Source organism: Streptomyces sp. NBC_01428, from assembly GCF_036231965.1.
GTDB lineage: Bacteria > Actinomycetota > Actinomycetes > Streptomycetales > Streptomycetaceae > Streptomyces.
On record NZ_CP109499.1, the window covers coordinates 4,344,536 to 4,459,878 of the forward strand.

Annotated in this window: 89 protein-coding genes, 1 tRNA gene and 1 pseudogene (1 of these 91 cut by a window edge); 36 read left to right on the plus strand and 55 right to left on the minus strand. The window is 71.9% G+C overall.

The genetic code is table 11. From position 1 onward, the window contains the following. From tilS to dacB, 3 genes are all read right to left on the minus strand, one after another. On the minus strand, positions 1 to 375 hold the beginning of the coding sequence (gene tilS, locus OG406_RS18840; RefSeq protein WP_164372923.1) for a tRNA lysidine(34) synthetase TilS. The gene continues 792 nt to the left of window position 1, outside the view; the window shows 375 of its 1,167 coding nt (coding positions 1–375); it begins with the start codon at positions 373 to 375; the stop codon falls past the left edge of the window. Between the two features lie 192 nt (positions 376 to 567). Next, complete coding sequence (locus tag OG406_RS18845) at positions 568 to 1,716, minus strand: zinc-dependent metalloprotease (RefSeq protein ID WP_164372922.1); 1,149 nt, start codon at positions 1,714 to 1,716, stop codon at positions 568 to 570. Between the two features lie 204 nt (positions 1,717 to 1,920). After that, positions 1,921 to 3,477, minus strand: a complete 1,557-nt coding sequence (gene dacB / locus OG406_RS18850) for a D-alanyl-D-alanine carboxypeptidase/D-alanyl-D-alanine endopeptidase (protein WP_329186786.1) — start codon at positions 3,475 to 3,477, stop codon at positions 1,921 to 1,923. 79 nt (positions 3,478 to 3,556) lie between these two features. Here dacB and OG406_RS18855 point away from each other — a divergent pair, with 79 nt between their 5' ends. Together OG406_RS18855 and OG406_RS18860 are read left to right on the plus strand one after the other, a co-directional pair. After that, on the plus strand, positions 3,557 to 4,048 hold the full coding sequence (locus tag OG406_RS18855; RefSeq protein ID WP_081218601.1) for an inorganic diphosphatase: 492 nt from the start codon (positions 3,557 to 3,559) through the stop codon (positions 4,046 to 4,048). A gap of 152 nt (positions 4,049 to 4,200) precedes the next feature. After that, positions 4,201 to 5,925, plus strand: coding sequence for a threonine/serine ThrE exporter family protein (locus OG406_RS18860; protein WP_266615434.1), 1,725 nt, complete (start codon positions 4,201 to 4,203; stop codon positions 5,923 to 5,925). A 34-nt stretch (positions 5,926 to 5,959) separates the two neighbouring features. On the opposite strand, the gene OG406_RS18865 is transcribed toward OG406_RS18860, so the two are convergent. Further along, positions 5,960 to 7,153, minus strand: coding sequence for a DedA family protein (locus OG406_RS18865; protein ID WP_329186787.1), 1,194 nt, complete (start codon positions 7,151 to 7,153; stop codon positions 5,960 to 5,962). Positions 7,154 to 7,293: 140 nt separating this feature from the next. Between OG406_RS18865 and OG406_RS18870 the strand changes: the two genes are divergently transcribed. After that, positions 7,294 to 7,659 carry a YbjQ family protein gene (locus OG406_RS18870; RefSeq protein WP_081218598.1) on the plus strand — a complete coding sequence of 122 codons (366 nt, stop codon included), beginning with the start codon at positions 7,294 to 7,296 and terminating at the stop codon, positions 7,657 to 7,659. A 109-nt stretch (positions 7,660 to 7,768) separates the two neighbouring features. On the opposite strand, the gene OG406_RS18875 is transcribed toward OG406_RS18870, so the two are convergent. Then, the gene (locus tag OG406_RS18875) at positions 7,769 to 8,539 is read right to left on the minus strand and encodes a MerR family transcriptional regulator (RefSeq protein WP_329186790.1); all 771 of its coding nucleotides are present in this window, start codon (positions 8,537 to 8,539) and stop codon (positions 7,769 to 7,771) included. 212 nt (positions 8,540 to 8,751) lie between these two features. Between OG406_RS18875 and OG406_RS18880 the strand changes: the two genes are divergently transcribed. Then, complete coding sequence (locus OG406_RS18880) at positions 8,752 to 9,993, plus strand: ion channel protein (RefSeq protein WP_329190873.1); 1,242 nt, start codon at positions 8,752 to 8,754, stop codon at positions 9,991 to 9,993. A gap of 81 nt (positions 9,994 to 10,074) precedes the next feature. Further along, positions 10,075 to 11,481 carry a glutamate decarboxylase gene (locus OG406_RS18885; RefSeq protein ID WP_267051465.1) on the plus strand — a complete coding sequence of 469 codons (1,407 nt, stop codon included), beginning with the start codon at positions 10,075 to 10,077 and terminating at the stop codon, positions 11,479 to 11,481. Positions 11,482 to 11,534: 53 nt separating this feature from the next. Here the strand turns inward: OG406_RS18885 and OG406_RS18890 are convergent, their stop codons facing one another. From OG406_RS18890 to OG406_RS18905, 4 genes are all read right to left on the minus strand, one after another. Further along, complete coding sequence (locus tag OG406_RS18890; RefSeq protein WP_267051464.1) at positions 11,535 to 12,176, minus strand: PadR family transcriptional regulator; 642 nt, start codon at positions 12,174 to 12,176, stop codon at positions 11,535 to 11,537. Between the two features lie 22 nt (positions 12,177 to 12,198). After that, complete coding sequence (locus OG406_RS18895) at positions 12,199 to 12,747, minus strand: DinB family protein (protein WP_266847592.1); 549 nt, start codon at positions 12,745 to 12,747, stop codon at positions 12,199 to 12,201. A 182-nt stretch (positions 12,748 to 12,929) separates the two neighbouring features. Beyond that, a complete protein-coding gene (locus OG406_RS18900; RefSeq protein ID WP_266615428.1) occupies positions 12,930 to 14,390 on the minus strand; it encodes an aldehyde dehydrogenase family protein in 1,461 nt (486 codons plus the stop codon). 135 nt (positions 14,391 to 14,525) lie between these two features. Continuing rightward, the gene (locus tag OG406_RS18905; RefSeq protein WP_164373004.1) at positions 14,526 to 15,350 is read right to left on the minus strand and encodes a helix-turn-helix domain-containing protein; all 825 of its coding nucleotides are present in this window, start codon (positions 15,348 to 15,350) and stop codon (positions 14,526 to 14,528) included. A 337-nt stretch (positions 15,351 to 15,687) separates the two neighbouring features. Between OG406_RS18905 and OG406_RS18910 the strand changes: the two genes are divergently transcribed. Then, complete coding sequence (locus tag OG406_RS18910; protein ID WP_164372915.1) at positions 15,688 to 16,206, plus strand: ATP-binding protein; 519 nt, start codon at positions 15,688 to 15,690, stop codon at positions 16,204 to 16,206. Positions 16,207 to 16,331: 125 nt separating this feature from the next. Here the strand turns inward: OG406_RS18910 and OG406_RS18915 are convergent, their stop codons facing one another. The 4 genes from OG406_RS18915 to OG406_RS18930 form a co-directional block, all read right to left on the minus strand. Beyond that, positions 16,332 to 16,616, minus strand: coding sequence for a DUF397 domain-containing protein (locus OG406_RS18915; RefSeq protein WP_081218590.1), 285 nt, complete (start codon positions 16,614 to 16,616; stop codon positions 16,332 to 16,334). A 206-nt stretch (positions 16,617 to 16,822) separates the two neighbouring features. Then, positions 16,823 to 17,284 carry an SRPBCC family protein gene (locus OG406_RS18920; RefSeq protein WP_164372914.1) on the minus strand — a complete coding sequence of 154 codons (462 nt, stop codon included), beginning with the start codon at positions 17,282 to 17,284 and terminating at the stop codon, positions 16,823 to 16,825. Further along, positions 17,281 to 17,598 (minus strand): ArsR/SmtB family transcription factor, encoded by a 318-nt coding sequence (locus OG406_RS18925; protein ID WP_267051681.1) that lies wholly within the window; start codon positions 17,596 to 17,598, stop codon positions 17,281 to 17,283. Before OG406_RS18925 ends, OG406_RS18920 begins: the two co-directional genes overlap by 4 nt. 224 nt (positions 17,599 to 17,822) lie before the next feature. Continuing rightward, the gene (locus OG406_RS18930) at positions 17,823 to 18,206 is read right to left on the minus strand and encodes a VOC family protein (protein WP_164372913.1); all 384 of its coding nucleotides are present in this window, start codon (positions 18,204 to 18,206) and stop codon (positions 17,823 to 17,825) included. A 157-nt stretch (positions 18,207 to 18,363) separates the two neighbouring features. On the opposite strand from OG406_RS18930, the gene OG406_RS18935 reads away from it, so the two are divergent. Then, a complete protein-coding gene (locus OG406_RS18935) occupies positions 18,364 to 18,888 on the plus strand; it encodes a hypothetical protein (protein WP_329186795.1) in 525 nt (174 codons plus the stop codon). A gap of 245 nt (positions 18,889 to 19,133) precedes the next feature. Further along, positions 19,134 to 19,691 carry a DUF4232 domain-containing protein gene (locus OG406_RS18940; RefSeq protein WP_329186797.1) on the plus strand — a complete coding sequence of 186 codons (558 nt, stop codon included), beginning with the start codon at positions 19,134 to 19,136 and terminating at the stop codon, positions 19,689 to 19,691. 254 nt (positions 19,692 to 19,945) lie between these two features. Here the strand turns inward: OG406_RS18940 and OG406_RS18945 are convergent, their stop codons facing one another. Beyond that, on the minus strand, positions 19,946 to 21,094 hold the full coding sequence (locus OG406_RS18945; protein WP_329186799.1) for a DUF2786 domain-containing protein: 1,149 nt from the start codon (positions 21,092 to 21,094) through the stop codon (positions 19,946 to 19,948). A 203-nt stretch (positions 21,095 to 21,297) separates the two neighbouring features. Here OG406_RS18945 and OG406_RS18950 point away from each other — a divergent pair, with 203 nt between their 5' ends. The 3 genes from OG406_RS18950 (at position 21,298) to OG406_RS18960 (ending at position 26,371) form a co-directional block, all read left to right on the plus strand. Next, complete coding sequence (locus tag OG406_RS18950) at positions 21,298 to 23,421, plus strand: ABC transporter permease (RefSeq protein ID WP_329186800.1); 2,124 nt, start codon at positions 21,298 to 21,300, stop codon at positions 23,419 to 23,421. A gap of 348 nt (positions 23,422 to 23,769) precedes the next feature. Further along, entirely contained in the window at positions 23,770 to 24,513 is a 744-nt protein-coding gene (locus OG406_RS18955) for a Clp protease N-terminal domain-containing protein (protein WP_266847596.1), read from the plus strand. Between the two features lie 169 nt (positions 24,514 to 24,682). Further along, positions 24,683 to 26,371 carry a bifunctional 3'-5' exonuclease/DNA polymerase gene (locus OG406_RS18960; RefSeq protein WP_266847597.1) on the plus strand — a complete coding sequence of 563 codons (1,689 nt, stop codon included), beginning with the start codon at positions 24,683 to 24,685 and terminating at the stop codon, positions 26,369 to 26,371. Positions 26,372 to 26,801: 430 nt separating this feature from the next. On the opposite strand, the gene OG406_RS18965 is transcribed toward OG406_RS18960, so the two are convergent. The 3 genes from OG406_RS18965 to OG406_RS18975 form a co-directional block, all read right to left on the minus strand. Beyond that, positions 26,802 to 30,143 (minus strand): AfsR/SARP family transcriptional regulator, encoded by a 3,342-nt coding sequence (locus OG406_RS18965; RefSeq protein ID WP_329186802.1) that lies wholly within the window; start codon positions 30,141 to 30,143, stop codon positions 26,802 to 26,804. A 399-nt stretch (positions 30,144 to 30,542) separates the two neighbouring features. Further along, positions 30,543 to 31,400, minus strand: a complete 858-nt coding sequence (locus OG406_RS18970; protein WP_443067145.1) for a glycosyltransferase family 2 protein — start codon at positions 31,398 to 31,400, stop codon at positions 30,543 to 30,545. A gap of 246 nt (positions 31,401 to 31,646) precedes the next feature. Beyond that, positions 31,647 to 32,246, minus strand: coding sequence for a hypothetical protein (locus OG406_RS18975; protein ID WP_266615418.1), 600 nt, complete (start codon positions 32,244 to 32,246; stop codon positions 31,647 to 31,649). Between the two features lie 183 nt (positions 32,247 to 32,429). Here OG406_RS18975 and OG406_RS18980 point away from each other — a divergent pair, with 183 nt between their 5' ends. The 6 genes from OG406_RS18980 (at position 32,430) to OG406_RS19005 (ending at position 42,507) form a co-directional block, all read left to right on the plus strand. After that, entirely contained in the window at positions 32,430 to 36,473 is a 4,044-nt protein-coding gene (locus OG406_RS18980; RefSeq protein ID WP_329186807.1) for a golvesin C-terminal-like domain-containing protein, read from the plus strand. A gap of 105 nt (positions 36,474 to 36,578) precedes the next feature. Then, a complete protein-coding gene (locus OG406_RS18985; protein ID WP_164372903.1) occupies positions 36,579 to 36,980 on the plus strand; it encodes a hypothetical protein in 402 nt (133 codons plus the stop codon). 205 nt (positions 36,981 to 37,185) lie between these two features. Continuing rightward, positions 37,186 to 38,484 (plus strand): ATP-grasp domain-containing protein, encoded by a 1,299-nt coding sequence (locus OG406_RS18990; protein ID WP_164372902.1) that lies wholly within the window; start codon positions 37,186 to 37,188, stop codon positions 38,482 to 38,484. 44 nt (positions 38,485 to 38,528) lie between these two features. Next, complete coding sequence (locus OG406_RS18995; protein WP_329186809.1) at positions 38,529 to 39,731, plus strand: GNAT family N-acetyltransferase; 1,203 nt, start codon at positions 38,529 to 38,531, stop codon at positions 39,729 to 39,731. Continuing rightward, positions 39,728 to 41,467, plus strand: a complete 1,740-nt coding sequence (locus tag OG406_RS19000) for an ABC transporter substrate-binding protein (RefSeq protein WP_329186811.1) — start codon at positions 39,728 to 39,730, stop codon at positions 41,465 to 41,467. The genes OG406_RS18995 and OG406_RS19000 overlap by 4 nt, the downstream gene beginning before the upstream one ends. Next, positions 41,464 to 42,507: a GNAT family N-acetyltransferase gene (locus OG406_RS19005; RefSeq protein WP_329186813.1), complete on the plus strand. Its 1,044-nt coding sequence runs from the start codon at positions 41,464 to 41,466 to the stop codon at positions 42,505 to 42,507. The genes OG406_RS19000 and OG406_RS19005 overlap by 4 nt, the downstream gene beginning before the upstream one ends. Positions 42,508 to 42,920: 413 nt before the next feature. Here the strand turns inward: OG406_RS19005 and OG406_RS19010 are convergent, their stop codons facing one another. Genes OG406_RS19010 through OG406_RS19025 form a run of 4 tightly spaced genes read right to left on the minus strand, consistent with a single transcriptional unit; the run spans position 42,921 to position 46,712 of the window. Next, positions 42,921 to 43,907 (minus strand): EamA family transporter, encoded by a 987-nt coding sequence (locus OG406_RS19010; protein WP_164372899.1) that lies wholly within the window; start codon positions 43,905 to 43,907, stop codon positions 42,921 to 42,923. After that, entirely contained in the window at positions 43,904 to 45,202 is a 1,299-nt protein-coding gene (locus OG406_RS19015; protein WP_329186815.1) for a serine hydrolase, read from the minus strand. Before OG406_RS19015 ends, OG406_RS19010 begins: the two co-directional genes overlap by 4 nt. 11 nt (positions 45,203 to 45,213) lie before the next feature. After that, positions 45,214 to 45,489 (minus strand): ferredoxin, encoded by a 276-nt coding sequence (locus tag OG406_RS19020; RefSeq protein WP_381883083.1) that lies wholly within the window; start codon positions 45,487 to 45,489, stop codon positions 45,214 to 45,216. After that, positions 45,486 to 46,712, minus strand: a complete 1,227-nt coding sequence (locus OG406_RS19025; RefSeq protein ID WP_266615402.1) for a cytochrome P450 — start codon at positions 46,710 to 46,712, stop codon at positions 45,486 to 45,488. Before OG406_RS19025 ends, OG406_RS19020 begins: the two co-directional genes overlap by 4 nt. Before the next feature lie 313 nt (positions 46,713 to 47,025). Here OG406_RS19025 and OG406_RS19030 point away from each other — a divergent pair, with 313 nt between their 5' ends. Next, entirely contained in the window at positions 47,026 to 47,775 is a 750-nt protein-coding gene (locus OG406_RS19030; RefSeq protein WP_266615400.1) for an SDR family NAD(P)-dependent oxidoreductase, read from the plus strand. A 182-nt stretch (positions 47,776 to 47,957) separates the two neighbouring features. Then, positions 47,958 to 49,469: a LysR family transcriptional regulator gene (locus OG406_RS19035; RefSeq protein ID WP_329186817.1), complete on the plus strand. Its 1,512-nt coding sequence runs from the start codon at positions 47,958 to 47,960 to the stop codon at positions 49,467 to 49,469. Here the strand turns inward: OG406_RS19035 and OG406_RS19040 are convergent. The 6 genes from OG406_RS19040 to OG406_RS19065 form a co-directional block, all read right to left on the minus strand. Next, on the minus strand, positions 49,445 to 51,112 hold the full coding sequence (locus tag OG406_RS19040) for an ABC transporter substrate-binding protein (protein WP_329186818.1): 1,668 nt from the start codon (positions 51,110 to 51,112) through the stop codon (positions 49,445 to 49,447). The genes OG406_RS19035 and OG406_RS19040 overlap by 25 nt on opposite strands. A gap of 280 nt (positions 51,113 to 51,392) precedes the next feature. Further along, positions 51,393 to 52,583: a bifunctional glutamate N-acetyltransferase/amino-acid acetyltransferase ArgJ gene (gene argJ, locus OG406_RS19045; RefSeq protein WP_164372895.1), complete on the minus strand. Its 1,191-nt coding sequence runs from the start codon at positions 52,581 to 52,583 to the stop codon at positions 51,393 to 51,395. A gap of 164 nt (positions 52,584 to 52,747) precedes the next feature. Then, the gene (gene cs1 / locus OG406_RS19050) at positions 52,748 to 53,728 is read right to left on the minus strand and encodes a clavaminate synthase Cs1 (protein WP_164372894.1); all 981 of its coding nucleotides are present in this window, start codon (positions 53,726 to 53,728) and stop codon (positions 52,748 to 52,750) included. A 69-nt stretch (positions 53,729 to 53,797) separates the two neighbouring features. Further along, positions 53,798 to 54,739: an agmatinase gene (gene speB, locus OG406_RS19055; protein WP_081218569.1), complete on the minus strand. Its 942-nt coding sequence runs from the start codon at positions 54,737 to 54,739 to the stop codon at positions 53,798 to 53,800. Between the two features lie 113 nt (positions 54,740 to 54,852). Further along, positions 54,853 to 56,385 (minus strand): asparagine synthase-related protein, encoded by a 1,533-nt coding sequence (locus OG406_RS19060; RefSeq protein ID WP_329186821.1) that lies wholly within the window; start codon positions 56,383 to 56,385, stop codon positions 54,853 to 54,855. Between the two features lie 2 nt (positions 56,386 to 56,387). Beyond that, entirely contained in the window at positions 56,388 to 58,109 is a 1,722-nt protein-coding gene (locus tag OG406_RS19065) for a thiamine pyrophosphate-binding protein (protein ID WP_329186823.1), read from the minus strand. Between the two features lie 466 nt (positions 58,110 to 58,575). Between OG406_RS19065 and OG406_RS19070 the strand changes: the two genes are divergently transcribed. From OG406_RS19070 to OG406_RS19085, 4 genes are all read left to right on the plus strand, one after another. Then, positions 58,576 to 60,222: a penicillin-binding transpeptidase domain-containing protein gene (locus OG406_RS19070; protein WP_443067088.1), complete on the plus strand. Its 1,647-nt coding sequence runs from the start codon at positions 58,576 to 58,578 to the stop codon at positions 60,220 to 60,222. Positions 60,223 to 60,541: 319 nt separating this feature from the next. Beyond that, positions 60,542 to 61,351 carry an AfsR/SARP family transcriptional regulator gene (locus tag OG406_RS19075; protein ID WP_164372890.1) on the plus strand — a complete coding sequence of 270 codons (810 nt, stop codon included), beginning with the start codon at positions 60,542 to 60,544 and terminating at the stop codon, positions 61,349 to 61,351. A 234-nt stretch (positions 61,352 to 61,585) separates the two neighbouring features. After that, positions 61,586 to 62,584, plus strand: a complete 999-nt coding sequence (locus OG406_RS19080; protein WP_267051447.1) for an MBL fold metallo-hydrolase — start codon at positions 61,586 to 61,588, stop codon at positions 62,582 to 62,584. A 120-nt stretch (positions 62,585 to 62,704) separates the two neighbouring features. Beyond that, positions 62,705 to 64,267: an APC family permease gene (locus OG406_RS19085; RefSeq protein ID WP_329186828.1), complete on the plus strand. Its 1,563-nt coding sequence runs from the start codon at positions 62,705 to 62,707 to the stop codon at positions 64,265 to 64,267. A gap of 43 nt (positions 64,268 to 64,310) precedes the next feature. Here the strand turns inward: OG406_RS19085 and OG406_RS19090 are convergent, their stop codons facing one another. Beyond that, the gene (locus OG406_RS19090; RefSeq protein ID WP_329186829.1) at positions 64,311 to 65,060 is read right to left on the minus strand and encodes a TetR/AcrR family transcriptional regulator; all 750 of its coding nucleotides are present in this window, start codon (positions 65,058 to 65,060) and stop codon (positions 64,311 to 64,313) included. 94 nt (positions 65,061 to 65,154) lie between these two features. On the opposite strand from OG406_RS19090, the gene OG406_RS19095 reads away from it, so the two are divergent. Further along, entirely contained in the window at positions 65,155 to 66,618 is a 1,464-nt protein-coding gene (locus tag OG406_RS19095; RefSeq protein WP_329186831.1) for a DHA2 family efflux MFS transporter permease subunit, read from the plus strand. 63 nt (positions 66,619 to 66,681) lie between these two features. Here the strand turns inward: OG406_RS19095 and OG406_RS19100 are convergent. From OG406_RS19100 to bldG, 11 genes are all read right to left on the minus strand, one after another. After that, positions 66,682 to 66,755 (minus strand) — tRNA-Thr (locus OG406_RS19100). Between the two features lie 107 nt (positions 66,756 to 66,862). Next, positions 66,863 to 68,446, minus strand: coding sequence for an alpha/beta hydrolase (locus tag OG406_RS19105; RefSeq protein ID WP_329186833.1), 1,584 nt, complete (start codon positions 68,444 to 68,446; stop codon positions 66,863 to 66,865). A 270-nt stretch (positions 68,447 to 68,716) separates the two neighbouring features. After that, positions 68,717 to 69,922, minus strand: a complete 1,206-nt coding sequence (locus OG406_RS19110) for a DNA polymerase III subunit delta' (protein ID WP_164372885.1) — start codon at positions 69,920 to 69,922, stop codon at positions 68,717 to 68,719. Positions 69,923 to 70,183: 261 nt separating this feature from the next. Then, positions 70,184 to 73,567 (minus strand): dTMP kinase, encoded by a 3,384-nt coding sequence (tmk, locus tag OG406_RS19115; protein ID WP_329186835.1) that lies wholly within the window; start codon positions 73,565 to 73,567, stop codon positions 70,184 to 70,186. Between the two features lie 295 nt (positions 73,568 to 73,862). Next, entirely contained in the window at positions 73,863 to 76,676 is a 2,814-nt protein-coding gene (gene topA / locus OG406_RS19120; protein ID WP_164372883.1) for a type I DNA topoisomerase, read from the minus strand. A 271-nt stretch (positions 76,677 to 76,947) separates the two neighbouring features. After that, complete coding sequence (locus OG406_RS19125) at positions 76,948 to 77,145, minus strand: hypothetical protein (RefSeq protein ID WP_164372882.1); 198 nt, start codon at positions 77,143 to 77,145, stop codon at positions 76,948 to 76,950. A 421-nt stretch (positions 77,146 to 77,566) separates the two neighbouring features. Beyond that, positions 77,567 to 79,096 (minus strand): DUF7059 domain-containing protein, encoded by a 1,530-nt coding sequence (locus tag OG406_RS19130; RefSeq protein ID WP_404126507.1) that lies wholly within the window; start codon positions 79,094 to 79,096, stop codon positions 77,567 to 77,569. Between the two features lie 269 nt (positions 79,097 to 79,365). Further along, the gene (locus OG406_RS19135; protein WP_164372880.1) at positions 79,366 to 79,956 is read right to left on the minus strand and encodes a small secreted protein; all 591 of its coding nucleotides are present in this window, start codon (positions 79,954 to 79,956) and stop codon (positions 79,366 to 79,368) included. A gap of 228 nt (positions 79,957 to 80,184) precedes the next feature. Next, a complete protein-coding gene (locus OG406_RS19140; protein ID WP_266847621.1) occupies positions 80,185 to 82,593 on the minus strand; it encodes a sodium-translocating pyrophosphatase in 2,409 nt (802 codons plus the stop codon). A 424-nt stretch (positions 82,594 to 83,017) separates the two neighbouring features. Further along, a complete protein-coding gene (locus OG406_RS19145; RefSeq protein WP_081218540.1) occupies positions 83,018 to 83,455 on the minus strand; it encodes an ATP-binding protein in 438 nt (145 codons plus the stop codon). A 98-nt stretch (positions 83,456 to 83,553) separates the two neighbouring features. Continuing rightward, positions 83,554 to 83,907, minus strand: coding sequence for an anti-sigma factor antagonist BldG (bldG, locus tag OG406_RS19150; protein WP_028799135.1), 354 nt, complete (start codon positions 83,905 to 83,907; stop codon positions 83,554 to 83,556). 80 nt (positions 83,908 to 83,987) lie between these two features. Between bldG and OG406_RS19155 the strand changes: the two genes are divergently transcribed. Next, complete coding sequence (locus OG406_RS19155; protein ID WP_329186842.1) at positions 83,988 to 86,441, plus strand: DEAD/DEAH box helicase; 2,454 nt, start codon at positions 83,988 to 83,990, stop codon at positions 86,439 to 86,441. 212 nt (positions 86,442 to 86,653) lie between these two features. Here OG406_RS19155 and OG406_RS19160 read toward each other — a convergent pair. The 7 genes and pseudogenes from OG406_RS19160 to ssd form a co-directional block, all read right to left on the minus strand. After that, positions 86,654 to 87,064: pseudogene (locus OG406_RS19160) on the minus strand (Rv3654c family TadE-like protein); the annotation flags it as partial. Next, positions 87,061 to 87,465 carry a TadE family type IV pilus minor pilin gene (locus OG406_RS19165; RefSeq protein ID WP_329186844.1) on the minus strand — a complete coding sequence of 135 codons (405 nt, stop codon included), beginning with the start codon at positions 87,463 to 87,465 and terminating at the stop codon, positions 87,061 to 87,063. The gene OG406_RS19165 and the pseudogene OG406_RS19160, both read right to left, overlap by 4 nt. Further along, positions 87,452 to 87,622 (minus strand): DUF4244 domain-containing protein, encoded by a 171-nt coding sequence (locus OG406_RS19170; RefSeq protein WP_239155417.1) that lies wholly within the window; start codon positions 87,620 to 87,622, stop codon positions 87,452 to 87,454. The genes OG406_RS19165 and OG406_RS19170 overlap by 14 nt, the downstream gene beginning before the upstream one ends. 140 nt (positions 87,623 to 87,762) lie before the next feature. Continuing rightward, a complete protein-coding gene (locus OG406_RS19175) occupies positions 87,763 to 88,554 on the minus strand; it encodes a type II secretion system F family protein (RefSeq protein WP_329186846.1) in 792 nt (263 codons plus the stop codon). Continuing rightward, the gene (locus OG406_RS19180; RefSeq protein WP_329186849.1) at positions 88,551 to 89,423 is read right to left on the minus strand and encodes a type II secretion system F family protein; all 873 of its coding nucleotides are present in this window, start codon (positions 89,421 to 89,423) and stop codon (positions 88,551 to 88,553) included. Before OG406_RS19180 ends, OG406_RS19175 begins: the two co-directional genes overlap by 4 nt. Then, entirely contained in the window at positions 89,410 to 90,702 is a 1,293-nt protein-coding gene (locus tag OG406_RS19185) for a TadA family conjugal transfer-associated ATPase (protein ID WP_329190878.1), read from the minus strand. The genes OG406_RS19180 and OG406_RS19185 overlap by 14 nt, the downstream gene beginning before the upstream one ends. Positions 90,703 to 91,025: 323 nt before the next feature. Next, positions 91,026 to 92,120, minus strand: a complete 1,095-nt coding sequence (ssd, locus tag OG406_RS19190) for a septum site-determining protein Ssd (RefSeq protein WP_266615355.1) — start codon at positions 92,118 to 92,120, stop codon at positions 91,026 to 91,028. Between the two features lie 573 nt (positions 92,121 to 92,693). Between ssd and OG406_RS19195 the strand changes: the two genes are divergently transcribed. Continuing rightward, positions 92,694 to 93,527 carry an HAD family hydrolase gene (locus tag OG406_RS19195; RefSeq protein WP_081218531.1) on the plus strand — a complete coding sequence of 278 codons (834 nt, stop codon included), beginning with the start codon at positions 92,694 to 92,696 and terminating at the stop codon, positions 93,525 to 93,527. A gap of 443 nt (positions 93,528 to 93,970) precedes the next feature. Here the strand turns inward: OG406_RS19195 and OG406_RS19200 are convergent, their stop codons facing one another. Then, a complete protein-coding gene (locus OG406_RS19200; protein ID WP_164372871.1) occupies positions 93,971 to 94,795 on the minus strand; it encodes a Fic family protein in 825 nt (274 codons plus the stop codon). Between the two features lie 101 nt (positions 94,796 to 94,896). Here OG406_RS19200 and OG406_RS19205 point away from each other — a divergent pair, with 101 nt between their 5' ends. Continuing rightward, positions 94,897 to 95,877: an ATP-binding protein gene (locus OG406_RS19205; RefSeq protein ID WP_329186853.1), complete on the plus strand. Its 981-nt coding sequence runs from the start codon at positions 94,897 to 94,899 to the stop codon at positions 95,875 to 95,877. A 63-nt stretch (positions 95,878 to 95,940) separates the two neighbouring features. Here OG406_RS19205 and OG406_RS19210 read toward each other — a convergent pair whose 3' ends face one another. Further along, positions 95,941 to 97,209, minus strand: coding sequence for a hypothetical protein (locus tag OG406_RS19210; protein ID WP_266615350.1), 1,269 nt, complete (start codon positions 97,207 to 97,209; stop codon positions 95,941 to 95,943). Positions 97,210 to 97,545: 336 nt separating this feature from the next. Between OG406_RS19210 and OG406_RS19215 the strand changes: the two genes are divergently transcribed. The 6 genes from OG406_RS19215 to OG406_RS19240 all read left to right on the plus strand — a co-directional run bounded on the left by OG406_RS19215 (position 97,546) and on the right by OG406_RS19240 (position 105,891). Then, entirely contained in the window at positions 97,546 to 99,918 is a 2,373-nt protein-coding gene (locus tag OG406_RS19215) for a SulP family inorganic anion transporter (RefSeq protein ID WP_329186855.1), read from the plus strand. A gap of 416 nt (positions 99,919 to 100,334) precedes the next feature. Continuing rightward, a complete protein-coding gene (gene acs / locus OG406_RS19220) occupies positions 100,335 to 102,335 on the plus strand; it encodes an acetate--CoA ligase (RefSeq protein ID WP_329186857.1) in 2,001 nt (666 codons plus the stop codon). A gap of 352 nt (positions 102,336 to 102,687) precedes the next feature. Beyond that, positions 102,688 to 104,082, plus strand: a complete 1,395-nt coding sequence (nhaA, locus tag OG406_RS19225) for a Na+/H+ antiporter NhaA (protein WP_329186858.1) — start codon at positions 102,688 to 102,690, stop codon at positions 104,080 to 104,082. A 43-nt stretch (positions 104,083 to 104,125) separates the two neighbouring features. Next, positions 104,126 to 104,602, plus strand: a complete 477-nt coding sequence (locus tag OG406_RS19230; RefSeq protein ID WP_267051431.1) for a phage holin family protein — start codon at positions 104,126 to 104,128, stop codon at positions 104,600 to 104,602. After that, positions 104,599 to 105,549: an alpha/beta fold hydrolase gene (locus tag OG406_RS19235; RefSeq protein ID WP_266847632.1), complete on the plus strand. Its 951-nt coding sequence runs from the start codon at positions 104,599 to 104,601 to the stop codon at positions 105,547 to 105,549. Before OG406_RS19230 ends, OG406_RS19235 begins: the two co-directional genes overlap by 4 nt. 162 nt (positions 105,550 to 105,711) lie before the next feature. After that, positions 105,712 to 105,891, plus strand: coding sequence for a hypothetical protein (locus OG406_RS19240; RefSeq protein WP_081218523.1), 180 nt, complete (start codon positions 105,712 to 105,714; stop codon positions 105,889 to 105,891). Positions 105,892 to 105,906: 15 nt separating this feature from the next. Here OG406_RS19240 and OG406_RS19245 read toward each other — a convergent pair whose 3' ends face one another. Genes OG406_RS19245 through nth form a run of 3 tightly spaced genes read right to left on the minus strand, consistent with a single transcriptional unit; the run spans position 105,907 to position 109,016 of the window. Further along, positions 105,907 to 107,106 (minus strand): MarP family serine protease, encoded by a 1,200-nt coding sequence (locus OG406_RS19245; protein WP_081221706.1) that lies wholly within the window; start codon positions 107,104 to 107,106, stop codon positions 105,907 to 105,909. A 13-nt stretch (positions 107,107 to 107,119) separates the two neighbouring features. Continuing rightward, on the minus strand, positions 107,120 to 107,833 hold the full coding sequence (locus OG406_RS19250; RefSeq protein ID WP_164372863.1) for an NUDIX hydrolase: 714 nt from the start codon (positions 107,831 to 107,833) through the stop codon (positions 107,120 to 107,122). A gap of 52 nt (positions 107,834 to 107,885) precedes the next feature. Further along, positions 107,886 to 109,016 carry an endonuclease III gene (nth, locus tag OG406_RS19255; RefSeq protein ID WP_329186864.1) on the minus strand — a complete coding sequence of 377 codons (1,131 nt, stop codon included), beginning with the start codon at positions 109,014 to 109,016 and terminating at the stop codon, positions 107,886 to 107,888. A 357-nt stretch (positions 109,017 to 109,373) separates the two neighbouring features. On the opposite strand from nth, the gene OG406_RS19260 reads away from it, so the two are divergent. Continuing rightward, the gene (locus OG406_RS19260) at positions 109,374 to 110,048 is read left to right on the plus strand and encodes a Crp/Fnr family transcriptional regulator (RefSeq protein ID WP_016642758.1); all 675 of its coding nucleotides are present in this window, start codon (positions 109,374 to 109,376) and stop codon (positions 110,046 to 110,048) included. 70 nt (positions 110,049 to 110,118) lie between these two features. On the opposite strand, the gene OG406_RS19265 is transcribed toward OG406_RS19260, so the two are convergent. The 4 genes from OG406_RS19265 to OG406_RS19280 form a co-directional block, all read right to left on the minus strand. Further along, a complete protein-coding gene (locus OG406_RS19265) occupies positions 110,119 to 110,949 on the minus strand; it encodes an MBL fold metallo-hydrolase (protein WP_164372862.1) in 831 nt (276 codons plus the stop codon). Continuing rightward, the gene (locus tag OG406_RS19270) at positions 110,946 to 111,815 is read right to left on the minus strand and encodes an NUDIX hydrolase (protein ID WP_329186868.1); all 870 of its coding nucleotides are present in this window, start codon (positions 111,813 to 111,815) and stop codon (positions 110,946 to 110,948) included. The genes OG406_RS19265 and OG406_RS19270 overlap by 4 nt, the downstream gene beginning before the upstream one ends. 213 nt (positions 111,816 to 112,028) lie before the next feature. After that, positions 112,029 to 112,499, minus strand: a complete 471-nt coding sequence (locus OG406_RS19275) for a RidA family protein (RefSeq protein WP_081218518.1) — start codon at positions 112,497 to 112,499, stop codon at positions 112,029 to 112,031. Beyond that, positions 112,496 to 112,657 (minus strand): DUF4177 domain-containing protein, encoded by a 162-nt coding sequence (locus OG406_RS19280; protein ID WP_075033571.1) that lies wholly within the window; start codon positions 112,655 to 112,657, stop codon positions 112,496 to 112,498. Before OG406_RS19280 ends, OG406_RS19275 begins: the two co-directional genes overlap by 4 nt. A gap of 140 nt (positions 112,658 to 112,797) precedes the next feature. Here OG406_RS19280 and OG406_RS19285 point away from each other — a divergent pair, with 140 nt between their 5' ends. Beyond that, on the plus strand, positions 112,798 to 113,775 hold the full coding sequence (locus OG406_RS19285; protein WP_081218517.1) for an ArsA family ATPase: 978 nt from the start codon (positions 112,798 to 112,800) through the stop codon (positions 113,773 to 113,775). Further along, on the plus strand, positions 113,772 to 115,160 hold the full coding sequence (locus OG406_RS19290) for an ArsA family ATPase (protein ID WP_329186873.1): 1,389 nt from the start codon (positions 113,772 to 113,774) through the stop codon (positions 115,158 to 115,160). Before OG406_RS19285 ends, OG406_RS19290 begins: the two co-directional genes overlap by 4 nt. Positions 115,161 to 115,343 lie beyond the last annotated feature (183 nt).

Consider the following 115,343-nt stretch of genomic DNA (forward strand, 5'->3'; position numbering starts at 1 on the left):
ACCGTGGTCGACGGTGATGCCACCGGCTCGGATGCCGAGTTTGGGGGCCTCGAAGGCGAGGGCGGAGGCGAGCGCCATGGAATCGGCGCCGCCGGAGCACGCTACGAGGACGAGGGGCGCCGGAGGCGCGTCGCCGCCCTGGCGCGGCCGGGGAGAGGTCGCGGGGGGCTGTTCGAGGGGAGCGCCCGCCGGCACGGTCATGCTGCGGCGTGTTCCGGGGGCGGGGACGCGCTCGGCGTCGGGCACGCAGGGGCGCGCGGCACCGCGCGCGGGCGTACGCCGGGTGTCGGGGGTGGGCGGGTGCTCGGTGAGGATGTCGTGGAGTACGCGGCGGACCGCCAGGCGTATCGCCGCGACCGCAGGATGGGGACCCATGTCCGGTTCCCTTCATGAAGTTTTCGGGGGGTTAGCCCGGGATCGGTCACTCAGAGTGTGTAGATGGTGACAGAACCGGGGCGTTCCCCGAGCATTGCACGCCTACCCATGCTCCACGGTCCCTCGGACGGGTGATTGGAGGGGCGTTTGCCTGCCGTCGGCCGGATCCGGTTCACGACCGTCCCGTAAGGTTCACGACTCCGCCTTGCGGTGCACCCGTGTGACCCAGTCCGCCGGTTTGGCGATCTCCGCCTTGGTCGGGAGGGTGTTCGGCGAGGTCCACACGCGGTTGAACCCGTCCATGCCGACCTCGTTGACGACCGCGCGGACGAAACGCTCGCCGTCGCGGTACTGCCGGAGCTTCGCGTCGAGGCCGAGCAGCTTGCGCAGGGCCAGGTCCAGGCGGGAGGCACCCTTCGCGCGGCGCTGCTGGAACTTCTCGCGGATCTCCGCGACGGAGGGGACCACCTCGGGTCCGACGCCGTCCATCACGAAGTCGGCGTGTCCCTCCAGGAGCGACATCACGGCGGTGAGCCGGCCGAGGATCTCCCGCTGGGCGGGCGTCTGCACGATTTCCACAAGGGAACGCCCGCCGTCGTCCTCCTCGGTGTCCGGGCGCGAGCCGGCGAGGGACTGCGCGGCCTCGCGGACGCGCTCCAGGACGGTCATGGGGTCGACCTCGGTCTCCCCCAAGAACGACTGGATTTCGCCCTCCAGGTGGTCGCGCAGCCAGGGCACGGCCGAGAACTGGGTGCGGTGCGTCTCCTCGTGGAGGCACACCCAGAGGCGGAAGTCGTGCGGCTGGACGTCGAGTTCACGCTCCACGTGCACGATGTTCGGGGCGACGAGCAGCAGCCTGCCACCGCCGTTGCCGGGACCCGCTGGGCCGCCGGCGGGCAGGTCCCGGGTCGCGGGCGCGAACGTCTCGTACTGCCCGAGGACCCGCGAGGACAGGAACGACAGCAGCATGCCCACCTCGACGCCGGTGACCTTGCCGCCGACCGCGCCGAGGACGGCTCCGCCGGGAGTGTTGCCGCGCCGCTCCTGCATCTTCCCCAGGAGGGGCTTGAGGATCTCCCGGAACCCCGCGACGTTCGCCCGCACCCATCCGGGGCGGTCGACGACGAGGACGGGGGTGTCGTGCAGGACGTCGTCACCCATGCGGGTGAAGCCCCGGACGTGCTCCTCCGAGGACTTCGCGTGCCTGCGCAGTTCGGCGACGATGGCCCTGGCCTCGTCACGGCTCACTTCGGGGCCCGGCCGCACGAGCCGGGTCGCGGTCGCCACCGCGAGGTTCCAGTCGACCATCCCAGTAGATGCAGCACCACCGATGCTCGTCATGCGTCAACCGTACGTGAGCGGGTCCGCCTGCGGTGAGGGGTACGGCGCCGGATGCGGCCGGGCGGGGGGCCGGTGGTGCCGCTGATGCCGGTGGGACGGAACGGGCCCGACGCCGTGCGGACGGCTCATCGTTCACTCGTCCTGTCGCCGTGGCGGGCCCGTCCCTCCGCCGTGACGGGCCCCGTCCGTCCCGCCGTCCCGCGGCTACCGGCAGCCGCAGGACGCCAGTGCCGTCGCCGTGTGGTCGAGGGCGGACCGCGCGGCGAACGGATTGGGCGGGTTCGCCTCGTCCGACGTCATGAAGGCGAAGGCGAGAAGTCGGCCGTCCGCGTCGACGACCGTTCCGGCGAGGGTGTTCACGCCCGTCAGGGTGCCGGTCTTGGCGCGGACGACGCCGGTGGCCGTGGGGGCGTCGGCGTACCGGGTGCTGAGCGTGCCGGTGAAGCCGGCGATGGGCAGCCCCGTGAGGACCGTGCGGAGTTCCGGGTGGTCCGGGTCACCGGCGGCGGCCAGCAGGGCGGTGAGGAGGTCCGCGGAGAGCTTGTCGGCGCGGTTCAGACCGCTGCCGTCCGCGAAGTGCGCGCCGGTGAGCGGGAGTCCGAGCTTCTTCAGGACGGCGTGGATCGCCTTCGCGTCGCCGTCGAAGCTGGGGTCCGCGCCGGTGGCGAGGGCGACCTGACGGGCCAGGGCCTCGGCGATGTCGTTGTCGCTGTTGGTCAGCATGCGCTCGACGAGCGCGGACAGCGGCGGCGAGGAGACGGACGCGAGGGCCTTGGAGCGGCCCGTCGCCTTCGAGGGGCCCGGTGAGGTCGCGTCGATGCCGCGGGCGTGCAGCAGATCGGCGAACTTCCGCGCCGCGTCGGCCGCCGGGTCCCCGGCGCGCACGGCCGTACCGCTCGTGGAGTCGTCCCCGCGGCCCTCGTCGACCATCAGCGGGGTCACCTCGGCGATGTTCTCGTTGACCCCGATGGGGTGAAGTACGGGCCCCTTGTAGAGCGAGGTGTCGTACGAGAGCGTCACGTGGTCCATGTGACGGGACTTCAGCGCGGCGGCCGTCCGGTCGGCGAGGGTGCGCAGGCTCGCCCAGCCGTCGGTGACCTTGCGCGCGGTCAGGGTCGGGTCGCCGCCGCCGACCAGCACGACCTCCTTGGTGTCGGGCTCCAGGACCGTACGCGTCGTGATGCGGTGGTCGGGGCCGGGGGCCGTGAGGGCGGCGACCGCGGTGGCGATCTTCGTGGTGGAGGCCGGGGTCTGGACCTCGTCGGCGCCCTTGCCGTAGAGCCGCTTGCCGGTCGCCACGTCGACGACGACGGCGGTGCGCCGGGCGCCGAGGACGGAGTCGTCGAGCAGGGGGTCGAGGACGTTCTTGAGGGCCTTCTCGGCGGGGGCGGGCACGGTGCCCGTGGAGCGGCTCAGTCCGGCCAGGACGGTCGCGGCGCTGGGGGCGGGCCGGGGCGTCGTCGCGGCGGCACCGGCCGCGCCCGCGTGATCTGCGCCACCCTCGGGCGCCCGCGATGCGGCCCAGTCGCGCTCCGCCGTACGCTGACCGGTGGAGTCCCAGGGACCGGCCACGGTCGCCGCACCGGCCGCGAGCGCCAGCCCCACGGTGGCGGCGACCGCTGTGAGCTGCGGTGTCGTGAACCGCACGGCACGGGGCCGCACGGCTCGGGTGACCCGCGCCACATGCGGTTTCACCGTCCGCGCGACCCGCACCAGATGCGGTCTCGCGGTCCGCCAAGCCCTCAGCTCTGGCACGACCACCAGCCCCTTTCGCGATCACCCACCTGCGTGAGGGACACTTAACCACCAGAACTATGTGCTGATCATGGAGGAGCCACCGGTGGAGTTCGACGTCACGATCGAGATTCCGAAGGGTTCACGGAACAAGTACGAGGTGGACCACGAGACCGGTCGGATCCGTCTGGACCGTCGACTCTTCACCTCGACCAGCTACCCGGCCGACTACGGCTTCGTCGAGAACACCCTCGGCGAGGACGGCGACCCGCTGGACGCCCTGGTCATCCTGGACGAGCCGACGTTCCCCGGCTGCCTCATCCAGTGCCGAACCATCGGCATGTTCCGGATGACGGACGAGGCCGGCGGCGACGACAAACTGCTGTGCGTCCCGGCGCACGACCCGCGGGTGGAGCACCTGCGCGACATCCACCACGTGTCGGAGTTCGACCGCCTGGAGATCCAGCACTTCTTCGAGGTCTACAAGGACCTCGAGCCCGGCAAGTCCGTCGAGGGCGCCGACTGGGTCGGCCGCACGGACGCCGAGGCCGAGATCGAGCGTTCCTACAAGCGCTTCAAGGAGTCGGGCGGTCACTGACCTGCCGTGGGCGGCTCCGGCCGCCCCGATTCCGAACGGGCCGTGCGATCCCTCCGGGGGCCGCGCGGCCCGTTCGCGTATCCGTACGCATACTGAGGCATACGGAGGTTAGAAGAAGATCCACAGGCAGGCGAAAGGCGAGGCGGGAGTTGGTGGCGGACCCGGAAGCGGAAGACCGCAAGCCGCAGTCGGACGAGGCGAGGAAGGCCTTCGGTCCGTCTGCCGGTCTCGCGGCGCCAGGGTCTGCGGCTGTTGACGAGGACTCGTCGATCACGTCGGAGTTCGCCCTTCCCAAGGGGCTCGCCGGCGCGCAGCAGCAGCCGGCCGACGCGTCGACCACGTCCGAGTTCTCGGTCCCCCGTGGCCTCGATGTCACGCAGGCGCCGCCGGTCGAGCAGGAGGGCTCGGCGTTCAGCCTCCCCGCCACGTACAGCGCGCGGCAGGCCCCGCCGGCCTTCACCCCGCCGAACGGCATCCCGTCCGTCAGCCTGACGAAGGACGCCCCTTGGCAGGACCGGATGCGCACGATGCTGCGCATGCCGGTGACCGAACGGCCGGCGCCCGAGCCCGTCCACAAGGAGGACGATTCGGGGCCGGCCGTCCCGCGCGTGCTCGACCTGACGCTGAGGATCGGCGAGCTGCTCCTCGCGGGCGGTGAGGGCGCCGAGGACGTGGAGACGGCGATGTTCGCCGTCTGCCGCTCCTACGGCCTCGACCGCTGCGAGCCGACCGTCACCTTCACGCTGCTGTCGATCTCGCACCAGCCGTCCCTGGTGGACGACCCGGTGACGGCGTCCCGGACGGTCCGCCGCCGGGGCACCGACTACACCCGTCTGGCGGCCGTGTACCGGCTCGTGGACGATCTCAGCGACCCGGAGACCGCGATCTCCCTGGAGGAGGCCTACGGGCGCCTCGCGGAGATGCGCCGCAACCGGCACCCGTACCCCGGATGGGTGCTCACGGCCTCCGGCGGGCTGCTGGCCGGTGCGGCCTCCGTGCTCGTCGGCGGTGACGCGATCGTGTTCGTCGCGGCGGCACTCGGCGCGATGCTCGGCGACCGGCTCGCGTGGCTGTGCGCCGGACGCGGACTGCCCGAGTTCTACCAGTTCACCGTCGCCGCCATGCCGCCCGCCGCGATAGGGGTGGCCCTCACGGTCGCGCACGTCGACGTGAAGGCGTCCGCGGTGATCACCGGTGGGCTCTTCGCCCTGCTGCCGGGGCGGGCGCTCGTCGCGGGCGTGCAGGACGGTCTGACCGGCTTCTATATCACCGCGTCCGCGCGCCTGCTCGAAGTCATGTACTTCTTCGTCGGCATCGTCGCCGGTGTCCTCGTCGTGCTGTATTTCGGCGTGAAGCTGGGCGCGGAGCTCAACCCGGACGCGGCGCTGAACATCTCCGAACGGCCGCTGCTGCAGATCGCCGCGTCCATGCTGCTGTCGCTGACCTTCGCGGTGCTCCTCCAGCAGGAGCGGTCCACCGTGCTGGCCGTGACCCTCAACGGAGGAGTCGCCTGGTCGGTGTACGGGGCGATGCACTACGCGGGGGGCATCTCCCCGGTGGCCTCCACGGCCGTCGCCGCGGGCCTGGTCGGGCTCTTCGGGCAGTTGCTGTCGCGCTACCGGTTCGCGTCGGCGCTGCCGTACACGACCGCTGCGATCGGGCCGCTGCTGCCCGGTTCGGCCACCTACTTCGGACTGCTGTCGATCGCGCAGAACGAGGTCGACAAGGGCCTGGTCTCGCTCACGAAGGCGGCGGCCCTGGCGATGGCCATCGCGATCGGCGTGAACCTCGGTTCGGAGATCTCGCGGCTCTTCCTGCGGCTGCCGGGCGGCTCCGCCGGCGGCCGGCGGGCCGCCAAGCGGACGCGCGGATTCTGAGGTCCGCGGCCGCCGCGAGGGCGGCCGCGCGCCGTCAGCTCCGGCCGTTCCCCTGACCGTTCCCCTGGCCGTAGGGGTACTGCTCCGAGCCGTACGGCTGCTGGGAGGGGTCCTGCGGGTACGGGCGACGGCGGCCCTGACGCGGGTCGTAACCCTGCTGGGGCTGCTGCTGGGGCTCGTGCTGCTGCTGGGGGCGTCCCTGGTCGTAGCCCTGCTGGTAGCCCTGGTCGTACTGCTGCGGGTCGTACTGCTGCTGGTCGTAGCCGCCCTGACCCTGGCCGTACTGCTGCTGGTACGGGTCCTGGTACTGCGGCTGCTGGTGCGGGTGGCCGTAGCCCTGGTTCTGGTTCGCGTACGGGTCCTGGCCGCCCTGGTGGCCGTACGGGTCGTGGCCCTGGTTCTGGTTCTGGTTCTGACCCTGGTGGCCGTACGAACCGTCGTGGCCGGTGTTCCCGTACGCCTGGCCGTGGCCCTGGTAGCCGTACTGGTCCTGGCCCTCCTGGACCGGCGGTACGCGCAGCGGCCGGGTCGCGTCGTCCATGACGGGCGCGGCGGGACGGGTGTGGGCGGCCGGGGGCAGGTCCTGGGCCGGCGGCTGCGGGTTCTTCTTGGCCTTGGACCGGGCGCGCAGGAACTCGATGGCGATCGGGACGACCGACACGAGGACGATCAGGATCAGGATCGCCTCGATGTTCTTGTGCACGAACTCGATGTTGCCGAGCCAGGAACCGAGCAGGGTGACACCCGCTCCCCACAGGACGCCGCCGATGATGTTGAACGTGATGAAGGAGCGGTACTTCATGCCGCTGACGCCGGCGATGATCGGCGTGAACGTGCGCACGATGGGCACGAAGCGGGCCAGCACCAGGGACTTGGGCCCGTACTTCTCGAAGAACTCGTGGGCCTTCACCACGTTCTCCTGCTTGAACAGGCGGGAGTCCGGGCGGGTGAACAGGGAGGGACCGACCTTCTTGCCGAACAGGTAGCCCGCCTGGTCGCCGAGGATCGCCGCGACGCAGATCAGCAGGATCGCCGCCCACAGCGGGAAGTCCAGGGTGCCCGCCGTGATCAGCAGACCGCAGGTGAACAGCAGCGAGTCGCCCGGCAGGAAGAAGCCGATGAGCAGACCGGACTCGGCGAAGACGATGAGCAGCAGGCCCCAGATGCCGAAGTTGTCCAGGAGCGTGTTCGGATCCAGCCAGCTTGGACCTAGGGCAAGCGTCGTCACGGTTCCGGGCTCCTGAGGGGTGAAGGGAGGTGCGGCGGTCCTGTTCGGCCGACCAAAGCTATCAACGCAATGGGTCCACCCCAGGTTCCACCCGTGGCTCCAGGATGCACTGTGCGCCGACTGGGACAAAGCTGTGAGCCATGGGCATCGAAGAATACGGAGGCGGCCAGGGTCCGCAGTCGGACGTTCTGGTCGTGACGACGAACGACGTACCCGGATACCGCGTCGAGCGGGTCATCGGTGAGGTGTTCGGCCTCACCGTGCGCTCGCGTCATCTGGGCAGCCAGATCGGCGCGGGTCTGAAGTCGATGATCGGCGGTGAGCTCAAGGGGCTCACCAAGACGCTGGTCGAGACGAGGAACCAGGCCATGGAACGGCTCGTCGAGCAGGCACGCACGCGTGGCGGCAACGGCGTCCTGATGTTCCGCTTCGACGTGAGCGAGGCGGCGGACGTCGGCACGGAGGTGTGCGCGTACGGGACGGCCGTGGTCCTCGTGAAGGAGTAGCGCGAACGGCCCGTGCGGGCCGGCACGGGTAAGGGGCGGCCGCCATGGACGGACGCCCCCTACTCCTCTGTCTACGGCCGGTGCGCGCCCGTGGGCGGGCGGCCGGTCCTCACGCGCCGGCCCGGACCGCGTTCGCCGCGATCGCGTCCCTCAGGTGCTCGGCCAGTCCCGGCCGCATGGAGTCGTAGAACTCCTTGAACCGCTCGTCGGCGACGTACATCTCGCCGAGTCCTCGGTGGATCGCGTAGGTGCAGTCGTAGAACCACCGGGTGATGTGCCGCCGGTGCTCCTCGGCCAGGTCCATGGCCCGCTCGCCGTCCGGCGGATCACCGGCCTCCATGAGGGCTGCGTACCGCTCGCCCCACGACGCCACCTCCGCCTGCATCCGCTTCCAGTCGTCCTTGGTGTAGCCGGCCGCACGGCGCTGCGACTCGGCGTAGGTGTCCGTCCCTCCCCAGCGGCGTTCGGCCTCCTCCGCGTGTGCCTCGGGGTCCTTGTCCCCGAAGACCTCGAACCTCTCCTCGGGCGTGAGGTTGATGCCCATCGTGCGTGCCTCCATGGCGTGCTCCACGGCCGCCGCCATCTTCTGCAGTCTCTCGATCCGGGCGGTGAGCAGGTCGTGCTGACGGCGCAGGTGTGTGCGCGGGTCGGCCTTCCCGGTCGCCTGGTCGTCGAGCAGGGCGGCGACCTCGTCGAGCGGGAAGCCGAGCTCCCGGTAGAACAGGATCTGCTGCAGCCGGTCGAGGTCGGCGTCGTCGTAGCGCCGGTGCCCCGCGTGGCTGCGCCCGCCGGGTGCGAGCAGGCCGATCTCGTCGTAGTGGTGCAGCGTGCGCACCGTGATCCCGGCGAAACCGGCGACCTGGCCCACTGAGTAGCTCAACGTCCGCTCCTTCCTCGGTACGCGCTTCACGATGGGTCCTCACGCCACGTGAGGTGCAAGTCCCGGCCCGTCGTCCGGCCCGGGACGCCCCCGGGCGGCCTCTCCCCCGCCGGGCTCCGGCGGCCGCTCGGGATGTTATGTCCGTTTCACGCACTTAGGGTGAGCCCGTGACCGAAGAAGCGGCTCCCCCGGGGCCGGCCCCCTCCGGGGCGATGCGCGCACGGACCCTGCTGCCGCTGTTCCTTCCTGCCGTGGTCGTCGGCGCGGTCGCCAGCCTCCTCTTCGTCGGCGTGAGCGAGCTGGCCGAACAGCTCAAGGACGTGCTGTGGACCACTCTCCCGGACGCGCTCGGCATCGGCGGCTACTCCTCCCTGTGGATGATCGTCATGCTCACCGCCACCGGTGTCCTGGTCGGTCTGGTGGTGTGGAAGGCACCGGGACACGCGGGCCCCGACCCGGCGACCCTGGGGCTCCAGGCCTCCCCGATGGCCCTCGTGATCCTCCCGGGGCTCCTCGTGGCGACCGCGCTGATGCTGGCCGGCGGTCCGAGCCTCGGCCCCGAGAACCCGATCATCGCGGTCAACGTGGCGCTGGCGTTCTGGGCGGGCCGCAGGTTCGCGCCCGCCGCCCCCGGCGAGGTGTGGGTGACCCTGGCCGAGGCCGCGACCATCGGCGCCCTGTTCGGTACGCCGGTGGCGGCGGCGCTGGTCATCTCCGAGGCGCTCGCCGGGCGCCAGGTGAGGGGCAGGCTGTGGGACAACCTCTTCGCCCCGCTGACGGCGGCTTCGGTGGGCTCGATGACCACGGCGCTGCTCGGCCATTCGAGCTTCGACCTCGATCTGCCCCCGCTCGGCGATCCCGGCTGGGCCGACGTCCTGTCCGCGCTGGTGATCGCCTCCGCGGCGGCCGTGCTGGGCATGGCCGCGGTCTACGTCTTCCCCTACGTCCACAAGGTCTTCTCGCGCCTGCGTCGCCCCATGGTGGCGCTTCCCGTCGGCGGGCTCGTCCTCGGCCTGCTCGGCTGTCTGGGCGGCTCCCTGACGCTGTTCAAGGGCCTGGACCAGGTCGCCGAGCTGGCCAGGAACCCCGACGGCTACTCGGCGGGCCGGCTCGCGCTGATGACCGTGGTGAAGCTGGCCGCGCTGGTGATCGCGGCGTCCTGCGGCTTCCGCGGCGGCCGCATCTTCCCGGCCGTGTTCGCGGGCGCCGCGTTCGGCCTGTGCGCCCACGCACTCGTTCCCTCGGTCCCGGCCTCGCTGGGACTGGCCGCCGGAGTCCTGGGCACGCTCCTCGCGATCACCCGGCAGGGCTGGGTGAGCCTGTTCACCGCCGCCGTTCTGGTGTCCTCGCCCTCGATCATCGCCCTTCTGTGCATCGCCTCCCTGCCGGCCTGGCTGCTGGTGACGGGCCGGCCCCAGATGCAGCTGCGCGAGGACGGGACCGCGATCCGATGACCCGATCCGTGAACCGCGGGAGTGCCCGCATCCGATGAACGAAGGGGACACTCCGTCCCGCAGACCGATGGGAGAAGACCCATGGCGCTCCACAAGGGCCACCAGGCGCACGAAGAGAGCCCGATGTCCGTCAACCCGTTCTACGGGGAGACCAACCCGGTCAGCGGCATGGTCGAGGCGCCGCCGAAGCACCGCCTCCCGGACGGCCCGCTGCCGCCCACCACGGCGCTCCAGATCGTGCACGACGAGCTGATGCTGGACGGGAACTCCCGGCTGAACCTCGCCACCTTCGTCACCACCTGGATGGAACCGCAGGCGGGGATGCTGATGGCGGAGTGCCGCGACAAGAACATGATCGACAAGGACGAGTACCCGCGCACGGCCGAGCTGGAGCGGCGCTGCGTGGCGATGCTCGCCGAGCTGTGGCACGCGCCGGACCCCTCCGCGACGGTCGGCTGTTCGACGACCGGGTCGAGCGAGGCGTGCATGCTCGCCGGCATGGCGCTGAAGCGGCGCTGGACGCAGCGCAACGCCGACCGCTACCCCGGCGCGCGGCCCAACCTGGTGATGGGGGTGAACGTCCAGGTCTGCTGGGACAAGTTCTGCAACTTCTGGGAGGTCGAGGCCCGCCAGGTCCCCATGGAGGGCGACCGGTTCCATCTCGACCCCCAGGCGGCGGCCGAGCTGTGCGACGAGAACACCATCGGGGTCGTCGGCATCCTCGGCTCCACCTTCGACGGGTCGTACGAGCCGATCCAGGAGCTGTGCGAGGCGCTGGACGCCCTCCAGGAGCGCACGGGCCTCGACATCCCCGTCCATGTCGACGGCGCGTCCGGCGCGATGGTCGCGCCCTTCATCGACGAGGACCTCGTCTGGGACTTCCGGCTGCCGCGGGTGGCGTCGATCAACACCTCGGGCCACAAGTACGGCCTGGTGTACCCGGGCGTCGGCTGGGCGCTCTGGCGGACCCCCGAGGACCTGCCCGAGGAGCTGGTGTTCCGGGTGAACTACCTGGGCGGCGACATGCCGACCTTCGCGCTCAACTTCTCGCGCCCCGGAGCGCAGGTCGCCGCGCAGTACTACACGTTCCTGCGGCTGGGCCGCGAGGGCTACCGGACGGTGCAGCAGACGACCCGGGACGTGGCACGAGGTCTGGCCGAACGGGTCGACTGCCTGGGCGACTTCCGGCTCATCACCCGGGGCGACGAGCTGCCGGTGTTCGCCTTCACGACGACGCCGGACATCACCTCGTACGACGTGTTCGACGTGTCCCGGCGCATGCGCGAGAGCGGCTGGCTGATCCCGGCGTACACGTTCCCCGAGAACCGGCAGGACCTGTCGGTGCTGCGGGTGGTGTGCCGCAACGGCTTCACCTCCGACCTGGCCGAGCTGTTCATCGACGACCTGAAGCGGCTGCTGCCCGAACTGCGCGCCCAGTCCGCCCCGTTGACCCGGGACAAGAGCGCGGCGACCAGCTTCCACCACTAGGGCGGCCCCGGGGCGGGTCGTCCACGCTCAGCCGGTGGCGCGGTCGTGACGGGTCAGCGGGTGTCCTCCGGGTGCCGCTCGCCCGTCGCGTACGGGTTCTCCTCGCCCTCCGCGAGGACCCCGACGAACGGCGCGCCCTCCCCCGCGAAGGTGTACGCGCCGGCCTCGACGCGGGAGATCAGACCGCGGGTCCACGCCGCGTCGGCATCGGCGGAGTGGACCCACAGGTTCATGATCTCCCCGATGTGGCCGAGCTGTTCCGGGCCGTCCTCGGGCACATAGTGCCCGGTCACCGCCGCCCGCCACTCCTCGATCCTCCCGATCCGCTCCTTCAGGAGGGACAGGGCCTCCTCCCGCGGGAGGTCGACCATGAAGCCGATCCCCGCCGACCGCACGTCCATCTTCTGGTCGTACGCCGTCAGGGACGCCCGCAGCAGCGCCAGGAACTCCGCGGTGCCGCTGTCCGTGATCTCGTACTCGGTGCGGGGCGGGCCGCCGGCCGTGGACGGCGCGATCTCGTGGGCGTGCAGCAAGCCCTGCTTGGCCATCTGCTTGAGCGCGTGGTAGATCGAGCCGGGTTTGGCGTTGGACCACTCGTGCGCGCCCCAGTACTCCAGGTCGTTGCGCACCTGGTAGCCGTGGGCCCGCCCGTGCTGGCGTACCGCGCCGAGCACGAGGAGACGGATCGCTGACATGCCGCCCAGCCTAGGCGCGGTGTCAGCCCCAGGAGGTGCCCCGCTCCTGTGCGACCAGCTCGAAGGCCGTCCTCCCGTCCAGCGACTCGCGGATGATGTCGGCGTGGCCCGCGTGCCGGGCCGTCTCGCGGATCAGGTGGAGGGCCACCCACCGCATCGACACGCGTCCCTCGGGCGGGAACCAGGGGTCGGCCGGGAGCGCGAAGGTCGCGTCGAGACTCGGCACCGAGCGCAGGAACGCGTCGGTCTCGGCGGCGACCTTCTCCCAGTACGCGAGCTGGGAGGCGACGGTCTCGCCCTCGACCAGCACGAAGCACTCGTGCCAGTTCGACTCGTCCCGCCGCACGGCGGGGGCCTCGCCCCGGGCGCGGGCGATCCACCCCTGCTCGACCTCGGCGACATGCTTGAGCAGCCCGGACAGGGACAGTTCGCTCGCGCTCGGCCGGCTCGCGGCCTGCTCCTCGGTGAGTCCGAGCAGCGCCCGGCGGACACCGCCCCGCTGCTCCTCGATGAAGGCGAGCAGCGCACCGCGCTCGTCGCCCCGTTCCTCGGCTCCCACGTGCGTGACCATGAACGGCCCCTCTCGTCCCATCGGGTCCTTCTGCCTGACACCGATGGACGCTACGGGCCCTTGCGGTCAGGTTCTGTCCGCAAGGGCCCGAGTGCGCGAGAAGGGGGCGAGGACCGTCTCGGCGGTCGCGAGGGGACGTTCCCCTCCGGCTGCCGGAGGCCGTCAGGAGCCGTCAGGAGCCCTCAGAAGGGGAAGCGGCTGCGGCCGTGCTGCACGGAGATCCACTTCGTGGTGGTGAACGCGTCGACCGTCGTCTCGCCGTTCAGGCGGCCGATGCCGGAGTGCTTCTCGCCGCCGAACGGGACGAGGGGCTCGTCGTGGACGGTGCCGTCGTTCACGTGGAACATGCCGGTGTCGATCTGCTTGGCGAAGTTCACGCCGCGCTCGACGTCGGCGGTGTGGACGGCGCCGGACAGTCCGTAGGGGGTGTCGTTGACGAGGCGGACGGCCTCCTCCTCGCCGTCGAAGGGGACGAGGAAGACGACCGGCCCGAAGACCTCCTGGCGAAGCAGGGCGGAGTCGGCGGGCAGGCCGGTCAGGACGGAGGGCTCGACCAGGTTGTCGGTGGTCGTACCGTGCACCAGGGCGGTGGCGCCCTCGGCGATCGCCTGCTCGACGGTGGCCGAAAGGGAGTCCGCCTGCGAGGAGTTGATGACGGGGCCGATCACCGTCTGCGGGTCGCCGGGGTCACCGGCCTTCAGCGTCCGCACCTTGGCGACGAACTTCTCGGTGAACTCCGCCTCGACGGAGCGGTCCACGAGGACACGGTTCGCGGCCATGCAGACCTGGCCCTGGTGGACGTAGCGGCTGAAGACGGCGGCGTCGACCGCGTAGTCGACGTCCGCGTCGTCCAGCACCACCAGGGCGCTGTTGCCGCCCAGTTCGAGGACCGAGCGCTTGAAGTTCGCGGCGCAGACCGTGGCGACGTGCCGGCCGACCTTGTCGGAGCCGGTGAAGGAGATGACCTTCGGCACCGGGTGCTCGATGAAGGCGTCGCCTATCTCGGCTATGTCGGTGATGACGACGTTCAGCAGGCCGCCCGGCAGCCCCGCGTCCTCGAAGATCTTCGCGACCAGGGAGCCGCCGACGATCGGCGTGTTCTGGTGCGGCTTGAGGACCACGCCGTTGCCGAGCGCGAGGGCCGGGGCGACGGACTTGACCGACAGCAGGAAGGGGAAGTTGAAGGGGCTGATGACACCCACGACGCCCACCGGGACGCGGTAGAGGCGGTTCTCCTTGCCGTCGACCGGCGAGGGGATGATCTTCCCCTCGGGACGCAGCGCCAGCTGGACCGACTCGCGCAGGAACTCCCGGACGAGGTGCAGCTCGAACGCGGCCTTGAGACGGGTGCCGCCCAGCTCCGCGATGATCACCTCGGTGATCTCGGCCTCACGCTCGTCGATGAGGGCGAGGGCCTTCTCGAAGACGGCGCGGCGCGCGTACGGGTTGGTGGCGCCCCATTCCTTCTGGGCGCGCTCGGCGGCACGGTAGGCGTCGTCGACCTCCTCCACCGTGGCGATGGTGATCGAGGCCAGCTTCTCGCCGTCGTACGGGTTGAAGTCGATGATGTCCCAGGAGCCGGTGCCCGGGCGCCACTCGCCGTCGATGTACTGCTGGGCCAGGTCGGTGAAGTAGGACGACATGCGCTCCCTCAATCCCTGTGCTGCCGAAGCAGGCTCCTGGCCCGGGGCAGCGGACATCCGATCACGGTCTGATCACACGTCATCGTACTTGTGTTTCAAGGGAGTTGAAGGTGACCTGGCAAGTCCGGGCGTCGATCAGGAGAGCTGGAGGAGACCCCGGAGCAGGTCGCGGCTCTCGGACGGCCCGGGGCTGTCCTGCTGGAGCTCCTTGAGCGCGCTCTCGTACTGCGTGACGTCCTCGCGCTTGTCCAGGTAGAGCGCGCTGGTCAGCTGCTCCAGATAGACCACGTCCGAGAGGTCGGACTCCGGGAAACTGAGGAGGGTGAAGGAGCCGCTCTCGCCGGAGTGCCCGCCGAAGCTGAACGGCATCACCTGGAGCCGGACGTTGGGCTGTTCCGACACGTCGATCAGGTGCTGGAGCTGTCCGCGCATCACCTCGCGGTCACCGTACGGACGGCGGAGCGCGGCCTCGTCGAGGACGATGTGGAACTCCGGGGCGTTCGGGGCGAGGAGGTACTTCTGGCGCTCCAGACGCAGCGCGACACGACGGTCGACGTCGGCGGCGGAGGCGCCCTTCATGCCCCGCCGGACCACCGCGTGGGCGTACGCCTCGGTCTGCAACAGGCCGTGCACGAACTGGACTTCGTAGACACGGATCAGGTGGGCGGCGCCTTCGAGGCCCACATAGGTGGGGAACCAGCTCGGCAGGACGTCGGAGTAACTGTGCCACCAGCCCGCGACGTTGGCCTCCTTGGCGAGCGAGACCAGGGAGGTGCGCTCCGCCTCGTCGGTGATGCCGTAGAGCGTCAGCAGATCCTCGACGTCGCGCGTCTTGAAGCTCACCCGTCCCAACTCCATGCGGCTGATCTTCGATTCGGAGGCGCGGATCGAGTAGCCGGCCGCTTCGCGGGTGATGCCACGCGCCTCACGCAGGCGCCGCAGATGTGACCCCAGCAGCATGCGCCGCACCACCGAGCCGCTCGACTCACCAGCGCTCACGTTCGTCCGCCTCCCCAACCGTCTTCCAGACGCCGCAGTCTGCCACTAAAACACTTCAAGCAGTACTCGTTCGGTTACGGAAACGGAAAGGAGCCAAAGGAGGCGCGCAGTAACAGATCAACAGACCGTCAACAACGGGAATATCTCGCCAGAATAAATGCACAGGAATCAGGAGAGGAAGGTCCAATCCGGTCGCGTGCACGTGCATCTGCCCTTGCATCTGCTGTACGCATTCGGAACCATGGTCCCCGCGCCACCGCTGCATCGCAACGACCGCGAACACCCGGGAGTGCCTCGCATGGGGACGAATGGATCGACCATGCTCGAACCCTTACGGCAGGGACTTCCGCCTCTCGATCCCGCGGCCGTGTGCAGCGCCGCCTCGTGCGCTCTGCCAGCCCGTTTCGAGGCGGTCCGTGAGGCGCGGCAGTTCACCCGCAGGACGCTGGACCAGTGGGACATCGGCGAGCGGTTCGACGACGTCTGTCTGGTCGTCTCCGAACTCGTCACCAACGCACTGCGGCACGCGCTGCCCTCGGACACCCCGCGTGACGACCAAGGGCCGCCCGTACGGCTGCACTTGATGCGCTGGACCTCACGACTGGTGTGCGCGGTGCGCGACCCCAGCCACGAGAGTCCGGTCGCCGGCGACTCGGACGACTTCTCCGCGGAGTCCGGCCGCGGGCTCTTCCTCGTCGACTCCTTCGCCGACGGCTGGGGCTGGCACCCGCTGGCCGGAACACTCAGCGGCAAGGTGGTCTGGGCGCTGTTCCGGCTGCCGCCGCAACCGGCGCCGACCGCTCCCCCCTGTGCATGAAGAACCGCGGCGCCCTCCGGCGCCGCGGTTCTACGCGCGTCATGGAACGCTGCGTGACGACTACCCTCGGTCGAAGCCGGTCCTCCCGCGGCCGGCCCCTGCCGTACGTCCCGCGATCACATCCGTCATCCGGCGATCAGATGGTCGAACTCGCCGTCCTTGATGCCCAGGAGCATCGCCTCTATCTCGGCACGGGTGTAGACGAGCGCGGGCCCCTCGGGGAACCGCGAGTTCCGCACCGCGACCTCGCCGCCGGGCAGCCGCGCGAACTCCACGCAGGAACCCTGCGAGTTGCTGTGCCGGCTCTTCTGCCAGGCCACGCCGTCGAGTTCGGTCGCGGCCATGCCGTTGTACACGTCGTCGGCCATGCCCTTGTACACGTCATCCAGGTCGAACACGTCGTGGTCCACAGGTCGCTCCCCGGTCGTGCAGTGGCTGAGGTGGCCATAGATGCAGTGGTCAACTGACTCGGATCATAGCTCTGTTCATGTGCAGATGCATGGGCAGATGCACGTGCACGGGGGGTGTTCCTGCGGTTACAGCTTCAACCGGTTCTTGACTACCGACTGTTGTTCCCGGTACTACGCCCTGCACTCCGCCCGTGCGCCGAACCGCCCTACATGCGGTCCAGCGCGTTCCCCAGAGCCCGCATCACGTGCGACCTCCAACCCCCGTCCATGATCGTGCGCGCCATCATCTGTGCGGGATCGTCCGGATCGAATCCCTCGTGTACTAGGAAGAGACGCGTGCCGCGCCCTTCCTGTTCCAGTGTCCATGTGATGGTCCAGTGGACAGAGCCGGAGCCGTCCGCGTCGGCCCACCGGACGCTCAGCATCCGCTCCGGTTCGAAGGCGAGAACGCGCACGTCGACGCTGCCGGAGAAGTTCGTGTTGGGGCGCGGCACGGACGTCAGCGTGTACCGGTGGCCGACTTCGAGCCGGAAGTCCTCGGAGCCCGGCATCTGCCACCCCGCCAGCAGCTCGGGCTCGGTGAGGGCGCGCCAGACCTTGGCCGGCGGATGCGGCAGGAACTGGTCGACGCGGATCGTCGTGAGGTCATCATCCGGAACGGGGTTCATGTCCCGGCATCGTCGCTCATGCGGTCCAGGAGATCGCCGAGGCCCTTGAGCCTGTCGCGCCAGAACCGCTCGTACGGATGGAGCCAGTCCTGGACGTCGGCCAGCGGGGCGGCCTCCAGGCGGTAGATGCGCTGCCGGCCCGCGCGCTCCTCGGAGACGAGGCCGGCCTCCCGGAGCACCCGGAGGTGTTCCGAGAGGCTCGGGCGCCGCATGGCGAAGTGGTCGGCCAGCACCTGGACGGGCTGGGGCCCGCGCTCCCGCAGCAGCCGGAGCACCTCGCGGCGGGTGCCGTTGGCGAGCGCGGCGAAGAGCAGGTCCTCGCGGGCTCCGGGGCCGGCCCCGGTGTCCGGCGCGGGCGCGGAGGCAGGGGCGGGGGGCGTGGCGGTGACAGGGGTGACCGTCGTCGAGGGGGCACCGGCGGAGGCGGTCTCGGGCGCGGCCGTGCGCGCCGACCGGCCGGCGGGGGGTCCCGTCACCCGGTCCGCACCGGTCACAGCTCCGCTCCGGTCACCGTCATGGCGCGCTCCGCACCCTTCTCCTACGAGGCCGTGTCGAGGGCCTTCTCCGTGATCAGCATCAGACCGTTGCCGTCCGGGTCGCGGAACGAGGCCATCCGGCCCCAGGGGAGGTCGTCCGGACCCTCCACCGCCACCCCGGCGGCGACGAGCCGAGCGCAGTCGGCGTCGACGTCGGTCGTGACCAACATGATCCCCCGGCTCCCGCCCGGCGTGAAACCGCCCATGCCCGGACCCGAGAGCGTGAAGACCGTCTGCGCCCCGGCGGGCGCCACCTGGAGCCAGCGGCCGGGCGGCATCTCCAGGTCGGCGGTGACCTCGAAACCGAGGACGTCCCTGTAGAAGCGCAGGGCCCGGTCCTGGTCGGCGACGGGGAGCGTGACGAAGGAGGCGTGGGTGATGTTCATGCATCCCAGAATAGGTAGGAGATTTCCTACGAGTCAACCGTAGGAGATTTCCTACCCATGACATCCGGTGACGGACTCGGGGAACCCTCGGACTGTCCTGGTAACTTGCTGCCGCCGTTCAGGCGACGCGGCATCCGACCCACCCTTGGGGGCTTCAGTGACTACGGCGACCTTCCCGTTTGGCCGGGCACGTCTCACGGCCGCGGCCGCGGGTCTGGCGGCGGCGCTCGCGCTTACCGGCTGCAGCGGCGACGACGGCTCCGAGGCCACGCCGACGACCGCCGGCCCGTCCGCGACGGCGGGCACCGGCACCGACGGCGGGGGCACGGGCGGCGGCTCCGGCGGAACGTCCTCGGCGGGCGGCGACCTGTCGGGCAGCTGGCTGACCACGGCGGGCGGCAAGGCCGTGGTGCTGATGGTCAACGGCGGGCAGGCGGGCCTCTTCGCGACCGGCGGCACCATGTGCAGCGGCACCACCGCCGAGAAGTCCGGCACCCGGACCATCCGGCTCACCTGCACCGACGGCAGCAAGGACCGCGCCGTCGGCACGGTCGACTCCGTCGCGGGCCGGACCCTGCACGTCACCTGGCGGGGCGCGCTCGGCGAGGAGACGTACACGAAGAGCGAGGGCGGCAAGCTGCCCACGGGTCTGCCGACCGCGAGCCTCGGGCTGGGGTCCTGACGGGACCGGCGTCGGACGTGACCGAGGCGTCTCCGGGCGAATGACGCGGGGCGTGCGGCCCCTCCCGTGCGCCCGGCCGGTCCCGTTCGGCGGCCGGAGGGGCCGATTCGGTCGGTGCCCGGGCGGTCCGCGGGCAGAAACGGGCGATAACGGTCCCGGTCGGGTGAACGGTGAGGGGTGCGCGACATCGGCGGACCCGCGTGCGTGATGATCCATGCACATCGTTCCGACCCCCAGGGGAACCCATGCGCGCTCTGCCCATCGCCGTCACCGTCCTCGCGGCGGCCCTCGCCCTGACCTCCTGCGACGACGGCGGCTCCAGCGGCTCCGGGAAGTCCGGGGACCCGGCCGGCTCCGGTGCCGCGACGCAGGCCGCCACCGCGGCCTGCGCGATCGGCGACGCCGGTCTCCAGGTCGGCCCCGCGAACGCCGCGACGGCCGCCGGGGACACGGGCAACGTCCCGGTCACCCTCACCAACAAGGGTGCGCGCTGCACGCTGAAGGGTGTGCCCCGGCTCTCCGTGAAGGCGGCGGCCGGGAGCGCGGCGGAGATCGGCGCCGACGACTCCGCGCAGCCCGAGGAGCTGACCCTCGCCAAGGGGGACACCGCGTCCTTCACCATCACCTACGTGCGGGGCGCGGAGGGCGACACGAAGAGCCTCGCCGCCAAGACCCTGACGATCGGCCTCCCCGGCGGCGGTGCCACCCAGGACTTCCCTTGGTCCTACGGCCCGGTGGCGGGCAAGGGGGCGGCGGGTGCGCCGAACGCGACGGTGACGCCGTTCCAGCACGCCGGGGACTGAGCGCGGCCGCTCTCGCGTCAGCGTTCGCGTCAGCGTTCGCGTCAGCGCCGGGCGCCGGCGCCGGCGCCCGGCAGTCGAGCCCCCACCCGGCCGGTGGGGGCTTGGCGCGCAGTTCCCCGCGCCCCTCAACGACAGCAGCCGGTCGTCCGTCCACCGGCCCCCGGTGGGGGCTTGTCGCGCAGTTCCCCGCGCCCCTCAACGACAACAGCAGGCCGTCCGTCAGCCGTCCCCCGTCCCCCGTAGGGGCCGGGGGTTCATCGGGGGTGGTCGGGGTTTTTCGGGAGGTGGGGGTGGGGGGCGACCTGGGCTCGGTCGGCTGCTGCGGCGCCCTCGTGCCAGCCGGCCTCGTCGGTGATTCCACGCATCCGGGTCGTCACGGTCTGCGGGAACATCTCGTCCAGATGGTTGGCCACCGCCACGTCACGGGCCGCGAGCACGGGCAGCAGCTCCCCCGCCGTCGCGGTCACCTGCCCCTCGGCGACCGAGGCGAGCCGGTCGCCGATGCGGTGCGCGTACGCGGCGAGGAACGACTGCCGGAAGGTCTTCGTACGCTTGCGCCCTCCCGCCCGCTGGGCCGCCTCGGCCTTGGCCATCGCCCCCGTGGCCTGCACGAGGAGCGAGGTGTAGAGGAGTTCGACGGCCTCCAGGTCGGCCTCGAAACCGACCAGGGTCGAGAAACCGAGGGCGTCGTTCCACACGGCGCGGCAGCGGTTGGCCCCGGCCACCGCGTCCAGGAGCACCGCCTTGGCCGTCTCGTACGGCGGCTCCACACCGATGCGGCAGGCGCCGGGCCCGTCCTTCGCGTGGGTCCGGGCCGCGAGCAGCGCCTCGTCGATGCTGTGCCGCGCCATCAGCTCCTGCGCCTTGGCGCTCAGCGCCTCCGCCTCCTCCGGGAAGCCGGTCGCCTCCGCCTTGGCGAGGAGGGCGCGGATACGGCTGAGCATGCGCGTCTCGCGCGGGGCGGAGGCGGGAGCCGCCGTGTGCGGGGTCTCCAGCGGCTCGATGGACGGCAGGCGCAGGAGCAGACGGCAGAGTTCCAGGGCCGCGGTGGCGTGGGAGAAACGGTCGGTGCGGACCTCGTGCGGCGTGCCGGCCAGCTCGTCGAGCTGCGCGGCCCAGCGCGCGCCCCACGGTGAACCGTCGCCGCCCTGCTCCTGGAGGATCAGGGAGGTGACCAGGCGTACGTGGAGGTCGTCCAGGTCGCGCCGTACGAGCCGTACGACGTCGGCGGGCTGCCAGCCGCGCCGCCAGGCCGCCGTGACGAACTCCCGCCCTCGCCGCGCGAGTTCGGCGTCGGACGCCGGGTCGGCCGCGAGCAGGGAGGCGCCGGTGTCGAGGGCCGCGTCGGAGTCGGCGTAGAGGGCGGCCTCGAAGGCGCGCTCCACGGTGCTGGACGTACTCATGCTCCGATCGTTTCACGGGCCGGGCGATGCCCTCGGGGTATAGCCTGCCCCACCCCCGGGACGCCCCCTGGTGGTCGTGCCCGGGCGGCCGCCGGGCGGTTCGCTGGAGCCATGACACTCACCGCCGCACGGACCACCGCCGCCCCCCGGCCGCACGCGCCGCCGCGCAGAACGCCGGCCCCCGCCGTTGCGGGAAGCCGGCCATGCTGAGCCTGCGGTCCCTGCGGGCGCGGTGGCCCTCGTTCCTCGGCTGCTTCGTCGCCGTCGCGCTCGGGGTCGCCGTGATGACGGCGATGGGGCTCGGCCTGGCCGCCGCGACCGACGCGCCCCCGCGGCCGCCGACCCGCTTCGCGGCCTCGCCGGTCGTGGTCCTGGGCCGGGACACGGTCACGATGGAGGTACGACGGGGCCCGGACACGGCCCGGGTGTCGAAGCCACTCGCCCATCCACACCCTGTGGACGGCGAACTCCTGGCCGAACTGCGGACCTTGGGGCGGGTGCGCACCGACGGCGCGGCCCGCGACGCGGTCGGCGTCGACGCGCCCGCCCCGGCCGTACGGCGTCTCGTCGGCGACCGGGGCCGCGTCCTGACCGGTGACGACCGGCATCTCGCCGACCCGTCCGCCGCCCGGGACGCCGAGGCCCTGGTGGGGGTCGACGCGCTGCTGGGCACCGCGGCCGGGGTGACGGCCTTCGTCGCGGTCTTCGTGACGGCGTCGACGTTCGCGTTCGTGGTGGCCCTGCGGCGAAGGGAGTTCGGGCTGCTGCGGCTCGCGGGGGCGCTGCCCGGGCAGGTCCGGCGGACCGTGCTCGGGGAGGCGTTCGCGGTGGGCCTGATGGCCTCCGCGCTCGGCTGCGCGCTGGGCGGCGCCGCCGCGCCCACGCTGGTACGGGAGTTGGTGGACGGCAAGGTGGCGCCACCCTGGTTCGCCCTGCGGCCGGGGACGCACTGGCCGTATGAAGTCGCCTTCTGTGTCGGGGTTTTGGTGGCGCTCGCGGGTGCGTGGGCGGCGGCTCGGCGCGCCGGACGGACCGGCCCTCTGGAGGCGCTGCGGGAGGCGTCCGTCGACACGGGGGTGATGCCCGCATCGCGGCGGGTGGCCGGGGCGGTCCTGCTGACGGCCGGACTCGGCCTGACGGCCTGGACGCTGTACGCGGACCCGGCGGCCCTGCTGAAGCGCAAGACCTACGCGACCCAGCCGATGGTGCTCGTCACGGCGGTCGCCGTGCTGGCACCGGCGCTGGTCGGGCCGCTCGTCCGGCTGCTTCCGCTGCGGCGGCTGCCCCGCGCGTACGGCGTCCTGGTCCGCGCGAACGCCGCCGGGTCCGTCCGGCGCACCGCCGCCGTGGCCGCGCCGGCCCTGGTGACGGTCGCGCTGGCCGGATCGCTGCTGGGTTCGGCGGCGACGGTCACCGGCGCTCGCGCCACCGAGGCACGGGAGCGGACCGCGGCTCAACTCGTCGTCACCGGCGAACGGTTGAGACCGGTGCGGGTGCCCGGCGCGACGGTGTCCGGAACCGCGTCGACGGCCGTCTTCACACGGGAGGACGGGACCGCGCTCGTACGCTCGGAGGCGCGCGCGGTGGACGACGTGGCGGCGTTCGCGGCGGTGACCCGGCTGCCGGTGGTCGCGGGGGACGTGCGCGATCTCGACGACCGGTCGATCGTCGTCGACGGGGAGTGGCGGCACGGTGCGGTCGACTCCTGGGCCGACGTCCGGCTCGGCGACGGGCGGCCCGCGCGACTGCGGATCGTGGCCGTGCTGGCGCGGGGCACGGGCGACAACGGCGCCTATGTGACGGCGGCCAACGCGCCGGGGGCCCACGTCGACCGCCTCGATGTACGGCTGCGGCCCGGGGCCGATCCGGGGGCGGTGACGAGCGCGCTGCGCGCCTCCGGCGGCACCGTGCGGACGGCCGCGGAATGGCTGGCCGCGACCGGACCGCGCTCCGGGGCGCAGACCCGGCTCGGGTTCCTGGTGGTTCTCGGTATCGCGCTCGTCTACGCCGGCATCGCCCTCGCGGGCACCTGTCTCATGGCGACGTCCGCGCGGGGCGCCGAGCTGCGGTCCCTGCGCCTGGCGGGCGCCACCCGGGGCCAGGTGCTGGGCATGGTCGCGGGCGAGGCGGCGCTGGCGGTCGGCGTCGGAGCGGCTCTCGGAGCCGCCGTCGCCGGCCTCAACCTCGCCGGACTGGCGGGAGCCCTCGGCCGGCTGTCGGCTCCCGTGACGGTGACGGTGCCGTGGGGCCCGCTGACCGGATGCGTCGCGGTGTGCCTCGCGATCGGGGTGGCGGCCTCCGTGGCGGGAGCCTGGCGACGGGCGTGAGGGAGCCCCGGTGGACCGGCGGCCCGGCGGCCCCGCGGCCCGGCGGACCGGCGGCTCGGCGGCTCGGCGGCTCGGCGGCTCGGCGGTGGAGTTCCCCCGTCGCAGGGCACCCACCGGTGGACGGCGACGAGCCAGCCTGTTGCCGCCGCTGCCGAGCGCGCCGGTTGTCGGCACCGAGCCCCCGCCGACTTCGGCGTCTGGACCGTCACCGATTTTTCCGGCGTGCACATCCCACGCTGCACATCCCGTCCTGCACATTCCCTCCGAATCCACGGGAGGACAGTGACCGCCCCGGCCAACTGTCAACTTCGGGTTGACACTCCCCCACTGTCAACCTAGCGTTGACACATGACGACGAACCCACCCGGCAAGGCATCCGTACGGCTCGACGACCTCATCGACGCCATCAAGAAGGTGCACAGCGACGCGCTCGACCAGCTTCAGGACGCGGTGATCGCGGCCGACCACCTGGGCGACGTGGCCGACCACCTGATCGGGCACTTCGTGGACCAGGCACGGCGTTCGGGCGCGTCCTGGACGGACATCGGCAAGAGCATGGGCGTCACCCGGCAGGCCGCGCAGAAGCGGTTCGTGCCGAAGGCGGAGGTGGACCTGGACCCCAGTCAGGGCTTCGGGCGCTACACCGAACGGGCCCGCAAGGTGGTCATGGCCGCGCACGAGGCGTCCAAGGCGGCGGGGAACGCCGAGGGGCTTCCCGAGCACCTCGTCCTCGGCCTGCTCAGCGAGCCCGACGCCTTCGCCGCGCGGGCGATCACCGCGCAGGGCGTCTCCCTCGACACCGTCCGCGAGGCCGCCACCGCCGCCCTGCCGCCCGCCGCCGACGAGATCCCCGAACTGGTCCCCTACGGTCCGGCCGCCAAGAAGGTCCTGGAGCTGACCTTCCGTGAGGCCCTGCGCCTCGGGCACAACTACGTCGGCACCGAACACATCCTGCTCGCCCTGCTGGAGTTCGAGAACGGCACGGGCGTCCTCAGCAGCGTGGGCGTCGACAAGGCGGCGGCGGAGGCCCACATCGTCGCCCTGCTCGACGAGATCGTGCGGCAGCAGCAGGCCCCCGAGGGGACCGCGTAGAGAGACCGCGTAGAGAGACGGCACGGGGAGACCGTGCGGGGGGGGATGGCGGGGAGAGGTGCGGGGAGACCGTGCGAGTGGCCCACGGGGAGGCCGCGGAGGCGCGCCGTGAAGCCGCTGGTCGCGTCGCCGGACGGCGTTGTCAGACCCCCCTGCGAGACTCGGAGGCATGACCGAGCGCTGGGCTCTCGCGCCGGCCGAGGACGGCGGCGCGGAGATCGCAGCCCTCGGCCCGGACGGGCTGCCCGCCGGGCCGGTCCGCCGGGAGCCCGACCTCACCGAGGCCGTGCGCACCCGGCCGGACGTGACCCGGTGGGTGTGGCGTTCGACGGCCGACGTGTATCCGCGTCTGCTCGCCACGGGGGTGCGAGTAGAGCGGTGTTACGACATGGAGGCCGCCGAGACCCTGCTGCTCGGGCACGAGGGGCGGCTGGGCGAGCCCCGTTCGGCGGCCGCCGCGCTGGCACGACTGCGCGGCGGCCCCGTGCCGCCGGATCCTCCGCAGCGTTCCGCCGAGCCCGGTTCGCAGTCCTCCCTCTTCGAGCCGCGCCCGGTCCACCTGCCGCTCGCGGATCTCCTCGCCGTCTACGCCGACCAGCAGCGGCGTCACGACACCGGCGCCCACCCCGAGCGGATGCGGCTGCTGACCGCCGCCGAGTCCGCGGGGATGCTGGTCGCCGCCGAGATGAACCAGTCGGGGCTCCCGTGGAGCGCGGACGTCCACCGTGACGTCCTGCACGAACTGCTCGGCGAGCGCTACACCGGAGGCGGTGAGCCGCGCCGCCTCGCCGAGCTGACCGACGAGATCTCCGCCGCCTTCGGCAGACGCGTCCGGCCCGATCTGCCCGCCGACGTCGTCAAGGCGTTCGCGCAGGCCGGGATCAAGGTCAAGTCCACCCGGCGCTGGGAGATCGAGTCCGTCGACCACCCGGCCGTGAAGCCCCTCCTGGAGTACAAGAAGCTGTACCGGATCTGGGTCGCCCACGGCTGGTCCTGGCTCCAGGACTGGGTCCGCGACGGCCGCTTCCGCCCCGAGTACCTCCCGGGCGGGACCGTCACCGGGCGCTGGGTGACCAACGGCGGCGGCGCCCTGCAGATCCCCAAGGTGATCCGCCGGGCGGTCGTCGCCGACCCCGGCTGGCGGCTGGTCGTCGCCGACGCCGACCAGATGGAGCCGCGGGTCCTCGCCGCCATCTCGCGCGACCCCGGCCTGATGGAGGTGGCCGGCCGCGAGAGCGACCTCTACCAGTCGGTGTCGGACCGGGCCTTCTCCGGCGACCGCGCCCAGGCCAAACTCGCCGTGCTCGGCGCGGTGTACGGACAGACGTCCGGCGACGGCCTCAAGAACCTCGCACTCCTGCGCCGCCGTTTCCCCCGGGCCGTGGCCTACGTGGACGACGCGGCCCGCGCCGGCGAGGAGGGCCGGCTCGTCCGGACCTGGCTCGGCCGGACCTGCCCCCCGGCCGCCGGAGCACGGGACGACGGCGACGAGGCGGGCATCCCGCAGGACGATCCCGCCGAGACCCCCGCCGGCCAGGGCTGGGTGCCGGGGTACGCGTCCTCCGACTCCCGCGCCCGCGGCCGGTTCGCGCGCAACTTCGTCGTACAGGGCAGCGCCGCCGACTGGGCCCTGCTGATGCTGGCGGGGCTGCGCCGCACCTGCGAGGGCCTCGCCGCCGAGCTGGTCTTCTTCCAGCACGACGAGGTGATCGTGCACTGTCCCGCCGAGGAGGCCGACGCCGTCGTGGCCGCCATCCGCGACGCGGCCGAACTCGCCGGCCGCCTCACCTTCGGCGAGACCCCGGTCCGCTTCCCGTTCACGACAGCGGTCGTCAGCTGCTACGCGGACGCCAAGTAGCCGATCCGCACGGCGCGACCCACCACTCCGCACCGAACCACCCACGCCATCCGTGAAGGACCCTGATCCGTCCAGGGTCGGCGGTCCGGCCGATGACGGTGGGACGGGCCGATGACAGCGGGACGGTCCGACGGTCAGCCGACAGCCGTCCGGCCGGGCGGTGCTCGGCGGTCGGTGCTCGACGGTCGGGCGACACCGGTCCGGCCGTCGGTGGTGCCGGCGCCAGGGAACCGGGCGTCGTTCGCCCGACCACCACGCACCCGCCGCCGACAGGCAGGCGATCGTCGGGCTCGCCGTCGGTGGCCCCGGCGGTCGTCCCGCGATCGGCGGCCCTGCGGACCCCGTGGGCGAAACGGTCACCCGGCGGCCGGACACCCGCAGTCGAGCCGCCGGCGGAGCCGCCTCCAGACCCGCCTCCGGGCCGCCGGCATCACGTCGCCAGCAGCCTTCTCAGTTCGCCCACGACCGGGCTGTCCGTGTCCTCCAGGGCTTCCAGGGCCGACGCCCACTCGCGGTACGCGGCCCGGGCGTCGCCCTGTTGGCGCAGCAGCAGGCCCCGCTGGTGCCGGGCGAGGCCGCCGGTGTACCGGTCGGCGCGGCGGTCGGCGCGGCAGCACAGCAGGTCGCACTCGCGCGCCGCCCGTTCCCGGTGTCCCACACCGCGCAGGGCGCGGACCAGGCCGAGCCGGGTCTGCGACTCCCCGTGCCAGTCGCCGTGACTGCCCAGCACCCGCAGGCTCTCCTCGAAGTGCGGTACGGCGGCGGCCGGTTCGCCGAGCGTGAGGTGGGCGTAGCCGATGTTGCAGTGCGCGGAGTGCCGGATGATCACGTCCTGCACCGCCTCGCCGATCGCGAGGCTGCGCTTGTGGTGGTCGATGGCGGCCCGGGGATCACTGTGCTCGTACAGGTTGCCGAGGTGGCTGTAGGTGATGGCCTCCATGTGCGGATCGCCGAGCTCCCGGGAGAACCGCAGGCTCTGCAGCAGGGCCTCTCCGGACTCGTCGTAGCGGCCGAGGCCTTCAAGGAGCATGCCCCGGTTGTTCAGGCCCCGGCGCACCCAGGACAGCACGCCGAGGCGGCGCCAGATCGCGAGCGCCTCGTCGTTCAGGGCGAGGGCCTCGCCCGCCCGGCCCGTCATGAAGTGCAGCCCGCCGAGGTCGCCGAGCGCGTACGCCTCGGCCGCCTCGTCGGCGAGCAGCCGTGCCCCTTCGAGCGCGGCCCGCTGGAGTCGCTCCAACTCGGCGACGTGTCCGCTGCGTTGGACGTACGGGTTGAGCATGCGGGCCAGCAGGGGGACGTACGGGGAGGTGCGGGCGTACCGCTCCGCCAGCGCGACCGCGTTGGCCAGCTCGGAGTCGCCCCAGGCGAACGCCTCGCGGGCCGAGCGGAAGGCGGGTGCGGACGCGACGTCCGCCGGGTGCCCGGGGGGCTGTGAGGCGGTCGGTCTGCTGCGGTCCTCGCGGTCGAGCCCGGGTTCGAGGATCGCCTCCAGGGACCGGGCGGCGACCGCCGCGTACCAGCGCAGGGCACGCTCGGCGACGATCGCGTCGTGCCCGCCGGTCGCGGTGGCGGGAAGGTCGCCCGGGCCGTCCGGTCCGCGCACTCCCGGCTCGGGGGCCGGGACGACGGCGCCCGAGCCGTCCGGGCGCGGTGAGGCGGCGTCCGGGACCGGGCCCCTCATGGCGAGGACGCACTCCGCGGCGCCCGCGATCTCCCGGGCGAAGTCCCGTACGAGATCGTGGGGCGCGTAGCGGCCGTAGGCCGTCTCCTCCAGGAGGGCGACGTCGACGAGGCGGTCGAGGGCGGCCTCGGCGCGGCGCTCGCCGGTGCCGGTGAGGCGGGCGAGCAGGGCGGCTCCGTAGACGGGCAGGTCGAGCGCGCCGATCCGGCACAGCGCGAGCGCCGCGTCCCGGTCCGCCTCGCGGTCGGAGGCGCGCAGGGCGTCGTGCGCGACGGCCAGGGAGCGGCGCACGCTCAGGTCGTCGTACTCCAGGTGATGCAACCGTCCTTCGGTGGCGGCGAGTTGACCGGCCAGCGCGTCGGGGGTGAGGGCGCCGCGTGCGGCGAGGCGGGCCGCGACGACACGGAGGGCGAGGGGCAGCCGGCCGGTGAGTTCGACGAGGGGGTGTCCGCTGTCGAGGCCGTCCTCGCGGCCGGAGACGGCCCGGAGCAGGGCCGCGCTGTCCTCGTCCGTGAGGGGGGCGAGCGGGAAGCGGTGGGCGCCGTCGAGGGCGGTGAGCGGTGAGCGGCTCGTCACGATCACCGCGCAGTCCGGTCCCGCCGGCAGCAGCGGGCGCACCTGGGCGGCGTGGGCGGCGTCGTCGAGGACCATGAGGGTGCGGGTCGGTGCGAGGGTCGAGCGGAGCAACGCGGCCGCGGCGTCGGCGTTCTCGGGGACGCGGCGGGGTTCCACACCCAGGTCGCGCAGGAGTGCGGCGAGGGCCTGGCCTGCGGTGATCGGGGTCATGCCGGGGGTGGCGCCGTGCAGGTTCACGTACAACTGGCCGTCGGGGAAACGTTCCCTCAACTCGTGGGCCACGTGCAGCGCGAGTGCGCTCTTGCCGACGCCGGCCATGCCGCTGATCACGGTGACGCGGGTGGAGGCGGGGGCGGTGCAGTGGGGGTGCCATCCGCCGCCGGACCGGGGTGGCGGCTCCGGGAACGCGGCGGGCTGCTGCGGGCGCAGGATCCGGACGAGCTGGTCCCGGAGGTCCACGCGGCCCATGAAGTGGGCCGGGGGCGGCGGCAGCTGGGCGGGGCGCGACAGTGGCGCGGGCGCCCGCCCCTCCCGGTCGGCGTCGTCCTCGGTGCCGGCACGAGTGCCGGAGCCCGTGCCGGTCCCCTCCGCGTCCCCGGTCCGCGTGCCGGTGCGGTCACCGTCCCCCGTCGGCGCGCCCGAGTGATCGGCACGGCCGGTGTCACCGGTACGCCTGCGCGCGCGGTTCCCGTCCCCGGGTCGCGTGCGGGCCGTCCCCGGTGTCCGCACGGCGGCGGGGGTGATGTGCGCGTCCCGGTCCGTCGCGCGCAGGATCTCCAGGTGGGCCTCGCGCACCGCGGGGCCCGGTTCGATGCCGAGCTCCTCGATCAGGCGGGCCCGCAGGTCACGGTGGACGGCGAGGGCCTCGGCCGGGCGTCCGGTGCGGTGCAGGACGAGCATCAGCAGCCGGTGGAAGGACTCGCGGAGCGGATGTTCGGCGATCCGGGAGGACAGTTCGGGGGCGAGCCCGTCGAGCCGGGCCGCGGTCGGCGCGAGGCGCAGTTCCGCCTCGTACCCCCATTCCAGGACCAGCAGCCGCGCCTCCTCCAGGCGCTGGACGAGGGCGTGCCCGCCGGTCTCGTGCGGCAGGCCGCTCAGCGGGGTGCCGCGCCAGAGCGCGAGCGCGGCGGCGGATTCCCGCAGCGCCCGCTCGGCGTCGTGTCCGGCGTGCGCGTCGCGCGCCGCGGTGGCGTGCCGCTCGAAGAGGCGGACGTCCAGCTCGCCCTCGGCGACCCGGAGCACATAGCCCGGCGGTACGGCGCGCAGCCGTTCCGGATCGTCGAGGAGGCGGCGCAGCCGGGTCACGTGGTTGTGCAGCGAGGCCTGGGCCGAGGCGGGAGGCGCACCGCCCCACAGCGCGTCCTTGAGGGCGTCGACGGAGACGACCCGGCCCGGTTCGAGGAGGAGTGCGGCCAGCAGGGCACGGGTCTTGCCGCTGCCGATCGGGACGACCTCACCGTCGGCACCGTGGAGGACCGGCGGCCCCAGCAGTCCGAACCGCAGCCCGTTCCGCATCACACCGCCCCACTGCCTTCCCGCCCGGCCTCGGTGACCACGCGCCACGACGCGTTCGCGTCCCCTGACGGCGGCCCCCGTCGGCCGTCCGACCGTTCCCACCCGGGAACGTTGGCCTCATGTTAGCGATCCGTTGGTGTGGCCTGATGTGATCACTTCATCGGATCTGGCCCGACGGTGCGCGCGTACTACGCGTAACTCGGGGGAGTGTCGCCGCCGCGGCCGGATCCGGGACGTGGCAGGCCCCGGTCGTCGAGGTGAGCGACCGGGGCCTCCGTCTGTCGTGTGCCGGACTTCCACCGGCGCCCGCGGGGCGTGCGCGGGCTGTCCGGGGCGGGCCCGCCCGGCGGGTGCGTCCGCGATCCGCCGCGCTGTCCGGCCGGATCCGGACGGTTGTCCCTAGATGACGGGCGGCCGGCCGAGCCGGGTGAGACGCCAGACCGTGCGCCAGCGCATCGGGCGGCGTTCGCCGCCGGACTGCCGCAGCCCCTCGGCGAATCCGCCGAACCAGGCCTTCAGCCCGCCGGCCGACCGGGTCCGCAGGAGCGTGAGCACGATCCAGATGCCCAGGTGGACCGGGATGAGCGGCAGGGGCAGCCGGCGGCGGGTGAGCCAGACCCGGTTGCGGGCGGTGACCCGGTAGTAGATGGCGTGCCGGGCCGGCGAGGTCTTGGGGTGCTGGAGGAGCAGCCCGGGCTCGTAGAGGACGGTCCAGCCGGCGTCGATGGCGCGCCAGGCCAGGTCGGTCTCCTCGTGTGCGAAGAAGAACTCGGCGGGCCAGTCCCCCGTCTCGGCGAGCATCGGCATGGACAGCGCGTGGCCGCCGCCGAGGAAGCCGGTGACCGGGCCGCCGCGCATCGGATCCTTCGCCCCGACCCTCGGCACGTGGCGGCGCTGCGTCTCGCCCTGCTCGTCGGCGATGCGGAAGCCGACGATGCCGAGGCGCGGCCGGGCCGCGTACAGGTCGCGCACCGTGCGCAGGACGTCGCCGTCGACGAGGAGTCCGTCGTCGTCGAGTTCGACGACCACGTCCACGTCCCCGAACTCACGCAGCCGGGCGAGGCCCACGTTCCGGCCACCGGGGCAGCCGAGGTTCTCGTCGAGTTCGATGCCGGTCACCTCGCCGGGCAGGCCGAGGCGTTCGGCGAACTCGGGCAGCGGGCAGCCGTTGCCGACGATCACGATCCGGGCGGGCGCGAGATCCTGCTTGGCCACGGAGGTCAGCAGGGCGTCGACCTCGGCGGGGCGGTTGCCCATGGTCACCACGGCAACGGCGATCCGCGGCCCCTCCTCCGCCTGTGACACGACACCCACCCCATCCCGGCCGACAACTGTGCCGCGATGCTAGCCGTTCACCGGAAAGCCCCCTCACGTACGCCCCCGAGCAGGCGGCGCGTACGTCCTGGTCTACGCCCATACGTCCGCCGTCGGACCCCGCTGTCTCGCGGATCTTCCCGCCGGACTCACAGGTGACGGTCCGTCAGAACGCCTTTCGGGCCGCGTTCAGTGCGCCACCGGCGGCGCCACGCATCCCGTCTCCGGGTACGGACCCGTGACCTCCGTCCACGCCTGGCCGGCGTCCAGCATCCCGGAGACGCAGGCCGTGGCGCCGATCCGGATTCCGTAGAGCGTGCCCGGCACCTTCTCCGCGTGGTCCACGTTCCAGCGCGACCACGGCGCCTGGACGCGCAGGTCGGCGGGCGGGAACCCGAGGGCGGCGAGCGCGGGGCGTACGGCGTCCGGTGCGATGCGGCCCTCGGTGCGGAGTTTCTCCAGTACGGGCCGGACCCTCGCGGCCTCCTTGCGCGCCGCCTCCCGGTCCGCCGCCGTCATCTCGCCGGGCCGGCGTCCGATGGTGTTCTCCGCGTTGTGCGGCGCGCTGTCGCCGCGGTCCGGCTCGGCGTGCGGGCTCGCCGGCGTGGCGGCCGGGGAGGACACCGGTGAGGGCGAGCCGGGAACTCCGCCCGGTGCCGCGGCCGGACGGTCGGTGCCGCAGCCGCTCAGGCAGAGGACCGCCGACAGGGAAGCCAGGCAAGCCAGGGCGGGCAGGGCGGTCGCGGTGGTCAGGGCGGAGAGAGCCGGGAGGCGCTTGCGCGAGGACATGCCGTCCAGGGTGGCAGAGGGGCCCCCGGGACGCCTGAGTACGCGCACTCAGCGCAAACCGGCCACGGGCGCAAAGGAGTTGGTGGGGACAGGCCGAAGAGCGGCCGGTGCCACGCTGCTCGCTCTCCCCCCACAGGTCGCATGCCCAGACCCGGGCGTGAACCCCACATGAAGGAAACGACGTTGAGACGCAGCAGACTGAGGAAGGCGCGTGTCCCGGTCGCCACGGCCGTCGCGATAGCGGTGGCCTGCGGGATCGGCACGACGCAGGCCTATGCGAACGCGGCCCCTCCGGGCGCGGCCGACGGCTGGTCCGCGACCCCCAGGTCCGTTCCCGCGGACGGGAAGGACCCGGCGAAGAGCCGGCCGGACGCGGTCCCCGCGAAGCAGCGCGCCGAACTGCTCGGCAAGAACTACTCCGCGTCCGCCGACCGGGCGTTCACCACGTCCGGCGACGGCACCGGCTTCCACGTGATGATCGCCGACGAGAAGAGCGGCTACGCCTGGAAGACCGCCGCCTCGCTGTCCGAACCGGGCTTCGAGACGGACACCTGGATCGGCAACGCCTGTCTGACCGGCTCCGGCCGGTACGCGGCCGTCGCCTACGCGCCGCGTACCTTCACCAACAAGCCCGACCTGCTGAGCCGCGGCGCGTTCACCGCGATCGTGGACCTGCGGTCCGGCGCCGTGCGCAAACTCCCCTTCCAGGCCACCCTCGGCTACTTCTCCCCCGGCTGCGGCACCACCGAGAACGCCGTGTTCTCGCAGTTCACCGACGAGTCGACCTCCCGGACGAACGAGACGCGGCTGGTCTCGGTCACCGCGGCGACCGGCAGGACCGCGGCCACGAAGGTGCCCGGCCAGGTCACCTCGGCGGTCCCCGTCGACGGCGCGATCGTCGGCGCCCGCGGCAACCGGGTCGTCCGCGTCCAGGGCGGCACGGTGAGGACCGTGGCCGTCACGCACGCCGTGCCCTTCCAGCTGCAGCCCGACGCCGACGGCGGTGTCACGTTCATCGACCGGCTGCCCGGCGGCGCCAAGAAGTCCTCCACCGACGACCGGGCCGCCGTCTCCCGCGTCGCCGCGGGCGCGTTGCGCACCCCTGACAGCAAGGGCCGGGCGACCCAGCTCGGAGAGGGCTCGCTCACCGCTTTCGACCTGGCGCGCACCCCCTCCGGAGCGGTGTACGTGACGGGCTCGGCGAAGACGGGCGGATCGCTTCCCCCGGCCGTCCGCAACCCGGGCGGCATCGCGAAGGACGCCCGGATCTCCAGCCGCGGCGGCGCCGCGGTGACCACCGCCTGGGCGGACGGCAAGGACTCCCGGATCTCCCAGAAGGACTCCTTCTCGGCACGCGCCGCCCGCATCACCCTGAAGGCCCTGGACACGGGGCGGAGCACCGTCCTCGACGCGGCCCCGGGCAACCGGATCGGTGACGCGGCCGCCCAGCGCGCCGCGACCGCGATGAGCCCGGCGCTGGCCGCACCCGCGGGGTCCGCGGCAGGGAAGTCCGCCGGGGGCACGTCCGGCAAGGCGAGCCCGATGGCCGCCCCGGTCGACACCGACCGGACGTGCTCGGTGCCGCGCAACGACCCGAAGAAGCAGGCCTTCCAGCCGACCCCGCGGCAGATCGAGTGGGCCGTGGACCAGGCCGTCGTCGGCACCCTCAACAAGGGCGCCACCCGCGCGGCGAACTGGAAGAACACGGGCATGGGCGCCTACGCGCCGCAGACCCTGTTCCCGCTCCAGTCGCTGAGCGGCGGCAGCGGGGCCAACTGGCACATCCCCGCGCAGGTGATGCTCGGCGTCACCGCGCAGGAGTCGAACATGTGGCAGGCGACCCGGTACGCCGTCCCCGGCGTCACCGCGAACCCGCTCGTCGGCAACTTCTACGGCGTCTCCTACTCCTCCGACGGCACCCAGACCGACCCGTGGGCCATCGACTGGACCAAGTCCGACTGCGGCTACGGCGTCACCCAGGTCACCGACGGCATGCGGCTGCCGGGCAAGGGCCAGCCGACGAAGACACCCGCGCAGCAGGAGGCCGTCGCCCTCGACTACGCGGCGAACATCGCGTCCGGCGTGAACATCCTGGTCGAGAAGTGGAACCAGACCCGCGCCGACGGGATCACCATCAACGACGGCAGCCCGCAGTGGATCGAGAACTGGTTCGCCGCCCTGTGGTCGTACAACACGGGCTACCACCTGAAGGCGGACGCGGCCAGCAACGCCGGCAAGTGGGGCCTCGGCTGGACCAACAACCCGGCCAACCCGCTGTGGAAGGAGAACCGCACCCCGTTCCTGGAGAACTCGGCCGGCGGTGACGACTACAGCCACGCCGCGCACCCGCAGGACTGGCCGTACGAGGAGAAGGTCATCGGCTGGGCGGCCCGCCCGATCTCGGCGATGTTCGCCCCCGGTGACTTCCAGCCCGGCTACCGCGCCGCCTGGTGGACGACGACCGCCGCGCGCACCGCGGCCAAGCCGCCCATCTCCCTGTTCTGCGACAGCAGCAACAACTGCAACCCGTCGAAGATCAGCGACAGCGCCACCAACAACTCCGGCGGCGGCCCCTGCCTGCTGCCCGGCGACCCGAGCACCTCGGACCCGCTCTACCTGAAGTGCTGGTTCACCAAGGCCGCCACCTGGAAGAACTGCACCTCGGCCGCCCTGTGCGGCAACGCGCTCCACCGGTTCGACGACACCTATCCCGAGCAGCCGGACGCCAACTCGTACCCGCCCGACTGCTCGTCCGGTCTGCCGTCCGGCAGCTACGTCGTCGACGACGTCGACAACGGTGTCGTACCGGCCGGATCCAGTGCCAGATCCTGCGGGGCCGTCTCCTCGGCGGGCACCTTCGGCTTCGGCTTCGGCACCGCCTCGGGCCGGATCGACCTGCACCAGATCGGCGCCGCCTACGGCAACCACTTCTGGTTCTCGCACACCAACAAGAGCGGGACGGCGGACGCGACCAAGCTCCAGACCACCGGAACCTGGACGCTGAACAAGGCGGACCGCGGCTGGATGCGGGTGTGGATCCACCTGCCGGACCACGGCGCGCACACCCGGCAGGCGATGTACAAGGTCGGCGGCTCCAACTCGACCAGCCCCAACCGGACGCTGCTCCAGCGGGTGATGAAGAACCAGTGGGTCTCCCTCGGGGTCTTCAACTTCACCGGCACACCCACCGTCTCGCTGTCGAACGTCACGCAGGACGGCAAGGGCACCGAGGACGTCGCCTGGGACTCCGTCGGTTTCCAGCCGATGGGCGCCAAGCCCGCCAACCAGGTCGTCGCGATGGGCGACTCCTACTCCTCGGGCGAGGGCGCCTCGGCGAACGGCGGTGACGACTACTACCCCGAGTCCGACTACTACGACTCGTCGCAGCCGGACACCGAGGACAAGTGCCACCGGTCCAAGTACGCCTGGTCGCGGCAGGCCACCCTGCCCGGCTACACCAAGTCGATCGGCGCGATGGCCGACGACCGCGACGCGGCCATGGACTACCACTTCATCGCCTGCTCGGGCGCCCGGCACTTCAACATCCTCAACCAGGGCCAGAGCAGTGAACTCCCGCAGATCCAGCAGGGTTATCTCGACCAGAACACCACTCTGGTGACCCTGTCCATCGGCGGCAACGACGCCCGGTTCGCCGACATCGTCCAGGAGTGCATCACGGCCCTGACCGTGTGCAACAACAACTCCATCGACGCCGTCGACCCGGACACCGGCCAGAAGAACGGCCAGAAGACCGGCTCCCTGGAGGACTGGGCGCCGACCTGGCTGCACGACCAGATCAGGCCACGGCTGGCGAGCATGCTCGGCGCGCTCCACCAGAAGGCGCCGAACGCCAAGATCGTGCTCATGGGCTACCCGAAGCTCCTGGAGAAGGACGGGAGTTGTGTCATCGGGATCGGCACGGAGGAGGCGCCGTGGCTGAACGGCATGGCCGACACCCTCGCCGCCGAGATGCAGGGCGCGGTCAACGACGCCAACACCGCGTACAGCGCCAAGGCGGTGTTCTCCGACCCGCGCGACGAGTTCGCCGGCAAGGCGATCTGCGGTGACCCGGAGGACGTGAACGGCATCGTCCTGTCCGGTCACTCGAAGGCCGACAACCGCGACTGGGACTGGCTGCCGGGCAACGTGGCACCGTCCATGAAGTCGTTCCACCCGAAGATCGCGGGCGCCCGGCTGTACGCCGACAGCCTGCAGCACTCGCTGTGAGCCACCCGACGCGGCTCCGCGCACGGTGAGTTGAGATGAAATGAGGGCGGGGGTCCGGGTGCGTGCACCCGGACCCCCGTCCCCGTGCCATGGAAGGCTGCCACCATGACGAACCGCACCACCGCCGGCCGGGCCACCCGCTGGGCGAAGGGCACCGCCGTCACCGCGGTGTCCGCCGTCGTCTGCTACGGGATCTGGACGTCCTGCCGCTCCTGGGCGCAGGGCGTACGCGACGCGAGCGAGGACGCCTTCCTCGCCGGTTCCCTCGAATCGCTGCTCGCCGGGATCGCCGGTGTCCTGTCCATGCCGCTGCTGCTGTGGGCGGGGATGCGTCTGCTCGGCGAACGCGGCAACCATCTCCTGCTGCTCGGGGGGACGGTGGCGTGGTTCCTGATCGGCGGGCACGTCGTCGAGGACGCGGTCGGGAACGGTGCCACGGCCGCGTTCCTGGCCCTGTTCGCCGTCCTCGGCGGACTGGCGGCCCTGACGCAGCCACGCCCGGCGTGAACGACAGCGCGCGGACGGACCGCGTGAGCGACAGCGCGCGGACCGGCCCGGCGCTCGGTGTCCCTATGCGCCTCGCCGACCGCCTATGCGCGTGACCACCCGATTCATGGCCGCCCCGGGACCGGCACGGTCAACTGGTGTTCAACGCCAGTCGACTGCACCGCCCCCGAGCTGATCGGCGGGCGGGACCATGGAGGCGGTCCCCATGACAACACCCTTGGCCGACTACGCGATGTTCGTCGGCAAGCGCATCGCGATCGTCGAGCACATGCAGAACCACCCGTTCGTCCTCGGCCTGCACCAGGCCCGCGAGCACGGTCTGGAGGTGTGGCTGCTGACCGGAGACCGGTCCTGGTACACCCACGGGCACGACTGGGACGCGCACCCGCTCGCCGCGGCCGTCGACCGGGTCGTGGACGTCGACACCACCGACCTCGAAGCGGTGCTGTCCGTGGTGACCGGCGAGGACGGCAGGCCCCTCGTGGACGGCCTCACGTCGTTCTCCGACTACCACACGGTGCTCGCCGCACAGGCGGCCCGCCGCCTCGGCCTGCCCGGCCCCGACCCGGCCGCCGTGGAGCGGGCCAACACCAAGGACCGGCTGCGCGTGGCGCTCGGCGACGTGCCCTACAACATCCCGCACATGCTGGTCAGCGACCCCGGGCAGCTCGCCGAGGCGGCCGGCCGGCTGGGCTTCCCCATGATCGCCAAGCCCCCCGCGGAGGCCATCAGTTACGGAGTGCGCCGCGTCGACGACATGGACCAGCTCGTCGAGGCCTGGGAGGAGCTGTCCGGCATCCGGCAGAGCCTGCGCGGCCAGCCGCGCTCCGGGGACGTCCTGCTGGAGACGTACGTCGAGGGCGTCGAGGTCAGTGTCGAGACCATGACCGTGAACGGGCACACGCACGTCTTCGGCGTCACCTCGAAGGACCTCTTCGGCGACCCGGCCTACATCGAGTGCGGCCACACCTTCCCCGTGCCGCTGCCGGACGAGGAGCGCGACGAGCTCTACTCGGCGGTCATCGGCACCCTGGAGGCCATCGGCTACGACCACGGCCCCTGCCACACCGAGGTGCGGCGCACCGAGTCCGGCTGGCGGATCATCGAGGCCAACCCGCGCACCCCGTCGAGCTGCATGACGATGCTCGTCACCGACGTGACCGGGCGCAGCCCCATCCTCGACGCCTGGCTGCTGACCATCGGCGAGGTCCCGGCGATCGAACCGGTCCGGCACTCCGGCGGCGCGGCCGTCCGCATGATCTACCCGCAGCGGCGGGGCGTCCTGGAGCGGGTGGACGGCGTGGAGGCCGCCGCCTCGGTGCCCGGCGTCCAGGTGCTGCTGCACGTGGAGAAGGGCGACCACCTGCTCCAGCGGATGGACAACTCCGCCTGCGTCGGCTTCACCTACTGCAGCGGACCCGACCGTCTGGAGGCGCAGGCCCTCGCCGACAAGGCCGCCGCCCACCTCGACTTCGTCGTCGAGGACGGGACGCGGGAGCTGTGACCGGCACCGGTCCGTATGCGGCCGGCCGAAGCGACGTGCGGCCGGTGGCGGACGCCGCCGGCCTGCCGGGCGCCGGCTGGGACGGGCTGCTCGGCGCGGAGGACTTCTTCCAGACCTCGCGCTGGCTCGCGGTGCAGGAGCGCAACTCCGGCACCACGATGGACTTCCTGATGCGGCACCGGGACGGCGACCCGGTCGCCGGGCTGGTCGCCGCGTGGGCCGACGACTCGGTGCCCTGGCTGCTGGCCCGCCCGGACGCGATGCTCTCCCGGGCGCTGGAGGACGGCGGGACACCCGAGGCGGAGGCCGTCCTGCGGGAGGTCGCCGGGGGCGATCCCGCCGCCCTGCTGCCGTCGCTGGTGTGCGGCGGCCGGCACCTGGGCCGCACCCGAGCCCTGGCCGGCCCGCACGCGGTACCGGGGGACGTCGAGGCGCTGGTGGAACGGGCCGAACAGCTCGCGCGGGAGCGGGGCGCGGCGAGCGTCTGCTTCCCCCATGTCGACGTCCGGGACGCGGCGTTGGTGGACCTGCTGCACGCGCGCGGCTACCGCTCGCACCTGTCGGCGCACTACGCCTGGCTGCCCGTCCCGCCGGGCGGCTGGGACGAGTTCCTCGCGAACATGAGCAAGCACCGGCGCCGCCGGGTGCGCCTGGAACGCCGGGCGCTGGCAGAGGCGAAGGTCGAGGTGCACCTCGAACCGCTCACCAAAGCGCTGGCCCCGCGCCTCGGCGAGCTCGACTGCAACCTGCTGCGCAAGTACGGCAATCCGGCGAGCCCCGAGCACTCGGCGGGGCTCCTCAGCTGGATCTCCGAGGTCATGGGCGACGACGCGATGGTCTCGGTGGCGCGCCAGGACGGCGCCATCATCGGCTTCGGGATGGTGCTGCGGTCCCGCGCCCGCGGCGAGGAGCAGTGGTTCGGCCATCGCGCCGGATTCGACTACGAGGCCCAGGGCAAACTGCCGCTCTACTACGACGTCCTGTACTACCGCGTCCTCGAAGCGGCCGCCCGCGAGGGCGTGTCCGTGCTGCACGCCGGGATCGGCAGCATCGAGGCGAAACTCGCCCGCGGCTGCCTGGCGAGCGAGGAGCACGCGTTCCTGCTCCGGCTGGACCGCACGGAATCCGGCGGCACGGCCCGTGTGCCCCGCCGGGCGGCCGCGCGGGCGGCGGCCGGAGCCGGGAGCCCCGCCGGGGAGACGGACGCTCCCCTTCGTACCTCCGACCGGGAGACGACCACACGATGAGCACGGGAACGGAACGACTCACGCGCGCGGGCGCCGGCTGGAACGCGGCCGTCGGAGCGACGGTCAACCCCTCGACCGCGCGCGGCGGCACCCTGCGGCTGGTGTCCTCGGCGGACGTGGACTCCCTCGACCCGGCCCGCACCTACTACGTCTGGGTCTGGCTGCTCCAGCGGATGCTGAACCGCACCCTCATGGCGTACCCCACCGACGCGGGCCCCGTCGGGCTCGTGCCCGTCCCGGACCTCGCCGAGGGTCCCGGGCAGGTCGGTGACGGCGGCCGCACCTGGACCTACCGGCTGCGCCCCGGCCTGCGCTACGACGACGGCTCGCCGATCACCTCCGACGACGTACGCAACGCGGTGCAGCGGGTGTTCGCGCAGGACGTGCTGCCCGGCGGACCGACGTACCTGATCCCGCTGCTGCACGATCCGGCGCGCCCCTACCCGGGCCCGTACCGCACCGACGAGCCGCTGGAGGCGGTGCGCACGCCCGACGACCGCACGATCGTCTTCCGGCTGCGGCGGCCCTTCTCCGACTTCGACCACCTGATGGCGCAGCCCGCGGCCGCCCCCGTGCCGCGCCGCGCCGACCTCGGTGCCGAGTACGGGGAGAACCCGCGCTCCAGCGGCCCCTACCGCATCGCCGCGCACCGGCCGGGCCGCTTCCTGCACCTGGAGCGCAACCCGTACTGGGACCGGGCGGGCGACCCGGTCCGGCCGGCGTTGCCCGACCGGGTCGAGCTGACCATCGGGGTCGACGTCGACGAGCTCGACCGGCGCCTGATCGCGGGCGAGTTCGACATCAACCTCGAAGGACGGGGACTCCAGCACGCGGCGCAGAGCCGGGTCACGGCGGACGGCGTGCTGCGTTCGCGCACCGACAACCCGCGCACCAGCTTCCTGCACTTCGTCTCGATCCAGCCGCACGTCCCGCCGTTCGACGACGTGCACGCGCGGCGGGCCGTGCACTACGCCGCCGACAAGATCCTGCTCCAGCAGGCCCGCGGCGGACCGGTGACGGGCGGCGACCTGACCACGGCGCTCTTCCCGCCCCGGCTCCCCGCCCACCAGGCCCTCGACCCCTATCCGACCGGACCCGACCTGCGCGGCGACCTCGACGCGGCCCGCGCCGAACTCGCCGCGGCGGGACTGCCGGACGGCTTCGAGGCGGTGATCGGCACCCAGCGCGGCAAGTTCCGCCTCGTCGCCGACGCCGTGGCGGAGTCGGTGGCCCGCGTCGGCATCCGGCTGACCGTGAAGGAACTGGACGTCGCCAGCTACTTCAGCCTGGGCGCCGGCCACCCGGACACGATCCGCAAGCACGCCCTGGGGCTCGTCGTCACCGACTGGGGCGCCGACTTCCCCACCGAGTACGGCTTCCTCGCGCCGCTCGTCGACGGCCGGCAGATCCGGCGCAACGGCGGCAACTGGAACATCTCCGAACTCGACGACCCGCGCGTCAACGACCTCGTCGACCGGAGCCTGCACACCACCGACCCCGCCGAACGCGCCCGCCACTGGCGGGAGATCGAACGCCTGGTGATGGACCACGCCGTGATCCTCCCCCTGGTCCACGACAAGACCCTGCACTTCCGCAACCCGTGGGTCACGAACGTCTACGTCCATCCCGCCTTCGGGCTCTACGACGTCCAGGCGATGGGCGTCGCCCCCGACCGCGCCGAGAGCACCCAGAGCACCGAGAGCACCGAGAGCACCGACCGGGAGACAACACCGTGAACGACAGCACCCGAGGCCTGCGGTTCAGTCCGCTGGCCGCCGACGACGAGACCACCGTCCGCCAGTGGCTGACGCTGCTCGACGACGCGGCAGGCGACGTGCCGGGCGCCGCGCCGCCCTGCGCCGCCGACATGACGGGCTCGCTGCGCTTCCCGCCGCCCGCGACCAAGCTGGAGGACTGGGTCGTCCGCCACGAGGGCCGGGGCGACCGCGTCGTCGGCGCGCTGCGGCTCGCGCTGCCCGACGGCGCGGACGTCGCGCGGGTCGACCAGCTCCTCGTCCACCCGGAGCTGCGGCGCCGGGGCATCGGGCGGGCGCTGTACGGCCGGGCCGCCGAACTCGCCGCGGGACACGGCCGTTCCGTGCTCTCCGGGACCGTGGTGGAGGCCCTGCCCGGCGGCCCCGAGCGGGACGCCGCCCCCGCGGCCTTCGCCGCCGCGGCCAGAGCGCGGCGGGCCGCGGCGCCGGCCGGCGTGCACCAGTGGCTGGACCTCGGCGTCCACGACCCGCTCGCCTCGGGAGTGCCCGACGTGCCCCCGGGCTACGCGCTGGTGACCTGGGGGACCATCACCCCCGATGAATACGCGGTTCCGGTCTCGATGCTCGAACAGTCCCTGGGCGACGAGTCGTTCGACGAGGACGAGGCCGCGGACCAGGAGGTCGCGACCAGCTACGCGCGGGAGTTCGAGACCATGCGGGTGGGGCGCGGCCGGAAGGCGTACCACACCGGTGTGCTGCACGAGGCGAGCGGACGGCTCGCCGGATACACCAGCGTCTCCAAGACCACCGGCAATCCCGCCTACGCGCTCCAGGGCATGACCGTGGTCCACCGCGCGCACCGGGGACACCGGCTGGGCACGCTGCTGAAGCTCGCGAACCTGGCGTACGTGCTGCGGCACGAGCCCGCCGTCCGGCTGATCGAGACGGCGAACGCCGAGGACAACACCGCGATGATCGCGGTCAACGCCGACCTCGGCTTCACCCCGGCGGACCGCTGGACGACCTGGACGGGCCTGGTCGGGACGGCCGGCTCCGACTGACCGACCCTGCCTGGCGGGACACCCGACGGCCGTGCCGCTCACCCCGGTGAGCGGCACGGCCGTCCGTCGGTCATGACGGCCGGACCGGCGGCGGTCGCGGGTGACGGCCGGACCGGCGGCGATCTGTCACGCCGTGGGCGACGCGGTCCCCGCCGGGCGGGAGGAGAGCACTCCGGTCACCGGCGGGCGGCCCGCGCGGTTCGTCGCCGGCATTCCCTGCCGAAGGTGCAGCGGAAGGCGGAAGGGCAGGTGAAGCCGGCAGGCGGAGCGGGAGGCCCATGGCCCGTGGCCCCTGGGTCTCCGGCCCGTGGCCGGTCCGCCGAGAGCCGTGCGAGGCGGGGCCGCCCCGTGAGGACGTCGCGGCCCCGGCCGGCCGGGCCCGTGCGGCGGGCCCGGGACGGCGAGCGGACCGGTCAGCGCCGAGTGGTCCGCGGCTGCTCGCGTTCGTGCGGGCCCGGCTGCGCGGGAACGGCGCCGCCGCCCTCCACCGGGACGGGCCCCACGCTCTGCCGGGCTGCCGCCCCGCGACGCCGGAAGGGGTTCCAGCCCGTGCCGACCAGGACGCCCGCGACGACCGCCGTGCCCCCGATCGCGGACCAGGCGGTCGGCTGCTCGCCGAGGCCCAGCCAGGCGGCGAGGACGGCGACCACGGGCACCAGCATGGAGAACGGCGCGACCTTCCCCGCCTCGTACCGCTTCAGCAGGGTGGTCCAGATGCCGGAGCCGACCACCGAGCCGGCCAGCGCGGTGTAGACGAGGGCGACCAGGCCGGGCCAGCCGTCGGCGGAGAAGGAGGCGCCGAAGTCGCGCCAGCCGGTGCCGGGGCCCTCCATGGCCGCCGAGAGGGCCAGCAGCGGGAGGGGCGGTACGACCGACATCCACAGGGCGAACCGCAGCGGATGGTCGGGCCGCGCCTGCCGGCTGGCGACGTTGCCGAACGCCCAGCCGAGCGCCGCGAGCAGGGTCAGCAGCAGGGGCAGCAGGGCGGCGCTGCGGGCCCGCTCCACGGCGATCACGGACATGCCGACGACGGCGACCGCGACACCGGCCAGCTGACGCCGGGAGATCCGCTCACCCAGCAGCAGCGCGCCGAGCAGCATGGTGAAGGGCGCCGACGCCTGCACCACCACCGAGGCCTGTCCGGAGGGCATGCCCTGGTCGATGGCGAGGAAGAGCAGCCCGAACTGCATGGCGCCGAAGCCGAGTCCGTAGATCACCAGCCAGCGCAGCGGGACCTTCGGGCGGGGCACGAAGACGATCACCGGTACGGCGAGGACGACGAAGCGCAGCGCGGAGAGGAAGAACGGCGGGTAGTGGTCGAGCCCGACGCGCACCGCGAGGAAGTTCAGTCCCCACAGCACGGCGACGAGGACGGCGAGAAGTCGGTCCCGGACGGTCACCGCGCGGCTTTCGCCGTCAGGAGACCGGAGTTGACGACGCGCGAGCCGAGGCCGCGCAGGAACAGACCGTCACCGATGGGCTTCTGCTCGTCCGCCGACTGGCGCAGCACCAGCACGTGCGCGGTGCCGTCACCGTCCTCCAGGAGCCAGCAGAACATCATGACGCCCGGGCAGGAGCCGGCCTTGAAGTAGGCCCTGCTCCACCGTGCCGGGTCGACGGCGATACCGGGGTAGGCGGTCAGGATGTGCTCGACCGTGCCGGAGGTGTCCCGCGCGCTGTCGCCGCGCAGCCCGTCGAGGACGTGCAGGACGTCGTACGCCGTCATGTGCCAGTCGAGGCCGAGCCGGTGCACGGTCGCGCCGAGGTCGGAGCCGCGGACCGTCATCGGGCGGGCGATCGACCGCAGCAGGTCGCGCCGCCCCGCCTCGTCGCGCTCGGTCCACGCCGTCCTCAACTGCGGTGCTCCCCATCCCAGTTCGAAGACCTCGTGGCTGGTCAGGAAGGGCCGCAGGAGCGCCGGTTCGTGGTGCCCGGAGGCGGCGACGGCCCGCTCGACGGCCTCCCGGCCGATCCGGTCGGCGATCAGGTCCGCGCCGGTGTTGTCGCTCATCGCGATCATCTTGTACGCGGTCTCGCACACGGAGACACGGGTCCCGTCCGGGAGGTCCTGCATGTCGCCGGTGGGCAGGCTGCGCAGTTCCGGCCGGACGGTGACCTCGTCGTCCCAGGTCAGCTCGCCGTTCTCGACGGCCTGGACGAGGGCCCGCATCACGTAGAGCTTGTACGCCGAGCCGGTGGGCATCGGCCGGTCCGCGCCGGAGGCGTGCAGGACCTCGATCCCGTCGGGCGTCAGACGCGCGGCGAGGACGGAGTGGTCGACGCCGGGCGTGCGCAGCGCGTCCTCCAGCGCGTCCCAGTCGGCTATGGCGGGGATCTGGATCTCGGGCAGGAAGGTGAGGATGCGGATCAGACCGGAGGAGTCGAGGGTGAGCGACAGCGTGTTGCGCACTCCGGTCGGGCCGGCCAGGGTGACCCATCCCTTGTGGGCGATCGGCTGGTAGTCCAGGACGGTGAACGGCCCCTTCTCGCGCCACTCGCCGAGCGTCGCGGAGAAGCCCTGGCTGCGCCGGGGCGGGAAGGTGGGGACGAAGCGTTCGACGGTGACGTCGTCCGCCGCGAGGTCCGGTGCCGTCAGCAGCCCGACCGCCCAGCGCGCCGCCTCGCCCATCGGGGAGTCATCGGCCGCGAGCGCCGCCTCGGGGGCGGCGGACGGGGAACCAGGGGCTTGGATCATCATCGCTCCACTCAGCTCTCGGTGACCGTGATCGCGCCGCACGGGCACAGCTCGGCGCAGAGCCGGGCCGAGGCGTGCAGGGCGGGTGCGGGGGTGGCGTCGAGCAGGACGACGGTGCCGGTGTCCGGGTCCTGGTCGAAGAGGTCGGGTTCGGTCGCGGCACACCGGCCCATGGCGCAGCAGGCGTCGGGCACGATGGCGATCGTCAGGCCCGACCCGCCCTCCGTGCCCTGTTCCGCGCCCGGCTCCCGGTCGGTGCCGCCCGGCCCGTGCTCGTCGTCGCTCACCAGGTCACCGGCAGCGCGCCGAGCCCGTAGCTCGACACCTCGTGGCGGAAGTCCAGCTCCTCGAAGGGCACCGCGAGCCGCACGCCGGGCATCCAGCGCAGGACGGCGGCGAGCATCTCCTCGATCTCGACCTTGGCGAGCCACTGGCCGAGGCACTGGTGGATGCCGTGGCCGAAGGCGAGGTGGCGGCGGGCGTCGCGGTGCGGGTCGAGCGTGTCCGGGGACGGGAAGACCCCCTCGTCGCGGTTGCCGGCGGCCAGCGAGAGGACGACGCCCTCACCGGCCCGGATCGTCACGTCGTCGAGCCGGACGTCCTCGACGGCGGCGCGGGCCAGCCCGTTCTGCACGATGGAGTGGAAGCGCAGCAGTTCGTCGACGGCCTTCGGCAGCAGGCTCTCGTCCTTGGCGAGCGCGCCGGCCAGGTTCGGGTCGGTGGCGAGACTGAGCAGGCTGAGCGCGGCCTGGCTGGCGGTCGTGCCGTGTCCGGCGACCAGCAGCAGCCGGCACATCGGCACGAGTTCCTCGACGCTCAGCCGGCCGGGGCGCACCTGCTCGGTGACGAGCCGGCTCACCAGGTCGGTGCCCGGGTCGGCGACCCGCTGCTCGACCAGCTCACGCAGGAAGCCGTCCAACTCGTCGCGGGCGGCAGCCACTTGGTCGGGGGTGTAGCCGCGGTCGATGAGGATCGCGCTGCGGCTCTCGATGAAGTCCCCCTCGGAGACCCCGAAGAGCAGGGTGATGACCTTGGAGGGCACGGCTGTCGTGAGCCCGGTGACGAGGTCGACGGGCCGCTCGCCGGAGGAGACCAGCGCGGACAGCATCTCGTCGAGCAGCTCCCGCAGCACGGGGCGCATCTCCTCGGCGCGGCGGGCCAGGAAGTCCCGCGTGAGCATCGAACGCAGCCGGGAGTGGTCCGGGTCGTCCATGCGGATGAAGGAGGCCGTGTGCGGTGCGGCGCGCACCAGTTGGGAGGTGCGCGTCAGCATCGGGAAGCCCGGGGCGCTGGTGACGGCGGTGAACCGGCGGTCACCGAGCACGGCCCGTACCCCGGCGTGGGAGGTGACCAGCCAGACCTGACTGCCGTCCCACAGGGTGACCTTGCTCGCGGCCGGACCGGCGCGCAGTCCGGCGAGCTGCGGGGGCGGGTCCACGGGACAGACCCGTGGCATCGGGTACGAGGGGGCCGCCTTCTCGTCCTGGAGTGCCGCGTCGTTCTGCATCATCCACCGCCTATCGCTGCGCAGGTCGCTGCACAGGGGTCGCGCCGACGTGCTGTCGCCGCCCCAATCTGCCGTGCCCGCGCGGAGGCGTCGTGGCCCCGGGCCCCGGCGCGCATAACCGGCCGGAAACAGTCATAACCTGCGGCTCCTTCGGCCATTCACCGGGGCACGGCCCTGCTGCTAACGTCGCGGCGTCCCGAATGAATGGGTCCGGCGTCCCGGCCGACATCAGGAGATGCCCCGGCCGAATCGGCCCGGTGTTCCGGCCGAAGTCCCGGACCTGTCCACGCATCGGCACTCGCCCCCGGGGAGAACCATGACCACGACGTCAGCACTGCACGGAAAGGTCGCGCTCGTCACGGGCGCGAGTTCGGGGATCGGCGCGGCCACCGCGCGGGCGCTCGCCGCGGAGGGCGCGGCGGTCGCCGTCGCGGCCCGCCGAGTCGACCGGCTGACCGCGCTCGCGGACGAACTCGCCGCGGGCGGCGCCACCGTGCACGTCGTCGAACTGGACGTGACCGACGAGCGGGCCGCGGCCGACGCCGTCCGGTCCACGGTGGAGACCCTGGGACGCCTCGACATCCTCGTGAACAACGCCGGGATCATGCTGCTCGGCCCCGTCGAGGACGCCGACACCACCGACTGGACCCGGATGATCAACACCAATGTCCTCGGCCTGATGTACATGACCCACGCGGCCCTTCCGCACCTGCTCAGGAGCCAGGGCACGGTCGTGCAGATCTCCTCGATCGCCGGCCGCGTCGCCGGGCGCGGGGCGGCCGGCTACAACGCGAGCAAGTTCGCCGTGAACGGCTTCAGCGAGGGGCTGCGCCAGGAGGTCACCGAACGCGGGGTGCGTGTCGTGGTCGTCGAGCCGGGCACGGTCGAGACGGAGCTGCGCGAGCACATCACCCACGCGCCGACGAAGGCCGCGATCGAGGAACGGGTCGCCAAGATCCGGCAGTTGCAGGCCACCGACATCGCCGAGGCGGTCCGCTACGCCGTCACCGCGCCGCCCCACGCGACGGTCAACGAGATCTTCATCCGGCCGACCGACCAGGCCTGAACGACCCTGCCGGACCCGGTCTCCGGACGGTCTCCGGGGCCTCTCCCGACGTGAGGAGAGCCCGGAGAGAGGACGTGCCTAGCATCGCCGCAGCGCCCTACGGAGAATTCGGTCCCTCCGAATTCATCGAGCCACTGCGGACAATCACACGGCACAGTCCTTGACCACAAAGGAAACCGACATTGTCTTCCGGGTCAGAAACAACGCCTGCGGTACATCCTGCACTCGCCTCTGTTCTCGACCGGCCGACTCCTTTCCCTTCTTCCTTCTCCTCCGCCGCCGCGCCCGCTCCGGCGTCCCCCACGACACTCCCCGGCACCCCGGCGGGCTTCCCCTTCACCCGCCCCGACCTGTCCCTGCTGGACGCGGTCGGGCAGTGCGGGGACCTCGCCGAGGCAGCCCGGCGGACCGGCTCCCGGGGCGGTGCCGTCGAGCGCCAACTGGAGCGCCTGGACAAGGCGGTGGGGCTGCCGCTGACCCTGCGGGGCCGGCACACCGCGCGCCTCACCTCGGCGGGCTCCCGCCTGCTGGCCGCCGGCCGCCGGTTCTTCCGCCAGGTCGACCTCGCCGTCCGGACGGACATCTTCGGGCACGGCCCCGAGGCCGTCGACGCCCCGGCCGTCCTGGCCATCGCGTCCGCCGAACCGTTCCTGGAGGACGTCGTCGAGGACGCCGCCGCCGCCCTGGACATCCTGCTGTCGGTGCACCACGACACGCCCCAGCAGGTCATGCGCAGGCTCGCCGGCTACCACGTGGACGCGGCGCACACCTGGAGCCTGGACGCCCCGGGCCGGTCCCTCGAACGTCCCGTGCGCACCTACCCGGTCCTCGACGACCCGCTGTGGGTCACCCTGCCCCAGGGCCACCGGCTGGCCGGCGGCGGCGCCGTCCCGCTCGCCGACCTGCGGGACGAGACCTGGGTGTCCGAGGTGGGCCCCGACTCCGAGGTCCTGGTCGCGCGGGTCTTCCAGGCCGCCGGGCTGCCCGCCCCCGCCGCCCTGCACGTCACCGGAGCCTCCGTGGCCCGAGGCATGCTGCGGCGCGGCGACGCGATCGGCCTCGGCTCCCCGACCCGCCCGGCCGTCGTCGCCCCCTCCGTGGTCCACCGGTCCCTCGTGGAGCGCCCGCACCGCTCCACCAGCCTCCTCGTCGACCCGACGGTCGTCCCCGGCGCCCTCGCGGAGCACCTGGCCGAGCTGCTCGCCGACCGCTATCTGCACCGTTTCGCCGACCGTCACCCGGACCTGCTCACCGACCCCTGGTGGGCCCGCTGGTACCGCGCGCGGACGGCCGGCGCGGCCCGCGCGGCCGGACCGGCGCCGGCCGCGCCGACCGCACCGGACACCGCGCAGGGCACCCGGAAGCTCGACGTCGACGACCTGCACGTGCTGCGGGCGGTGGCGCGGCACGGCAGCATCAACCGGGCGGCCGCGGTGCTCTCCATCAGCCAGTCCGCGCTGACCCGCCGCATCCACCGGCTCGAACTCGGCCTGGGGGCACAGCTGTTGCTGCGCAGCGCGCGGGGCACCGATCTCACCGGGTCCACCCGCAGCTTCCTGCACCGGCTGGGCCGCTTCGAGGCGGAGTTCCACGAGGCGGCGCAGTCCTGCCGGGGCCTCGCCCTGCCGGGGGGCACGGGGACCCACCGGCAGGACCCGCGCGCGATGCCTCAGCCGGCTCCGAGCGCCACGTAGTCGTACATCCCGAAGGACCCGGTGACGTAGACGTTGCGGGCGTCCGGGTGACGGTAGAGGAGCGAGCGCGGGTACAGGTACGGCACGATCACCGCGTGCTCCATGGTGAGGCGGTCGATCCGGTGCCAGATCTCCGCCCGCTCGGCCGGGTCGGAGGAGGTCGCACCGCGGTCGAGCAGGGCGTTGATCTCCGGGTCGTCGAGCTCACCCATGTTCTGGTTGCCGCGCTCCTTGATGGCCCGGCCGTCGACGATCTGCTGGAGGAACCCGTACCCGTCGGGGAAGTCGGCGCCCCAGCCGAACATGATGATCCCGATGCCGTGTTCGCGCAGATAGGCGGGGCAGCCGCCGTAGATGTCGAAGTAGTCGCCCGAGGGGAAGTCCAGCACCTCGGCCTCGATCCCGACCCGGGCGAGCCCGGCGGCCAGCGCCTCGGCGGCCCGGTACTCCTTCAGCCGGTCCTTGCGGGCGGCGATCTTCGTCCGGAACCCGTCGGGCATCCCGGCGGCGGCGAGTTCGGCCCGCGCCGCGTCCAGGTCACCGCGCCCCTCGGCCCCCACCGGGTACCGGTCGAAGTCCTGATGACCGTCGAGGGTCGGCGGCAGAATCGTCGTCGCGATGTCCCCGCCGACCGAACCGCCGTACGCCTCCTGCATCGCGGCCTTGTCGGTGGCGAACTGCACCGCGCGGCGGGCGTGCACGTTGTCGAACGGCGCGATCCGGCTCGACAGGCAGTAGATCCAGGTGAACCCGGACAGCGGGTTGTCGGCGTCGGCGCGCAGCGCCGGGTCCGCCAGGATCTTCTCCTGCGTCGAGGGCTGGACCCCGAACCCGGCGAGGTCGATGTGCGCCTCCCCGGCGAGCAGCATCCGGTCGACCTCGTGCGGGTCCTTGCCGAGGTGCACCTCGACGCGTTCGGCCCGCTGCCTGCGCACCGGGTCGGTCTCCGGGTCCCAGTGCGGATTGCGTTCCAGGACGGCGAGTTCACCGCGGGTGTACGAGACCACGCGGTACGGGCCCGTCGCGACCGGCCCGAGCCGGTAGGCGGCGCCGGTGTCGAGCCGGCGCGGCACCGGGGTCGTGCTCGGCATCGTCGCCAGCAGGTCCATTCCCGCGAACGGCTCCGCCAGCCGGAACACGAGGGTGCGCTCGTCGGGTGTCTCCAGGGTGACCGGCCCGTCGACGTCGGGCTCGCGCCACGGGCCGCCGTACTCGGTGCCCAGCAGATGCCGGAAGTAGGTGGGCCCCGCGCCGAGCACGTCGGTGCCGTAGTTGCTGCGGGCGATCGCGTACTTCACGTCACCGGCGGTGACCGGGCTGCCGTCCTCGAACCGCAGTCCCTCGCGCAGCCGGTACGTCCACACCCGGCCGCCCTCCGAGGCCTCGCCGAGCGCCTCCGCCAGGTCCGGCACGAGGCGCTGGCCCACCTTGCCCGGCGCGGTGTCGAAGGTGACGAGCGTCCGCCCGATGAGGCGCAGGAAGTTCCACGTGTACGCGTAGTACGTGTTGCCGGGGTCCAGCGAGTCGAAGTCGTCGGTGCGGACGAGGCGGAGCGTGCCGCCGAGTGCGTCGCCCGGCCTCACCACACCCCGGACCCCCGCGTCGTACCCGGTCTCGCCGGTGTCTGTCCTCGTGCTCTCCATGTCCCTGCGGCCCTCCTGCCGGATGCATTCCGCTCCCATCCTGGGCTCGCCCGACGACCCGGAGGGCCCCTGGGCAGGGGGAACGCATAGCACGTGCGGGCTCGGCATACCCGGGGGCGCTGCCCCCGGGCCTTCGCCCCTCAATCGCCGGACGGACTGTTTCTCAGCCCGTCCGGCGATTGAGCACGCGGCCGTTCAGGCCGATGCGGAGGTCTGGGGGCGGCAGCCCCCAGGTACGGGACGGGTAGGGCCGCAGCGGGCGGGGATCCGCTGGGTCACGTCAGGTCGTGTACTCCGAGTTGAGGCGGACGTACCCCTCGGTGAGGTCGCAGCCGTACACGGTGAACTCCCCCTCGGCGATCCCGAGGTCGATCCCGATGACCACCTCGTCCCCCTTGAGGTGCTCCGCGACAGCGGCCCGCACGGCGTCCTCCTCGGCCACGTCGACGGACCCCGTCGGGTACACCTCCGTCTCCCCGAACCGGATCCGCACCACGTCCTGGTCGATGTCCGTGTCGTCGGAGCACTTCCCGACCGCCATCGCGACCCGCCCCCAGTTGGGGTCGCTGCCGTGCACGGCGGTCTTCACGAGCGGGGAGTTGACGACGGTCTTGCCGACCCGCTTGGCCTGGGCGGTGTCCCGCGCCCCCGTCACGCGCACCTCGATGAGCTTGCTCGCCCCCTCGCCGTCGCTCGCGATGTCCTTGACGAGCGCGAGGGCGGCTTCGTGGAGGACCTGCTCGAACTCGCCGGGATCGACGTCGCCGGCCAGCCCGTTGGCGAACAGCACCGCGGTGTCGCTGGTCGAGGTGTCCGTGTCGATGCTGACGGCGTTGAACGTGCGGTCCATGACGCGCCGGAAGATCCGGTCCTGCTCGGCCGGGTCGAGGCGGGCGTCGGTGGCGAAGAAGGTGAGCAGCGTGGCCATGTCGGGCTCCAGCATGCCGACGCCCTTGGCGATGCCGACGACCGTCGCGTCGCCGCAGCGCAGCCGGACCTCCTTGGGCCGGGTGTCGGTGGTCATGATGGCGCGGGCCGCCCGGTCGAATCCGCCCTCGGGGAACGGCAGGGCCAGCGACTTGAGGTGCTCGCGGATCTGCGGCATGGGGTACTGGCGGCCGATCACGCCGGTGGAGGCGACCAGTACCTCGCCGTCGGGCACGCCCAGCGTGGCGGCGACCGAGGCGCGGATCTCGCGCGCGTTGGCCTCGCCCTCCCGGCCGGTCGCGACGTTGGCGTTGCGGGCCAGGACGACCACCCCGCGGGCCTGTCCGTCGGCGACGGCCTCCCGGCTCAGCAGAACGCTCGGCCCGACGAACCGGGACCGGGTGAACACCCCGCTGACCTGGGCCGGGACGGTCGAGGCGAGCACGGTGAAGTCGTCCCGGCCGTCGTCGCCGAGACCGACCGGGGCGGTGTGCACGGCGAAGCCCAGCGGCGTCGCCCGAGCCGTCGATGTGGAGTCGGACATGTCATCGTCTCCCGTCTGCGTTACTTCCGGTGAGTCAGCGTTTCACGCGCCGCTCGGGGCGCCACCGAGAACGAGCCGAACGTGCCACGGCCCCCTCCGCGCGCCCCGGGGCCAGGATCGGGGTGCGCGAAGGGGGCTCGACGGCCGCCCGGCGGACGGTCTGCCTAGCGGCGCGGGGAGAACGACACCACGTCGCCCGCCCGTTCACCACCCGACAGCTGCCCGTTGCGCTCGGTCCTGATGTACACCCGGTGGAGCCAGCGGTCCTTGCCGTCCCAGCGCGGGCTGAACGGCGTACGGGCGTGCGTGGTACGGAAGTTGTCGATGATCAGGAGGTCGCCGGGGGTGAGCTTCACGGCCTCCGTCACATCGTCCAGGGCCTGCGACAGGGCGGCGACGGCCTCCTTGTCGGCCGGCTCCTCGGGGGCGAGCAGCTCACGGTCGTAGCCGAGGAACGGGTCCTTCTCGTTCCCGTACAGCGCCTTGACCTCGGCGATCGCCCCCGGGTCCTCGACGCCCCCGCGGAAGGCGACGTCGACGCAGCACGGCAGCCTGCGGTCGAAGAGCCGCGCCTTCGTGTCCTCGTCGAGCAGGGTGAGCGCCTTGCGCACCGAGCCGACGAGCGTCTCCGCACGGCGCTCGTGGTCCGCGCGGGAGCAGGCCAGCATGACGTAGTTCGGCTGGAGGACGTGGTACGCCATCTCGGTGTGGAACTCCAGGAGCGTCTCGGAGGTCTCCGAGCTGAGGTAGTGCGCGCCCGGCGAGGGATACACGTCGTGGTAGACCGTGCCGGAGCGCAACTCGGCGTAGCCGGTGTGCAGTCCGAGCCGACGGCCGGCGACGGCGAGCATCGCCTCCATGAGCAGCCGGCCCCGGTCCGCCGGCGCGGGCGTGGAGGTGGGCGTGGGCGGCAGTTCGCCCTCCGCCTCCAACGGCAGTCCGCGTAGCAGCAGATAGCCGTCCTCGGTGCCCTCGGCGTTGAACCTGTCGAGGGCGGCGCCTATCTCGCGCGGCAGCCGCTCGGACAGGGCCTTCGCCTGCTCCAGGAAGCCGTACAGGTCGGCGCGCGGCACCGCGGGGAGTTCGGCCGCGAGGGCGCGCAGGTGTTCCTGGTGGGCGGTGCAGTCGATGATCGGAGAAGCCATGGGTGCGATGTCTCCTTTGCGTCGGGATGCGACGGTGCGCGGGCCGCGCCGGCCGGGAGTGCCTCGGGGCTACGCCGGGGCGCGGTGGGCGCGGGCGTACTGGTAGAGCAGTTCGGCGCCGATCTCGGTGGCCAGGACGGAGGTGATCCCGGCGTGGTCGTACAGGGGCGAGACCTCCATGACGTCGAAGCCGACCGGTCTGAGGTCGCCGACGCAGCGCAGCAGGGCGAGGAGCTCGCGGGAGCTCAGACCGCCGGGCGCGGGGGTGCCCGTCCCGGGGGCGAAGGCGGGGTCGACGACGTCGATGTCGACCGACACGTACACGGGCCGCCCTCCGACCCGTTCCCGTACGAGGTCCGCGGTGCCCGCCACGCCGAGGTCGCCGAACTCGTCGGCGGTCACGACGCGGACGCCGTTGCCGCGGGCGTAGTCGAGGGAGTCGGGCTTCGGGTTGTGGCCGCGGATCCCGATCTGCACCATCGCGGCCGGATCGATGAGCTTCTCCTCGATGCCGTGCCGGAACGGGGTGCCGTGGTGGTACTGGCCGCCGTAGAAGGCGGGGTTGGTGTCGGAGTGCGCGTCCAGGTGCAGGACGGCGACGGGGCCGTGCTGCTCGGCGACGGCCCGCAGGGCGGCCACGGTCAGGGAGTGGTCGCCGCCCAGCATCATGAAGGCGGCGTTGCTCTTGAGCAGTTCCGCCAGATGCCGTTGCGCGGTCTCGATCGCGATGTTCATGTTGAACGGCGTGAGGTCGATGTCGCCGCCGTCGACGCAGTTGATGAGGTCGAAGGTGCCCGGCCCCCGGTCGATGCCGACGCCGTGGATCAGCCCGGACTCGTTGCGGATCGCACGGGGTCCGAAGCGGGCGCCGGGCCGGTAGCTGGTGCCGCCGTCGTAGGGGGCGCCGATGACGACGACGTCGTAGCCGCGCGGATTCTGGTCGTGCGGCAGGCGCATGAAGGTGGGGATCTGCGCGTAGCGGGGCGAGACGTGCGAGTCGATGCGTTCCACGGCTCAGTTCCCCTCCGGGAGGTCGGCGGTGCGCGGGGTCCCGGCCGGTGCCGTGCCGGGCGAACTTCGGTCGGCTGTACGGGAGTTCGGCCCGGTGTGGGCGAGGGGCGCGCTCATGCCGCACCCCGTCGCAGCCGCTCGGCGACCGAGCGGACCACCTCGGTGGTGCTCACCTGGCCGGGGTCCTCGCCCCCCACCACGGTGCGGTCGAACAGCAGCCGCACCACCTGTTGCTTGGCCGCGTCGACGGAGCGATCGGCGATGCCCTCCTCCAGCAGCAGCTGGGAGAAGGACGAGGTGGTGCCGGAGCCCTCGTGGACGCCCAGCTTCGGCCGTTTCACGGTCTGTTCGGGCAGCAGCTCGGCCATCGACGCCCGCAGGACCCACTTGTCGCGCCCGTAGCGGCGCTTGAGCCCCGCCTCCAGCGACACGAGCAGGTCGAGCACGTCACGGTCCCAGTACGGGTGCGTGGACCAGTGGCCGCACACGGCGGACAGCACCGGCGACATCTCGTTGAGTCCGTCGTACGTCGCCATGTCGTACGCGACCGCCGTGTCCAGGTCGGGCAGGCGGTCCTCGCGGTGCATGCCCGCGAGCGGGATGTCGGCGCCGTACCCGGTGAGCACACGGCGGGGCGGCCCGTCGAGCGCGCGGTAGAGCGCGACGAGGGGCAGCAGGTACTCGATGATGTTCGGGTCCTCGGACTCCGACGCCCAGACGGCGTACGGGAGTTGGCCGAGCAGGTCGGCCGTGGGAACGGTGATCTCCCGGTGCCGGCTGCCGAGGTGGTCGGCGACCGTGCGGGCCTGTGCGAACTCGTCGGAGACGTCCGTGCCCATGGACAGCGAGTCGATGTGCCCGGCGGCCCGGTGGGCGAGCGCGGCCACCCCGGAGGAGTCGATGCCGCCGGAGAGCACGACCAGCGGGGTGGCGCCGGGGGTGACGCGGGCGCTCACCGCCCGGTCGAGCGCCGCGTGCACGGCGTCCACGGCCTCGCTCTCGTCCATGATCCGGCGGGCCAGCGGCGGCGCCCAGGTGCGGTGCGCCGCTGCCGTGCCGGTGCCGAGGTCGATGTCCATCACGGTGCCCGCGGGCACCTGGTAGACGCCGGGCAGGCCACGCACCCGGCGGGCGTCCGCGAACGGGAAGCCGCGCGGACCGCCGTGCCCGGACAGGGTCTTGGCCTCGGTCGAGGCCGTGACCTCGCCGGGACCGGCGCACACGTACAGCGGGACGGAGCCGGCGTGGTCGGTGGCCAGCAGCACCCGCCCGCCGGAGCAGACGACCGCCGCGAAGCGGCCGTTGACCAGGCGGAAGGCGTGCAGGCCGTAGCGGCGCAGCAGGTCCAGCAGCAGCTGGGCGTCGCCGGACGGGCCGGCGCCGGCTCCGAGGACGGAGGAGAGGTCGCCGCGGTTGTAGATCTCCCCGGCGAGCACGACGGCGGTGTCGGCGTCGTGCGCGAGGGCGGCGTCGGGCGGGGTGCCGGGGGTGTGCACCAGGGTCGCGCCGAGGGTCTGCGAGCGCAGTCTCAGGTCGACGCCGGTGTGGGTGCCCCGGGTGGCGAAGGCGGCTCGGGGGGCCCGGCCCCCGCTCGGGCGAGCGGAGGCCAGGAACCCGAAGGCCGCGGGAAGGTCCTGGGAGGCCATGATCAGATGCTCAGCGCCCCGAAACCACCGGGCTGGAAGTCGTAGTTGATCGGGACCTCGATCAGGAACGGGCGGCCCAGCTCGGCACCCTTGCGCAGCGCGGCGAGCAGCTCCTGCCGGTCGCCCGCCTTGGTCGCCTCGACGCCGTTGGCCTCGGCGAGCGCGACGAAGTCGACGCCGGTGAACTTGACCGCCGGGTCGTGGCTGCGACGGTGTCCGAGGTTCTGGTAGAGCTCGATCAGCCCGTTGGTGTCGTTGTTCACGACGACGGTCACGATCGGGAGGTTGAGGCGGGCGATGGTCTCCAGGTCGGCGCTGTTGGAGTGGAAGCCGCCGTCGCCCGCGATGAGGAAGGTGGGCTGGCCGGGGCGCGCGAGCTGGGCGCCCATGGCGGCGGGTATGCCGTAGCCGAAGCTGGAGCAGCCGGCCGAGGTGAGGAAGCCGAAGGGCTGGTCGGCGCGGGCGAACAGGACGCCGTAGTGCCGGAAGAAGCCGATGTCCGAGACGATCGTGCCCTCGCCGGACTCGGCGACCTCCTCCATGACGGTGTTCATGGAGTCGATGACCTGGTGGACGCGCATGCCGTCCTCGTAGGCCGTCGGGTCCGCGAGGAACTCGGCGACGCGGGCGCGCAGCGGCTCGATGTCGTGCCGCTCCTTGGCCTCGAGGGAGACGGTGGCGGCGTCGAGGTGCTCGACGAAGGCGAGGACGTCGGTGACGACGTCGACGGTGGGCCGGTAGACGCGCGGGATCGGGTTGGCGGTCGGCGAGACGCGGACGGTCTTCTTCTCGGCGCCCTTCTGCCACATCGAGGGCCGCAGGTCCTCGGCGTAGTCGTAGCCGACGGTCAGGATGAGGTCGGCGGGGCCGAACAGGGTCTCCAGCGCGGGGAAGTCCAGGATGCCGTCCATGTAGCCGGTGACCGCGCCGTAGTTCAGCTCGTGTCCGTGCGGCAGGACGCCCTTGGCGATGTACGTCGTGATGACCGGCACGTTCAGTCGCTCGGCCAGCGCGCGGACGGCCGGCACCGCGCCGGAGCGGATCGCGGCGGCGCCGACGACCAGGACGGGGTGTTGGGCGGTCTTCAGCAGCTCGGCGGCCTCGTCGGCGGCCTGCTCCCAGCCGTCCTGCACGGCGCCGATCGGCTTGCCGGGGGTCCGCGCCGGCGGCCGCTCCGCCTCGGCGTCGATGCCCTCGGAGGAGCCGAGCAGGTCGACCGGCAGCGAGATGAAGCTGGGGCCGACCGGTTCGGTCATGGCGGCGGTCACCGCGGAGTCGACCAGGTCGGTGATCTCGTGCGGACGCTCCAGCTCCACCGCGTACTTGGACATCGGCGCGATGATCGACACGGAGTCCAGGCACTGGTGCGTGTCGTTGGGGAAGATGTCGTGCGACTCCGACTGGGCGGCCAGCGCGATGACCGGCGACCGGTCCAGGACCGAGGTGGCGATGCCGGTGGAGAGGTTGGTCATGCCGGGGCCGAGCGTGGCCCAGCAGGCCTGCGGGCGTCCGGTGATGCGGGCGAGCACGTCGGCGGCGACGCCGGCGGTGAACTCGTGCCGGGTGAGGACGAAGTCGATCCCCTCGACCTCGTCGAAGAGGATCGAGGCGGCCTCCCGGCCGACCACGCCGAACACCTTCTCCACGCCGTGGTCCCGCAGTCGCGCGAGGAGCGCGTGCGCTGCGGTCGGCTTGCTGCTGGGGCCGGTCGATACACGGGACATGGATGGTCTCCAGACTCGGTCAGCGGTGAACACGTCGCGGCCACCCTGACCAGAGCCCCTCTTCGCAGCCTCTCTCCGGCATATCGGAGAGCGCGCCGGGGAGTGCGCGGAGAGAGGCCGGAGACCGGGCGGAACGATGGATTCCGATTCGACTCTCTTCAAATCGGACAGAGTCCGTCCGATATCGCGTGCCGGTGAACCCTGCGCCTGATGAGTTCAGGCCACTGTTGATCCCGACACGGGTCCACCGAGCGGCCTTTCCTTCTGAGGTCTAGACCACTAAAGGCGAATGAGCGCTCATTCCCGGCCAGGCCACCCGGGCGTATTCGGCCGGGCCCCCACGACGACGAAGCGGAGGGGTCAGATACCCGCCACCACCCGTCCATGATTTCTTTCTCCTTTGCCTTGTCTTGAACCGTGCGTCCGGGGAGAGACCGGAGAGAGGCGGGCGATTAATCTGCGCCACATGATTCGTTCGGATGGCTATGTTGACCACCCGCGGTACGACAGGCGCAGGTCGCGCCGTCGCGTCGTCGTATCAACGTTTGTGGCACTTGCGGCGACCGCCGGAATCGGCTACTGGGCCTACAAGGCCCTGGCCGGGGACGACGCGGACGATCCACAGGTAGCCGCCGCCACCGGACAGCTCGACACGTTCCTGACCGCGTGGGCGTCGGGCGACGCCCAGCGGGCGGGCCGGCTGACGGACACCCCCGAGAACGCCACGTCGTTGATCAAGTCCGTCATGACGAACCTGGACCCGTCGCGGACGGAGATCACCGCGGGCACCGGAAAACGGAAAGCGGAAGGGGAAGTCGAGATTCCGTTCACCGTCAGGATGACGCTTTCGGGCGCCGGGGAATACACGTACCACTCGAAGGCCGAGCTCATCCGGAAGAGCGGCGACTGGACGGTCGAATTCCACACCCCCCTCATTCACCCGGACATGGTTCCGGGTCAGACGCTCGCGCTGAAGTCCCGGGAACGCGCGGAGATCCTCGACCGCAACGGCGACGAACTGCAGTCGGCGTCCCTCGCCGGCGCCGTCGACCCGAAGACCGGAAAGGGCGTCTCCGGGCTCCAGGCCCGCTACGACAAGCAGCTCACCGGAGGCGGTGGCGCGGCCCGGTCCGTCGTCGTCGTGGAACGCGAGAGCGGCCGCGTCGTGAAGCGGCTCACCGGCTCCGGCAAGGACGCGGGCAAGGCGGTGCGGACGACCATCGACCCGAAGGTGCAGGAGGCCGCCGCGGCGGCGCTCGACGGCGTCAAGAAGAACGCCGCCCTCGTCGCCGTCGACCCGAGCACCGGCGACATCCTCGCCGCGGCCAACATGCCCTCCGGCATGAACCGCGCCCTGGAGGGCCGCTATCCGCCCGGCTCCACCTTCAAGGTCGTCACCTCCGCCGCCCTCCTGAAGCAGGGGATGCGGCCCTCCGACAAGGCCGACTGCCCCAAGTTCGCCTACGTCGACGGCCAGCGCTTCGAGAACCAGGACCAGTTCGTGCTGCCCGCAGGCTCGACGTTCAAGGACGCGTTCGCCCACTCCTGCAACACCTTCTTCGTCGGGGCCCGGGACAAGCTGTCCGACGCGGCGCTGCACGACACCGCCGAGGCCTTCGGGATCGGCGGCACCTGGGACGCGGGCACCGCCACGTACGACGGCAGCGTCCCGGTGGCGGACGGCGACAACGACAAGGCGGCCTCCACCATCGGCCAGGCCAGGACCCAGGCCTCGCCGCTCGTCATGGCCTCCATCGCGGCCACGGTCAAGGAGGGCGCCTTCAAGCAGCCCGTCCTGGTGCCCGACGCGGTGAAGAAACGCTATGAGGCCCCCGCCCGGCTGGAACCGGGCGTGGTCGGCAGCCTGCGCGACATGATGCGCGCCACCGTCACCGACGGAGCCGGCTGGGCCCTCAAGAGCCTCCCCGGCGAGCCGCACGCCAAGACGGGCACCGCCGAGTTCGGCAACGACAGCCCGCCCCGCACCCACGCCTGGATGATCGGCTACCAGGGCGACCGGGAACTCGCCTGGTCGGTCCTCCTGGAGGACGGCGGTTCCGGTGGCTCGGACGCCGGCCCCATCGCGGCCAAGTTCCTGAAGAACCTCGGCTGAACCCCGCACGACACCGACCGACCCACGTCCGCCGGCGGAACCTCCGCCGGCGCGCGCCACCGAGAGATCCACCCATCCGTGACCAGCACAGCGGGACCGGCACCCCGGGACCGGAGCGGCGGGAACCGGCACCCCGGGACCGGCGGCGGTCGGACGTCACGGAGCACTTGAGCCGACGGTACGGGGGACGCACCAGCACGCTCCACGAAACGCCGACGGGACCGACCCTCCAGGTCCCTGCGGTGGTTCCCCTCCGTTCCGTCACCACCTCAGCCCCTGTTGGGCGACGGCTTGATTCACACAAACAAGGGGAACCGTCATGAACAGCAGGACCAGCCTGACGATCCAGCTCCTCGGCCCCGTGACCCTGGTGAGAAACGGGATACCGATACCCATCCGGGGTCAGCGGCAGCGACGGTTCCTCGCTTCCTTGGCGCTGAAGCCCGGACAGGTCACCACCAAGGAAGCGATCATCGAGGACTCCTGGGACGGCGAACCGCCGCTGACCGTCTCCGGACAGCTCCAGACCTCCGCCTGGATGATCCGCACCGCGCTGGCCGACGCCGGCCTCACCCGGGACGCGCTCGCCTCGCACACCCTGGGCTACGAATTACGCGTACCCGCCGACCGCATCGACGTGTTCGTCTTCCGCGACGCCGTACGGCACGTCCGTGAACTCCACGCCCGCGGCCAGTACAAGAGCGCCTCGGAGTCCCTCGACGGCGCGCTCGGCATGTGGCGCGGCGCCGCCCTCACGGACGTCACGTCGAGCCGGCTGCGCATGAAGGGCGACGCCCTGGACCGCGAGCGCACGGCCGCCGCCGAACTGCGCGCCCTGATCGACGTCGGGCTCGGTCACTACGGCGAGGCGATCTCCCAGCTGTCGGAGCTGGTCGACCACGACCCGCTGCGCGAGGACCTCTACGCGGGACTGATGAAGGCGTACTACGGCGAGGGCCGACAGGCCGACGCCATCCGCGTCTTCCACCGCGCCAAGGAGATCCTGCGCGAGCAGATCGGCATCAACCCCGGCTCGCGCCTGCGGGAGTTGATGCAGGCGATCCTCCAGCAGGACGAGCAGCTCCTGCGGGCCACCGGGATCCCGCTCTCCGGGGACCGGGTGAGGTGAACCGGGCACCCGGCGGGCGGCCGGCCCCGGCCGCCCGGCGCGCGTGAGCGAACCCCCGCCGGACCTGGGGGTGTCGTCCGGATCACGGGTCCCCCGGACCCGCCGGCCCCTCCCGACACCCCCGCCGCAATGACCGAAAATCCCCCCATACGCCACCCCTTGTCGTAGCGTTCCTCGGACTCATGACCCTCGTCAGTCGTCGGTCATCGGTCGTCAGAGGAAGCGGGGCAGAACATGGCCGGCCGGCGTGCGGTCCTCAAGGGAGTCCTGGCGGTGTCCGGCACGGCGGCGGGCGCCACCGGCCTGGTCGCGGCGGCGCCGACGGCGAGACGCGGCGCCCCGTACGCGACCTCCGTACGGATGCGCTGGCTGGGCGTCTCCGGCTGGGAGATCGTCATCGACGGCGACCGCAGCATCCTCTTCGACCCCTACCTGAGCCGGATGCCGTACGCGGACAGGAAGGGCGACCTGGACCCGTCCCTCCCGCTCCGCTGCGACCGCACGGCGGTGGAACAGCTCGCCGCCCACCACCTGCGCGGCGCCCCGGAGCTGATCCTCGTCAGCCACGGACACTTCGACCACGTGGCGGACGTACCGCAGCTGCTGGCCCGCCCCGCCTGGGCGAGGCACCGCATCCGCGCGGTGTGCGACGAGACCGTGGGCCATCTGCTGACGGCGATGGGTACACCACACGCCCGGATGGAGGATGTGATTCCGGTCAAGGGCGGCGAGTACCTCCAGTTCGACGGCTACACGGTCGAGGTGTTCCGCAGCCTGCACAGCCAGCAGGCCGACCACGGCTACTTCGCCCCCGGCACCAGGACCGCCCCGCCCCGCCGCCCCGCCACCCTGGGCGACCTCGTCGAAGGCGACACCCTGGCGTACCAGGTCACCGTGGACGGCGGCCCGAGCATCCTCCTGATGGGGGCGAGCAACTTCGCGGAACGCGAGCTGGCGGGCATCCGCCCCGACATCGCGACGATCGCCATGACCTCCCACTCGGCCCTCCACCGCTACGTGGAGCGCCTGCTGTCCGCGACGGGCAACCCGCCCCTGCTCATCCCGAACCACCACGACGACATGACCACCCCCCTCTCCAGGACCCCCTCGCAGCTCGCCGCCGTCACCCCCACCACGGCGGCCGACCAGCTGACGGCGGCCTCCGCCTCCTCCTCACAGGTCCTGAACCCGCAGCATCTGCGGGCCCTGGACGTCACCGCGGCGCTCGCCTGACCCCACCGGTGCGGGAACCGTCCGCCGTACGGATCGCCCCCGGGGCCCCGCGGGTCCATGCTGAGGAGAGCGGGCGCCCGGTCCAGCACCAGCGGGCGCCACGAGGTTCCGGAGGGCGTCATGAGCTCACCATCCGTCCCGCCGCCCGCGCCGCTCCCCCCGCAGGGACCGGGAGCCACGGACAAGGGCCTGAAGGGCGGCGCCCTGGGCCTGTTCTCCAGCACGGTGATCGGGCTGGCCTCCACCGCCCCCGCCTACAGCCTCGCCGCGACCCTCGGCGTCATCGTGGGCATCGTGGGCTTCCAGTCGCCCATCATCATCGTGCTCGCCTTCGTCCCGATGTTCCTGATCGCCTACGGCTACAAGGAACTGAACCGGGCCGACCCCGACTGCGGCACCACGTTCACCTGGGCGTCCCGCGCCTTCGGCCCCCGCACCGGCTGGCTCGGCGGATGGGGCATCGTCGCCGCCGACATCATCGTGATGGCCAACCTGGCGCAGATCGCGGGCGCGTACGGCTTCCAGCTGATCGGCGCGGACGGGCTCGCGCAGAACACGTTCTGGGTCACCTTCGTCGGCGTCGTGTGGATCGCCCTGATGACCCTGATCTGCTACATCGGCATCGAGCTGTCGGCGAACCTGCAGAAGGCGCTGCTCACCATCGAGATCGTGGTGCTGGTGCTGCTGGCGGTCACCGCCCTGGTCAAGGTCTACGGCGGCACCGCCCCGGCCGTCTCCTCCGAGGTCTCCTGGTCGTGGTTCAACCCCTTCGAGATCAACTCGTTCGACGACCTGACCAAGTCCATCCTCGCCGGGGTCTTCATCTACTGGGGCTGGGACACCGCCGTGTCCGTGAACGAGGAGACCGCCGACCGCGACCGCACCCCGGGCCGCGCCGCCGTCATCTCCACCGTGATCCTGCTGCTCGTCTACCTCATGGTCACGACGTCCGCGCAGTCGTTCGCCGGCGTGGGCGACAAGGGCATCGGCCTCGGCAATCCCGACAACTCGGGGGACGTGCTGTCCAGTCTCGGCGCGGAGGTGTTCGGCACCGGGGGCTGGGGCCAGGTGGCCACCAAGCTCCTGATCGTCATGGTCCTCACCTCGGCCGCGGCCTCCACCCAGACGACCATCCTGCCCACGGCCCGCACGACCCTCTCCATGGCCGCGTTCAAGGCCATCCCGCAGCGCTTCGCGCGCATCCACCCGCGCTTCCTCACCCCGACCTGGTCCACCGTCGGCATGGGCATCGCCTCGATCGCCTTCTACGTGATGCTGACGCAGGTCAGCGAGAACGTCCTCGCCGACTCCATCGGCTCCGTCGGCCTGATGATCGCCTTCTACTACGGCCTCACCGGCTTCGCCTGTGTCTGGTACTACCGCAGAGTCCTCACCCGCAGCCCACGCGATCTCTGGACCCGGGGCATCATGCCGGGCCTGGGCGGCGCGATGCTGCTGTACTTCTTCATCAACGCCTGCATCGTCTACTCCGCCGCCGACTACGGCAGCACGTCGTGGACCCTCCCGTTCCCGCCGCACTGGCAGCTCGGCGGCGTCTTCGTGACCGGCATCGGAGCCCTGCTCGTCGGCGCCGCCCTGATGCTCGTGTACGGCGCGTTCCGCCCGGCCTTCTTCCGCAAGGAGACGATCCCGGTCTCGGCGCACGACAAGGAGGGCCACTGAGCCACCGGCCGGCGCCACCCCGCCCGTCGGACGGTACGTCGCCTCAGGCGTCGCGCCGCGCCCCCGGGAGCCCGTCGATCATCAGGCGGAGGGTGAAGTCGAAGCGGTCGTGGACCGTTCCGGCGGTGAGTTCGGCGGCGTAGCGCCTCGTGTGCGGGAAGGTGTCGTCGGGCAGGGCGGCGAACCGGCGCAGCAGTTCCTCGCGGCTCACGACCCACTCGTCCTCACCGCGGCCGATCCGGCTGTTCACCAGGGCGACCTCGAGGCTGTAGGCGTTGACGTACAGCGACAACGAGTCGAGGGCCCAGGCGGCGATCTGCGGCTCGACGCCTCCGGCGAGCAGCAGCGCGAGCATGCCCTCGCCGACGCGCAGCGTCTCCAGGTTCGACGGGGCGGCGGCGATGGCCGCGCGGGAGATGCCCGGGTACCGCAGGTACTGGTCACGCAGCTGGGTGCACACGTCGACGAGTTGCTCCCGCCAGAGCGCGGGATCCGGCTCCGGCAGCTCGATCCCGGCGCAGAGCCGGCCGATGAGCAGCTCGTCCAGGTCCTCCTTGTTGACCACGTGGGCGTAGAGCGACGACGGCCCGGTCTCCAGCGCGGTGGCCACCCGCCGCATCGTGAGGGCGTCGTACCCCTCCGCCTCGACGATGGCGAAGGCGGTGCCGATGATCGCCTCGACCGTGATCGGCTTCTTGCGCCCGCCGGACGGTCCACGCCGGGCCGTGGAAGCGCTCGTGCCGGTGCCGAGCTGGTGCCGGGCCGCACGGCGTTGCTCCGGAGTCGGTGACATGCGGGCAGTCTAACCAATCGACGAACAGTGTTCCACGTCACCAAGAACACCGTTCGCCTTGCCACGAACACCATTCCTATGTAGAACAGTGTTCGTGTCCACCGACCAGCGCTCACCCGAAGCGCCCGCCACTCCTCCCGCCACTCCCGCCGACCGTCCGCCGTCACGGACCGCATGGCTCGTCCTGATCGTCGTGGTCATGGCCGACGTCATGGACCTCATCGACTCCAGCATCGCGACCCTCGCCGGCCCGTCCATCCACGCCGACCTCGGCGGCGGACAGGTCACCGTCCAGTGGGTGCTCAGCGCCTACACCGCCGCCTTCGCGCTCGGCCTCGTCACCTCGGGCCGGCTCGGGGACGTGCTCGGCCGCCGCCGCCTCTTCCTGCTCGGCATGACCGGCTTCACCCTGACGTCACTGGCCTGCGGCCTCGCTCCCGACCCGCTCTTCCTGATCGTCGCCCGCACCCTGCAGGGCCTGTGCGGATCGGTGATGATCCCGCAGGGCATGGCCCTCGTGAAGGTCGTGTTCCCGCCCCGGCACCTGCGCAAGGCGCTGACCCCCGTCGGCCCGCTGATGGGCCTGACCATGGTCGGCGGGCCCATCCTGGCCGGCTGGCTGCTCCACCTGGACCTGTTCGGCAGCCAGTGGCGCTCCATCTTCCTCATCAACGTGCCGCTCGGCGTCCTGGCCGGCGCCCTCGCCTGGCGGGTCCTCCCCCACCGGGGCGGCGAGGACGCCACCGCCCGCCTCGACCTCACCGGCGTCGGCCTGCTCACCGCCGCCTCGGCCCTGCTGATCGTCCCGCTCATCCAGGGACGCGAACTCGGCTGGCCCGCCTGGACCTACGCCATGATGGCCGCCTCGGTCGCCCTGCTCGCCGCGTTCGTCGTCTCCCAGCGGCGCAGCCGCCACCCGGTCATCACCCCGTCGCTGTTCCGCAAGCGCAGTTTCGTCGTCGGCCTGCTGATCGTCGCCGGGTTCTACGCCTCGCTCAGCGCGTTCGTCCTCGTCATCAACCTGCTGCTGCAACAGGGCCTGCACTGGACGCCGCTGCACACCGGTCTCACCCTGATCCCCTGGGCCCTCGGCACGGCCGTCGCCGTCCTCCTCGCGGGCGCCGTGCTCGCCGAGAAGCTGGGACGAGCGACCCTGCACCTCGGACTGGCCGTCGCGGTCGTCGGCCTGCTGTCCCTGTGGTGGTCCGTCGCCCACTTCGCCGCCGGCATCACCGTCTGGAACCTGGCCCCCGCGCTGCTTCTCACCGGCTTCGGCTCAGGCCTGGTCTTCGTGCCCCTGGTCGACTTCATCATCGGCGACGCCACCGCCGAGGAGGTCGGCACGGGCGCGGGTCTGCTCAACGCGGTCCAGCAGTTCGCGGGCGCGATGGGCGTCGCCGCCCTCGGCACCCTCTTCTTCGCCCGCGTGGGCCACCCGTCCCTGAGCTCCTACCTCTCCGCGGCGGAACTGATCTTCGCCACGGCGGCAGCCCTGAACTTCCTCACCCTGCTCCTGGTCGGCCTGCTCCCCCGCCACGCCCAACAGGCCCACGGCTGAACCCCACCCATCAGGGCATGAAAAAACCCCAGGTCACGGCGAGTGAGTCCTGGGGTAATTCCGAGCCGCCTTCGGGATTCGAACCCGAGACCTACGCATTACGAGTGCGTTGCTCTGGCCATCTGAGCTAAGGCGGCGCGCTGCCCACACCTATGGTGCGATCAGCAACGCGGTAAGTCTACACAGTTTCGAGGGGTGCTCCGCACACCCCCCGAGGCCCCCGGGGAGTGCGGGTGCAACAGGGCTATGAGCAGCGCTTTCCCTTCTCCGGAGGGGTCCCCTGGAGGAGGTAGCGGTCGATCGCGGAGTCGATGCAGGCGCTGCCTCGGCCGTACGCGGTGTGCCCGTCGCCGACGTAGGTGAGGAGGGTCGCGGAGGAGAGCTGGGAGGCGAGGGACTTCGCCCACGGGTACGGGGTCGCCGGGTCCCGGGTCGTGCCGACGACGAGGATCGGGGCGGCGCCCTTCGCCTCGATGCGGTGCGGTTCCCCGGTGTTCTTCACGGGCCAGTAGGCGCAGTTCAGGGAGGCCCAGGCCAGCCCCTCACCGAAGACGGGGGACGCCTTCTCGAAGGAGGGCAGCGCCTCCTCGACCTGGTCCGGCGTGGAGAAGGCGGCGGGCAGGTCGAGACAGTTCACGGCGGCGTTGGCGAACATGAGGTTCGCGTACTTCCCGTCGGCGTCCCGCTCGTAGTAGCTGTCGGAGAGGGCGAGCAGGCCCGCGCCGTCCTTCTCCTTCATCGCGGAGGTGAGCGCGTCCCGCAGCTGCGGCCACGCCGACTCGTCGTACATCGCCGCGATCACCCCGGTCGTGGCGAGCGCCTCGCCGACCTTGCGGCCGTCCGCGTCACCCGCCGGGATCGGCGTCTTGTCGAGCTGCTGGAAGAACGCCTTCAGGTTCCGGCCCACCTCGTCCGGGCCCGTGCCCGCGTCACCCAGCGGGCAGTCGCTGTGCCGGACGCAGTCCTTCGCGAAGGACTGGAACGCCGTCTCGAACCCCGCCGTCTGCTCCTCGTTGAGCTTGCGCGCGGTCAGGGACGGGTCGAGCGCTCCGTCCAGCACCAGCCGGCCCGCCCGCTCGGGGTAGAGCCCCGCGTACGTGGCTCCCAGGAACGTCCCGTACGACGCCCCCACGTAGTTCAGCTTCTGGTCGCCGAGGACCGCCCGGAGGATGTCCATGTCCCGGGCCGCCTCCACGGTGGAGACGTGCCGCAGCAGTTCGGGCGACCGCTCGCCGCAGCCCTCCGCGAACTTCTTGTATGCGGCGACCAGTTGGTCCGTCTCCCGGCCGTCGTCCGGCGTGCTGTCGGTCTGGGTGTACGTGTCCATCTCGGGGCCGGTGAGGCACTCGACCGGCTCGCTGCGGGCCACACCGCGCGGGTCGACCGCGACCATGTCGTAGCGGGCGCGGACGTCCGCCGGATACCCGATGCCGGCGTACGACTGGAGGTAGCCGATCGCCGAGCCGCCGGGGCCGCCCGGATTGACCAGGAGCGAGCCGATGCGCTTGCCCGGCCCCGTGGCCTTCTTGCGGGAGACCGCCAGTCGCACGTCACCGGCGTCCGGCTTCGCGTAGTCGAGGGGCGCCTTCATCGTGGCGCACTCGAAGCCGGGGACACCGCAGCTGCGCCAGTTCAGCTTCTGCGCGTAGTACGGCGACAGCGCCGCCGGAGTGGCACGCGGCAGCGCGGTCAGCACCGCGTCCGCCTTCGCGGCCGTCGCCGTGGAACTCCCGGAGGAGCAGGCGGAGATGAGCAGCGCCGCGGCGGCCAGCAGCACGCCGCTCGCACGGAGGGGTCGGGTCGGCCGGGAGGTGCGCCTCAGGTCCATCTCGCGAGCGTAACCGTGCGCGATCAATTGATCACCTTCAGTCGCCTGTGCGGCTCGTACGAGTGACTCGGTCAACCTGTCACCGGATGCGGCACCCCGTGACCGGGCGGAACGGAAGGCCACCGCCGTCACGGGGGGGCCTTTGTCACGCGACCGGGCTTGCCTCTCCGTACGGGAGAGACCTGTATGGCGCGGCGGCGCGCCCGGGGCCGGCACCCCTGCCCGCGGAACGGGTGCCCGAGGGAACCCGGCCCGTCCGCGTGACCCGGCTCAGCCCGCCCGCAGCGCCATCGTCATCGCCTCGACCGCGAGCAGCGGGGCGACGTTGCGGTCCAGTGCCTCGCGGCACGCGGCGATCGCGTCGATGCGGCGCAGGGTCGACTCCGGCGAACTGCCGCGGGCCAGCCGCTCCAGCGTGTCCCCCGCCTCCGCGTTGGCGATGGCCAGGCGGGAGCCGAGCTGCAGCGCGAGCACGTCGCGGTAGAACATGGTGAGGTCGATCAGCGCCAGGTCGAGGCTGTCGCGCTGCGTACGCGTTCTTCGGCGCTTCTGCCGGTCCTCCAGCTCCTTCATGACGCCCGCCGTACCCCGCGGCATCCGGCCGCCCTGCGCCGCGCCGAGGGCCGTCTTCAGGTCCTCGGTCTCCTTGACGTCGACTTCCTCGGCGAGCTGCTTCGCGTCCTCCGAGGCCGTGTCGATCAGCTCCTGAGCCGCCTTCAGACAACCGCCGACGTCGTCGATCCGCATCGGGAGCTTGAGGACCGCGGCCCGGCGCTGGCGGGCGCTCGGGTCGGTGGCGAGGCGACGGGCCCGCCCGATGTGCCCCTGGGTCGCACGCGCGGCGACGGCCGCCACCTCGGGCTCGACGCCGTCACGCCGTACGAGGATGTCGGCGACCGCCTCGACCGGCGGGGTGCGCAGGGTGAGCAGCCGGCAGCGGGAGCGGATGGTGGGCAGCACGTCCTCGATGGACGGCGCGCACAGGAGCCAGACCGTACGCGGGGCGGGCTCCTCGACGGCCTTCAGCAGGACGTTGCCCGCGCCCTCGGTGAGGCGGTCCGCGTCCTCGAGCACGATGACCTGCCAGCGGCCGACGGCCGGGGACAACTGCGCGCGGCGGACCAGCTCGCGGGTCTCCTTGACGCCGATGGAGAGCAGGTCGGTGCGGACGATCTGCACGTCGGCGTGGGTGCCGACCAGGCTCGTGTGACAGCCGTCGCAGAACCCGCAGCCGGGGACTCCGCCCAGCGCGCGGTCGGGGCTGACGCACTGCAACGCGGCCGCGAAGGCGCGCGCCGCGGTGGAACGGCCCGAACCGGGCGGGCCGGTGAACAGCCAGGCGTGCGTCATCTTGGACGCCTCGGGGACCGGGGTCCTCGCGGTGACGGCCGTGACGAGGGCGTCGGCGTCCCGGGCAGCGGCGGCGAGCTGCTCGCTCACCTTCTCCTGGCCCACCAGGTCGTCCCACACAGGCATGGGGCCCGCCCTTCCGTCGCGTTTTGTCGTGCGTCGTCCATTGTGCGGGTCCCCACCGACAATCGGCCCCGGCGGTCCGATCTCGGCGCCCGCAGCCCGCCGCCTCCGCACTCCACCCGGGCGCGACGCAACGCTAGGTAGCCCGCCGCGGGACACGCAGAACCGCAAACCCCCTGAGTCGCCGGCCCCGGCCGGTTCCAGGTGCGTACGTTCCCGCACCCACCACCGGCCAGGGTCCGGCGACAGGGCTTCTGCCCGGTCCTACCGGCGGCGCCTGCCGCGTCCCTCGTCCCGGTCGTCCTCGTCGCGCGGGCCGAGAAGTTCGTCGGCCAGGGTCGGAAGGTCGTCGAGCGGGGTCTCCTCGGCCCAGTCGGAACGGGGCCGGCGCCGCGGGGTGCCCGTCTCGTCCACCTGAGGCAGTTCACGCGTGCGGTCGACGGAGCTCTCGGGCTCCTGGGCCGGCGTCGACGCCGGCCGCTCGTCGCGGAAGAAGCCCCGGGGCATCCGGTCGGCCGGAGCACCGGACGGCGCGTCGGCCGAGGCGTCGGCACCCTGGTCCCGTACCGGAGGAAGCACCGCTGTCTCGTCGGCCGCGCCCGGGGTGACGGGCGGCAGTACCGCGGTCTCGTCCGCCGCGCGGTCCGGCGTCGGCGGCTTCGGCAGCGTGGCCGTCTCCTCGACGTCGCGCCGCGGCTCCTTGCGGGACGTCGAGCGCGCCCCGGAGCCGCCACGGTCGGTGCCGGTGCCGGTGCCGGTGTCGGTGTCCGGTCGTACCGCGGGCAGGACGGCCGTCTCGTCCGTCGGCCGCGCGGCAGACGGGTCGGGCACGACGGGCGTGGGCACCGTCGTCTCGTTGTCGGGCACCGGAGCCGGTGCGGTGCGCGAGGACCTGGGGGCGGTCTGCCCGGACCCGGACGCCGACGCGTTCGCGGCCTCGTCGGTCCGGCCCGTGTCGGCACCGGAACCGCTCCGGGTCGTGCCACCGGCCGGCGCACCGGTCCCGAAGCCCGCTCCGGTCTTCGACGCCGCAGAACCGGCCGAAGCCGCCGCGGCTGCCGAGGCGGCCGCCGCGTCCGCGGCGAGCTGCCGGGCCTGCTCGGCCCGCAGCAGCGCCTCTTCGGCCTTGCGCTGCTTCTCCAGGCGACGCTCCTCGGCCTCGGCACGCAGGCGTGCCTCCTCCTCGGCCTGCCGGCGCAGACGCTCCTGCTCGGCGGCGCGGGCCTGCTCCTCCGCGAGCTTGCGGACCCGCTCCTCCTCGGCGCGGCGGCGGGACTCCTCGGCGCGCTGCCGGGCCTCCTCCGCCTGCCGCTCGGCCTCGCGCCGCTGCGCCTCCTCCAACTCGCGCCGCTTGCGCTCCTCCTCCTCGGCGCGCAGCTTCGCGAGCTGTTCCTGGCGCTCGCGCTCCTGGCGCTCCTCCTCGGCCTTGCGGGCTGCCTCGGCCTCGGCCTTGCGGCGGGCCTCCTCCTCGGCGGCCTTGCGCGCCTCCTCCTGGGCCTTCACCTCGGCCTCGGAGAGGGGCAGCATCATGTCGAGCCGGTGCCGGACGACCGTGGTGACGGCCTCGGGCTCCTGGGCCGCGTCGACCACCAGGTAGCGGCCCGGGTCGGCGGCGGCGAGCGTGAGGAAACCGGACCGCACGCGCGTGTGGAACTCCAGCGGCTCCGACTCCAGACGGTCGGGCGCCTCGGTGAACCGCTCGCGGGCGGCTTCCGGCGACACGTCCAGCAGCACCGTCAGGTGCGGGACGAGACCGGCGGTCGCCCACCGGTTGATCCGGGCGATCTCCGTCGGGGACAGGTCGCGGCCCGCGCCCTGGTAGGCGACGGAGGAGTCGATGTAGCGGTCGGAGATGACGACGGCGCCGCGCTCCAGCGCGGGCCGCACCACCGTGTCGACGTGCTCCGCGCGGTCGGCCGCGTACAACAGCGCCTCCGCGCGGTGCGAGAGTCCGGCGGACGACACGTCGAGAAGGATCGAGCGCAGCCGCTTGCCGACGGGCGTGGCGCCCGGTTCGCGGGTGACGACGACCTCGTGGCCCTTGCCGCGGATCCAGTCGGCGAGTGCCTGCGCCTGCGTGGACTTGCCCGCTCCGTCGCCGCCCTCCAGGGCGATGAAGAAGCCGTTCGTGGTGGGCACCTCGTCCGGATCGTCGCCGCCGCGCAGCGCGTCCAGCAGGTCCTTGCGCAGCGGCACCCCGGAACGGTCGTCGACCTTCGCGAGCACCACGGCGGCGACGGGCAGCAGCAGCGCGCCGACCAGCATCAGGGTGAAGGCGGCGCCACCGTGCGCGAAGACGAACTTGCCGTTCTCCAGGCGGTGCGGGCCGATGGCGGCGGCCACCAGAGGCGCGACGATCGCGCCGGCCCCCACGAAGAGCCGCACGACGGCGTGCAGGTGCTCGGTGGTCCGGGCGCGCCGGAACTCCTCGGTCTCCTGGTCGAGCAGGGCGTGCCCGGTGTTGGCGGCGACGCCCGCGCCGACGCCGGCGAAGGCGACGATCAGCAGCACGGTGGTGACATCCGGGACGAGTCCGGCGGCCAGCAGCGCGACGCCGGTGAAGGCGATCGCGAGGGCCAGCAGGCGGCGCCGGGACAGCGACGGGAGCAGCGAGGGCGCGGTGCGGATACCGGCGACGACACCGCCGGTCAGGGCGAGCACGAGCAGGCCGTAGGTCACCGGTCCGCCGCCGAGGTCCTTGGCCTCCAGGACGGCGACGGCGACGGCGGCCGCAATGGCTCCGGCGACCGCGGCACAGGCCGGCACCAGGAGCGGGATCGCGCCGGTGCGGCCCTTGTCGACGCCGGTGCCGGTCTTCGGGCGGCGCAGTCCTTCGAGCGGCGACCGCGCGCGCGGAGTACGGACGTCGGGCAGTTCGAGGAAGGTGACGACGGAGAGGCAGGCCGCGAAGAGGCCGGCCGCGACGTACGAGGCGAGGGCGGCCTGGTGCTGGTCGAACCAGTCGATCCCGGCGCCCAGCAGGTTGCTGACGAGGGAGACGACGACCAGGGTGGCGGCCGCGACGGGCACCGAGACGAACGCCGTACGCAGCGACAGCCGCCGCAGCGCGTCCATGTGGTCGGGCAGCGGGCGCACCGTGGCGCCCTCCAGCGGCGGTGCGGGCAGCAGCGCGGGGGCCGCGCCCTCCCGGCACACCGACCAGAACCGCTCGGCGACTCCGGCCACGAAGGCGATGACCAGGAGGACGGCGAGGGCGTTGTCCGGGGTCCAGTCGATCCACATCGGCGCGACGATGAGGAGGCCGGCCCGCAGACCGTCCGCTCCGAGCATGGTCCAGCGCCGGTCGAGGAGACCGTCGGGTGAGGTCAGGGTGGTCAGGGGGCCCAGGAGTACGGCTCCGAAGAGCAGCGTCGCGAGGACGCGTGCCCCGAAGACGGCCGCCACGGCGAGGGCCGCTCCGCGGTAACCACCGCCGAAGGAACCCTCGGAGATCGCCGCCTGCAGGGCGAGGACGACCAGGACGAGCAGGGCGAGCGCGTCCGCGACACCTCCCACAAGGTGCGCGCTCCACAACCGCTTCAACTGCGGTTGGCGCAACAGCGCGCGCACGGCGCGCTCGCGTGAATCCGCGACCAGGGCGTCGTCGGGGGCCGGATTGTGGGCCGTTGGCTGCTCGGCTCGCGTCATCCCGCCAGCCTATCCGGACCCACTGACTCCCCGAAGGGGTGCCCGAACATACGGACGCCCCCGGACCTTTCGGTACGGGGGCGCACCCGCTCTGACCTGGGTGGGAAGCCTGTGAACACCGCCGGATCGCGGAAAGTTCACGGGCCGTGGAGCCCGGCTTCGTCGCTCCGTCGGCCGGACCCGCCGGGTCGGCCGACCAAGTCGGCCGCACCCTTCGGACGTTTCCGGATTCGGCTGGTTTCCACCGGTCCCGGCCGAGTTCGGCCGCGCTGGCCGGCTTCGGGCCGAGGCCGGCTCAGCCTTCGGAAGCCGCCGTCTTCTTCGCGGCGGTCGTCTTGGCGGGCGCCTTCTTGGCGGCCGTCTTCGCGGTCGTCGTCTTCTTCGCGGCCGTCTTCTTGGCCGGTGCCTTCTTGGCGGTCGCCTTCTTGGCCGGCGCCTTCTTCGCGGTCTTCTTCGCCGGACCCTTGGCGCGCTTCTCGGCGAGCAGCTCGTAGCCGCGCTCCGGGGTGATCTCCTCGACGCTGTCGTCGGACCGCAGGGTCGCGTTCGTCTCGCCGTCGGTCACGTACGGACCGAAACGGCCGTCCTTGACCACGACGGGCTTCTGGCTGACCGGGTCCTCGCCCAGCTCCTTGAGCGGCGGCTTGGCGGCCGCGCGGCCCCGCTGCTTGGGCTGGGAGTAGATCTCCAGCGCCTCTTCCAGCGTGATGGTGAAGAGCTGGTCCTCGGCCGTGAGCGACCGCGAGTCCGTGCCCTTCTTCAGGTACGGGCCGTACCGGCCATTCTGCGCGGTGATCTCGACACCCTCGGCGTCCTTGCCGACGACGCGCGGCAGGGACATCAGTTTGAGGGCGTCCTCGAGCGTCACCGTGTCGAGCGCCATCGACTTGAACAGCGAGGCGGTCCGCGGCTTCACGGCGTTCTTGCCCGTCTTCGGGGTGCCCTCGGGGAGCACCTCGGTGACGTACGGGCCGTAGCGGCCGTCCCTGGCGATGATCTGGTGGCCCGACTGCGGGTCGGCACCCAGCTCGAAGTCGCCGCTCGGCTTCGCGAGGAGTTCCTCGGCGAGCTCGATGGTCAGCTCGTCCGGTGCCAGGTCCTCCGGCACGTCGGCACGCTGGTGGTTCTCGGAGTCCTTCTCGCCACGCTCGACGTACGGGCCGTAGCGGCCGACGCGGAGCACCACGTCGTTGCCGACCGGGAAGGACGACACCTCGCGGGCGTCGATGGCGCCCAGGTCGGTGACGAGCTCCTTGAGGCCGCCCAGGTGGTCGCCGTCGCCGTTGCCGGCCTCGGCGGCGCCACTCGCGTCGCCCTCGCCGAAGTAGAACCGCCTCAGCCACGGCACGGCCTTGGCCTCGCCCCGCGCGATGCGGTCGAGGTCGTCCTCCATCTTGGCCGTGAAGTCGTAGTCGACGAGCCGCCCGAAGTGCTTCTCCAGGAGGTTGACCACGGCGAACGACAGGAAGGACGGCACGAGGGCCGTGCCCTTCTTGAACACGTAACCGCGGTCGAGGATCGTGCCGATGATCGACGCGTACGTCGACGGGCGGCCGATCTCGCGCTCTTCGAGCTCCTTGACCAGCGAGGCCTCGGTGTAACGGGCCGGCGGCTTGGTGGCGTGGCCGTCGACCGTGATCTCCTCGGCCGACAGCGGGTCGCCCTCGCCGACCTGCGGGAGGCGGCGCTCACGGTCGTCGAGCTCGGCGTTCGGGTCGTCCGCGCCCTCGACGTACGCCTTGAGGAAGCCGTGGAAGGTGATCGTCTTGCCGGACGCGCTGAACTCGGCGTCCCGGCCGTCGGAGGACCTGCCGGCGATCTTGACGGTGACGGAGTTGCCGACCGCGTCCTTCATCTGCGAGGCGACGGTCCGCTTCCAGATCAGCTCGTACAGCTTGAACTGGTCGCCCGTGAGACCCGTCTCGGCCGGGGTGCGGAAACGATCACCCGAGGGACGGATCGCCTCGTGCGCCTCCTGCGCGTTCTTGACCTTCCCGGCGTACGTGCGCGGCTGGGCCGGCAGGTAGTCGGCGCCGTACAGCTGCGTGACCTGGGCGCGGGCGGCGCCGATCGCGGTGTCGGACAGGGTCGTGGAGTCCGTACGCATATAGGTGATGAAGCCGTTCTCGTACAGCTTCTGGGCCACCTGCATGGTCGCCTTCGCACCGAAGCCCAGCTTGCGCGAGGCCTCCTGCTGGAGCGTGGTCGTACGGAACGGCGCGTAGGGCGAGCGGCGGTACGGCTTGGACTCGACCGAGCGGACCGCGAAGTTCGTGTCCTGGAGGGCCGCGGCGAGCGCGCGGGCGTTCGTCTCGTCCAGGTGGAGCGTGTTCGCGCCCTTGATCTGGCCGAGCGAGTCGAAGTCGCGGCCCTGGGCGACGCGCTTGCCGTCGACCGCGGTCAGACGGGCGACCAGGTTGGACGGGTCGCTCGCGTCCCCGGCGCGGCCGGTGCCGAAGGTACCGGTCAGGTCCCAGTACTCGGCGGAACGGAAGGCGATGCGCTCGCGCTCCCGCTCGACGACGAGCCGGGTCGCCACGGACTGCACACGGCCCGCCGACAGGCGCGGCATGACCTTCTTCCACAGGACCGGCGAGACCTCGTAGCCGTAGAGGCGGTCGAGGATGCGCCGGGTCTCCTGGGCGTCGACCATGCGCTTGTTGAGCTCGCGCGGGTTGGCGACGGCGCTGCGGATCGCGTCCTTGGTGATCTCGTGGAAGACCATCCGGTGGACGGGAACCTTGGGCTTCAGGACCTCCAGGAGGTGCCACGCGATGGCTTCGCCCTCGCGGTCCTCATCGGTGGCGAGGAAGAGCTCGTCGGAGTCCTTCAGCAGGTCCTTGAGCTTCTTGACCTGGGCCTTCTTGTCGGCGTTGACCACGTAGATCGGCTGGAAGTCGTTCTCTACGTCGACGCCGAGGCGGCGGACCTCACCCGTGTACTTCTCGGGCACCTCCGCGGCGCCGTTGGGGAGGTCACGGATGTGCCCGACGCTCGCTTCGACGACATAGCCGGGGCCCAGATAGCCCTTGATCGTCTTCGCCTTGGCAGGCGACTCGACGATGACGAGTCGGCGGCCGCCGTGTGCGGTGTCGCTGGTCGGGGACAACTTCGCTCTTCTCTCCGGTCGACGCGGTGCTCCCCGGGGGCTCGGCTCCCGAGGGGTCGGGTCATGCTGACGCTGCGGAGTGTGACGGTACATCCCGCCCCCGTGTCAAACGGGAAAAGCCCGCAACGGCCACTCGAACGGTAACCCGACTACCGCCATTCCTGCCGCCCGGAGTGCCGACCAGCTCTTTCGGGACCATCCGGAGCGTAACTTCCCAGTTACCGAAGTCATGCCCCTCACGCGCGTTGTCCCTCGCGCGTGAGGGATTCACTCAGAGTCGGGTGAAGCACCACATTCCGACCAGGAGCGCCACCGCTCCGGCGAGTGTCGCGAGGGTCACCGATGCGACGCGGTTCACACCGTGGGCCACCGGCTCGCCCTGCCGCAGCCGGATCCCGGTCCAGGCCAGCAGCCCGCCCCCGAACAGTGCGAACACCACCCCTGTGAAGATCGTCGGTCCGCTTTCCATGGATCTGCCCTTCCGCCCCGAGCCCGGACTCGGGAGGCTGACACGTCCCGGCGACACCGACGCGAACCCACGGTGAACGCACGGCGACCGCCGCCCGCGCCGGGCCTCGACCCGGACCGTACCGAGCCTCGCCCGCGCCCCGTGCGGGCCTCGACCGGGCCTCCGCATGCCGGGCGTGGCCCCCACCGTCCTCGCCCGGTGCAGGCCGTGCCCATCGCGGCGACCGGCCGAACAGCCGACCGACACCGCTGGGCGGCCCCAACCCGCACCCCCCGGCCCGGTCGAGGTTGGCCGGTTCCGCGTCCCGGGCAAGGCGCCGTCCGGCCGCGCCGGGCCGGGGCGCCGTCCGGCCGCGCCGGCCCGAGGCGCCGCCGAGCCGCGCCAGCCCGCTCCGGGCCGTTCGCCGGCTCCGCCTCCCCCGCTACTCCGCCGGCTCCAGGAACCCCTGCTCCACCAGGAGCCGGATCTGCGCGGGCGTCCGGTCGCGCAGCAACACCGGATCCTCGCCGACCAGTTGGGCGATGGCGTCGAGGATCCGCCCGGCGCTCAGCGTGCCGTCGCACACCCCGGCGAAGCCCGCGCCGACCGTGTCCACCTTGGTGGCTCTGCGCATCCCGCGGTGCTGACGCAGCACCACATGCTCCGGGTCCTCGGCGCCGGGCAGGCCGACCTGCTCCTGCACGATTTCCGTCACGAGCCGGAAGTGCCCGGCGAGCAGGCCCGCGTCGTCGTGCGCCCGCAGGTAGTCGACCCGGTCGAAGTGGGCGCGCACGGTCTCACCGAGCGGCTGCTCCACCGAGTGCGGCCACTCCTCGACGGTGATCGACGGCTCGGCGGCGGACGTCCTGCGCAGGGTGATCCAGCCGAAGCCGACGGCCTTCACCTTGCGTGCCTCGAACTCGTCGAGCCACGCGTCGTAGAGCGCCTGGTACTCCGCCGGGTCGGAGCGGTGGTCTCCGGCGTCGCGCAGCCACAACTCCGCGTACTGCGTGACGTCCTGGACCTCCCGCTGGACGATCCACGCGTCACAGCCACGCGGCACCCAGGAGCGCAGCCGGTCCTGCCAGTCCTCACCCTCCACGTGCTGCCAGTTGGCCAGGAACTGGGCGTACCCCCCTTCGTTCAGCCGGTTCCCCGACTCCTGAACGAGCGTGCGGCACAGATCGTCCCCGGCCATGCCGCCGTCGCGGTACGTGAGGCGGGCGGCGGGCGAGATGACGAAGGGCGGGTTCGACACGATCAGGTCGTACGTCTCGTCGGCGTGGAGCGGCTCGAAGAGGGAGCCCTCGCGCAGATCGGCGGCGGGAGCGCCGGAGAGGGCCAGGGTCAGCGCGGTGATGTGCAGGGCACGGGGGTTCAGGTCGGTCGCCGTCACGCGCGTGGCGTGCTGCGCGACGTGCAGGGCCTGGATCCCGGAGCCGGTGCCGAGGTCGAGCGCGGAGTCGACGGGCGTGCGGACGGTGATGCCGGCCAGCGTCGTGGACGCGCCGCCCACACCGAGGACGACACCTTCCTCCCGGCTGCCGATGCCACCGGCGCCGCCGACGGCGCACCCGAGGTCGGACACGATGAACCAGTCCTCGCCGTCGAGCCCGCCGTACGGGCGGATGTCGACGGTCGCCGCCACCTCGTCCTCGCCGGCCGGGGTCAGCCAGCCGCTCTCCAGCGCGTCCTCGACGGGCAGCACGTCGGCCACCCGCGCGCGGGGCACGGGCTGCTGGAGCAGGAAGAGCCGGACGAGGGTCTCCAGCGGTGTGTCGCCCCGGGTCGCCCGGAGGGCGGGAACGGTCTCGCTGCGTGCCAGCGCCGCGTAGGCGGGGGCGCCGAGCAGGTCGAGGAGTCCGTCGGCGGTGAAGGAGGCGCCGAGCAGGGCGCTCCGGAGCCGGGCGGCGACGTCGGCACGGTCGGACGAGGGCAAGGGTGACAGGCTGCTGTGACTCACGCCTCCCATTGTGTCCGCTGTCGTCCGCGGGCACCCACACCTGTGGACAGAGCTCTGCCCGCGCCTGTGGACAACCACGCCGAGCCCTCTGCCCAAGGCGCCCACGCCGCCAGGGCGCCTTGGGCCTCGTCGAACGCGGCACGCCGAGAGCATCGGGCTCTCGGCGTGGTGTCGCGCGCGGAAGGCTTGCGCCCTGCCGGTCGGCCGTGTGGGGCGGTCGGGGTCGGCCCCGGCGGCTTCCGGGGACTCCGACGCCCGCCGGGCCGACCGCGAGCGGCTCAGCCCTGGGTGGCCGCCGGGCTCCCCGAGGCGGTCTTGCAGCTCTCCTGCTGCGACATCGCCTTGCCCACGTCGCCCTCCTCCAGCTTCTTCAGCGCGTCGTTCCCGCTCTGGCTCAGCTTGTCGAGCTGGGTGGCCACGTCCTTGAGACCGTCGGCGAACTTGGCCTGGTCCTTGGTGTTGAGCTTGTCGACCTGCTTCTTGAGGTCGGCGTACGACGCGGAGATGCCCTTGAGCTCCTTGACCGCGTTGGTCTGCTTCGTCTTGCCGTCGTCGACGTCCGGAGGCCCCGCGTTGTCGACGGCGGTGCCGATCGCCTCGTAGGCGTCGGACATGTCCTGGAAGGCCTTTGCGTCCGTCTTCTGGACGGCTTCCGGCGTGCTGTTGTCCGAGGTCTGCTTCTGGATCGCGGCGTTCGCGTCCTCGATCTTCTGCGCCTGCGGCTTCACCGCGTCACAGACCTGCTTGGCCCAGGAGTCCAGCTTGTCGTTGCCGTCGTCGCTGCTGCATCCGGACAGCGCGAGTACCAGTACCGCACCGCCGGACAGTGCGGCCGCGAGCTTCTTGTTCACCGGTTTGGTCCCTTCCATGGCTCTCGGCCCCGGAACATACACGTCAAGTGGGCTACACCAGTATGCCGAATGTCCGCTAAGCAACTTATTGAAGCCATTTGCACCAAGCGAGAGAAGGCTCACGGCCTCGAAGTGAACACACACAGGGCGGGCGCACGACGTGTCAACACACGCCGTACGCCCGCCCGTTGAACCCGCCCCGACCAGGCACTCGGCTCAGTGCCGCGTCAGGGACGCGTCCGTGTGCTACGAAACCGCCGCCGGATCCGCCGACTTGGCGGCTCCGTCGTTGTCGTCCTCCTCATCGCCCATGGCGATCCCCCGCCGCTTGGACATGTAGACGGAGCCCGCGATCACGAGGAAGGCGAGGATCGCGATGAACACCCGTACGCCGACGCTCTTGTCGTCGCCGTACGAGAACTTGACGATGGCCGGAGCGATCAGCAGCGACACCAGGTTCATGACCTTCAGCAGCGGGTTGATCGCCGGGCCCGCCGTGTCCTTGAAGGGGTCGCCGACCGTGTCGCCGATCACGGTGGCGGCGTGGGCCTCACTGCCCTTGCCGCCGTGGTGCCCGTCCTCGACGAGTTTCTTGGCGTTGTCCCAGGCGCCGCCGGAGTTGGCGAGGAAGACGGCCATGAGCGTGCCGGTGCCGATCGCGCCCGCCAGGAACGAGCCGAGCGCCCCGACGCCGAGCGTGAACCCGATGGCGATCGGCGTGAGCACCGCGAGCAGACCCGGGGTGGCCAGCTCGCGCAGCGCGTCCTTGGTGCAGATGTCGACGACGCGCCCGTACTCGGGCTTCTCGCTGTAGTCCATGATCCCGGGATGCTCGCGGAACTGCCGCCGCACCTCGTAGACCACGGCACCCGCGGACCGCGACACCGCGTTGATCGCCAGCCCCGAGAAGAGGAAGACGACCGCGGCGCCCGCGATGAGACCCACCAGGTTGTTGGGCTGCGAGATGTCCATCATCAGGTTCATCGGCGCGCCCGGTCCGGAGACCTTCTCGCCCACGTCGCTCGCCGCCGTGGTGATCGCGTCACGGTACGAGCCGAAGAGGGCCGAGGCGGCGAGGACCGCGGTGGCGATGGCGATGCCCTTGGTGATGGCCTTGGTGGTGTTGCCGACGGCGTCCAGGTCGGTGAGCACCTGAGCGCCCGCGCCCTCGACGTCGCCGGACATCTCGGCGATGCCCTGCGCGTTGTCGGAAACCGGCCCGAAGGTGTCCATCGCGACGATGACGCCGACGGTGGTCAGCAGGCCGGTTCCGGCGAGCGCGACCGCGAACAGCGCCAGCATGATCGACGTACCGCCGAGCAGGAACGCCCCGTACACGCCGAGGCCGATCAACAGGGCGGTGTAGACGGCCGATTCGAGACCGATGGAGATGCCGGCGAGGACGACGGTGGCCGCGCCGGTCAGGGAACTCTTGCCGATGTCCCGGACGGGACGGCGGCTGGTCTCGGTGAAGTAGCCGGTCAACTGCTGGATGAGAGCGGCCAGCACGATGCCGATCGCGACGGCGACGACCGCGAGGACACGCGGGTCGCCGCCCTTGGCCTTGATCGCCGCGTCCGTGACACCGTCCAGGTCGCCGTAGGAGCCGGGCAGGTAGATGTAGACGGCCAGGGCGACCAGCACCAGGGAGATCACCGCGGAGATGAAGAACCCGCGGTTGATCGCGGACATGCCGCTGCGGTCCGAGCGGCGGGGCGCCACCGCGAAGATGCCGACCATCGCGGTGAGGACACCGATCGCGGGCACGATCAGCGGGAACGCGAGCCCGGCGTCGCCGAACGCCACCTTGCCGAGGATCAGCGCGGCGACGAGCGTGACGGCGTAGGACTCGAACAGGTCGGCGGCCATACCCGCGCAGTCGCCGACGTTGTCGCCCACGTTGTCGGCGATGGTCGCGGCGTTACGGGGGTCGTCCTCCGGAATGCCCTTCTCGACCTTGCCGACCAGGTCGGCGCCGACGTCGGCGGCCTTGGTGAAGATGCCGCCGCCGACACGCATGAACATGGCGATCAGTGCCGCGCCGAGACCGAAGCCCTCCAGGACCTTCGGCGCGTCGGCCGCGTACACGAGCACCACACAGGAGGCGCCCAGCAGACCGAGCCCCACCGTGAACATGCCGACGACGCCACCGGTACGGAAAGCGATCTTCATGGCTTTGTGCGAGACCGCGGTGAGATCCTTTTCGGGCTCACCCTCTGCCGGGGTCGCTTCCCGCGCGGCGGCGGCCACGCGGACATTGCTCCGAACGGCGAGCCACATGCCGATATAGCCGGTGGTCGCCGAGAACGCCGCGCCGATCAGGAAGAAGATCGATCGCCCGGCGCGCTGATTCCAGTCGTCCGCGGGAAGCAGCATGAGCAGGAAGAACACCACGGCGGCGAATACGCCGAGCGTGCGCATCTGGCGTCCCAGGTAGGCATTGGCGCCCTCCTGGATCGCCTTCGCGATCTCCTTCATGCTGTCGGTTCCCTCGCCGGCCGCGAGAACCTGGCGCACCAGGATCCCGGCGACCGCGAGCGCCGCCAGCGCGACGACGGCGATGACCACCACGATGAGGCGGTTTCCGTCCGTCAGTACCGCGGCTGCGAGGGTTGTGGGGTGGTCAAACTGCTGAGGGGTAGAAAGCCCCGCCATTCGTCCTCCTTGACGCTTGGGCTGAGCTCAAGATGTGGACGGATTGTAGGTACCGGAACCTGATCAAAACAGTGCGCGGTAAGCGGAAATAATCTTCACGTACTCTTCAGCAAATGATCGTCGGGCGCCACAGGACCCGAATGCAGTAATGCCCCTGAGCCATTGACTCGCGATCCGGATATCACGCGCCCGATCGTGAATGAATTCACGAAACGCCGTAATCGATCACCCATATGGGCGCCCAGGTGCCGCGTACTGCTGTTTCCCACGTCTCGGACGTGACGGAAGGGCCCTGGGAGAAACCGCGGGCGGTGCGGAGCAGGGGGGTCGTGCGCGCGTCGTGCGCGCCGTTCGCGACCCCGGACATGCCGAAGGGCCCCACCGAGTAGGGCCCTTCGGGGCAAGAAAAAAAGAGAGGCGGTTGTCAGGTAAGAGCCACGGCCGGCGGCGTGGTGGGCCAGCTCATCCTGATCAGTCCGCCGTGCTCTCCGGCGATGACTTCCACGTCGTCCACGAGACCGCTGATGACCGCGAGGCCCATCTCGTCCTCTTCGGTCTCCACGTCCGGACCGCCGGAAGCGGCGCCGGACGCCGCTCCACCGGGCACCGAACCGGGCGCCTCGTCACCGACCTCGATGGAGAACTGCTTCTCCTCCTCGATCAGCGACACATGCACCGGCGCCGAGATACCGCCGCTCTGGTGCAGCCCGACGGCACGAGAGCAGGCCTCGCCGACAGCGAGTCTGACCTCGTCGAGTACGGCCTCGTCCACTCCGGCCCTGCGCGCCACCGCTGCCGCCACCAGTCGGGCGGTCCTGACGTGCTCGGGCAGCGCGCTGAAGCGGAGTTCAACGGTGGCCATGCATCCCCCTCTGAACTACGGGCGTGCTGTCAGGAGGCCGGGCCGCGGGCCCGGCCTCCCACTTCTCGAGCCCGGGCCGGAACCCGGGAGACCGGTGGTCAGTCGGTCGCGTTGACCGCCTCCTCCACCGAGGTGTGAATCGGGAACACCTTGGTGAGACCGGTAATACGGAAGATCTTCAGAATGCGCTCCTGGTTGCAGACCAGACGCAGCGAGCCCTCGTGGGCTCGGACGCGCTTCAGGCCGCCGACCAGCACGCCGAGACCAGTGGAGTCGAGGAAGTCCACGCCCTCCATGTCGACGACGAGGTGGAAGCTGCCGTCGTTCACCAGCTCGACCAGCTGCTCGCGCAACTTGGGCGCGGTATATACATCGATTTCGCCGCCGACCTCGACGACCGTACGGTCGCCATTGGGGCCGGACACATTGCGAGTCGACAGGGACAGGTCCACGGATCCTCCAGCACCTTGCTATCGAGCGGTCGCCCCATGGGACACCTCGGCAGAGCCCCCGGGACGGTTCGCCAGCCGCGATGGCATTCAATCACTTACCGGCAGGCGTGCACGACGCCTTGGGTCCATTGTCCGTCATGCCAGTGACACACTCGATGCCGATGGCCAAGAATCACCGATCCGATCGATCCTCGACGGACACAGCTTCCCGCCCCTCGCCGAGCACGGTCCTGGACCGGCTCGCCTCGGGGCCGAGCCGGGCTTCGCGCATCACTCATACGGAGCACTTGCCCCCGCGAGCGGGTCGCCATGCCGTCTGGCCGGACCGGATCCGTTCGGAGGTCATCGCCGCGGTGCAGGCGGCGGGCATCGAACACCCGTGGGCCCACCAGGCACGCGTCGCCGAGCACGCCCTGGACGGCGAATCGGTGATCGTCGCGACGGGCACCGCCTCCGGCAAGTCCCTGGCGTACCTCGTCCCGGTCCTCACAGCCCTCCTGGACGGCTCCGAGGCGCCGAACGGCCGGGGAGCCACGGCTCTGTACCTCGCCCCCACGAAGGCCCTCGCAGCCGATCAGCGCCGTTCCGTGAAGGAACTTTCACAACCGCTGGGCCATGCGATCCGCCCGGCCGTGTACGACGGCGACACGCCGTTCGAAGAACGCGAGTGGGTCCGCCAGTACGCCAACTACGTCCTGACCAACCCCGACATGCTGCACCGCGGGATATTGCCCTCCCATCCCCGCTGGGCCTCCTTCCTGCGCTCCCTGCGCTACGTCGTCATCGACGAGTGCCACACCTACCGCGGCGTCTTCGGCTCCCACGTCGCCCAGGTGCTGCGCCGACTGCGCCGCCTGTGCGCCCGCTACGGTGCCTCTCCCGTCTTCCTGCTGGCCTCCGCGACCGCCGCGGAGCCGTCCGTCGCGGCCCGCCGCCTGACCGGCCTCCCGGTCGTCGAGGTGGCCGATGACGCCTCCCCTCGCGGGGAACTGGTGTTCGCCCTCTGGGAGCCCCCGCTCACCGAACTGCACGGCGAGAAAGGTGCACCCGTCCGGCGTACGGCAACCGCCGAAACGGCCGACCTCCTCACCGACCTCACCGTCCAGGGCATGCGCTCGATCGCCTTCGTGCGGTCCCGGCGTGGCGCCGAACTCGTCGCGGTCATCGCCCAGGAACGCCTCGCCGAGGTCGACCGCTCCCTCGCCCGGCGCGTCGCGGCCTACCGGGGCGGTTATCTCCCCGAGGAACGCCGCGCCCTGGAACGCGCCCTGCACTCCGGCGAACTCCTCGGCCTCGCCGCCACCACCGCCCTCGAACTCGGCGTCGACATCTCCGGCCTCGACGCCGTCGTCATCGCCGGCTACCCCGGCACCCGCGCCTCGCTCTGGCAGCAGGCGGGCCGCGCCGGCCGTTCCGGACAGGGAGCGCTGGCCATCCTCGTCGCCCGCGACGACCCGCTGGACACCTTCCTCGTCCACCACCCCGAGGCCCTGTTCGACCAGCCGGTCGAATCCACCGTCCTCGACCCCGACAACCCGTACGTCCTCGCCCCACACCTGTGCGCCGCGGCGGCAGAGATCCCCCTCACCGACGCCGACCTCGAACTCTTCGGGCCGGCCACCGCCGATCTGCTGCCGCAGCTGGAGGCCGCGAAACTGTTGCGCCGCCGGGCGACGGCCTGGCACTGGACGCGCCGCGAACGGGCCGCCGACCTGACCGACATCCGCGGCGAGGGCGGCACACCGGTCCAGGTCGTCGAGGCCGGCACCGGGCGACTGCTCGGCACGGTCGACGCGGGCGCCTCGCACACGGCGGTCCACGAGGGCGCGGTCCACCTGCACCAGGGCCGCACGTACCTGGTGCGCAAACTGGACCTGGAGGACTCCGTCGCCCTGGTCGAGGAGGCCAGCCCGCCCTATTCGACGGTCGCCCGCGACACCACCTCCATCGCCGTCCTCGAAACCGACGTCGAAGTCCCCTGGGGCGAGGGACGGTTGTGCTACGGCACCGTCGAAGTCACCAACCAGGTCGTCTCCTTCCTCCGCCGACGTCTCATCACCGGCGAGGTACTGGGCGAGACGAAGCTCGACCTCCCTCCCCGCACACTCCGTACACGCGCCGTCTGGTGGACGGTCACCGAGGACCAACTGGACGCGGCCCGGATCAACCCGGAGATCCTCGGCGGCGCCCTGCACGCCGCCGAACACGCGTCGATCGGCATGCTGCCGCTCTTCGCCACCTGCGACCGCTGGGACATCGGCGGCGTCTCGGTCCCCCTCCACCCGGACACACTGCTGCCCACCGTCTTCGTCTACGACGGCCACCCGGGCGGCGCCGGATTCGCCGAGCGCGCCTTCCACACGGCCCGCTCCTGGCTCACCGCCACCCGCCAGGCCATCGCCTCCTGCGAGTGCGACGCCGGCTGCCCCTCCTGCATCCAGTCCCCCAAGTGCGGCAACGGCAACGACCCCCTCCACAAGCGAGGCGCCGTACGCCTCCTCACAGAACTCCTGCGGGCTGCGCCGGACGAGTGACACCGCCGCCGCACGGGGCGGCGCGCCGCTCTCAAGTCCTGGGACGTCTCGCCGCGAGCGGCGAACCTGTCCCCGACCTCAGCGATGCGGGAAGCCCACCCCCCTCCCGCTCTCTCCGGCGCCGCGGCCGCCACCGATGCCTCAGCACCCGGCCGACCAGTCGCTTCCGTCCCCGGTTGACCAGTCGCTTCCGTCCCCGGCGGTCCCGCCCGTGCCCTGGCTTCGGACGTGAACAGTCCGTCCTCCGACGCCGCCGTCACATCCGAGACCTCCCCCTCGACGGCACACCGGACGAGCCGCGCTTTCTGCGCCCGAGCCACGCGGTCCGCGCGGGCGCAGGCCACCGTGCCGCCGTCGCTCCAGTGATCGGCCGCGGCGAGGGCGGCCAGATCGGCTGCCCCTGCCGCCCGGTGCCGCGTCACGGCAGCGTGTCCCATCGCCAGCACCACGAAGAACACGGCGCAGAGCGCGGCCATCGCACCGACCGCCCACACGGTGGCCGACCCCTGGTCGGAGTCCATCCTTCTCCGCGCCCCTCCCCGACCCCGGCCGCCTCTGCCCTCGCCATCTCCGATCACATTCCGCACCCGGCCCTCGTCCCACCAAGCGCTCCGCCTGCTCATCGCCCGCTCACCCCCACCGTCTCCTCCGCCAGCGCCACCGCCTCGTCACCGACCCCGAGCGACAGCGCTGCGGGCCCGGGCGTCCGCGCGTCGACCGTCACCCTCACCAGGTCCGTCTCGCGGCTCACCGTGATCTTCGCGCCGGCGGGAGCCGCTCGGCGAGCCGTCGCCACGACCGCGTCCGGTGCGTCCTGGCGTGCCGCCGCCCGGGCACCCGCCCTCGCCGCGTCCACGCACTGGATCTGCGCGGACGCGGCGAGCAGGGCCCAGACCAGCGTGATCCCGACCAGTACCAGGGAGGGCAGGACCACGGCCGCCTCGGCGGTCACGAACCCGCCGTCCCCACCGGCTCCGCCCGCCTTCGACTGGGCGGCCTGCCGACCCCGTTCACGTCTGGCCATTGAGTGCCCGCCCCACGATGCCCTGCAGTTCCTCACTGACCTGCCCGCTCGTCACCACCTTGTAGAGCACGGCCGCGAAGGCCACCGCCGCGATGACTCCGACCGCGTACTCGGACGTCACCATCCCGGCGTCCCTCCGCACCAGCCGTGCGACCATCCACGCCCGCGTCCGCGCACGTCCTCGCCTCAGAACCCGTACTGTCCTGCGCATTCCAACCCCCGTAAGGTCGAACCCTGCCTGTCATGTGGTCCACGTGATGCGGCCCACCTGTCTTCGTCAGCCACCAGCGCCGTCCGTCAGCCGGCACCCCCTTTCAGCAGTCCGCCGGCCAGCCCGATCACCACGGGCAGCACACCGATCGCGAGGAACGCGGGGAGAAAGCACAGCCCCACCGGCGCGCTGACCATGACGGCCGCCCGGCGTGCCCGCGCGGTCGCCGTGCGTCCCCACTCGGCACGCGCCTCCGCCGCGAGCCTCCCGACCGGTACGGCCGCGGGCACACCCGAGTCACCCGCGCGTTCCAGCAGCCGCGCCAGCCCTTGGGCGCCCGGTATCGACGCCAACCTCCGCCACGCCTCGGCCGATTCGCCTCCGAGCCGTACCTCGGCCGCGCCCCGTGCGAGTCGCTCGCCCACCGGTCCGCCCAAGGCCTCCCCTACCGCCTGGGCCGCCGTCACGGGGCTCGCCCCGGCCGCGATGCACGCGGCCACCAGGTCGGCGGCGAGCGGGAGTTGCCGGGCCGCCAGAGCTTCGTCGTACTCGACGGGATCCGCGGCATCGCTCCGCAGCTTCCGCTCCCGCCACCACCGGATCCCGACGCCGGCCGCCAGGCCCGCCAGAGCCCCGAAGAGACCGCCGATCAGCACCCAGCCGACACACACCGCCGCAGGCACGGGCAGCCATCCGCGGCCGGATCCGCCGAGGTCGAGGCGCCGTCGTGGTGGAGGCGGCTCCAGGGCAAGCAGCACGGCCAGGCGTCCACGCATCCTTCTCTCGCGCCGCGCCGCGCCGATCCACCGGGCGGACGATCCGAGCAGGATCACCCCGCACACCAGCGCCCCCAGCCTGTGGACAACCTCCGCACTCATGCCGCCTCCGCCCCTCGCACGATCCGCAACGCCCACCACAGGCCCACGCCCTCCAGTACTCCGCCGACCAGCAGGCATCCCAGCCCGGGACCTGTGTGCAGCAGCACGTGCAGCGGATCGGCACCGAGCGCCGTGCCGAGCAACAGGCCGAGGACCGGCAGGCCGGCGAGCATCGAGGCTGTCGAACGCGATCCCGCCAACTGGGCGCGCATGTCCGCTCTTTGATCGCGCTCCGCACGCAGAGCGCCCTCCAGCCGGTCCAGGCCCGCGGCGAGTCCCGCACCCCGGTCCACAGCGACGCGCCAGCACGCGGCGAGCCCCACCAGACCGTCGGCTCCGGGCTGACGTGCCGCCTCGGTGAGCGCACCCGGAACATCCCCGCCGAACCGGGCCGCCGCCAGCACCACCGGCTGGCCGTCACCTAGTCCGTCCGAGTCGCGCGCCGCTCCGCGCAACGCCTCGCCCGGCTGCCGTCCGGCCCGTACCTCACCGGCGAGAGCACCGCACAGGGCGATCACCGCGTCGCCGCGCTGTTCCCGCGCCCGCCGCGCCTCCGACGCCCGCCTCACCCGTCCCAGCAGCGGGACTCCGGCCGCCCCCAGGAGAAGCGGCACCACCGACGAGCCGATCACCGCGATCACCAACCCGGCCACCAGTGACCAGGCTTCGGGCCGCATCCGTTCCCGCAGTCGCCTCCACGTGGCACCGACCCACTCCTGTCGGGGCGGACCGGCCTCGGCGCCGCCGCCCGCGAGCAGCAGCCGTGCCCTGCGCGCGCCGGCGCGGCGCCCGCTCATCAGCCAGGCCGCGATCCCGGCACACGCCATGGCGGCGCTCACCTGCACGTCCGCCGTCTCACCGATCGCCATCCCACTCCCCGTTCGCCGCCAGGTCTCCGGGCGCGGTCGCGCCCGCTTCTCGTCCCGCTGCCACAGGGGGCCTTCCGGGCCGGGCAGCTCCCTCGGCCCCGTGAACTCCCCGCGCATCGATGCGCATCGAACCGGGACGGCCTTGCCCGCCGCCCCGGAGCAGCCCCCGCAACCGCTCCCAGCCGCGCTCGTACACGAAGGCGTCCTCGCCCCACCGGAGGGCCGGCACGGTGACCACCAGCCCCGACGGGTCGCGTTCGAGGACGTGCACCTCGGCGATCCGGCGCCGGCCCGCCCGGTCCCGGACGAGGTGCAGCACTACGGACAGGGCGGCTGCCAACTGGCTGTGCAGGGCCGCCCGATCGAGTCCTGCCGCGGTACCCAGCGCCTCCAGGCGAGCGGGGACCTGAGCCGCCGCGTTCGCGTGGACGGTGCCGCAGCCGCCCTCGTGACCCGTGTTCAGCGCCGCCAGCAGCGAGACGACCTCCGGACCACGCACCTCGCCCACGACCAGCCGGTCGGGCCGCATACGCAGGGCCTGCCGGACCAGGTCCTGGAGCGCGACGAGCCCGACGCCCTCCTGATTGGCCGGCCGCCCCTCCAGGCGCACCACATGCGGATGGTCGGGCCGCAGTTCCGCCGAGTCCTCGGCGAGCACGATCCGCTCCCCGGGGCCCACGAGACCCAGCAGCGCGCTGAGCAAGGTGGTCTTGCCCGACCCCGTGCCCCCGCTGATGAGGAAGGACAACCTGGCGTCCAGCAGCGCTCGGAGCACCCGGTCCCCGCCGGGCGGAACCGTCCCCGCCTCGATCAGTTCGTCGAGCGTGAACGCACGGGGCCGCACGACGCGCAGCGAGAGGCAGGTGGAGCCGACGGCGACCGGTGGCAGCACCGCGTGCAACCGCGTCCCGTCGGGCAGCCGGGCGTCCACCCACGGCCGGGCGTCGTCCAGCCTTCGGCCCGCCACCGCCGCGAGGCGTTGCGCGAGACGTCGCACGGCTGCCGCGTCCGGGAAGGAAACGGACGTCAGCTCCAGGCCACCGCCCCGATCCACCCATACCCGGTCGGGTGCCGACACCAGGACGTCGGTCACCGAGGGGTCGGCGAGCAGCGGTTCGAGGGGGCCGCTGCCGACCAGCTCCGACCTCAATCGCTCGGCGGCACCGAGGACTTCGGCGTCCCCGAGCACGCGGCCTTGCGCACGCAGGGCCTGTGCCACCCTCGCCGGGGTCGGTTCGGCACCGCTCTCGGCGAGCCACTGCCGCACCCCGTCCAGCAACTCCGCGGGCTCGTCGGCCCCGGACCATGCCTCCCGCGGTGCGCCGAGCGTCGCCCCTCCGGCCCCCGACCACGTCTCCGCCCGGCTGGTCAGGAAGTCTCCGGACACGTCCCTCGCATCCGTCGGTCCGGTCGTGCGGCCCCCGTACGGCTCCCGCGCCTCTTCGTCCCACGCGTCCGATGTCCGCCTGGGCGAGGCGCGTTCGGGCCCGTCCCTCGTGTCCGTCCGCCCGTGGGGCAAGACCTGGCACGGATCCTGCGGGAGCCTCCCCGTTCGCTCTTCGAGACCCGCTCCGCAGTCCATTCCTGTGGTCGCGTCCCAGCTCATACGCCCCCTCCTTCGACCGGGATCCGCTCCCAGAAGGCCGTGCAGAACCGGGCCAGTGGCCCTCGCGCCACGCTCCCGGGCGGTGGCCCGCCGTCCAACGGAGAGGGTTCTTCGGGCACTTCGCCCACCAGGGGCAGATCGAGCAGGCGAGCGACCTCACGGCCGTCCAGTCCGGGAGCGAACGGGCCCCGTACCGCGACCCGCAGGTCGCGCAGGACCATGCCGGCCGCGGACGCCACCCGCCCGGCCGCCGCGATGGCGCGCAGATCACCCGGGACCACCAGAATCCCCACATCGAGTTGGGAGAGGACCTCGGCGACGCCGTCGTCGATGCGGCGGGGCAGGTCGACGACCACGGCGCCACCACGCCGTCGGGCTGCTGCCAGGACCGCTCGTACCGCACGCGGCGGAATGGTCACCGCGTCACCCCTGTCCCAGCTGAGGACACGGAGTGCGTGCAGCTCGGGCAGCGACTCCTCCAGGGCACCCCCGCCGACCCTGCCGCGGGAGGCGGCGAACGCCGGCCAGCGCAGCCCCTCGGCCGCCTCGCCGCCCAGGAGTACGTCGAGTCCGCCGCCCAGGGGATCCGCGTCCACGAGCAGGGTGCGCCTTCCCTCGCGCGCCGAGGTGAGGGCGAGCGCGCAGGCCAGCGTGGACGCACCGGCACCACCTCGCCCGCCGAGGACGCCGACGGTGAGGGCGGGCCTGCCGATCCCTTCCGCCACGTCGGCGATGCGGTCGACCAGCCATTGCTCGCCGTCCGGCAGCATCAGGACGTGATCGGCCCCGATCTCGACGGCTCGTCGCCAGACTCCGGAATCGTCTTGGTCCCGGCCGACCAGCACCACCCCCCTCCTCCGGGAGGCCCCGCGCACCCGGAGAGCGGCGTCGTCCCCGACCAGGACGAGGGGGGCCGCCTCCCAGCTGTCCCTGCGTTCCGGAATCCCGTGATGGACCTCGGGCCGCGCACCCGCCGCCGCACATAGGCGCAACAGGTCGTCGAGCAGTTCGGCGTCCTCGGTGACGATCAACGGTCCGCCCTGCCGCCCCTCGGCGGTGGGCGGCGTGTCATGTGTGATGGCTCCCGCCACGATCTCCAGCCCCCTTCGCTGCTTCTTGCGCGGGGCCCTCCAGGACCCCGCGATTCCCGTCCGTATGAAGAACCGGCGAGCGGCCTCCATATGAACGGCCCATACGAACCGGCCAAACGCGTCCGACAAACGGAACCCGTCGTGAACGGGCGGCGAGCGGAGCGCGTGGGAATCACGGTGCAGCGATCCGGGAAATCGTGTGGATCTTGGTCGAAATCTGTGGACAACTCAGGGCCTGTGAATATCCCCCTCACCCATACCGGTGAGCTCGCAAAGGCTTCCGCAGAGCAGTCCAGCGACTACACACAGTCACGGATCATGGTCATGAAAAAAGCGCGGCCCGAACGGTGCCGAGGAGGCTCCGAGGCCGCGCAGAAGGGGGAGAAACCGCATCCGGACATGCGACGACCCCCGCCGGGGGGGAGAGCGGGGGTCGTCCCCACGGGCCGACTCGGGGGGGGAGGAGCCGGACCGGGTTAGCACGGTCGCGAACGATCCGTGACTTCCATGGTGTACCCGAGAGCCTTCTCAGGCAAACCCACGCGCCTGACCTTACGCCGAATGGTGGGCCCTATGCTCAGCCTTGTGGAAAACCACTCCTTGCCTCGTACAGCCGCCTTCTTTGACCTGGACAAGACGGTCATTGCGAAGTCGAGCACGCTCACGTTCAGCAAGTCGTTCTACCAAGGCGGACTGATCAACCGCAGGGCGGCCTTGCGCACCGCGTACATCCAGTTCGTGTTCCTGGCCGGTGGCGCCGACCACGACCAGATGGAGCGGATGCGCAAGTACCTGTCGTCGATGTGCCGCGGCTGGAACGTTCAGCAGGTCAAGGAGATCGTCGCCGAGACGCTCCACGACCTCATCGACCCGATCATCTACGACGAGGCCGCCTCCCTCATCGAGGAGCACCACACCGCCGGCCGGGACGTCGTGATCGTGTCCACGTCGGGGGCCGAGGTGGTCGAGCCGATCGGTGAACTGCTCGGCGCCGACCGCGTGGTGGCAACCCGCATGGTCGTGGGCGAGGACGGCTGCTTCACCGGCGAGGTGGAGTACTACGCGTACGGACCCACGAAGGCCGACGCGATCAAGGACCTGGCCGCGTCCGAGGGCTACGACCTCTCCCGCTGCTACGCCTACAGCGACTCGGCGACCGACGTGCCGATGCTGGAGTCCGTCGGCCACCCGCACGCCGTGAACCCCGACCGCACCCTGCGCCGCGAGGCCGTCGCCCGCTCCTGGCCGATCCTCGACTTCCACCGCCCCGTCCGCCTCAAGCAGCGGCTGCCCAACCTGTCCGTACCGCCCCGGCCTGCCCTGGTCGCGGCTGCGGCGATAGGAGCGGCGGCCGCGACGGCCGGGCTCGTCTGGTACGCGAGCCGGCGGCGCGCCTCCGCGGTCTGATCCGCACACCCACGGGCGGACGTGAGCGTCTCGCGCGGGACCGTGCGAGCGTCGTCACGCGCGCGCGGGCAACACGCGAGCGCCCTTTTCCCACCCTTTGAACCTAAAAGTAAAGAACTGCGGCCAGGGGTTCCGCTTCCTGCGGACCAGGAGTACAAAGGGTTTAACGGCCCGCGAGACCAAGGACATCCGCGAGGATCACCTTTGAACGCAACAAGGCCCCACGGACCGAGCATGAACATCGAGCACCCACGCGACGTCGACCCGTCGATTACGGGCCAGCCGCACCAGGTGACGGGCCGAAGTTCCCGACCTGATGGGCAACATCCGAGGACGCTTGGTAACCCGGTGAACATGCCAGCGGCGGTACGAGAACTCGTACCGCCGCAACCCTGTTCAGGGTCTTTCCCTCTGCCGGCCCGCGGGCCGCACCGGCCTTCTCGCTAGGCCGCACCTCGCTGAAGCGCCTCGCAGACCGCCGCGGACTCGCGCGCTCCCAGCTCGACAGCCTTGCCGCAGTGCGCGATCCAGGCCGCCATGCCCTCCGGTGTACCGGAGACGTAGCCGTCCAGCGCCGCCACGTAGGCCGCGCGACCCAGCTCCGCGTGGCCGACCTCCACCGGACAGATCGACTTGGGGTCGAGACCGCTTCCGATCAGCACGATCCGTTCGGCCGCGCGCGCGACCAGCCCGTTGCGGGAGGTGAACGGGCGCAGGGCGATCAGCTCACCGTGGACGACGGCCGCCGTGACCAGCGCGGGCGCCGAGCCACCGGCGATGATGAGCTGCGAGAGCCCTTCGAGCCGGCCGGCGACCTCGTCCGCGTCCGGCAGCGGCAGTTCCACCAAGGGCTCGTCGACCCGTTCGCCGCGCTGTCGCGGCCGACCGGTGTCGTCACCCTGGTCCGCCGCCGCCACCAGATGAAGCCGGGCCAGCACCCGCAGGGGCGACTGCCGCCAGATGGACAGGAGTTGCCCCGCCTCGGCGGTCAGCCGCAAAGCCGCGCCGACCGTGCGCGCCTCGTCGTCCGAGCTGAAGTCGGTGCGCCGGCGCACCTCTTCGAGGGCCCAGTCGGCTCCGGACACCGCCGCGGAACCGCGCGCGCCGCGCAGTGCCGCCTCGGACGTGATCTCGTTGCTGCGGCGCCGCATGATGCGGTGCCCGTAGACGCGGTCCACGGCCTTGCGGACGGACTCCACGGACTCGGCCACCCCGGGAAGCGAGGCCAGAGCCGCGAGCGGATCGGCGGTCGCACCTGTCGTACTCATGAGTACGACCCTACGCACTGCGCGGCCACACCCCACGAAGGAGTGGTCTTCTTCACGCAGTGCGAGCACGGAATGCGATCAACGCACTACTCTTGGTGAACATGAAAATTGCTTTCGTCGGGAAGGGCGGCAGTGGCAAGACCACCCTGTCGTCGCTCTTCATCCGCCATCTCGCCGCCTCCGGGGCCCCCGTCGTCGCCGTGGACGCCGACATCAACCAGCATCTGGGGCCGGCGCTCGGCCTGGAGGAGACGGAGGCCGCGGCCCTCCCCGCGATGGGTGAGCGGCTGCCCCTCATCAAGGACTACCTGCGCGGTACGAATCCGCGCATCGCCTCCGCCGAGACGATGATCAAGACGACTCCGCCCGGCCAGGGGTCGCGGCTGCTGCGGGTCGACGAGTCCAACCCCGTGTACGACGCCTGCGCGCGGCCGGTGGAACTCGACGGCGGCACGATCCGTTTGATGGTCACCGGCCCGTTCACCGAGGCCGATCTGGGAGTCGCCTGCTACCACTCCAAGACCGGCGCGGTGGAGCTCTGCCTGAACCACCTCGTCGACGGCCCCGGCGAGTACGTCGTGGTGGACATGACGGCCGGCTCCGACTCCTTCGCCTCCGGTCTCTTCACCCGTTTCGACATCACGTTCCTCGTCGCCGAGCCGACCCGGAAGGGGGTATCCGTCTACCGCCAGTACAAGGAGTACGCCCAGGACTTCGGCGTCACCCTCAAGGTCGTCGGCAACAAGGTGCAGGGCCAGGACGACATCGACTTCCTGCGCGCGGAAGTCGGCGACGACCTCTTGGTGACGGTCGGGCACTCCGACTGGGTGCGCGCCATGGAGAAGGGCCGGCCGCCCCGGTTCGAGCTCCTGGAGGAGACCAACCGGCACGCGCTGTCCTGCCTGAGGACCGCCGCCGACGCCACGTACGGGCTGCGCGACCCGGACCGGTACACGCGCCAGATGGTGCACTTCCACCTGAAGAACGCGGCCAGTTGGGGTAACTCCAGGACCGGGGCGGACCTCACGGAGCAGGTCGACCCCGGCTTCGTGCTCGGTGGGAGCCCGTTGGCCACGGCCTGAGCGGCCGGGCGGCCCCGGCTCCTCCGGGGAGGAGCCAGGGGGCCGGTCCGGACCGGTGCGCCGCTACTGCTTGAGGGCCGGCGCGCCGGGGACGCCCTTGGGGGCCGGGGCGGGGCTTCCGGAGAGGAAGGACGCCCAGCCCTGCTTCGGAGCCTCACCGACCGTGAGGCCGCGCAGCTTGGCGACGGTGGCCGGGTCCTGGGCGTCCAACCAGTCGGCGAGTTGCCGGAAGGAGACGCAGCGGACCTCGGCCTTGGTGCAGACGCGCTCGACGACCTCGTCGACGGCACGCATGTAGTTGCGTCCGTTCCAGGACTCGAAGTGGTTGCCGATCACCAGCGGCGCGCGGTTCCCGTCGTAGGCGCGGTCGAAGCCCTTGAGCAGGCCGTCACGCATCTGGTCGCCCCAGAGCCGCTGCTTGTCGGGGTCGCCCTGGGTCTGGGTGCCCGACTGGTTGACCATGAAGTTGTAGTCCATGGTGAGCTGCTCGTAGGAGTGGCCGGGGAAGGGCACGAGCTGCATCGACAGATCCCACAGGCCCTCCTTCTTCTGCGGCCAGAGCTGGTCGTTGACGCCACTGGTGTCGTATCGGAAGCCCAGTTGGTGGGCGGCCTTCATGAAGTTCTGCCGGCCCTCCAGACAAGGGGTGCGGGCGCCGATGAGTTCCTTGTCGTAGTCGAAGGGCAGTGCCGATTCCTTCTTCAGGCCCGTGTTCGTCTTCCAGGACTTCACGAACGACTTCGCCTGGGCGATCTCGCTCTTCCAGTCCGCGACCGACCACTGGCCGACCCCGCCCTCGGTGCCGCAGAAGTGGCCGTTGAAGTGGGTGCCGATCTCGTTGCCCTCCAGCCACGCGCCGCGCAGCTGCTTCACGGTGTCCTCGATGCCCTGCTGGTCGTTGAAGCCGATCTCCGAGCTGCCGGCCGAGTGCTGCGGCGGGCGGTACAGGTCCCGCTTGTCCTCCGGCAGCATGTACACGCCGCTGAGGAAGTACGTCATCGTGGCGTTGTTGGCCTTGGAGACCTTCCGGAAGTGGGAGAAGAGCTTCTGGCTGTCCTCGCCGGCACCGTCCCAGGAGAAGACCACGAACTGCGGCGGCTTCTGGCCGGGCTTCAGCCGCTCGGGCCGGGGCAGGTGCGGCTGCGCCCCGGTGTACGAGGTGGAGCCGTCGCCGATCAGACGGACCGCGGTCTTGGGGGCGGGCGCGCCCTCCGCCTTCTTCACGGTGTGCGTGGCGTGAGAAGGGGGGGTACCGCCCGCGCAACCGGCGAGCGCCGTGGCGCAGGCCGCGGCGAGTGCTACACCCGCGGCGATCCTCTGGGTGGCGGCCATCTCCGCCCTCCTTTTCCTCGGTCGGTCAACCCTGGTCAGGGCGTCTCGTGGCTGGTGTGCAGCTGTGGGGCGACAGCGCCGCCAAGGTTTCACGGGACCGAGAAGGAATAAGTACGACAAGCCGATCAAAAGCTCGCTTCACTCCAGAGGGTGATTTACTGCCCCATTTGCGCCGATTTACCGCATGAGCCCTTTACCCTGCATTACGATCCGTTTACCGAGCGTTGAAAATCCCGCCGCTGCACGCCGTGACCCACGGCCGCGACCCGCCCCCCGCCGCAATCGGACGGGGGATCACCTGTCCCGCGACCGCGCTGCCCCGGAGGAGACGGGAACATGTCTGCCTGCGTCCCCACTCGCGCCGCCGACCCCACTCGGCCCGCGCACACCCACCAGCCCCACAGCCCCCCACCGCCCCCGCCCCCGCCCCGCCGATTCCGCATCGAGAGCGCGGACCTGTCGGCCTCGATCGCGGTCTTTCTGATCGCCCTCCCGTTGTCCCTCGGCATCGCCCTCGCCACCGGCGCACCGCTCCAGGCCGGCCTCGTCGCCGCCGCCGTCGGCGGACTCGTGGCCGGGCGCATCGGCGGCTCGGCACTCCAGGTGAGCGGCCCCGCCGCCGGCCTGACGGTCGTCACCGCCGAGCTGATCCACCACTACGGCTGGCGCGCGACCTGCGGCATCACCGTGCTCGCCGGCATCACCCAACTCGGCCTCGGCTGCCTGCGCGTCGCGCGGACGGCACTGGCGGTCAGTCCCGCGATCGTGCACGGCATGCTCGCCGGCATCGGCGTCACCATCGCCGTCGCCCAACTGCACATCGTGCTCGGAGGCGTGCCGCAGAGCTCCGTCCTCGCCAACCTCGTCGGCCTGCCGGACCAGGTCGCGCGCATGCAGCCCGCCGCGGTGTCCATGAGCGTGCTGACGCTGGTGCTGCTGTTCGCCTGGCCGCGCCTGCCCGGGCGCACCGGCCGACTGCTGCGCAAGGTGCCCGCCGCCCTGGTCGCCGTCGCCGGCGCCACGGCGACCGCCTCGCTCGCCGGACTGACCCTGCCCAGGGTCGACCTCCCGTCTTGGAGCAGCCACGCGCTGGCCGGACTCCCCGAGGGTCCGGTGCTCGGCGTCGCCGCGGCCGTCCTCACCGTGACCCTGGTGTGCAGCGTGCAGTCACTGCTCGGTGCCGTCGCGGTGGACAAGCTGGTGAGCGCCCGACCGGAACTCCAGGCCCGCGTGGGCCGTTCCGCCCTCGACAGGGAACTGCTCGGCCAGGGCGCCGCCAACGTCGTCTCCGGCGCGCTCGGCGGACTGCCGGTCGCCGGCGTCGCCGTCCGCAGTTCCGCGAATGTCCAAGCAGGCGCCGTGAGCCGGAACTCCACGATGCTGCACGGCGTTTTCGTAGTAGTTGCCGCGCTGCTGATGGTCCCGATCCTGGAGCTGATCCCCCTCGCATCGCTCGCCGCCCTGGTGATGGCCGTCGGCATCCAGATGGTGTCCCTGCACCACATCCGCACGGTCACCCGCCACCGTGAAGTGCTGGTCTACGCCGTCACCACGCTCGGCGTCGTGTTCCTCGGGGTCCTCGAGGGCGTGGCGCTGGGAGTCGCCGTGGCCGTCGGTGTCGCCCTGCACCGCCTCACCCGCACCCGCATCACGCACGAAGAGAGGGAGGGAGTCCATCACGTCCGCGTACGAGGGCAGTTGACGTTCCTGGCGGTGCCGCGCCTCAGCCGCGCCCTCCATCTCATCCCTCGCGGGGCCGACACCGTCGTGGAGTTGGACGGCTCGTTCATGGACCACGCGGCGTTCGAGTCGCTGCAGGACTGGCAGAACGCGCACAGTGCCCAGGGCGGCACGGTGGAGATCACCGGGCGGGCCGGGACCCGGATCGCCGAGCCGGCCGACTCCGCGCACTGCCGCTGCCGCCCCTGGACGCCATGGCGGAACCATCACTGCGAGGATCCCAGCGCCATGGGACCCGCCTCCTCCGGCGCCCCGTCCGGCGGGCGCGACGAGGAGACCCGTGAACCCCGGCCGAGTGGGCACCAACTGGCGCGCGGCATCAGCGCGTTCCAGCGGAACACCGCCCCGCTGGTGCGCGAGGAGCTGGCCCGACTCGCGCGGGAGGGACAGCGACCCTCCCAACTGTTCCTGACGTGCGCCGACTCCCGACTCGTCACGTCGATGATCACCTCCAGTGGTCCGGGTGACCTGTTCGTCGTGCGGAACGTGGGCAACCTCGTGCCGTTGCCCGGCGAGGAGAGCGGGGACGACTCGGTGGCCGCCGCCATCGAGTACGCCGTGGACGTGCTCAAGGTGCGGTCCATCACCGTGTGCGGGCACTCCGGATGCGGAGCCATGCAGGCGCTGCTGGCGTCGGAGCCCGGAGGGGCTCTCACGCCGTTGAAGCGGTGGCTGCGGCACGGGCGGCCGAGCGTGGAGCGGATGGCCGACGAGGGGCGCACGACGCCGCGCCTCACCGGGCGGGCGCCCGCTGACACGGTCGAGCAGCTCTGCCTGACCAATGTGGTGCAGCAGTTGGAGCACCTGCGGGCGCACGACTCCGTCGCGCGGGCGCTCAACGAGGGCGCTCTCGAGCTGCACGGGATGTACTTCCACGTCGGCGAGGCCCAGGCGTATCTGCTGGCCGACGACGAGGCCGAGCTGTTCGGTCACGTGGGCACGGCGGACGATCTGCGTCACCCGGCGTGAGGTGCGGTGGTGCGCGGCCCTGGTCGACGGGGCCGCGCACCACGTCTGATGCCTGACGCCGTCTCCCTTTCCCCTTTCCCCTTCGTCGTCCGCACCGCCCGTTCTTCCTCCCCTCCCCCTTCCGCTCCCCTCCCCCCTTCCGCCTCCGAGTCCCCTCGACGACCCGTCCGGTCGAGGGGAGGGACGGCGATGCCGGGCGGGGTGGCGCGTGAACCCGGTGTCCGCCTCGTCCGTGCATCTGGGTGTGGCCCCGCCTGCCGGGGCGTCGGGCCTCGTGTGATCTTGTGGGGGCCGGCCGGGCCGCACCCCGTGGCGAGGACGCGCCACAGGGCCGACGGGCCGGAGCGGCGACGGATGATAGGTCTAAACCAATTTGGGGTCGACCCTTGTCATCGGGCCCCCCGGTCTGATGAGCTGTGGCCTGGGACACAACGGACACCCTGGGAAAGGGAGATGTCGTGAGCAACGAAAGCCTGGCCAACCTGCTGAAGGAAGAGCGCAGGTTCGCGCCGCCCGCCGACCTGGCGGCGAACGCCAATGTCACCGCGGAGGCGTATGAGCAGGCCAAGGCTGACAGGCTCGGCTTCTGGGCCGAGCAGGCCCGCCGGCTGACCTGGGCCACCGAGCCGACCGAGACGCTGGACTGGTCGAACCCGCCGTTCGCGAAGTGGTTCGCCGACGGCAAGCTGAACGTCGCGTACAACTGCGTGGACCGGCACGTCGAGGCCGGCAACGGCGACCGTGTCGCCATCCACTTCGAGGGCGAGCCCGGCGACAGCCGCGCGATCACCTACGCCGAGCTGAAGGACGAGGTCAGCCGCGCCGCGAACGCGCTGACCGAACTCGGCATCGGCAAGGGCGACCGGGTCGCCGTCTACCTGCCGATGATCCCCGAGGCCGTCGTCGCGATGCTGGCCTGCGCCCGCATCGGCGCCGCGCACTCGGTGGTCTTCGGCGGCTTCTCCGCCGACGCGATCGCCGCCCGCATCAAGGACGCCGACGCGAAGCTGGTCATCACCGCGGACGGCGGCTACCGCCGCGGCAAGCCCTCCGCGCTCAAGCCCGCCGTCGACGACGCCGTCAGCCGGGCCGACGGCGTCGACAAGGTGCTGGTGGTGCGCCGTACGGGCGAGGACGTCGCCTGGACCGAGGGCCGCGACGTGTGGTGGCACGACATCGTCGCCAGGCAGTCGGCCGAGCACACGCCGGAAGCCTTCGACGCCGAGCATCCCCTGTTCATCCTCTACACCTCGGGGACGACGGGTAAGCCCAAGGGCATCCTGCACACCTCCGGCGGCTACCTCACCCAGGCCAGCTACACGCACCACGCGGTCTTCGACCTCAAGCCCGAGACGGACGTGTACTGGTGCACGGCCGACATCGGCTGGGTCACCGGACACTCGTACATCACCTACGGGCCGCTCTCCAACGGCGCGACGCAGGTCATCTACGAGGGCACCCCGGACACCCCGCACCAGGGCCGGTTCTGGGAGATCGTCCAGAAGTACGGCGTGACGATCCTCTACACCGCGCCCACCGCGATCCGCACGTTCATGAAGTGGGGCGACGACATCCCCGCGAAGTTCGACCTGTCCTCGCTGCGGGTCCTCGGCTCGGTCGGTGAACCGATCAACCCCGAGGCCTGGATGTGGTACCGCAAGCACATCGGCGCCGACACCACGCCCATCGTCGACACCTGGTGGCAGACCGAGACCGGCGCCATGATGATCTCCCCGCTGCCCGGCGTCACCGACACCAAGCCCGGCTCCGCACAGCGCGCGCTGCCCGGCATCGCCGCGACCGTCGTGGACGACGAGGCCAACGAGGTACCCGACGGCGGTGGCGGCTACCTGGTCCTGACCGAGCCGTGGCCCTCTATGCTGCGCACCATCTGGGGCGACGACCAGCGCTTCCTCGACACCTACTGGTCGCGCTTCGAGGGCAAGTACTTCGCCGGTGACGGCGCCAAGAAGGACGACGACGGCGACATCTGGCTGCTGGGCCGCGTCGACGACGTGATGCTCGTGTCCGGACACAACATCTCGACCACCGAGGTCGAATCCGCCCTCGTCTCCCACCCCTCGGTCGCCGAGGCCGCCGTCGTGGGCGCCGCGGACGAGACCACCGGACAGGCCATCGTCGCCTTCGTCATCCTGCGCGGCACCGCGACCGCCGAGGACGAAGGACTCGTCGCCGACCTGCGCAACCACGTCGGCACCACCCTCGGCGCCATCGCCAAGCCCAAGCGGGTCCTCCCGGTCGCCGAACTGCCCAAGACGCGCTCCGGCAAGATCATGCGCCGCCTGCTCCGCGACGTCGCCGAGAACCGGGCCGTGGGCGATGTCACCACCCTCGCCGACTCCACGGTGATGGACCTCATCCAGGCCAAGCTGCCCGCCGCGCCCAGCGAGGACTGACGCGGCACCGTTCCCGCACGGCCGCCCGGAGGGGTGGCGGAGCATCCGGTTTCCGGGCTCCGCCACCCCTCCGCGGTTTCCGGCGCCTCCGGCTGCGTTCGAGCGGCTCCGGCTCGACCGAGAAGCACCGCCGGCTCGGTTCCGGATACCCGAGCGCGATCAGGGGTACCAGCGCGGCGTCACGCCACTCCGTGTCCGATTTCCCCGTAATGTGAAGACACCCGGTGCCGACCCGGGCCGTACGGTGGGTACCGTAGGCAAAACGTCAAAGACGCGACAAGATCCATCATGGTGTGCCGGGAAGTCTGGTCGGCGAGTGCTCAGTCCTGCCTGCCGACCGGAGGTCCTCACCGTGACCGCGCCCCGCACCACCGCCCGTAAGTTCTTCGGACGGATGTCCCTGCCCGAACGCAACTTCGTCGCGGACGCGTTGCGCGCCGAGACCGTCGGCGGTGTCCTCCTGCTGATCTCGGCGGTCGCCGCACTGATCTGGGCCAACACCCTGCAGGACAGCTACGCGAGCGTCTCGCACTTCCACTTCGGACCCGCCGCCCTCGGACTCGACCTGTCCGTGGCGCACTGGGCGGCCGACGGTCTGCTCGCCGTGTTCTTCTTCGTCGCCGGAATCGAGCTGAAGCGCGAACTCGTCGCCGGGGACCTGCGCGACCCCAAGGCCGCGCTGCTGCCCGTGGTCGCCGCCGTCTGCGGCATGGCCGTACCCGCGGTCGTCTACGCCCTGACCAACGTGGTCGGCGGCGGCTCCCTCGACGGCTGGGCCGTCCCCACCGCCACCGACATCGCCTTCGCGCTCGCCGTACTCGCCGTCATCGGGACGTCGTTGCCGTCCGCGCTGCGCGCCTTCCTGCTCACCCTCGCCGTCGTCGACGACCTCTTCGCGATCCTGATCATCGCCGTCTTCTTCACCGACTCCATCAACCTCCCGGCACTCGGCGGGGCCGTCGTCGGTCTCGGCGTCTTCTGGCTGCTGCTGCGCAAGGGCGTCCGCGGCTGGTACATCTACGTCCCGCTCGCCCTCGTCATCTGGGGGCTGATGTACAACAGCGGCATCCACGCCACCATCGCCGGCGTCGCGATGGGCCTGATGCTGCGCTGTCACCCGCTCGAAGGCGAGGACCACTCCCCCGGCGAGCACATCGAACACCTGGTGCGCCCGGTGTCGGCAGGCCTGGCAGTGCCCCTGTTCGCCCTGTTCAGCGCGGGCGTCCAGATCTCCGGCGGAGCCATCGGCGACGTCTTCACCCGGCCCGAGACCCTGGGCGTCGTGCTCGGACTCGTCGTCGGCAAGGCCGTCGGCATCTTCGGCGGTACGTGGCTGACGGCCCGGTTCACCCGGGCCTCGCTCAGCGACGAACTCGAATGGGCCGACGTCGCCGCCGTCGCCACCCTCGCCGGCATCGGCTTCACCGTCTCGCTGCTCATCGGCGAACTCGCCTTCGTCGGCAACACCTCCCTCACCGACGAGACGAAGGCGGCCGTACTGATCGGCTCGCTCATCGCGGCCGTGCTCGCCACGGCGCTCCTGAAGATAAGGAACGCCAAGTACCGTGCGCTGTGCGAGGCGGAGGAGCGCGACGAGGACCTCGACGGCATCCCCGACATCTACGAACAGGACAACCCGGCGTACCACCTGCGCATGGCCGAGATCTACGAGCGGAAGGCCGCGGAACACCGCAGGCTTGCCGAAGTGGCGGGTGGGGCAGGCGAGGGGAACGACCGTCCGGCATGATCTGACAGGACGGCACAAACACATGCAGAAGAGGGAGATCGCGATGAGTGCACCCGACGGCAGCCCGGTCGGCGCCGAACGCAGCATCGGCCAGCTGTTCGCCTCGGCGACGACCGAGATGTCCGCGCTGGTGCACGACGAGATCGCGCTGGCGAAGGCGCAGCTCAAGCAGGACGTCAAACGCGGCGCGGCCAGTGGCGGCGCGTTCTCGGCGGCCATCGGGGTGCTGATCTTCTCCCTGCCGATGCTCAGCTTCGCCCTCGCCTACGGCATCCGGACCTGGAGCGACTGGAACCTCGCGATCTGCTTCCTGCTGTCGTTCGCGGCGAACGTACTGGTCGCGGCCGTTCTCGCACTGATCGGTCTGTTCTTCGCGAAGAAGGTCAAGAAGAGCCAGGGCCCGCAGAAGGTGGCCGCCTCCGTGAAGGAGACGGCGGGTGTCCTGCCGAACGCCAAGCCGCACCCCCGGCCCGCGCCGGTCGAGGACGCCGTCAAGGCTGTGGCACGCTCGTCCTCATGACGGACCCCGCCACACCTTCGGCCCAACCCGCTTCCGCCGTTCGGATCGACCTCCCCGGCGGACGCGCGGTGACCCATCGGGACGTGGCCGCCAACGGCGCGCGCTTCCACATCGCCGAGGTCGGCGACGGGCCGCTCGTCCTGCTGCTGCACGGCTTCCCGCAGTTCTGGTGGACGTGGCGGCACCAGCTGGGAGAGCTCGCCGACGCCGGGTTCCGGGCGGTGGCCATGGACCTGCGGGGCGTCGGCGGCAGTGACCGCACCCCGCGCGGTTACGACCCCGCCAACCTCGCCCTCGACATCACCGGGGTCATCCGGTCCCTGGGCGAGCCCGACGCCGCGCTGGTCGGGCACGACCTGGGCGGCTACCTGGCGTGGACCGCGGCCGTCATGCGGCCCAAGCTGGTCCGCCGGCTCGCCGTGTCGTCGATGCCGCATCCGCGCCGCTGGCGGTCCGCGATGCTCTCCGACGTCCGGCAGAGCGCGGCGGGCTCCTACATCTGGGGGTTCCAGCGTCCCTGGATCCCCGAGCGCCAACTGGTCGCCGACGAGGGCGCCCTGGTGGGCCGTCTGGTCCGGGAGTGGTCGGGCCCGCGGCAGCCGGACGACGACGCCGTGAACATCTACCGCCGGGCCATGTGCATCCCGTCGACCGCGCACTGCTCCGTCGAGCCGTATCGCTGGATGGTGCGCTCCATGGCCCGCCCGGACGGCATCCAGTTCAACCGGCGCATGAAGCGGCCGGTGCGGGTACCGACCCTGCATCTGCACGGCTCGCTCGATCCGGTGATGCGCACGCGCAGTGCGGCCGGCTCGGGCCAGTACGTCGAAGCGCCCTACCGCTGGCGGCTGTTCGACGGGCTCGGGCACTTCCCGCACGAGGAGGACCCGGTCGCGTTCTCCACCGAACTGATCAACTGGCTGAAGGATCCGGAACCCGATCGGTGACCCTCGATCAGCCCTCCGAAACCGTCCGAACACGGCCCGTATCTCTCCTCCACGGGCGGACGGTGAACACCTGTTCCTCGAACAGCCAATTGCCTGCCGCATAGGCCAATTGGGGGCTGCGGGCGAGGTTATGGACCTTGGGGCCCGGGCAGACGTCGGGGTATGGGCTGGACGCACGACTACAGTGACGCAGCACGCAATCGCCGCTCGGCCTCGGGTCTGAGCTCCCATCAGAGGGGCACCCCGCAGCTGACGGGTGCCGATCCTCGCGTGGGGATTCCGCACATTCTGCGCCGCCGGGCCCGCTGGGTCTCGGTACGGCTCCGCCATCCCCGCGGCTGACGCCCCGACCGTCGGTCAGAGCGCGCAGCTGTCGCTGTCCACCTGCTGATTGGCCGTCCGCCCCTTGGCGATGTCCTTCTGGATCTCGTCCGCGGTGAGCGCGTAGCCGGTGTCGGCGTCGTCGAGCGACTTCGCGAAGACCACTCCGTACACCTTGCCCTCGGGTGTCAGCAGCGGTCCGCCGGAGTTGCCCTGACGGACCGTCGCGTACAGCGAGTACACGTCACGGCGCACCGTCTTGCGGTGGTAGATGTCCGGCCCGTTGGCCGTGATGCGGCCCCGCACGCGCGCCGGCTGCACGTTGTACGAGCCGTTCTGCGGGAAGCCCGCCACGATCGCGCTGTCCCCGCTGCTCGCGTCCTCGGTGCTGAACCGCAGCGCGGGCGCCTTCAGGTCCGGCACGTCGAGGACGGCGATGTCGCGCTCCCAGTCGTACAGGACGACCTTGGCCTCGTACTTCCGGCCCTCGCCGCCTATCTGGACCGTCGGCTCGTCGACCCCGCCGACCACGTGGGCGTTGGTCATCACCCGGCGGTCACCGAAGACGAATCCGGTGCCTTCGAGGACCTTGCCGCAGCTCTGGGCGGTGCCCATCACCTTGACGATGGAGCGCTGCGAGCGGGCGGCGACGGGGCTGGCGGCGAGCGCGGGATCCGGCGGCCGGACCTCTGTGATGGGTTCGTTGGCGAAGGGGCTGAAGACCTGCGGGAAGCCGTTCTGCGCGAGGACCGAGGAGAAGTCGGCGAACCAGGTGTTGGCCTGCGAGGGCAGCGCCCGCGACACGCCGAGGAGCACCTTGGAGCTGCGGACCTCCTTGCCGAGCGTCGGCAGCGTCGTGCCCGCGAGGGCCGAGCCGATCAGCCAGGCCACCAGGAGCATCGCCAGGACGTTCACGAGGGCGCCGCCCGTCGCGTCCAGGGCGCGGGCCGGGGACCAGGTGATGTACCGGCGGAGCTTGTTGCCGAGGTGGGTGGTGAGCGCCTGGCCGACGGAGGCGCAGACGATGACGACGACCACCGCGACGACGGCCGCGCTCGTGCTCACCTTGCTGTCCTCGGTCGCCCAGCCCCAGATCACCGGGAGGAGATAGACGGCGACGAGGCCGCCGCCCAGGAAGCCGATCACCGACAGGATGCCGACGACGAAGCCCTGGCGATAGCCCACGATCGCGAACCACACGGCGGCGACCAGCAACAGGATGTCCAGCACATTCACGGAGGTCACCTTGTCATGCGCGCCAGTCGAGCGGGACCTGCTTCTCGCGGTCCCACGGGCGCTCCCAGCCCGCGTAGTGCAGGATCTTGTCGATCACTCCGGCCGTGAAGCCCCAGACCAGGGCCGATTCGACCAGAAATGCGGGGCCTCGGTGTCCGCTGGGGTGCACGGTGGTCGCACGGTTGGCCGGGTCCGTGAGATCCGCCACGGGGACCGTGAAGACGCGGGCCGTCTCGCCCGGGTCGACGACTCCGACCGGCGTCGGCCGGCGCCACCACCCGAGGACCGGGGTCACCACGAAGTGGCTCACCGGGATGTAGAGCTTGGGCAGGACGCCGAAGAGCTGGACACCGCTCGGGTCGAGGCCGGTCTCCTCCTCCGCCTCGCGCAGGGCGGCGCGCAGCGGGCCCTCGCCCGCCGGGTCGCCGTCCTCGGGGTCGAGGGCGCCGCCGGGGAACGACGGCTGCCCGGCGTGCGATCTGAGCGTGCCGGCGCGCTCCATGAGGAGCAGCTCCGGGCCGCGCGCGCCCTCGCCGAACAGGATGAGCACGGCGGACTGCCGCCCCGTGCCGTTCGTCGGCGGCAGGAAGCGGCTCAGCTGGAGCGGTTCGACCGTCTCCGCGGCGTGCGCGACCGGATCCAGCCAGTCGGGCAGCCCGTCCTTGGAGACCTGCACCTGTCCGCCCTGCGTGTTGCTCGCGTCCCGCGTGTTGCCCGTGCGCGTCATCGCCACCCCCGTTCTGCTGTTCCCAACGCCCGCCGGGGCCGTGTTCGTTCCGTCATCCGGCGCCCAGTGGGGGTGCGGGGATGCCTCCCGCGTCCAGATAGGACTGCGGGGGGTTGAGCCGCTGGCCGGGGAAGCCGCCCTTCTCGTACTTCAGGAGCTTCCTGGCCTTCTCCGGATCGGTCTCGCCCTCCCCGTACGCCGGGCAGAGCGGGGCGATGGGGCAGGCGCCGCAGGCCGGCTTGCGAGCATGGCAGATGCGGCGGCCGTGGAAGATCACGTGGTGCGACAGCATCGTCCACTCGCCCTTCGGGAAGAGCGCGCCGACGGCCGCCTCGATCTTGTCCGGCTCGGTCTGCTCGGTCCACTTCCAGCGCCGCACCAGCCGCTGGAAGTGGGTGTCCACCGTGATGCCGGGTCGTCCGAACGCGTTGCCGAGCACGACGAAGGCGGTCTTGCGGCCCACTCCGGGCAGCTTGACGAGGTCTTCGAGGCGTCCGGGCACCTCGCCCCCGAAGTCGTCCCGGAGGGCCTTGGAGAGCCCTATGACCGACTTGGTCTTGGCCCGGAAGAACCCGGTCGGGCGCAGGATCTCCTCGACCTCCTCGGCGTTGGCCTCGGCGAGGTCCTCGGGGGTCGGGTACTTGGCGAACAGCGCCGGGGTCGTCTGGTTCACCCGGAGGTCGGTGGTCTGCGCGGACAGCACCGTGGCCACGATCAGCTGGAAGGGGTTCTGGAAGTCCAGCTCCGGGTGGGCGTACGGATACACCTCGGCGAGCTCGCGGTTGATCCTGCGCGCCCGGCGGACGAGAGCGGTGTGCGACTCGTCGCGCGGCGGCTCGGCGACGGAGGGCTGCCCGGGCGGGGCCTTCTTGACGGCGGTCTTCTTGACGGCGGTCTTCTTGGCCGCCACCTTCACGGGCGCGCTCTTCTTGGCCGCGGTCTTGGTGCCGTCGCTGCTCGCGGGCGCCGTTCGCTTGGCCGCGGCCTTCACGGGCGCCGTCTTCTTGGCCGCGGCTTTGGCGGGCGCAGCCTTCTTGGAGACGGACTTCTTGGCGGCGGCCGCCGGAGACGCGGCCCTCTTGCCGGTGGCGCTCCGCGCGGGAGCGGCCTTCCCGGAGACATCCTCCACAGGAGCACCCTTCTTGGAGACCGCCTTCTTGGAGGCTGTCTTAGTGGCCGTCACCTTCTTGACGGCCTCTTTCGCCGGTGTCGAGCCTGCCGCTTTTGTCGGCTCTTTGGTTCCGTCGGGGACCTGTTCGCCCACAGCGGAATCGCGACGTACAACCATCCGCCCAGCCCCCTTGGCCTGTGCTCTCACCGGCGATTTGGACACCCGGCCAGCCTAGAGCCCGGCACCGACATCCGCCCCGGACCCTGAAGATCGGCCCCCAATTGGCCCCCTGCCGCACTCGTTGGGACGCCAGTGCGGCAGACTTGTGACTGATCACACTGTTTGGACCGTCCGGCAAGATGGGGAACACGGTCCCCTGGTACCAAGGGGGAACAAGATCCCCTGAGCAGGTCGACAAGGAGAGAACTCGTGGACGACGTTCTGCGGCGCGCCCCGCTCTTCGCGGCGCTCGATGACGAGCAGGCCGCGGAGCTCCGCGCCTCCATGAGTGAGGTGACGCTCGCGCGCGGCGATGCTCTCTTCCATGAAGGGGACCCCGGAGACCGCCTGTACGTGGTCACCGAGGGCAAGGTGAAGCTGCACCGCACCTCCCCCGACGGACGCGAGAACATGCTGGCCGTTCTCGGCCCCGGTGAGCTGATCGGCGAGCTGTCGCTGTTCGACCCGGGCCCGCGTACGGCGACCGCCAGCGCCCTCACCGAGGTCAAGCTGCTCGGCCTCGGCCACGGCGACCTCCAGCCCTGGCTCAACGCACGCCCCGAGGTGGCCGCCGCCCTGCTGCGCGCTGTCGCCCGGCGTCTGCGCAAGACCAACGACCAGATGTCCGACCTGGTCTTCTCGGACGTGCCCGGCCGTGTCGCACGCGCCCTCCTCGACCTCTCGCGCCGCTTCGGCGTGCAGTCGGAAGAGGGCATCCACGTGGTGCACGACCTCACGCAGGAGGAGTTGGCCCAGCTGGTCGGCGCCTCCCGGGAGACCGTCAACAAGGCGCTCGCCGACTTCGCGGGCCGTGGCTGGCTCCGCCTGGAGGCCCGCGCGGTGATCCTGCTCGACGTGGAGCGGCTCGCCAAGCGCTCGCGCTGACACCTTCGCCCGTACGTCGACGGGGCCCGGTCTCTTCCCGAGACCGGGCCCCGTCGGCGTCGGCGCCGCTCTAGATGAGCCCGTGCTCGCGCAGGTACTCCATCTGCGCCCGGACCGAGAGTTCGGCGGCGGGCCACAGGGACCGGTCGACGTCCGCGTAGACGTGCGCGACGACCGCCTCCGCGGAACGGTGGCCGTCCTCGACCGCCGTCTCCACCTGGGCGAGCCGGTGGGCTCGGTGGGCGAGATAGAACTCGACCGCTCCCTGCGCGTCCTCCAGCACGGGCCCGTGCCCGGGCAGCACCGTGTGGACGCCGTCGTCGACCGTGAGGGACCGCAGCCGGCGCAGCGAGTCGAGATAGTCGCCCAGGCGGCCGTCGGGATGGGCCACCAGGGTCGTACCGCGGCCCAGGACGGTGTCCCCGGTCAGCACGGCCTGATCGGCCGGGAGATGGAAGCACAGCGAGTCGGCGGTGTGCCCCGGGGTGGCGACGACGACGAGTTCGAGCCCGCCGAGGCCGATCACGTCGCCCGCCGCGAGCCCCTCGTCGCCCAGCCGCAGCGCCGGGTCGAGCGCCCGCACCTTCGTGCCGGTGAGTTCGGCGAACCGTCCCGCGCCCTCGGCGTGGTCGGGATGCCCGTGCGTCAGGAGGGTCAGCGCGACGCGCTTGCCGGCCTTCTCGGCCGTGTCCAGCACGTTCCGCAGGTGGCCGTCGTCCAGGGGCCCCGGGTCGATGACCACCGCGAGTTCGGAGTCCGGCTCGGACACGATCCACGTGTTCGTGCCGTCCAGGGTCATCGCGGAGGCGTTGGGGGCGAGGACGTTCACCGCGCGCGCGGTGGCGGAGCCCGAGAGGACGCCGCCTCGGGGCTGACCGGGAAGGGCGGCTGCGTCGGTCATGCGGAGGCTCCGCCCGTCGGGATGTGTTTGGTGAACTCGTCGTGCCCGGGCCACGAGAGGACGACCTCGCCGTCCTCCAGGCGCGCCTCGGCCAGGACGGGGGTCATGTCGCGGGCCGCCGCCGCGGCGAGGGCGGCTGCGGCGCTCTCCCGGTCGACGACGCCCCGCAGCGTCGCGATGGTGGGCGGCATCATCAGCAGCTCGCCCTTGTCGTAGCCGGCGGCGGCGTCGGCGGGGCGGATCCACACGGTCCGGTCGGCCTCCGTGGAGGCGTTGCGCGTGCGCTGGCCCTCCGGGAGGACGGCCACGAAGAACCAGGTGTCGTAACGACGGGACTCGAACTCGGGGGTGATCCATCGGGCCCAGGCGCCGAGCAGGTCCGAGCGGAGCACGAGACCCCTGCGGTCGAGGAACTCGGCGAAGGACAGGTCCCGGGCGACCAGGGCGGCCCGGTCCGCCTCCCAGTCGTCACCTGTGGTGTCCCCGACCACGGAGTCCGGGCTCGGGCCGGCGAGCAGGACGCCCGCCTCCTCGTACGTCTCCCGTACGGCCGCGCAGACGATGGCCTGGGCCGAGGTGTCGTCCACGCCGAGGCGCTCGGCCCACCACGCGCGCGTGGGGCCCGCCCAGCGGACCTGCTGGTCGTCGTCGCGGGGGTCGACACCGCCACCGGGATACGCGTACGCGCCTCCGGCGAAGGCCATGGAGGCGCGTCTGCGCAGCATGTGCACCACAGGGCCGCTCTGGCTGTCCTTGACCAGGATCACGGTGGCCGCGCGCCGGGGTGTGACCGGCGTCAGCGTGCCCTCGGTGAGAGCCCGGATCCGATCCGGCCACTCCGCCGGAAACCACTGCCCATTCCCCATGGCCGGAGGCTATCCCGAGCCGGGCGGATGTTCGAGACCCCACCGCCCCACAAGCGGTTTCTCGCCCCTGCCGTCCCTACCCGACCCCGTCCGGGGCGCCGCCCCGGACCTTGCTCCACAAACGCCGGAAGGGGCTGATTCCTCAGCCCCTCCGGCGTCCGGCGGAAGGGGCCGCGCCGGACCCATAAGTGCGCCCGCGCCCCGTCCGAAGGGCTACGCGTGCGTGAGCTCCACCTGGATCTCGACCTCGACCGGCGCGTCCAGCGGCAGCACGGCCACCCCGACCGCGCTCCGGGCGTGGACGCCCTTGTCGCCGAGCACCGCGCCCAGCAGCTCACTCGCGCCGTTCAGCACGCCAGGCTGCCCGGTGAAGTCCGCCGCGGAGGCGACGAAGCCCACGACCTTCACGACCCGCGCGATGCGGTCCAGGTCGCCCGCGACCGACTTCACGGCCGCCAGGGCGTTCAGCGCGCACGTCCGGGCCAGCTCCTTGGCCTCCTCGGCCGTGACCTCGGCGCCCACCTTCCCGGTGACCGGAAGCTTCCCGTCCACCATCGGAAGCTGGCCGGCGGTGTACACGTACACGCCGGACTGCACGGCGGGCTGGTAGGCCGCCAGCGGCGGGACCACCCCGGGCAGCGTCAGGCCGAGCTCGGCGAGCTTCGCCTCGACCGCCCCGCTCATGCGGACTTCTCGCGCTTCAGGTAGGCCACCAGCTGCTCGGGGTTGTTCGGCCCGGGCACGACCTGGACGAGCTCCCAGCCGTCCTCGCCCCAGGTGTCCAGAATCTGCTTCGTGGCATGGACGAGCAGCGGCACGGTTGCGTATTCCCACTTGGTCATACGGCCGACTGTAGCCGCTGCCGAGGACCACCCACCGCCCCCGGGCGACCCACCGCATCCGGCCACATCGCCCCGTCCCGCACGCAGCTTGTCCACAGCCTCCTGCTTACTCCGGCCGCGGACTGGTTAGGCTCGAATACGTGAGCAGGCTCCAGGTCGTCAGCGGCAAGGGCGGTACCGGCAAGACCACGGTGGCCGCAGCCCTAGCGCTCGCCCTCGCGACAGAGGGCAAGCGCACCCTCGTCGTCGAGGTCGAGGGCAGACAGGGCATCGCGCAGCTCTTCGAGACGGAGGCGCTGCCCTACGAGGAGAGGAAGATCGCCGTCGCTCCGGGCGGCGGGGAGGTGTACGCCCTCGCCATCGACGCGGAACTGGCGCTGCTGGACTACCTCCAGATGTTCTACAAACTGGGCGGCGCCGGCCGGGCCCTCAAGAAGCTCGGCGCGATCGACTTCGCGACCACCATCGCGCCCGGTGTGCGGGACGTCCTCCTCACCGGCAAGGCCTGCGAGGCGGTGCGGCGCAAGGAGAAGAGCGGCCGCTTCACGTACGACTACGTGGTGATGGACGCGCCCCCGACGGGCCGCATCACCCGCTTCCTGAACGTGAACGACGAGGTCGCCGGTCTCGCGAAGATCGGCCCGATACACAATCAGGCCCAGGCCGTCATGCGGGTCCTCAAGTCGCCGGAGACGGCGGTCCACCTGGTGACGCTGCTGGAGGAGATGCCCGTACAGGAGACCGCGGACGGGATCGCGGAGCTGCGCGCCGCGAAGCTCCCCGTCGGCCGGATCGTCATGAACATGGTTCGCCCGGCGCTCCTGGACGACACCGACCTGGCCCTCGTGGAGACCGCGCCGCGCACGGCGATCGCCAAGTCGCTCTCGGCGGCGGGTCTCGGCGGCGCGCGCCGCGGTGGACTGGCCGAGCGGCTGGTGGACCCCCTGCTCGAACAGGCGGAGGAGTACGCCGAGCGGCACGCCCTGGAGACCGAGCAGCGGAGCGTGCTGGCCGAGCAGGGCCTGCCCCTGCACGAACTGCCGCTGCTCGCCGAGGGCATGGACCTGGCCGGTCTGTACGAACTGGCCGCACAGCTGCGGAAGCAAGGGATGTCATGAGTCTGGACCCCGCTCGTGTCCTCGACCTCGACCCGCTGCTCGACGACCCGAAGACCCGCATCGTGGTGTGCTGCGGCTCGGGCGGCGTCGGCAAGACGACCACGGCGGCGGCTCTCGGGCTGCGCGCCGCGGAGCGCGGCCGCAAGGTCGTCGTCCTCACCATCGACCCCGCGCGCCGACTGGCGCAGTCCATGGGCATCGACTCGCTCGACAACACCCCGCGCCGGGTGAAGGGCGTCGAGGGCAGCGGCGAGTTGCACGCGATGATGCTCGACATGAAGCGGACGTTCGACGAGATCGTCGAGGCGCACGCGGACGGCGAGCGGGCGGCCGCCATCCTCAACAACCCCTTCTACCAGTCGCTTTCGGCGGGCTTCGCGGGCACGCAGGAGTACATGGCGATGGAGAAGCTGGGCCAGCTGCGGGCCCGGGACGAGTGGGACCTGATCGTGGTCGACACGCCGCCGTCCCGCTCCGCACTGGACTTCCTGGACGCCCCGAAGCGGCTAGGTTCCTTCCTGGACGGGCGGCTGATCCGGCTGCTGACGGCACCGGCGAAGCTGGGCGGCCGGGCCGGCATGAAGTTCCTGAACGTCGGGATGTCGATGATGACCGGCACCCTGGGCAAGCTCCTCGGGGGCCAACTCCTGAAGGATGTCCAGACGTTCGTGTCCGCGATGGACACCACGTTCGGCGGTTTCCGCACGCGCGCGGACGCCACGTACAAGCTGCTCCAGGCGCCCGGCACCGCCTTCCTCGTGGTGGCGGCCCCGGAGCGGGACGCGTTGCGGGAGGCGGCGTACTTCGTCCAGCGGCTGGCCGCCGAGGACATGCCGTTCGCGGGGCTGGTGCTCAACCGCGTGCACGGGAGCGGGGCGGCCCGGTTGTCCGCCGAGCGGGCGCTCTCCGCCGCGGAGGATCTTGATTCGGCCGCGGCGGAGGACGAGGAATCCGCCATCGCGGAAAATCTTGCCGACACCCGCATTGTCGATCAGGGGGACGGGAAAGCTGGACTTCGTAACTCTCCCGACACGTACGGCAGTTCAGATTCAACGGCTTCCGAGACAGCAGCTCCTGACGAAGGCTCCCCCGACGCCCCGCCCAGGACGGCCGCCACGGACACCACCCCCGACAGCGACGGTTCCGCCGCCACGGACCCCGAGCGCTCCGTCGACCAGCTCACCGCAGGTCTGCTGAGGCTGCACGCCGAGCGCATGCAGCTGCTCTCCCGCGAGCAGCGCACGCGTGACCGCTTCGCCGCGCGCCATCCCGAGGTCGCGGTGGCGGAAGTGGCGGCGCTGCCCGGCGATGTACACGATCTGGCCGGACTGCGGGACATCGGGAACCGGCTCGCGGCGCACAAGCCGGAGCTGCCCGAGAGCTGAGCGGCGGACGGCAGCGGCGAACGGCACCCCGTTCGCCCTCAGGGCGCCCGGAGTTCGTCGCCCAACGCCCTCGCCCCCCTGGCGCCGCGGGCCCCCGGTGAGGCTGCGGACAGCCGAATGGACATCGATCAGCCCGATCCGCACCGCACACCGCGACCGTCGGCACCGCCCGTCGGGCGTGCC

What these genes read in the sequence shown, in the direction of transcription:
- OG406_RS18845 (WP_164372922.1), bottom strand. Translation starts at nt 1,716, where the DNA reads ATGACGAGCATCGGTGGTGCTGCATCTACTGGGATGGTCGACTGGAAC.
- OG406_RS18870 (WP_081218598.1), top strand. Translation starts at nt 7,294, where the DNA reads ATGGGCATCGAAGAATACGGAGGCGGCCAGGGTCCGCAGTCGGACGTT.
- OG406_RS18880 (WP_329190873.1), top strand. Translation starts at nt 8,752, where the DNA reads ATGCGCGCACGGACCCTGCTGCCGCTGTTCCTTCCTGCCGTGGTCGTC.
- OG406_RS18885 (WP_267051465.1), top strand. Translation starts at nt 10,075, where the DNA reads ATGGCGCTCCACAAGGGCCACCAGGCGCACGAAGAGAGCCCGATGTCC.
- OG406_RS18890 (WP_267051464.1), bottom strand. Translation starts at nt 12,176, where the DNA reads ATGTCAGCGATCCGTCTCCTCGTGCTCGGCGCGGTACGCCAGCACGGG.
- OG406_RS18895 (WP_266847592.1), bottom strand. Translation starts at nt 12,747, where the DNA reads ATGGTCACGCACGTGGGAGCCGAGGAACGGGGCGACGAGCGCGGTGCG.
- OG406_RS18900 (WP_266615428.1), bottom strand. Translation starts at nt 14,390, where the DNA reads ATGTCGTCCTACTTCACCGACCTGGCCCAGCAGTACATCGACGGCGAG.
- OG406_RS18905 (WP_164373004.1), bottom strand. Translation starts at nt 15,350, where the DNA reads ATGCTGCTGGGGTCACATCTGCGGCGCCTGCGTGAGGCGCGTGGCATC.
- OG406_RS18910 (WP_164372915.1), top strand. Translation starts at nt 15,688, where the DNA reads ATGGGGACGAATGGATCGACCATGCTCGAACCCTTACGGCAGGGACTT.
- OG406_RS18920 (WP_164372914.1), bottom strand. Translation starts at nt 17,284, where the DNA reads ATGAACCCCGTTCCGGATGATGACCTCACGACGATCCGCGTCGACCAG.
- OG406_RS18930 (WP_164372913.1), bottom strand. Translation starts at nt 18,206, where the DNA reads ATGAACATCACCCACGCCTCCTTCGTCACGCTCCCCGTCGCCGACCAG.
- OG406_RS18940 (WP_329186797.1), top strand. Translation starts at nt 19,134, where the DNA reads ATGCGCGCTCTGCCCATCGCCGTCACCGTCCTCGCGGCGGCCCTCGCC.
- OG406_RS18945 (WP_329186799.1), bottom strand. Translation starts at nt 21,094, where the DNA reads ATGAGTACGTCCAGCACCGTGGAGCGCGCCTTCGAGGCCGCCCTCTAC.
- OG406_RS18950 (WP_329186800.1), top strand. Translation starts at nt 21,298, where the DNA reads ATGCTGAGCCTGCGGTCCCTGCGGGCGCGGTGGCCCTCGTTCCTCGGC.
- OG406_RS18955 (WP_266847596.1), top strand. Translation starts at nt 23,770, where the DNA reads ATGACGACGAACCCACCCGGCAAGGCATCCGTACGGCTCGACGACCTC.
- OG406_RS18960 (WP_266847597.1), top strand. Translation starts at nt 24,683, where the DNA reads ATGACCGAGCGCTGGGCTCTCGCGCCGGCCGAGGACGGCGGCGCGGAG.
- OG406_RS18965 (WP_329186802.1), bottom strand. Translation starts at nt 30,143, where the DNA reads ATGCGGAACGGGCTGCGGTTCGGACTGCTGGGGCCGCCGGTCCTCCAC.
- OG406_RS18970 (WP_443067145.1), bottom strand. Translation starts at nt 31,400, where the DNA reads ATGGGCAACCGCCCCGCCGAGGTCGACGCCCTGCTGACCTCCGTGGCC.
- OG406_RS18975 (WP_266615418.1), bottom strand. Translation starts at nt 32,246, where the DNA reads ATGTCCTCGCGCAAGCGCCTCCCGGCTCTCTCCGCCCTGACCACCGCG.
- OG406_RS18985 (WP_164372903.1), top strand. Translation starts at nt 36,579, where the DNA reads ATGACGAACCGCACCACCGCCGGCCGGGCCACCCGCTGGGCGAAGGGC.
- OG406_RS18990 (WP_164372902.1), top strand. Translation starts at nt 37,186, where the DNA reads ATGACAACACCCTTGGCCGACTACGCGATGTTCGTCGGCAAGCGCATC.
- OG406_RS19000 (WP_329186811.1), top strand. Translation starts at nt 39,728, where the DNA reads ATGAGCACGGGAACGGAACGACTCACGCGCGCGGGCGCCGGCTGGAAC.
- OG406_RS19015 (WP_329186815.1), bottom strand. Translation starts at nt 45,202, where the DNA reads ATGATCCAAGCCCCTGGTTCCCCGTCCGCCGCCCCCGAGGCGGCGCTC.
- OG406_RS19025 (WP_266615402.1), bottom strand. Translation starts at nt 46,712, where the DNA reads ATGATGCAGAACGACGCGGCACTCCAGGACGAGAAGGCGGCCCCCTCG.
- OG406_RS19030 (WP_266615400.1), top strand. Translation starts at nt 47,026, where the DNA reads ATGACCACGACGTCAGCACTGCACGGAAAGGTCGCGCTCGTCACGGGC.
- OG406_RS19040 (WP_329186818.1), bottom strand. Translation starts at nt 51,112, where the DNA reads ATGGAGAGCACGAGGACAGACACCGGCGAGACCGGGTACGACGCGGGG.
- argJ (WP_164372895.1), bottom strand. Translation starts at nt 52,583, where the DNA reads ATGTCCGACTCCACATCGACGGCTCGGGCGACGCCGCTGGGCTTCGCC.
- cs1 (WP_164372894.1), bottom strand. Translation starts at nt 53,728, where the DNA reads ATGGCTTCTCCGATCATCGACTGCACCGCCCACCAGGAACACCTGCGC.
- OG406_RS19060 (WP_329186821.1), bottom strand. Translation starts at nt 56,385, where the DNA reads ATGGCCTCCCAGGACCTTCCCGCGGCCTTCGGGTTCCTGGCCTCCGCT.
- OG406_RS19065 (WP_329186823.1), bottom strand. Translation starts at nt 58,109, where the DNA reads ATGTCCCGTGTATCGACCGGCCCCAGCAGCAAGCCGACCGCAGCGCAC.
- OG406_RS19070 (WP_443067088.1), top strand. Translation starts at nt 58,576, where the DNA reads ATGATTCGTTCGGATGGCTATGTTGACCACCCGCGGTACGACAGGCGC.
- OG406_RS19075 (WP_164372890.1), top strand. Translation starts at nt 60,542, where the DNA reads ATGAACAGCAGGACCAGCCTGACGATCCAGCTCCTCGGCCCCGTGACC.
- OG406_RS19080 (WP_267051447.1), top strand. Translation starts at nt 61,586, where the DNA reads ATGGCCGGCCGGCGTGCGGTCCTCAAGGGAGTCCTGGCGGTGTCCGGC.
- OG406_RS19085 (WP_329186828.1), top strand. Translation starts at nt 62,705, where the DNA reads ATGAGCTCACCATCCGTCCCGCCGCCCGCGCCGCTCCCCCCGCAGGGA.
- OG406_RS19090 (WP_329186829.1), bottom strand. Translation starts at nt 65,060, where the DNA reads ATGTCACCGACTCCGGAGCAACGCCGTGCGGCCCGGCACCAGCTCGGC.
- OG406_RS19105 (WP_329186833.1), bottom strand. Translation starts at nt 68,446, where the DNA reads ATGGACCTGAGGCGCACCTCCCGGCCGACCCGACCCCTCCGTGCGAGC.
- OG406_RS19110 (WP_164372885.1), bottom strand. Translation starts at nt 69,922, where the DNA reads ATGCCTGTGTGGGACGACCTGGTGGGCCAGGAGAAGGTGAGCGAGCAG.
- tmk (WP_329186835.1), bottom strand. Translation starts at nt 73,567, where the DNA reads ATGACGCGAGCCGAGCAGCCAACGGCCCACAATCCGGCCCCCGACGAC.
- OG406_RS19125 (WP_164372882.1), bottom strand. Translation starts at nt 77,145, where the DNA reads ATGGAAAGCGGACCGACGATCTTCACAGGGGTGGTGTTCGCACTGTTC.
- OG406_RS19130 (WP_404126507.1), bottom strand. Translation starts at nt 79,096, where the DNA reads ATGGGAGGCGTGAGTCACAGCAGCCTGTCACCCTTGCCCTCGTCCGAC.
- OG406_RS19135 (WP_164372880.1), bottom strand. Translation starts at nt 79,956, where the DNA reads ATGGAAGGGACCAAACCGGTGAACAAGAAGCTCGCGGCCGCACTGTCC.
- OG406_RS19140 (WP_266847621.1), bottom strand. Translation starts at nt 82,593, where the DNA reads ATGGCGGGGCTTTCTACCCCTCAGCAGTTTGACCACCCCACAACCCTC.
- OG406_RS19145 (WP_081218540.1), bottom strand. Translation starts at nt 83,455, where the DNA reads ATGGCCACCGTTGAACTCCGCTTCAGCGCGCTGCCCGAGCACGTCAGG.
- OG406_RS19155 (WP_329186842.1), top strand. Translation starts at nt 83,988, where the DNA reads ATGGCATTCAATCACTTACCGGCAGGCGTGCACGACGCCTTGGGTCCA.
- OG406_RS19165 (WP_329186844.1), bottom strand. Translation starts at nt 87,465, where the DNA reads ATGGCCAGACGTGAACGGGGTCGGCAGGCCGCCCAGTCGAAGGCGGGC.
- OG406_RS19170 (WP_239155417.1), bottom strand. Translation starts at nt 87,622, where the DNA reads ATGGTCGCACGGCTGGTGCGGAGGGACGCCGGGATGGTGACGTCCGAG.
- OG406_RS19175 (WP_329186846.1), bottom strand. Translation starts at nt 88,554, where the DNA reads ATGAGTGCGGAGGTTGTCCACAGGCTGGGGGCGCTGGTGTGCGGGGTG.
- OG406_RS19180 (WP_329186849.1), bottom strand. Translation starts at nt 89,423, where the DNA reads ATGGCGATCGGTGAGACGGCGGACGTGCAGGTGAGCGCCGCCATGGCG.
- OG406_RS19195 (WP_081218531.1), top strand. Translation starts at nt 92,694, where the DNA reads ATGCTCAGCCTTGTGGAAAACCACTCCTTGCCTCGTACAGCCGCCTTC.
- OG406_RS19200 (WP_164372871.1), bottom strand. Translation starts at nt 94,795, where the DNA reads ATGAGTACGACAGGTGCGACCGCCGATCCGCTCGCGGCTCTGGCCTCG.
- OG406_RS19205 (WP_329186853.1), top strand. Translation starts at nt 94,897, where the DNA reads ATGAAAATTGCTTTCGTCGGGAAGGGCGGCAGTGGCAAGACCACCCTG.
- OG406_RS19210 (WP_266615350.1), bottom strand. Translation starts at nt 97,209, where the DNA reads ATGGCCGCCACCCAGAGGATCGCCGCGGGTGTAGCACTCGCCGCGGCC.
- OG406_RS19215 (WP_329186855.1), top strand. Translation starts at nt 97,546, where the DNA reads ATGTCTGCCTGCGTCCCCACTCGCGCCGCCGACCCCACTCGGCCCGCG.
- OG406_RS19230 (WP_267051431.1), top strand. Translation starts at nt 104,126, where the DNA reads ATGAGTGCACCCGACGGCAGCCCGGTCGGCGCCGAACGCAGCATCGGC.
- OG406_RS19235 (WP_266847632.1), top strand. Translation starts at nt 104,599, where the DNA reads ATGACGGACCCCGCCACACCTTCGGCCCAACCCGCTTCCGCCGTTCGG.
- OG406_RS19240 (WP_081218523.1), top strand. Translation starts at nt 105,712, where the DNA reads ATGGGCTGGACGCACGACTACAGTGACGCAGCACGCAATCGCCGCTCG.
- OG406_RS19250 (WP_164372863.1), bottom strand. Translation starts at nt 107,833, where the DNA reads ATGACGCGCACGGGCAACACGCGGGACGCGAGCAACACGCAGGGCGGA.
- OG406_RS19265 (WP_164372862.1), bottom strand. Translation starts at nt 110,949, where the DNA reads ATGACCGACGCAGCCGCCCTTCCCGGTCAGCCCCGAGGCGGCGTCCTC.
- OG406_RS19270 (WP_329186868.1), bottom strand. Translation starts at nt 111,815, where the DNA reads ATGGGGAATGGGCAGTGGTTTCCGGCGGAGTGGCCGGATCGGATCCGG.
- OG406_RS19275 (WP_081218518.1), bottom strand. Translation starts at nt 112,499, where the DNA reads ATGAGCGGGGCGGTCGAGGCGAAGCTCGCCGAGCTCGGCCTGACGCTG.
- OG406_RS19280 (WP_075033571.1), bottom strand. Translation starts at nt 112,657, where the DNA reads ATGACCAAGTGGGAATACGCAACCGTGCCGCTGCTCGTCCATGCCACG.
- OG406_RS19290 (WP_329186873.1), top strand. Translation starts at nt 113,772, where the DNA reads ATGAGTCTGGACCCCGCTCGTGTCCTCGACCTCGACCCGCTGCTCGAC.